This window comes from Marinimicrobium sp. ARAG 43.8 (assembly GCF_050113635.1).
GTDB lineage: Bacteria > Pseudomonadota > Gammaproteobacteria > Pseudomonadales > Cellvibrionaceae > Marinimicrobium.
On sequence record NZ_JBNJLT010000002.1, the window covers coordinates 343,938 to 459,280 of the forward strand.

Below are 115,343 nucleotides of genomic sequence, written 5' to 3' on the forward strand. Positions count from 1 at the left end.
GAGTTTTTTATTAATGACGATGCTATTTATGCTCCGGTGACACTATCAACTCCCCGTTATGGGTGTCCAACGTAAAGTTCACATCCGGCTCACCCGAGCGCAGCCCGGACAGAATACGTAACACCGGGTACAAACGCTCCACCACAAGCGACTGCATCATGCGGCCGCTGTCGGTATCACTCTCAGCCAGCTGCACCGACAGCGCACGCAAGCGCTCTTCCAGCAGCGTATATTGGAAAAGCTGATTAGGCCCGATATCGGATAACGCCAAATGCCCGGCATTCCGCACACGGTAGAAATCCACGGCCAGATCCATTCCGCTCCACTGTCCGTAATCGGAAAATAAAATGCCTCTTTGGGCCGTGTAGAGCGCCGCTCGTTCTTGGGCCTGCGTCCACGCTTCACTGTCCGTCAGCTCACGCCATTGACCCAGAGTCACTGGCGTCTCGTCACCCTCCTCTTCGGACAGGAACGACAATACCAGCCAATCCTGTCCGCGAATCGACGCCAGCACCTCGCGCAACGATTCCGGCCAATCCGCAGCCAGAAAACGTTTCTGAGTCAGCTGCCGAAGGTGAGATTCCGTAAACGCCCGATAGGAATCGGAATCCAGAATGGATTTATCCCAGGCGCTCTCGGGCGCGGCGTTCTGCAAGTACCGATACTCCTGCGCATAATGCTCAAAGAGTTCGTCAAAACGTGGGACCTGATCCAGAGTGACGGTTTCTACATCAATGCGATGCTCACCCTGTACGGTAAGCACCTTGTAGCCCGGCATATACGCCGCCAGAGAGGGTGCCTGGATATTGAACAGGAAGTGACCGTCTTTCGTGCGCACAGTACCGGTATCGTTGATGTGCATATGTCCGCCCACATGGATCTTCAATCCCGTTTGCGCGAGCACTTCGCCAACACTGGCGCTCGGTCGTCGGGCCAGTTGGTGACTGTCGGCACCAAAGAACGTTGCCATATCGTCAGACTGACCGTCATAAAATTCGGTCATGGGGTAGTGACTGAACGCGATCAATCGCTTGCCCTGACGCTCCGCACGGCGGACCACATCTTCAATCCATGCCAAGAGATGCCGTTTATGGGTAAGCACTTTATTGTATCCGGCATTACCAGCGCCGTGATAATGCTCACCGTTTAGTGGACCGAAGGTTTCCCCGTCACGCCCTTTCGGTAAGTAGACATTGGCATCAATGGCCAGTAGCCAGAGCCCCTCCACAGGCTCGACCAGATAGCTGGTATCGGGCACAGCCGCACAGTCGGTAAACTCCGGCTGCCGGAACTCTCCGCCACTGCCCTCGCGACAAATCTCGTACTGACGCTGTGAATACGCCGCCGCCTGTTTTGCCGCACGCAGCGAGTAGGGTTCTCCGGCATAATCACTAAATGGCGTTTCCCAGTACACATCGTTTGCCGAGGGCGAAAAACCAAACGCGGACAGCGCCGTCATTATCGGCTGGTAACCCAGTTCCCGCACCTCTTCCGTACAAATCGTCGGCAACGCGTACCCGGCCTCAAGCACGGTCCATTCGGAGCCATACCCCTCACATTCCTGAGCGCCCCGGCTAAAAAGCCGCTGGGGTCGACCCGACTCGCCGAGGTAGTCGGCTTTACCCGCAGCGGTGGTAAATGGCCGCGTCGGATCGTGATTACCGGGAGCGGCAAAGAAGCGCATGCCATAACGCTGCTCATAGTGTTTGAAAATTTTCGCCAATCCGCGAATATGAACGGGTTGACCATCATCACTAAAATCGCCTGGGAGGGCGACCAGCGTGATACCTCGCCGGGCGGCATCATCCAGCGCTGCCAGCAACGCAAAGTAATTTTCATTAAACAGTCGAGTGGAGTGCAGCTGCGCCTGCATGGTTCGCATCGTGGCATTGAGGCCCGTGCTTTCGCTGTGCAACCCCGCAAACGAGCCGTCCTGGAAGTCGCCGTAGATATCGTGGAAGTGGATATCAGGCATAAAAGCGATGGCGACTGGCTCGGACTCATCCACCGTCTCCTGGGGAGCGGTGCAAGCACCCAGCAGCCCCAAAAGCATCAACGAGCCACACTTACCAACCACCTGATTTAGAAAATTCCGGATCAACGCGTTTACCTCACACCATCGTCGTAACAACATCCCACCATACCATCACGCCCCGCTCAACACAGAGCCCTGATATAAAAAAGCGCCCCGCAGGGCGCTTTGTCACACCTAGAAGCTGGCTCGAACACCTAAACTGATGCGTCTCCCTGAAAACTCGTACATCGTGGGGAACGCCTCGTTCATCGTATAACCCTTGGTCGCCTCGTCCGTAACGTTGATCGCATCCAGCGTCACCTTAAGGTTGTCGTTAATGCGATAACCGGCCGAGAAATCCAGCTGCCCGTAAGCGTCGCGGTACACCGGATACATGCTGTACCCGATTGACTCAACATATTCGTCTTTATAGTTGTAGGAAAGACGGGCATCAACCGTGCTGTTGTCGTAGTAGAACGTCAGGTTGTAAGTCTTATCGGCAAGCCCTTCCGGCGCGGTGGGAATACCCAGGTCAGAAGCCCCCGTCAGTGAACTGTCCAGCAACGTCAGGTTGGAGTTAACACCGAAATCCGCCAGCGTTTCGGACAGAATACCCAGCGAAAACTGCGCGACCAACTCCACCCCGGAGACATCGTAAGAGCCTTCGGCGTTCACTTTCTGGTAGATATCGAAATCGTAGGTGCCGTCCAGGGTGCCGTCGGCATTGTACTTAATGACATCCGGCGCCTGCCCCGTCAGTTCCTCGCGAACAACGCCTTCGATTTCCTTCTCGAAATAAGAGGCCGACAGCACACCACCGCTCACCGGATACCACTCCAGACCCAACTCCCACTGGTCGGCATACGTCGGTTCGAGATCGGGGTTGCCATCAAAATACTTGAATTCACTCAGGCTGACACTGCGCTTGTAGGCGATGTCACCCAGTGCCGGACGAATCAGCGTTTGCGAAGCGGCCGCTCTGAGCATCAGGTTTTCGGCCAGGTCCACGGTCATGTTCAGGCTGGGCAGCACATCCGAGTAATCGCCCTTTTTCGATACCGGCTCTGCGGTGTAGCCCAGGCTGCCGTCGTCTGATTGAACCTGCTGATAGCCAAACGACAGCACTTCGGTATCTACCGACCGCACTCCCACATTCGCGGTGGTTGGCCACGGGCCGATATGGAAATCAAAGTCGGCCATGGCATACAGGCTGAGCACTTCTTCATCCACTTGATAGAACTCGCTTTCGGCGAAGTTCACAGCAAACCCCGGGTAACGGAATTCCGAGCGCGCGTAGCTGTTCGGCACCTGCGCCCAGGAAATGTTGCGGTCGTCTTCCGGCAAGTAACGACCTCCCGGCACCATGTCAGTGACCACCTGCAATTCACTGTCGGTCAGAATGCGCGAACGGCTCCAGGAGGAATCGCCCTCTTCCGGCCCTTCAACACGGGTTTCACCACGGTTGCGGTCTTTGGACTTGTCGGTGTAACGAACGCCAAACTGAATTTCCGACAAAGCAGAAAACCCGGTCCACTGAGTCGGATAGGAGAAGTCCAACTGTGCCGCGTACTTGTCATCGTTGATCACTTCGTTACTGACATCGTAGTAATCAAAAATGTACGACTCCGGTGAGTTGTACATATCGATGGTATCGGAACTATCGCTCGGTATGGTTTCACCACCGGTGGCCGTGAATCGAGTGCGTGAAGGCGCGTAAGCGGTGTGTTTCAAGTTAGTGGTTTCCAGTTCCTTCTCGGCACTGGACAGCCCCAACAGGCCTTCCACTCGCCAGCCGCCAACATCCCACTCCATCGCCATACTGTATTGGCTATAGTCGGTACGGCTGTTGTTTTCCTTGCTCAGCAATTCGTGCTGAGTATCGGCATAGGAGGCGTCCGTCAGCACCACCAGCCCGTGCTCTGCCAGTGTCGTGTCGTCATAGGCGTGCACCGTTTCAAGGGTGCTGATGCTGGACGCTGAATAAGCAGCCGCATCGTATTCGTCTTCATCGCTGTCGTAACGGCCCACCATCGCATCGAACACGAGGTTGAAACTGTTGCTCGGCTGATACTGAAGCGACGCTGTCGCGCCAAGCTTGTCCTGATCATTCAGGTAAGCGCGGTCACCCACCTTATTGATGAACACCACGCGCGATGTTTCATCACTGTCGGTACGGTCGTTAATGACCACACCGGTGTCACGTTCCAGCACAGCGGCCGCCTGGTCAGACTGAAATTGAGAATCGCCGGATTTTTCAAGCCACCGGGACAACGGACGGAAGTCCACGCCGGAGTTGGAGTCGGTGCGGTTGGTTCGCTGGCTGCTGGCGACAGAGACCAATGCGCCCCAATCCCCAAACGTATCGCTGGCGAGAAAGGCGAATTTCGGATCAGTCTCCTCCGAAATTGAGTTGTAGGCACCCTCGGCTGAAACAACGATCTGACGCTCATCGTAATCAAAAGGACGGGCCGTGCGGATGTCCACAGACCCCGCAATACCACCTTCTTCATCGGCCGCCGTCGGGGACTTCTGAACGGTCACGCTTTGAATGATTTCGGAGGCAAAGATGTCAAACTCTACATCGCGGCCACCACTGCCAGAGGCGGTCGCCAGGTCGTTAATAGACACGTGCGTAAAGTTGGTGGGCAGGCTGCGCACGTTCACGCGAGAGCCCAGGCCCTTGTTGCGCTCAATCGTGACGCCGGGAATTCGTTGCAGGGCCTCGGCCAGGTTCTGTTCCGGGAAGTCCGCAATATCGGTAGCCAGAATGGAGTCCGAGAAACCGACGTTAGAGCGTTTTAGCTCCGCTGCACTCTGCAGACTTTTGGCGTAGCTGCCCGTTACCACAAACTCTTCAATGGCCCGGGGTTCCTCTTGAGCCACCGCCATGAGGTTTGCGGAAGCCAGCGCAACACCCACTACCGAATGTTTAATGACATTGCTCAACCGGCTTTTTTTGAAAAATACACAGTCGCGTGAACGCATCAATAACGACATACTACATACCTCAGTCTATGAACACGCGGCACCGTTGGAACAGTTCCATGGGGCGCCTTTGAAAAGTGCGCACAGACTAAAGGCTAATTGTGACAGCGAGGTGACGTTACTGTGACGGTGAAAACGACGGCAGGCGGACGCCCGCCGAAACAGGAGGTCGGGGTTGAGTTAGTGTTCGAACCAGTGTCGCGTTCGGTTTGCAAAGGCGACCAGCGATAACATGACGGGAACCTCTACCAGCACGCCGACCACAGTGGCCAGCGCCGCGCCGGAGTTAAGACCAAACAGGGAAATCGCCACCGCAACCGCCAGTTCGAAGAAGTTGGACGTGCTGATCATGCAGGCCGGTGCCGCCACATTGTGCGCAAGGCGCATTTTCCGCGCCGCCATATAGGCAATGGCAAAGATGCCATAGGTTTGAATCAACAGCGGCACCGCAATCAAACCAATCACCAAAGGCTGATCCAGAATAGTTTGCGCCTGAAAGCCGAACAGCAGCAAAACAGTTGCCAGCAAACCCATAATCGACCAGGGTTTCAGGGTCGTCAGAAATTGCTCCAACCGGTGATGGTCGTCCCCCTTATCGAGCCATTTGCGCGTTAAAGCTCCAGCCACCAGAGGCAGCGCGACATACAGAAGCACGGATAACAACAGCGTTTGCCACGGCACCTCAATATCGCTGACACCCAGCAAAAAAGCCGCGATGGGTGCAAAAGCGAAAATCATAATCACGTCATTCAGCGACACTTGTACCAGAGTGTAGTTAGCATCGCCCTTGGTCAGTTGGCTCCAGATAAACACCATCGCGGTGCAGGGTGCCACTCCCAAAAGGATCATCCCGGCAATATATTCATTGGCCGATTGAGGGTCTACCCAGGGAGCAAACAGAACCTTGAAGAAAAGCCAACCCAACCCCGCCATTGTGAACGGCTTGATCAACCAGTTGATAACCAGCGTCAATATCAGGCCTCGCGGGTTTTTCCCGACGGACTTCAAGGACGAGAAATCAACCTGAATCATCATTGGGTAAATCATGAACCAGATCAGCACGGCCACAACGAGGTTCACCCTCGCGTACTCCAGCGCGGCGATCTGGGAAAAGATCTCCGGAAAAAGGCTCCCCAGCACCAGACCACCAATAATGCCCAAGGCCACCCACATCGAAAGAAAACGTTCAAACACTCCCATCTTTATCTCCCGCCCATTTTGGCATTCAAAGGGATCGTTGTTGGACCCGCTGCATTAGCTGTTCGGCACTCTCGACTCGCTCGGAGTAGCGATCCACCAGGTACTCGCTATGATCGCGAGTCAGTAACGTGAATTTCATCAGCTCTTCCATCACATCAACGATGCGGTTGTAAAAGCCGGACGGTTTCATGCGCCCGTCTTCCTCAAACTCCAGGAAGGCTTTCGCCACTGAAGACTGGTTGGGAATGGTCAACATGCGCATCCAGCGCCCGAGCACACGCAGTTGGTTCACCACATTGAACGACTGGGAGCCGCCACACACCTGCATCACCGCTAGCGTCTTACCCTGGGTCGGTCGCACGGCCCCCAGCGACAAGGGCACCCAGTCAATTTGGGCCTTCATGATGGCAGTCATGGCACCATGACGCTCGGGGGAGCACCACACCTGACCTTCGGACCAGATCATCAACTCCCGCAGCTCCCGAACTTTCGGGTGCGTGTCTTCTTCGCTGTCCGGCAAGGGTAGCCCAGCCGGGTCGAAAACCCTGACCTCTGCCCCCATACGCGTCAGTAGGCGAGCGCACTCTTCAATCACCAGGCGACTGTATGAGCGTTCCCGCAATGAGCCGTACAACAGCAGGAATCGCGGCTTATGCGTGGAGAGCGATGCATTAAAGGACTCCACGTCGGGCACGGAAAATTGCTCTGTGTCCAGGTTAGGCAGCGTTAAGTCGTCGATGCTCATGATTCAACTTCCAGCTTGCGTAAAGCGTCCGCCCAGTGGTCTGGTTCCGTGGAGGCGATAGCCACCAGCGTCTCCACCCGGCTCTCGATCTCGCGAATGGTCGCTCTAAAGGCCTCCGCCACCACCTCACCGGAACCCTCCAGTCGCGATGGATCTTCCAGCCCCCAATGTATCTTGATGGCGTTTCCGAACCAGACCGGGCAGGTCTCCCCGGCCGCCGAGTCGCACACGGTCACCACAACATCTGGCGCAAATGCCTCCAGCTCATCCCAGGACTGGCTCTTCAATCCGTCCGTAGAGATACCGGCCTCTGCCAGATAACGCAACGAAAGCGGATGAACCTCTCCAGATGGCTGACTGCCCGCGCTTCTCGCGATCACCCGCCCGCCGGAGCGGTGATTGGTCACGGCTTCCGATAAAATGCTACGGCAGCGATTGTGCGTACATATATATAGAATCTTCATACTCTGCTCCATAAACCCTGTCACCTAAACCCTGTTAACTACACCCCGTGCAATACAATCACTCACGTGGCTCACCCGGTTAACAACCGTAATCGTCGAGTGTTTTCAGACACGCTTTCAAATAAGGGGCGTTACTTCTGGCGGTGGCGGAAAGCACATCCACCGCCCACTGAGGCAACGACGGTGCCAGCCGGTAATACATCCACTTCCCGCGACGCTCCGCTTCCAAAAGCTCGCATTGCCGCAGAGCCGCGAGATGCCGGGACACTTTGGGCTGGCTCAACTGCAACGCTGCCTGTAACTCACACACACACAGCTCCTGCTTCAGATTGATCAGTAACAGCGCTTTCAAACGGGTGTCGTCCGCCAGGCATTTAAAAAAGGTCAATGGCGACATTTGTACCTCCCCAAACATATGGTTTTCAATATATATGAAAATTCGAATATGTCAAATATCACCACCTGCCTCCCCACCTGGCATGCCTACGCCTCCCGCCATTCGAGCGAACCCCGCCCCCCCCCCCAACTTGTACACCGCTCGCCGAGCCGGTATCATGCCAGCCTTTTCCAAGCGGCATACCGGCTACCCATTGTGTTGATAACTCCACCCTAAGCATTTCCCTCTCTGGCTTCCCAAGCCTCTTATGCAGTGACGCCCGTCACCGCAGGACGACCTGAATTCGGTCACCCCATTCGTTTATCTACAGATCAAGAGATATCTCATGTTGTTACACTCAACCAAGCAAGACTGGTTGGGCAACATTCGCGGCGACTTGCTCGCCGGCGTTGTCGTTGCTCTGGCCCTCATTCCCGAAGCCATCGCATTTTCCCTTATCGCGGAAGTGGACCCAAGGGTCGGCCTGTACGCTTCCTTCTGTATCGCGACAATCATTGCTTTTGTCGGCGGGCGTCCAGGCATGATTTCGGCCGCTACGGGCGCCATGGCCCTGCTCATGGTGACCCTTGTCAAAGAACATGGCCTTCAGTATCTGCTGGCCGCCACGCTGTTGACCGGGGTACTGCAAATCATTGCGGGCTACCTCAAGCTCGGGGCGCTTATGTCGTTTGTGTCGCGGTCCGTGGTCACCGGGTTCGTCAACGCATTGGCCATTTTGATTTTTATCGCCCAGCTGCCAGAGTTGACCGGCGTCACCTGGCATATGTACGCCATGACCGCCGCCGGGCTGGGTATTATTTACCTGTTTCCCTATCTGCCAACAGTCGGACGGGTGATCCCGTCACCCCTGGTGTGCATTCTGTCGCTCACCGCCGTAGCGGTCGCACTCGGGCTGGAAATTCCCACTGTGGGCGACAAAGGCGACCTGCCCGATACCCTGCCGATCTTCCTCTGGCCGGACGTGCCGTGGAGTTTCGAAACACTGGCCATTATTTTCCCCTACTCCGCCGCACTGGCCGTGGTCGGCTTGTTGGAATCCTTAATGACGTCAACGATTGTCGATGAGCTTACCGATACCGACAGCGACAAAAACCGGGAGTGCAAGGGGCAAGGCATTGCCAATATCGGCTCGGGCCTGCTCGGCGGCATGGCCGGCTGCGCCATGATTGGCCAGTCAATCATTAACGTAAAATCCGGCGGGCGCGGGCGTTTGTCCACCTTGTGCGCAGGCCTGTTTCTATTGATTCTGGTGGTGTTTCTTTCCGATTGGATTAAACTGATTCCCATGGCAGCGTTGGTCGCCGTAATGATCATGGTCTCCATTGGCACGTTTAACTGGGACTCCGTTCGCAACCTGCAGTCTCATCCGCTGTCTTATAACATCAGTATGCTGGCAACGGTGGTAGTGACCGTCTCCACCCATAACCTGGCACTGGGCGTTTTCGTGGGAGTTTTGCTCGCCGCGCTGTTCTTCGCCAACAAAGTGAGCCACTTCATGTATGTTGACAGCGAACTGAGCGACGATGGAAACACCCGTACCTATAACGTTATGGGTCAGGTGTTTTTCAACTCGGCGGACAAATTCAGCCAGAGTTTCGACTTCAGGGAAGCCGTCGATAACGTGGTGATCGATTTGCACCGGGCGCACTTCTGGGATGTCTCGGCGGTGAACGCCCTCGATAAGGTGGTGATCAAGCTCCGGCGGGAGGGGGCCAACGTCACATTGATTGGACTCAATAACGCCAGCGAAACCATCGTCGACCGGTTTGGTGTTCATGACAAGCCCGAAGCAATCAACAAGATCATGGGAGGCCACTAATGACACAGCCCCAACAACCCCACGTTCTGGCCGGCATTGATGGCTCCGCGATCAGCGGAGCCGTGGCCGACTACGCGGCCTGGATTGCTGATCGTGTACAGGCACCTCTCAAGCTACTGCACAATATTGAGCACCGCGAACCGCCCGCCGCCACCAGCTTGAGTGGCAGTATTGGCCTGGGCAGTCAGCAACAGCTGCTTGAAGAGTTGACCGAGATTGAAGCCAAGCGCAGCCGCATCCTGCTTGAGCAAGGCAAACAGATGCTGGAAGAGGCCGCGCAACGCGCTCGCCAGCAAGGCGTCGAACAGGCCATCCTGTGCCAGCGACACGGCGGCTTGACGGAAACCCTGATCGAGCTGGAGGACAATATCCGCGTGCTCGTGCTCGGCGTACGGGGTGAAACCCACGAACACCAGCCTCATAAACTGGGCACGCAGATTGAGACTGTCATTCGCTCGCTCCACAAGCCCATTCTGGTGGTAAACCACGCGTTTGAGCGACCGGACCGCATCATGCTGGCCTATGATGGCAGCCAGGCGGCGCAAAAGGCGCTGGATATGCTGTGTACCAGCCCGCTGTATAAAGGCATGCATTGTCACTTGGTGCAGGTAACTGCCAAAGACTCCAGCACGGCCGCGCTGCTGGACAAGGCCGAGCAACGCCTGGCCGACGCTGGACTGACGGTCGTCAGCTCGTTGCTGCACGGTGTGGCCGAAGTGGAGTTACTGAAATACCAACAGCAACACGCGATTCAGATGATTGTGATGGGCTCATTTGGCCACAGCCGCCTGCGGGATATTTTGCTGGGCAGCTTTACCCTGAAAATGCTGCTGCAAGCGCGCATCCCACTGCTACTGTTGCGCTAACGAAAAAAGCCCCCTTTCCGTAGAAAGCGGGGCTGAAAATGCAGGCGAACCTGCCTAGAGGAGAGAGACCTCAACACTGTTGAGACGGTTCCATGCAGCGCTCTGCATGGGTGATAGCAGCGCTCTGCATGGGTGATACAACACACGCAATTCCCTTTGCGCGATGATGATTTAGAAGCTCAGGCGGACACCCATGTTGACCGTACGGCCAAACACCTGGATGGATGAGGGCAGGTCATCACGGCCCTGAAAGCTTCGGTTGGACTCGTTTGCCAGGTTCAACCCTTCGACAAAAATCTGTGTATTGTCAAAAAGGTCGTAGCGCACGGAGGCGGTGACCATGTACAACTCTTCCATGTAGGTCTGATAGTCATCCCCCAAGGGACTGTATGAGTCGACCACATAATCACTGCTGTAGTCCATCGCCAACTGGGCACTCAACCGATCATTCTCATAGATAACAGACACTGAGTAGGCGGTATCGGCTACGCCCGGCAGCGCTCCCACATCCATGCCATCCACCGTCGCTTCGGTATCGGTATACGAGTAGCTCGCGGTCAAACCCAGGCCGTTGTCGAAGAACGTTTGCGCACTGACTTCAAAACCCAGCACTTTCGCCGTGTCGCCATTGATCGGCTGAGTAATCATAAAACGTTCGCCAGCGATTTCTTCCCGCCGCGTGCTCTGGGTAATAAAACCATCCAGGTCTTTCCAGAACACAGCACCGGTCAGAGCACTGTCCGGTGCAAAATACCACTCAAGAGACAAGTCGGCCTGGTCGGAATATACCGGCTCAATTTCAGCGTTGCCGCTGATCGCCATGGTGAACACACCGGACTGCGCATTGTCTGTCGTCAGTGGCGCCAATTGATCAAGCGTGGGGCGGGACATGGACTGGGCCAGCGCCCCTCTGAGAATCAGGTCTTCGGCCAGGTACACACCGAGGTTGGCAGAGGGCAGGAATTTCGTATAGCTGCCTTTGCCCACCGCCGGCGTTGCCTCGCTGTACTCAACAATCCACTGCGGGTTCGGTACATCCGGATCAACGACTTCGATAGACTCAATCGCGTTATAGGCGTAGGCGGAATCAACGCTGGTATGCACCAGTCGGCCACCGATGTTGCCGAACCAGGCGTCACGCTCAAAGTTAACCTGGAGGAAAGCCGCTTGAGTATCCTCGGTAATAATGTAGGAGTTAACCGGATTAGGCACCGGTTCCCACAGTTCTGATTCGTTTTCGCCAAATGTTCTCTCGGTGCCGTTATAGGACACCAACGTTTTCCCATCCGATGCCTTCAGCGCCTCGGCGTAAGAAGGAATATCAAATATCGGGAATGCGCGCGGGAAGTTTCCGGCCTCACCGTCAAAGAAATTGTCGTAGGGGAAGTCACGGACCACGTCCACACCAACATCGGCAAACGTAAACGGATAGTCACAATAGTTACACGCCCCCAGCAACTCGTTATCAATCGCCTGGTTGGATTTTTCACGACGCGTTACAGCAACACCGAACTGAATATTGGAGATAGCCTCTACACCGAAATTCTGCCCCCAGTCACCATCCAGTTTAAAACCGGTAATAGTGTCTTCAATGTCACTGCCATTTCTCGCCGCCCAGTGCGGAGCAAAATCCGTGTTATCGAAATCGGTGGAAGCGCGCCCCTCTGTCCACTGCGGCTCGAAGTCGGGCAGGCCGCCTTTATTGAGCTTAAAATGACCGGTATTTGGCCCGGGTGCACCAGCCACCACATACGTATTCTTGCCGCCGGAATCCCGGGTGGATTTAGAGCGATACAAGTCGGCGTTCAGGGTCAGATCGTCGGTCACGTCGAATTTGCCGTTGATACCGAACAGAGAAGTGTCCACGGTGCGGTGCTCATCCAGCGTGACCACTTCCATGGCCAGTTCTTCGACGTCCAGCTCCGTAATGACATTGCCGTCCATGACAATGTTGCTCCAGCGGCCGGGATACTCTTCCATGTAAAACGACTGGGAAAAACCCGTGGAATCAGCCTCAAGACGGGTAAACAACATATCCGCCACAATTTCCACACGGTCGCTCGGCCGCCACTGAATCGCGGACGTTACGCCGGTTCTTTCAAAATCCGTGGCGTAAGAGCCAAGCGCGTACGAGCCGGGCATGACCAGGTTGGTTTCGTTCTCGGAAATCTCGCCGTCACCATTGACATCGTAGGAGCGCTCGTCATCCACACCAAAGTAATAGTTATCGTACATATCATCAGCGCGTTCGTTGCCCGTGGCGTACGAACCGCTGACGATGAAGCCGAGCGTTTCATCCAGATTGGACGTGCTGAAAATGGCGTTGTATTTTTGGCCCACTTCTTCGGACAAGTCGTTGTAGTTCGCCTGGCCGGAGAAGATAGCTTTCGTTCCTGGATCACTGAGCGGGCGCACTGAGCGCAGATTCACCGCACCACCGATGCTGCCCTCTTCGTGATTCGCTTCCACGGACTTCCAGACATCCGCACCGCCGATCATTTCGGAGGGAATCACATCGAATGCGAAGTTCCGCCCACCATCGTCGGTAGCCAGGATTCGGTCATTCAGCGTCACAATACTGAACTCCGGCCCCAGACCACGGATATTCACATATTGCGCTTCACCGTTCCGGGTGCGACTCACCGTTACACCGGAAATATGGGACAGCGAATCCGCGACGTTATCATCCGGGAACCGCCCCAGCTCTTCGGCGTTAATGGAGTCCACAATGGAAGTGGCCTCTTGCTTCAAATCCAAAGACTTTGAAAGGCTGCCCCGCACCCCAGTGACCACAACTTCTTCCAGCGCGGCATAGTCGCTTTCATCTTGTGGCATCGCGCCCTGAGAAACAGCGCCCTGAGACAGCGCTCCGATAATGGCCCCTATTAGCGTTTTCCTGCCGATTAACGTTTTCCTAGAGGTTACTGTCGTGTTCATGATACTCCCCGCTTGTCATTGACTATGAGGGCGCGCACATCGGCACCCATGGAAATATAATGAAACCACAAAATATCATTGTCAATATAAAAAGCGGCTAAAATGGGATATTTTTAAGCATAAAACAATAAACTGAAAGATAAAAAACTGAAAACTTTCTCAGTTTTGCGCCAGAAGCACCACATTGAAACAATTTTCAGAGAACTGCCCCACGAGAGGTCAAGAGGTGGGGCATCACATCTACGTGAGATTCATCGCATAACGACAACACACGCAACGCGGGGGAAGCAAACAGGGGGCGCCGACCGTGATGGATCGGATCGGCGTCTATCAGAAGGGCGTTCTGGCGTCAGGCATCTGACGGGACAACGATCACGTCAATCCCCATGCTGACCAGTCCATCGTAATATTCCTGGGGAATACCATCGTCCGTGATCAACCGGGTGATCTCGGCAGGCTCCAGAATGTTGTGCAGGCAGATTTTGTCAAACTTGCTGGAATCGGTCACCACAATAATCTCGGAGGAGGCTCTGCACATCATCCGATTCAGAGTGGCTTCCGGCTCGAAGTGCGTCGTAACGCCTTTTTGCATATGGAAACCATCCACCCCGAGGAACAGCTTGTCAACATGCAACTCTTTCAGAGCTTTCTCGGCCTGTTGCCCGTGGAAAAACATGCTCTTTCGGCGCAACGTTCCACCCAGCACAATCAGTTCGACATTCTCGTAATCCGCAAATTGATTGACTGCCAGCAGGTCGTTTGTCACGACGGTGAGGTCGTCAACATCGCGCAGGTAGGGCACCATTTGATTGGTGGTCGTTCCTGAGTCCAGGATCAAGGACTCGCCACTTTTTACAAACGCTGCGGCCGCCTTGGCAATGGAGCCTTTTTTCTCGAAATTCAGCTTTTGTTTGAGGTTGACGGCGTTCTCCGTAGTGGGAACCACCTCGTTCAGAATCGCGCCGCCATAGGCCCGTGAAGCCACACCTCTTTGCTCAAGAAATTTCAGGTCTTTCCTGATCGTAACCGCCGACACTCCGAATCGGTCCGCCAGCGGATAAACCTGAACGCTGCCATTGCTCCTGAGCAAACCAACGATTTTTTCTCTTCTTGAACTGGTGTCTCTCATTGCGGATCTCTTCCGGCCATATAATCGACACATTATAGCATCGAAGCCCACAGAGTGAAACAAACAGCCCGCCAAAGAAAAAGAAATGAAATAAAATGTATTACTTCAATGGGTCTTTAGAGGGCAAGTCTGCCGTTTCCTCTCCCATGACCAACAGGAATGCGGAGATAATCGCCAGCACCATGCCCACGGCCGCATAGGTCGTGGGGAGAACCTGCAAAATCACCAACGAGAGCAAACTCGTCACGATCGGGGGCAGGCAATTCACCATCGGGCTAACCAAGATCGCTTTGCCGTGCCGGAACGCATACACCAGAAAGAGCGCCCCAAAGGCATTGAGCAAACCAATGCCGAAGGCCAGGGCGGCACCGTCCAGCCCCCAGTTAGCCTGAAGCGGTTGTTCCGTCATAAACCACGCCACTGGCGCCAACATAAGACTGGTCAGCGCCATGTAAAAGAAAATGCTTTCAGCGCTGACCCGGTTATTGGCCTGCTTCAAATAAAAGCCCTGAATGCCCCACGCCAGAAAGACCAGTATGGCGTAGATCAGCCACGCGGAATTGTTCGTCGTGCCGCTTCCGTCCGAATAATTCAGGAACGGAATCGCCACCAGAGCGATGACAATCCCCGCACCGCCCATTTTCCCCACCCGCTCCTTCAAAAAAATAAAGGACAGCACAATCGTGACAACCGGCGAAAGCGCAATAATAGGAAAGATCAAATAGGCCGGCCCGTTGGCGATAGCCCCGGAGTACAAAATGAGCTGCCCTACCCCGCCGAGAAAACCAATGACGGCGCCATACAGTACCGCCTCAAGGCTAACGTCCAGTTTCCACCCGACCTTCTTAAGAGAGAAGGACGAGGGAATCAGCATGGACAGAGCCCACATGATATAACCCAGTTCGGCCGGAAAATTGTTACCCTCGGGCACCGCGATTGTTGCGCCCCACACACCCCACAACACAATCGTCAGCAGGGCGTACACCAGCCAGGCGTTGGAGGCACCAGACGCTTTATAATCGGTACTTTCGTTTAGATGATTCGTGGACATCGTTCAACTCCCCAATTGGCGATCGCGCCTGTCTGTTGGTGATTATTGGATTGGCTGTTTCAGTCGCTCAAGGCTGTTTCAGTCGCTCAAGGCTGTTTTAGACGCTCAAGGCTGTCACTGGAAAACGTGTGGCCGGCGATTTTCGCCGCGTAGAGCGCGGCGCCGATATCCGGGCTGTAATCAGGGCTCTTGAGTACACACGATGGCGAAACGGTTTGTAGCGCGGCTTTGAAGGGTTCGATAATTAAGTCGCCAGCCTGGAAAACACCACCGGAATAGGTGGTGATCACCGCTTGATCTTCAGCAAATTGCAACTGTGCCAATAACGATTGGACCATCAATGCCAGCTCTTCACCCGCGCGCTCAAATATCGCCAATGCCACCGGGTCTGACTGGCCGGCGGCTTCAGCCACCAGCTTCGACAGCGAGGCAATCTTGCTTCTGGATGCCTGCCACTTATTCAGGACCAGCGCACAGAGGTCCAGGTCGCGGGCGAGATTCAATTGCTCGACCATTAACGCATGCAATCGCGTTTTCCCGGCGCGCCCGTCCGACATACGCGAGAACGCTTCAAGCCCGGACCTGGCTATCCAGTACGCCGAGCCCTCATCGCCGAACAGCTCGCTCCAGCCACCAACCCTGGCCTTACGATGGCCGTTTTCTCCGTAACCAATAGAGCCGGTTCCCGCCACAATGTGCACACCATCGTGTCCGCCCGAGCCCGCGGCCCAGCCACACACCATGTCATTGTCACAACGATAACGATCAGAGCCCAACACAGATTGTGGAATCGAACTCAACGCCGCGATCAACGCACTGTCTTCGCCGTAGCCGGGAATGCCAAAAAAAGAAAACGCCACATCCCTGGCATTGACTCCGCTTTGACGACTGATTTCACTGACGCCTTCGCGCAGCACGGTTTCCATCCCCTCCAGGCCGACCTCAAGATGGTAACAAGTCGGACCCGTGTGCCGGGCAAGGACAACGCCATCCGCCCCCAGCAGGACAAAGGCGGTTTTAGTGCCGCCACCATCGACGCCTAAATACATTCTCCCCCCTCTTGAAGCGCAGGTTTGCGCTTCTCATACATGGGGTAAATGGTCACGCCTTGCACCACTCGGTTTACCGTGCCGCCCGAAGAAGGACTGTCCGGCTTGTTCAGCAGTGCCAACGCTTTGTAGAAGGCAAACATTTGTGCACAGACAATATAAGGGAAGTGCAACAGAAAATCGGATAACGAACTCGCGTAGCCAATGCCGATATCTTCTTCACACAACTGGCCGTTGTCCGCCGACAGGGCAATCACCTTGCCTGCCTCCCCGTCGCGGCGAAGCTCGGCCAACAGATCGAGGTCGTATTGGCGCGTATACGGATTGCTGGACAGGAAAACAAACACCAGGGTGTGCTCGTTAATAATGGTTTTAGGCCCGTGCCGGAACCCCAACGGGGAATCGTGCATGGCAACCACTTGCCCATCCGTCAACTCAAGCAGTTTGAGCGCCGACTCCTGGGCCAGCGAGGCGAAACCACCGCTGCCGAGAAAAACCACTCTCTCAAAAGGCTGCTGGGCCAACGCTCTCAGGCGCGCCTCCTGATCCAGGATCAAATCACGAGTGCCGTGGCTGACTTCTTCAAGATCCTTGAAGGAAATCTCCGTCGGGCAAAATACCAATGCGGCCATCAACATCATCGAGGTAAAGCTCGAGGTCATAGCAAAGCTTTTGTCATTGGTTTCTTCTGGCGTCAGTACCGCCAGGGCACGCTCACTATCCTGACAGTATTGGAACAGGCTGCCTTCCTTATTACAGGTCACCACCAGGTGGTAACACTCTTTCACCGCCTGATCAGCCAGCCTAACAGCGGCTACGCTTTCCGGGCTGTTGCCTGAACGGGCAAAAGAGACCATCAACGTAGGGGTACCAGCTTCCAAGTAGCTCATCGGGTTGGAGACGATATCCGTCGTGGAAACGGACTCCGCCCGCCGCTGCAAAGTGCTCGTCATGAGCGGTGCCAGACAGCCTCCGGCGAAGGCTGACGTGCCGGCGCCGGTCAGAATGATTCGCAGGTCAGGTTTGCGTAACAGGCGCTCCAAAAACTCATCCACCACCGGCCTGGCGGTTTGGTAGGCTTCGTAGGCGCGCAACCAGGACTGAGGCTGTTGGCAAATTTCTTTTGCCGTCCAGATCGCCGACAATTCGTCGAGGCTTGCTTCAGTAAAACCGAGATAATTCATTGTTGATTCCTTATTCCGTACAAGCCGCAGCGTATTGAGACAACACTTCCTGCACTTTGTGAACCACGATGCTTTCCACATCAAACGTGATATCACCCGAGCGCACCGCCGAATATTGAGAGGGCAGGTACTGGCTGACCATCGTTAGCGGGGGCGTTTGTTCCCTGAAGTTTTTCTCCATCACGGCCATCGCTTCAACCACCGTCGGGCGGCTCCAGTAATAGCGCACCCGGTCACTTAAACTGTACTGCTTATCAAGCAACAGCAGATTACCCTCGCTGGCGTAGTAACTTTTCCAGTATTTGGGCTCACGCTCCATTTCGGCCAGAACCACGCGCCTCAAATCAGAGGCGCTGTCACCGAACCACTCCCGCTCGATCGCATCCAGCGCCCACAGCGCCTCACGCATCGCGAACGTCACGCCCGGCCCCACTTTCAAAATCGCAAAATGGTCTTCCACCAAACGCTTCAGATTCTGCGGAGTCTGATAGTCCGTCGAATGCGCCTCAAACAGCATATAAGGATAGCTCTCGATGCTCCGGCTCAGTTCGGCCGCCGCTGGCGGGTTATAATCGACCACTTTATGGTGATCAAACTCCACGCCAGGCTGCACCACCAGCCCCATAACACGAGGCCAGGCGTCGTCGAGGCCCAGCGCCTTGAATGACTGATAGTGGGCTTCAATCGTAGCCGCCGCCGCTTCCGGCGCGGTTACTTCCAGCTCGGCCAGGTCTTCGGTAGCCCCACCGGGAACCGGCACCTCGGTCCCCACAATATATACCGGCGCTTCGCCGTCCACTCGACGCCACGCCTCTTCCGCCACGCGGCACAAACGGGCGGCGCGCTCGGCGACAATAGCATCGGACAAGGGCACCGGATCCCCATCGCAGGACATGGAACAATCCAGGTGAATTTTGACAAACCCGGCCTCCACATACTGCCGAATCAGAACCTCGGACTTCTCCATGGCCTGTTCTGCTGGCAGTGATTGCCAACAATTGGGCCCAAGGTGGTCGCCACCCAGGAGCACCTTATCGGCCGACAGCCCGGCCTCCTCAGCCAGTTCCAGCACCAGCCGACGGAAATCACCGGGCTGCATGCCCGTGTAGCCACCGTCCTGATTGACCTGATTCGAGGTAGCCTCAATTAACGCATAACCGCCCGTGCGTTGAGCATGGGACAGCGTCGCCTTGATAACCAGCGGATGAGCCGAACAAACGGAGCATATACCGACGGCTCGGCCTTTTTTGTGCTCACTCAACATTTGCAACAGCGCACTCATAAAAACCCCACTTTCATTAAATTTCATTAGACTTGGATAACAAATTAATACCCTTAAACTGATTCTTATGGATAAATTATGGATCAGCATATCGATATTGTAAACACAAAATGTTTCATTTAATTTCCATAACTCGTAGAAACGGGGTATTTTGCAAGAAACATCGAACGTTTCCGAAATAAAAACCATAAAGAAACAAAAAATAAACTATTGAAAAATCAGTGACTTACCGAAAAACCTATAGATTTAGAGCCGCATGAGTCGCCGTATTCAGCTCCTTTCATTGCCAAAATGTTGATTTAAGATGACTTTTGTAGTTTCATTATATTTCTATTTGGAGTAATGACCGGCAACAACCAGACTCCATCACCGATCGCCAGGAGGTTAAACCATGAGAAAAAAACCTGTCCCCCGCGCCCTGTCCGTCTCTACCGCCCTAAAAGGTGTCATCCTCGGCGCTTTCTTGGCGAACCCGCTCAGCGTGATGGCGGATCAGCACTTCTACACAAGTGATGATTTCAAACGTCTGGACAAGATCGACAGCCATGTGCATGCCAACTCCATCGGAAGCGATATGGTTGATCTGGCTCGCGAGGCCAATTTCAAACTGATCAGCATTAATGTCGATTACCCGGACTTTCCACCGGTGGACCGTCAACTGGAAATCACCGCCGAGCTTTATCAACGTCACCCCGAGGACTTCGCCTTTGCCGGCACCTTTACCATGCAGGACTGGGGCACTCAGCAATGGGTTGAGCGAAAAGTGGAGCAGATCGACCACGCCACCGATGAAGGCGCCATTGCCATCAAGGTCTGGAAAAACATCGGCATGTCGTTTCGGGATGAGTCCGGCGAGCTGGTCATGGTCAACGACGAAGGGTTCACGCCGGTTTTCGACTATCTTGAAGAGCAGGACCTGCCGCTCATTGGTCATCAGGGCGAGCCGAGGAACTGTTGGCTCCCTGTCAGTGAGATGACCGTACTGAATGACAAGCAGTACTTTAAAGAGCATCCCCATTACCACATGTACCTCCATCCGGAGATGCCCAGCTACGAAGATCAAATGAACAGCCGCGACCGGATGTTGGACATGCACCCGAAGCTGACCTTTATCGGCGCCCATATGGCCAGCCTGGAATGGAGCGTCGAAGCGCTCGCCAGATTCCTCGAGGACAATCCAAGTGCGGTAGTGGATATGGCCGCACGAATCGGCCAGATTCAATATCAATCCATGCAGGATTACGAGGAAGTAAGGCAGTTCTTCATAAAGTATCAGGACCGAATTTTGTACGCCACAGACCTGACCTACACGGATGGACAGTCCGGGCAGGAGTTTCTGGCGGAAGCCATGACAGTATGGCAATCCGACTGGGACTACCTGGCCACCGATAACACCTTGACGTCCGGTTTTGTGGAGGGCGAGTTCAAAGGCTTACATCTTCCGAAGACAGTGATCGATAAGATCTACCGCAGCAACGCCGAACGAGTGTTCAAGACAACGTTATACGCTTCCAAAAACCACTAGACTGAACAACGAATAGCAAGAGGACAACACAGTGGCTAGAATTCCGAAAATCTCCCTGCCCGGTCTGACCGCCGGGTTTCTCTTCATCGCCCTGCTGGGCTGCCAAGTCATGTCCAAAAATGGCACCCGAGCCCTGACTGACGAACTGACGCTGAACAATGGCGATTTGCTACTGCGCTTCGACCAGAGCCTACACAGCCAGATTTTGACCACACGTGCGGGCCAGACCGTACCGCTGCAAAAGCAGTATGAAAACACCGAATACATTGTGCTCAACAGCGGCATCGTTGATAACTTCGAAGCCGAATCGTATCGCGTAGCGCCGGTTAACGATGATCTGGGATCAGGCGAGCAGTACACACTGACCGGTCGCACGGCAGAAGGAATGGAAAAACAAGTTATCGTGCGCCTTTATGACAATCACCCGGACACCGCGTTGATGTCGGTGCAGTACACCAACCAGACAGAAGCGCCGGTGCGTATTCTCAAGTGGGTTAACAACCAGTACCGGCTTTCTCCCACCTCGGCGTCAGACCCGGCGTTCTGGTCATTCCAGGGTGCCTCGTTCGCCGACCGTCGCGACTGGGTACAACCCGTCACTCCCGGTTACGAACAGCGTAACTTCATGGGCATGAACTCTTCTGACTACGGCAGTGGCACACCGGTTTCCGATGTGTGGACGCCCGAAGCAGGGGTCGGAGTGGGTCATGTGGAACTCACTCCCAAGCTCGTCTCCCTCCCCATCAGCTACCCCCAGGGCGACGACGCGGCCTCCCTCGGTGTGGAATACGACCGCCCCACCACGCTGGAACCGGGCGAGAGCCTGACCACGTTTGAAACCTTCGTGACCGTGCATCAGGGCGATTATTACGACGCCCTGGTCAGCTACAAAGACATTATGGCGGACAAAGGTCTGGAAGCACCGGAGTATCCAGATGAGAGCTATGAGCCCATCTGGTGCGCCTGGGGCTACGAGCGCGGTTTCACCGTAGAAGAAGTGCTGCAAACATTGCCGAAAGCAAAAGAAATGGGCTTAACCTGGGCGGTGCTCGACGACGGCTGGCAAACCTCCGAGGGCGACTGGTATCTCGACCGGAACAAATTCCCGGAAGGGGATAAAAGCATGCGGGAGCTCGTGGAAGACATTGAAGAGGCCGGTTTGAAAGCCAAGCTGTGGTGGGCACCGCTTGCCGTCGACCCCGGCACCGACCTGATTAACGAACACGAAGACATGCTGCTGCTGGATAAAGAGGGCAACCCGGTGGATGTCACCTGGTGGGACGCCTACTACCTCTGCCCGGCCTACGCAAAAACCAAAGAGCAAACTAAGGAGCTGGTTCAGAAAATGATTGGCGACTGGGGCTACGCCGGGCTGAAGATTGACGGCCAACACCTGAACGGTGTGCCGCCCTGCTACAACCCGGCCCACAACCATGACCACCCCGAAGAATCCGTCGAGCAGCTTCAGGAATACTGGAAACTGGTTTACGAAACGGCCATTGAGATCAACTCTAAAGCCGTGGTGGAAATTTGCCCCTGCGGCACCTCCTATGCGTTCCACAATATGCCGTATATGAACCAGTCCGTCAGTTCAGATCCCCTGAGTTCATGGCAGATTCGTCACAAAGGCAAAACACTGAAAGCACTTATGGGGGCATCCTCTCCCTACTACGGCGACCACGTAGAGCTGAGTGATAACGCCAGTGACTTCGCCTCCTCGGTGGGCATCGGCGCCGTTGTGGGCACCAAGTTCAACTGGCCTGCCGACGGCAGTAACGAAGAAAGCTTTTTGCTCACACCGGAGAAAGAGCGTGAGTTCCAGCACTGGATCGACATTTACAAGGAGAAAATGCTGCCCAAAGGCGTCTATGAAGGCAGCCTTTACGACATCGGCTTCGACGCGCCGGAAACCCACGCCATCTCCAAAGACGACCGGATGTATTACGCGTTCTACGCGGATAGCTGGCAGGGCACGGTAGAGCTGAGAGGTTTAAACCGCGGCCATTATCAAGTCATGGATTACGAAAATAACCGCTCGCTCGGCACCGTGACCAGCACCGAGGACGGTGGCAGTGCTACCCTGGACATCGACGTTAACGATCACCTGTTACTGGAGGTTATCCCCGTTGATTAACGACAAAGCCCGGCGCTGTCTGTCTGTAGTGACGGGTGCATTGAATAGTGTCATCACTTGTGTCGTGATCGGTGCAGGCTCGCTGTTAAGCGGGCCTGCACCGGCCAATGAACCACATCCAATGCACTGGGAACTGCCGTTGATCGCCGCCGAAAAAGCAACGAAAGATGGCACCGACATCGTGCGGGTCGAGGACTATCAAGGCAAAATCGTGTATGTCGATTTCTGGGCGTCGTGGTGTCGCCCCTGCCTGAAATCCATGCCTTTCCTTAATGAACTGCGTAACGAATTTCATGACCGGGGCTTTGAAGTGCTGGCCGTCAATGTCGACCAACACAAAAAAGACGCACTCGCCTTTCTGGAAAAACATCCCGTCGATTACCCGGTGCTCTACGACGGGAGTAACCAATTACTGGAGCACCTGCAGGTAGTTGGGCTTCCCTCGGCGTTCCTGCTGGACGCAAGCGGCACCCCCACCATCGTGCATGCGGGCTTTAAGGAATCGGACAAGGCCTTTCTGCGAGCCGTGATTGATCGCGCGCTCGCCATTAATGGGCACTAATCACTACTGGGGCCAGCGCGCTGAATCCACCGTTGCGACCAGGCAACGGGAGAGAGCCAGCGCCAGCTCCACAACAACAGCGTTGGCCTGTAGGTGTGGAGCGCCATCACTGCCAGGCTGGATACTGTGATGAGTCCAAGCCACGCCGTCAACGCCAGACTCCATGGCCAATGCTGCAAGCAGGGAACCACCGACAGCGCCAAAAACAACCAACCACAACACTGCAACAGCCGAGCCACTTGCGGGGACGGCTTCCCGCCCAGCGTATCCCAGGCATGGCGCTTTATCGTGAGGGACAGATGCAAAAAGCCGAGAAAGCTTAATATCAGGGCAAGCGCAATCATGCTTCGGCCTCCTGCAAGCGGCGCTCGGCACGTGGAGCACGGGACGCTTTCCTCGCGTGAAGCATCGGTTTTCGGTACAGATACCCCGCCATCGCGGCCAGCGTGACGCCGGTCAGCAAACTAATACCATCAAACCCGAGCACCGGCCAGTTATGACCGCGCCAGGCCTGAAGAACCGTCAAGTCCGACGTGAGGAAATTGAGCACGGGCAGCAACAAATACAACACAGCCCCCGCAACAAGCTGCACCACCCAACCACGGCGGTGACGATCCACCAGGCCATACACCAGCAGCACGGCCCAGGCGACAAAGAACGCGTTCACTTCCCAGTCCGCCCTGTGTTCCACTGTGGCGGGTACCAGACGGTTGGCCCAAAAATAGATCCCCATGGCCGCCATGAGCCCGGCAATACTTCCTACATTCAAACCGCACACGAGTTCATACCCAAATCGGCCGAGCCGCTTCCGTGCGCGCTTAACACTCCATAACACCATGCCGGTGCCTACCATAATGGTACCCAGTACACCGGCGATAAAGAAAAGCCAGCGCGTGAGGGAATCAGCGTATCGAGCGCGATGCAAAGTTCCCAGTGCATTGCTGAATATTTGAATACCACTGATATTTTGCGTCAACCCGGAAGCACCCACACGGGTACCGGACGCATCGAATATCAGCTTGTCGGTACCATTGGCGCTGCCACCACCATGGGCACTCAGTATTTGCGTGTACAAAGAAGTCAGCTCAATGCGCATATCGCGCTGAAAGGGGTTATCAATGTTGATGCTACCCACTGGCTGCCCCCAATCGGCTTCTGCCTCAGCAATTAACGGCGCCAGCAATGGCAGCGGTAATTCTCGTACCACTTCCTGCGCTGCAGCAGGCGCTACATTTTCCCCGGGACCACCGCGCTGCCCGCGAGGCTCATAGTTCCAGAACAGCAAGGTGGACGCCACCAAGACCAGACCGCTGAAGGTAATCATCAAGTGAAACGGCAATGCCAGCACGGCCGTGGCGGCATGAGCGTCCAGCCAGGAACGCTGGCCTTTTTTGGGGCGAAATGTGAAAAAGTCGGCGAAGATTTTTTTGTGCGTCACGATACCACTGAGAATAGCGACGAACATAAACAACGTGGCCACACCGACGATACCGCGCCCCCAGTGCCGAGGCATGGCATACAGTTCAAAGTGAAACCGGTACAGAAAGCCGCCCCCGCGAGTCTCCCGCGGGTGCAGCGTCTCTCCGGTGGTGGCATCCAGAATTTCACGATGGCCTCCGCGGCGCCCGGCAGGCGGCTCACCCGAATTACGCCACATCACACTCACCGTGCGGTCGCGCTCATCGGGCAAGTCGATGCGCCACTGTTCAGCCTGCGGAGCCACCCGCGAAAGAAATTGCGCCGCCACCTCGGGCGTTTTTTCTGACGGTACGGATTGATGCAGCTCCGGTGTCATCCAGTAAGTGATTTCATGTCGAAAAAAGGCAACCGTACCGGTCAAAAACACGGCGAACAGCAGCCACCCCATCAACAAACCACTCCAGGTGTGAAGCCACGCCATGGATTGTCGAAACCCGTTTTTCACGACGCGGTTACTCCCGTTGCCAACCACCAAGCCAGCCAGAGCGCACTGGTCAAGGCCCAGGGAATGCCCAGCGCTTTTGCTGTGGAACGAAACGCAAACACCGCCATGATGGCGATCGCATAAACGGTGAAAAACACCAGGGCGACAAATTGTTGCGCGTCTCGTCCGGTCAGTTGGAAGAGCTCCGAAAGGCCCAGCGCAACGACGGCTGACAGTAGATAGCCACCCACCACGGCAGTGAGCGTTCTCAGGCCAATGGACAGGTAGTCAGGATAGGATGACGACATATTGTTGGTATCGTGTATTGGCAAAAAAGGTGGTCCACTAAGGGCGCTGTCACAGCCGGTCGTTAAAACACCACTGGGACAACGCCTTTAGCGAGTTAGCCGCCCATTAGAAATTGACGGTCAAACCAACGTTCATATAGCGGCCATCCAACACTTTGCCAAAGTCTTCCTGGGTTACCCGTTTATCAAACAGGTTGTATACGCCCATGTAAACGTTGGCGGCTTTGCTGAAGTGGTAAGTCAGACCCGCGTCAACAAAGGTGTAGGCCGGAATCTCGCTGGTGCCGGTTTGTGCCGTGCTGCTTTTATACTTCACACGGCTCCACACCTTGAACTGCTCGGACACGCGCCAGTCGGCTTTCAGGTTCACCCGGTGCTCCGGCTGGTTGTTCAGCGGCTCGCCGGCGTTTTCACCGGTTTTCTGCTCGCTGTCGGAGTAGGTGTAGTTGGCCGTGGCATCCACGCTACCGAACGGAATCGTGATAGCCGCTTCCACACCCCGTAACTCAGCATCTTCTACGTTCTGATACTGGTAAACACGTTGATAAGGAACGCCGAGGTAGGAGCAGTCATAAGCCAGGGGCTCACTCTCCTGGCAGATGACCGGCTTTTCGATTTTGTCTTTGAAATCAGTCTGGTACACGGTAATCGAGGCGTGAGCACCAGCATCCGAATTCCACAGCAACGCCGACTCGTAACTGACGCTCTCTTCCGGTTTCAGGTCATCATTGCCCACATCTGCGCCATCCGTGCTGCGGCCACCGCCGCCTTCCACCCATTGCGAATCGCCCTGCTTGAGATCCGGGGTGCTGTAGCCGGTGCTGACGCCCGCCTTGAACGTCCACTGAGACGTAACACGGTAAATGCCGTACAAGCGCGGGGTGATTTCATCGCCATACTTTTCGTCATTCACCCAGCGGGCGCCACCGGTCAGTGCCAGCTTGTCCGTTAACGACCATTCATCCTCCACAAACACAGCGGAATCCCAACGCTCCAGCGTGGCTTTATTCTTGGCCCGCTCCGGGTTTTCGGTTTTTTGCTCGCGGTACTGACCACCGACGGTCAGCATGTGATCGCCCAGCGCCATCACTGTGCTGGTATTGAGCGTGGTCCGTCCATACCGGGCATTCTGGGTGATGTTCTTCATATCCTCATCCTGAAGATAACTGTGCGTCTGGATATTGCCGTTCCAGTGAATATCGTGCGTCAATGCGTAGTGGCTGCGCTCATTTTCAAGCTCCAATTCACCGCTTCGATCCGCCGTACCGACCGCACGCTGTCGAGCAAACCCGGCTTCCAGTTGCAGGCTCTGCGCCTCCGTGGCCTGCCAGCTCAATTTAGCGGTATTACTGTCTTTGCGCATTTGCCGATAACCGTTCACGATGGCGTCTTCTTCACGGTTATGCGTATTGCCGTATACCGCCAGACCCAACCTGTCTTTTACCAGCGCACCACTCAGGTAATAGCGGTACTGGTCCGAGTCTCCGGAGTTGGAATCGTCCTGGATGGTTTTATCGGCGGTGACGGTGCCGCTCCATTCATTCACAACTTTCTTGGTGATCACATTCACCACCCCACCGAGGGCGTCCGAACCGTACAACGACGACATGGGGCCGCGAATAATTTCGATACGCTCAATGGCCGACATCGGCGGCAACCAGCCAAACTCGGCGCCTCCACCAAAGCCGTTGTAATAAGCCTGGCGGGACCCCTGGGCTTTACCGTCGACCATGATGAGGGTGTACTTTGAGTCCAGCCCGCGAATGGATATTTCACCCGTGCCCCCTTTGCGACCCGGGCCCCCTTCGATGGAAAGGCCCGGAATGTCTTGCAGTGCGTCAGTCAGGTCGGTATAGGATTTCCCTTCCAGCTCCTCGCGACTGATCACGGAGATACTCGCGGGTGCCTCCACGATATCCTGCTCAAAACCGGCCGCACTGACCACGACAGACTTCAGGCGCTTTGGTGCTTCACGGCGGCTGTCCGAGGAGACCGGCTCGCGCGTCAATTCGATGTAATTGTTGGCGGTGATGCGGTAGTTCACTCCGGTTCCGGCCAGCAAGCGGTCCAGGCCCGCGCCAATGGGGTAGGAGCCCCTGAGCCCCGCCGTACTCAGGCCTTCAAATGTTGAAGCGTCATACACCAGTTGCAAGTCCGCCTGAGTGGCAAAACGAATCAACGCCCGGGTCAATGGTTGAGCGGGAATCTGGAAGTCCCGCACCTGGGTCTGCGTAACGGCATCCGGCGCGCCGCTTGTTTCCTGTGCAGAGACGGTTGACGGCAGGGCCAGAGAACCGACGCTCAAAGCGCTGATGCACAAGGCCAAAGCCAGCGGTCGGTGGCGCTCCCCAAAGCGCGCTTGAAACAGTGTGGTCATTACAATCTCCGTGTTCGATTAGGCAAAAAGCGATCCGGCCCCCTCTGTGCGGAGGACCTTCATCATCAGACGGTGCAATCGCCGAACAGTCGGCTTATTGATAATGCTTTTTATTTGCACTACCTCTAAGACGTACCCATCACGGAATTCAGTAAAAAAAATCGAAAAAAGAAGATCACCCGATGCGCTGATCAGCGCAGAATGGTCAGGAAGGGGGGAATGCGATAAACCTTCAAGTCAAGTTGCTTTGCCAGAGCATTCACGACCTGATCACTATCGGTGGGATCGAAGACGCCACTGACTCGAATTTGAGAGGCCTCAGACCGGCTCAGAATAATCTTGTGAGTGCGAAAACGGTTGAGCCGGGTAATGACATCCTTCAGCGATGTTCGCTCAAACACCAATTGATTGTGTTTCCACGCCTTGGCCCAGCCCGGGTCGGCCGAGACCGGAGCGTCCAGTTGCGCCCCCTGAACACGAACCCGCTGACCGGCATCGACATTCACCGGAGTATGAGTGGCTGGCGTCGATACCGCCACCGCGTGCTCGATCACCGTCAGCTCAGCTGTTGTTCCTGCAAGCCGGTCCACCACAAACCGGGTGCCCAACGCCGTTCCCGACAAACTGCCCGCCTCCACCACAAAGGGGCGAAACCCCGCCCCGCGCTCCGCCGCAACTGTAAAGTAGGCGACGCCGCTCACCAGATTGACCCGACGAAAGTCGGCGTCATAGGCAACCGCGATAGCGGAATCCGGCCCCAGCCGCACCCGACTGCCATCGCGCAGCGTAACGGTTTGCTGCTCACCCGGCGCCGTTGCATAATCCGCTGCCGATTCCCGCCCGGTCGGCCAGGCACCACTGAGCCACAACTGAACACACAGGACCATTAACACGCTCGCCGCCGCCACCCCGGCAGACCACCGGAAATGGCGGCATCGCGTTACACGGCTTTCAATGACCGCCTCGGATACCAAAGGCTCGCGCAACGCGCCCATTGCCCGCCAAACCTGCTGGGATTGTGTAAACGCTTCACGATGTCTGGCGTCCTCAGCCAGCCAGCGGGAAAGTTGTTGCTGCTCGGAGCGTTCAATACCCCCTCCCGCGAGCCGCGTCACCCACTCCGCTGCCTGCTGGTCGATAGTCTCTTGCCCGGCTTGCTCAGAGGGCCGATTCTCTAGCGGCGGCATCAATGTGTCCCTATCAGAGGGTGGCGGTTCATCATGTCAGGCATCTTCGTCGCGCAGTTTCTGTACCGTGTACTTTAACGCCTGGGCCAGATGTTTTTGCACAGAACTTTCGGAAATATCCAGCGCACAGGCGGCATCCCGATACGTCATCCCCTCGATACGGCAGAGAGTGAAAACCCTTCGGGTCCGCTCAGGCAGTTCCATCAACAGCGCCCGCAGGCGTTGCAACTGCCGCTCCCCGCCCACGATAGACTCCGGGGCGGGACTGCCATCGAGCAATTGATCGAGATCCACTTGGTCCACCAAAGCTTCCGGTCGCACCGCCGCCTGACGGGAGTAATCCACCGCGAGATTATGCGCCGTGCGGAACAGGTAGGAACGGGCGTGAGTAATGGCATCTCTGTCATTTCTGGCTTGCTGGGTAAAACGCAAAAAGGTTTCCTGAGTAAGATCAGCGGCCATCTCTGCATCGCGAAGACGACGCTGCAGATAAGCCTCAAGCTCTCGCCGATGAGCCAAAAACAGAGACGCTACGCGACTACTCACGATTGACTACCACGTTGCTCGCCATCAACACCCCGCCCCAGGCACGAAAAACCTATCCTGGCTGCACAACGATATGCAGCCGAGAATATACTTGATAATAATTATCATTGTATTTAGTATAAGTGGCCAGCGCAACTGCCGCCCGCGACTGATTGAAACCAACACGGCTCCATTGACCGCTGCCTACTCTTGGATTGGCAGCCCTTTATTTCTATGCTGTTCGTCACTCCATTGCCATGAATGCACCGCTTGCTGCCTACAGCTCCGGCCTTCTTTCGACACCGCCCACTAACGCGTGGTCGCGGTGGCGAACCCCGCTGATCGCCAGCACGATTGTGGTGGCCGCACACAGTCTGGCACTCGGCATGCTGCTATGGACGAAAGCACCGGTGCTGAATGTTGTCAATCTCCCGACCATCAGCGGTTCTCTGGTGGCACCGCCCCCCTCACAAGCGGAAGCCCAGGATAGCGCCACCGCGCCAGCCCCGGCTCCGGCTCCGCAACCTGAATCGACACCGCCGCCCCAGCCACAACCCAGGGAGACACCTCCAACCATCACCCCGGAGTCTGAAACACCACTCGAACCGGAGCCTGTCGTGAAACCCCAGGTGGAACCGGTACCTGAAACGGCGCCCGCTGAGGAACAGGAACCGGTCCGTGAAGCCACTACCGCCCCCAGCGCTGCCCAAAGTGCTCCCTCTTCCGAGGCGCCCGCTGTGGATGAAAATGCACTGGAAGCGCCCGTCACACCGCCGCGAGCCGACGCCGCTCATTTGAATAACCCGGCACCGGTTTATCCACGCCAGGCACGTCGACTGCGACAAAGCGGAGTGGTTTTACTCGAAGTATTGATCATGCCGGACGGTTCCATCGGAGAGATCCGCATCGAGCAATCCAGCGGTTTTGAGCGCCTGGATGACGCGGCAATAGAAGCCGTCCAACACTGGCGATATGTGCCCGCGTCCCGGGCGGGTCAACCCATTCCCTACTGGTATTTACAGCCCATTGAATTCTCATTGAATTAACCGGGCGAGGAGAACAGCATGAACAACCCCTATGGTATTGCAGCAATGTGGGAGCAAGGTGATGTCGTCATTAAAGGCGTCGCCATTATGTTGCTGATCATGTCGGTGGCCAGCTGGTGTGTGATCGCCATTCGCAGCTGGCAACTGTATCGGCTGCGCAAGCCAGCTGCCGCACTGAACGATTTCTGGCACGCCCGCAGCTTCGTCGAAGGGCTGCACATGGTCGGCACCCATCGCGACAGCAACCCTTTCCGGCACTTGGCGGAAACGGGCATGGAAGCGCTGGATCACCACAAGACTCATACTGACGACCTGCACGGCCAACTGCCGCTCGGGGAGTGGCTGACCGCGTGCTTGCGCACCTCCATCGACGAGAGTGCCGAACGTCTGCAGCGGGGGCTGGCCATTCTGGCATCCGTGGGTTCCACGGCACCGTTTATCGGGCTGTTCGGTACCGTCTGGGGTATTTACCATGCGCTGGTCGGTATCGGCGTCTCCGGCCAGGCCAGCATCGACAAAGTCGCTGGTCCAGTGGGCGAGGCTCTGATCATGACAGCCTTTGGGTTGGCCGTAGCAATTCCTGCCGTTCTCGGCTATAACGCACTGAGTCGAGGCAACCGCGGCGTACTCGGCAAGCTCAACCGTTTTGCTCACCAGCTACACGCGTATTTGATTACCGGCGCGCCACCGCGCCGCCAGGAAGCGTCATACTCTGTTGCACGACTGGCCGACGCGGCCAAAGGAGCATAACCCATGGCATTCGGCGGCGGCTTTGACGACGAGGAAGTCATGAGCGAAATCAATATGACGCCCTTGGTGGATGTCATGTTGGTTTTGCTGATTATTTTCATTATTACCGTGCCAGTGATTACCCATTCAGTTAAAGTGGACTTGCCGCAGGCAAGCAATCAGCGCAACGAAATCACTCCGGACACCATCAACATTGCCGTGCTGGCCAATGGCGAGCTGCACTGGAATGAAGACACTGTCAGCAACGATGACTTACAGCGGCGTCTTGCCGAAGCAGCGCAAAAAGATCCACAGCCCCAAGTGCATTTACGCGGCGACAAGTCCGTCGCCTATGAACACGTGGTGACAACGATGGCCGCTATTCAGCGCTCGGGCATTGAGAAACTTGGCTTCGTTACCGAACCGGGCCCTTAAGCCCGCCGGGTAGACACCACCTCGCTTGACTTTATTTTTATTTGGGCTAACTTATTGCCCTATGACTCTGTTAAAACGCTTTCTTATGTGGAGGCTGTCTCCCACCTTTCCCTCCTAGCGAGTACCTGCCCGGTACTCGCTATTCGCGTTCCTGTCACTTTTTTTCCGAATCGTTAGTTTTATCACTACAAGCTGTTATTCCATACAAGCACGGTAGGCCAGGAGTCTGTCATGTGTTCGTTTAACGCCATTGAGCGTCGGCGCTCGATGTATCGACGCGCGCGTCATTTTTATATAACTCGCCCCTGGGGCATGAATATTGGCCCATTTACTCTTTCCAGGCTTCTGGAAACAGCAGGGAGCGCGACATCCCAATCCGCATCGGTCGCGGTTGGTTGCCGAATCACGTTATTTGATTTTCAGGAAAACGATGTGTGTGAAATGGATATCGTCAGCCCACAGGAAAGCCAGCCGAGCGCGGGCAAAATTTCTTTCTTGTCGCCGCTCGGTGCCGCGCTGCTCAACAAGCGCATCGATGACACTGTAAAGATCCCAGTGCCCGGCGGAGCCATGAAATTCAAGATTATTCGCATCACTCCATGTTAACCCTTTTTATCTGACTGCACCGAAAAGACGCTGAAAGAAGGATTGATTCTCAGGCCAGGAATGGCCTTCATTCAATATTGTAATAGGAGGATTTATGGCAAAGAAACCCGCCATCCAAATGAGTAAAGCAGACCATAGCGCATTGTTGCGTTTGATCGATTCCGTTCCCGAAGATCTGATCACCGAGCAGCTTGCGGAGGAGTTGGATCGCGCCAAGGTGGTCCCAGCTCACAAGCTGCCAGGCGACACTGTTGCAATTGGTTCAAGCGTTACGTTCACGGTCCAGTCCACAGGAAAGACCTTTACGTACCAGTTGGTTTATCCCACCGAGCTGGATAATACGGAAAACAAACTCTCGGTACTGAGTCCGGTGGGTAGCGCCATCATCGGGCTCAGGGAGGGGCAGTCAATTGACTGGACCATCAGCCAGGGGAACCAAACCATTATTACCGTGAACGATGTCAGTCCCCCGGCCAGCGACTAGGGCCTGTTGACTCTAAGCCGATAACGCCGGTAGACCAGCGCCAGCAGGAAGCACATGGCCGCTGGCACGGCCAGGGTCCAAAATGCCAGGCGAACGAAGAGCCAGGCACCCGCCACTCCGCCGGCAATAAACCCGGTAATGATCAGTAGGAACAGCAGAGCCCGGCGTCGATCAAACCCACGCCCCCTGAGCATGGAACCCAACATCAACCCCAGATCGGTAAATACCCCAGTGACGTGTGTGGTGCGAACCACCGCGCCGCTGTAGGTCGTCACCAGCGCATTTTGCAGCCCACAGGCTGCCGAGGCCAGGCAATGCCCAAAGAGCAATCCCTGCTCCAGTGAAAGCAGCGCTGCCACCAGCAGTATGCCCTCCACACAAAGCAGGGTTTCGTAGTGACGCCCCAGTTTCAGAGAGCCATCGGGGATCAGCAGGCCCGACAGCACCGCCCCTAGCACGAAGCTGGCCATCACCGCCAACAGGTGAAGAGCCTGGCCTGACGATTTAAACACCTGAGTGCCAAACAGGGTCGCCGTACCCGACAGGTGAGACACGGCTTCGTGCTGAAATCCCAGCAAGCCTACCGCATTCACGATGCCCGCTAGCAGCGATAAGGCAAATGCGCCATATTCCACCCACCGTGGCAGCCTGGATATCAAAAGCTCCCCCTTACAAATTCAATGAACATTGCCGCTATTGATTGTTCTTTTCAATCATACACCGATTGACCTCGATCCGGCAGGCAAACGCTGACAAAACGCCCTGCCAGGCCCAGATTCGCTGCGACCGGTTCATTCGCGTCTTTACAACAGGCAACATAATCCAGTACCGGGGCTTGACTTTAATCTCGGCCGGACACATGTTGTCTTTAGGGTGTTGGAAAAGTACAGGCGGCACTTTTAATCCTTGTCCACTACCCCTTGTCCACACCCATTCCAGGGCCTGGCCTAGAGTGCGGGCCTCAAATACCAAGGTAACTGATTGGGAGTCGTTATGAATATACAGTTGTCCGGCCACCATGTAGACATCACCGACGGCATCCGGGACGCCGTCAGCCAGCGCTTCGCCAAGATCGAAAATCATTATCCTGATATCAGTGACCTGTCCATGGCCTTGACGGTGGAGCGCCATGCACAGTCCGTGGAGGCAACAACCCAGTACAAGGGTGCTACAGTGGCCGTACACGCCGAGGAGCAAGACCTCTATGCCGCCATCGCCGAGGCGGCCCGCAAAATGGACGCGGCTCTGGCCAAGCGCAAAGGCGCTGAGGCCTCTCACCGCCACACGCGGTCAGTCGTGTGAACCCAGGAGCCCCACCTTCCCGGTGGGGCTCTTGAACTATCAGAGGATGAATATCAGTACCCCGGCAGTTGCTCGTAGAGTCCGCCACTGAGGTTGATCTGTTGTTGGGGAATCGGCATGTATTCGTGCTTACCGGCCGTAAAGGCGGCATCTTGCAAGTATTCCTTACGGGTTTCTTCGACCTCCAGGTAAGCATCAATCGTCTCCTTGGCGACACCCCAGCGCACCAGATCAAAAAAGCGGTGCCCTTCCAGACCCAACTCTAGGCGACGCTCCCACCGTAACGCCTGTCTCGCCTCGTCCTGATCGGCAAAGGCGTCATAAGTGCCAATGTTGTAAACGCTGTAGCTCCCTAACCGATCCGTGCTGTTCAACGCCCGCGTACGAATGCGGTTGATGATCGGAAGTGCTTCGTCTTCTCGGCCCAGCTCGATCAAGGCTTCTGCTTTCCATAACAACACATCAGCGTAGCGCACCAGTACGGTGTTCAGTGAGAATACCGTAAAAGGGCCATTCTCTATACGACAATCGCAATCCGGGTGCTCCAGCTCTTTCATGGAGATAAAGTTGCCGTAAGTGGCCGGATTTCGCGCCCAGGCATTCGCATTCTCTACGATCAGATCGTCATCGTACTTGAAGGGTTTATCCTGCATACCCACGGTATGATCCAGTCGTGGATCCACCATATCCGCCTGCGCATCGTAATTGGCATCGTTAAACGTATCGAACAAGGGCAGGCCATTGGCATCGGTTTTAAAGGCGTTGACAAAATTTTCTGTCGGCACGTGAAACCCACAGCAACCAAATCCACCGGCCATCGGCGTATTCAATGCAGTCGGCCAGGAGCCCCGACCATCCGGAGTGCCGTCATCACGCGAGCGCTGAATCGCAAACACGGACTCCCGGCTGTTTTCGAACTCATACAGGAAGTTCTTCGCGTAGTCGTCAACCAGGCCGTAGTAACCGGACGTTTCGATGTCATCAACAAGGCCCACCACTTCTTCGAGTTTATCCGTGTTGATGTCCACCACCTGATGCTCATCATTTTGCACATAGGCCTGATACAGCAACGTCTTCGCCAGATAGGCGCGAGCCGCGTCTCGGTCGGCGCGACCCAGCTCGCCTTTGTCTTCGGGCGCGGGCAGGTTTTCGACACCAAAGCGGAAGTCTTCTGCAATTTTATCCCATAGCGCCTGATCGCTGAGGTCCATATTGGAAGTCGCTTTCACCGCTTCCGGTGTCATGGTTTCATCCACCCAGGGAATGCGCTTGTAATGAATTTTCAGGTCGAAGTAGAAAATACCCCGGATAAACCGCAACTCTCCAATCCGCGCCGCCTTTTCCGGGTAGACGCTTTCGTCCACGTCATTCATCACCTGAAGCGCCGCATTGACGCGGGAAATTCCGGTGTAATCGCGCACCCATTTTTTGTTGTTCAGGTCAATAAAGTCCGGCGGAAACGATTCCCCATCCGCTACAAGAGGCTCGTACAGCGACAGCGCGTGGTAAGCAAAAATATCCGCTGCACCATTACCGCCTTTATGCGCATCGCCCGCCCTAAGGTTACCGGTGGGCCACAGGTACATAGGGGCGGTGTAGTGATCATTGCCCAAGTAGGAATAGGCCGCGGTTACCAGACTGTCCAGGTTCTCGGCGGTGGTGACTTGCTCCTCACTGAGCGCCGCCTTCGGTGGCTCATCCAGGGAATCACTGCCGCAGGCTGTGATGGCGAATGCCATCACCGCGGATACTGCCAGTTTATAGGTCTTATTCATTGTTCAATCCTCAATCACAATTCATTGTTCATAGAGCGACGTGGAAACCAGCGCCTCGATTGGCGCATTGGCTCGCTTTAGAAAGTCAAACTGACCCCTAGATTGATTCGGCGGGGAATCGGGAAAACCGCTCCCGGTGTTTCCGGATCCTGGCTTAGCGTATCGCTCGGTGTAATGGTCAGCAGGTTCTGACCTTGAATGTAGAAACGGCCGGAGGAGGCCCCAATCGCGCCCCAGAAAGAGTCCGAAGGGGTATAGCCGATGGACAGGTCACGCAGCTTCAAGTACGTCGCGTCCTCCCAGAAGAAGGTAGACTCCCGGGCCTCGTTGTTGTTATCTACCAACGTCAGGGCGGGCACATCGCTGCCGCTGTTCTCGGGTGTCCAGGCGCTGAGCACCCGGTCGCCGTAGTTAGAACCGGCGTTCAGGGAGGTAAAGTCCGTAAAGTTGCGCCAGCCGTTGCGAATCTGTCCACCGGAAATGCCTTGCCAGAACATATTGAAGTCCCAGTTCTCGTAGCGGACCTTAAAGTTGACGCCATACATGAGATCGGGCTCGGTAGCGCCAAAGTATTCCTGATCAGCCTCGGTTATCGCCCCATCGCCATTGAGGTCACGATAGCGAATTCGACCGGGCGCCGCACCGGACTGGGTCGCGTGGGCCGACACTTCATCCGCCGACTGAAACAGGCCATCGGCCACATAGCCATACACCGCGTTAATGGACTGTCCCAGAATGGTTTTATCGCGACCATTTCCGGGAAACGAATTCACTACATCCGCCGGCAGCGCCACCACTTCGTTTTCAATCGCGGAAAAGTTGCCGGTAATCTCGTACTCAAAGAAACCCAGGCGAGGTATATCCACACTGTTGGCGTAGGTCAGGGACAGCTCCCAACCGGTGTTTTCAATAGAGCCACCATTAACGATTTGTGAGGCGCCCTCACCTTCGGTTGCCAGCGGTTGAGTGCGGGTCAGAATATCGTCGGTCGTTTTTTCAAACCAGTCCAACGAACCCCACAAGGTGCCCTGGAACAATTCGAAATCCAGCCCGACGTTAGTCTGGGTGGAGGTTTCCCATTTCAAATCCGGGTTACCAATCTGAACCCGGGCGAAGCCGGATGGCAGATTGCCCTGGTCGGCTCCACTCAGATCATAGGCCGTTCCTTCATCCTGCTCATTGGTGAACAGTGAAGTGGTGGCATAGCGGCTTTCGTAGATGGTATAGGTGGCACGCGTATCGATTTCCTGATTACCGTTTTCACCCCAGCTGGCCCGCAACTTCAACTCATCGACAAAGTCGAGGTCGAAGAAGGACTCATCAGAGATAAACCAGCCGGCGGAAACCGCCGGAAAGGTACCCCAGCGATTGTTCTCGCCAAACCGGGACGATCCGTCGCGACGCACGGTAACGGATGCCAGGTATCGGCCCTCAAAATCGTAATCGATCTGGGTAAAATAGGATTGCATGTTCCACGCGTCGCCGCTGCCGAAGACCTCGGCCGACGACGTTCCCTGAGTGAGAAACGCATAGTCCAGATCATCCGAGGCGTAACCGCTGTTTCGCCCTTCAAACCCTTCGGTATCGTAATCCACGGTTTCCACACCACCGAGCACTTTCAGAAAATGCCCGCTGGCAAAGTCCCAGCTGTACTCCGCCGTGTTGGTCCACACCAGAGTGCTGTTCCAGTTATGGTTGGTACTAAGCTGCTCTTCAAAGTTCAGGTTGCCCGCCTGATACGCACGGTCGTAATTTCGGTAATAGAATTGACCGTAGTCCAGACCGACATTGGAGCGCAGCAGTAGATCGTCCAGCGGACGGAACTCTAGATACGCGTTGCCCACCACGCGATTGTAGGTGTTCTCAATATCCCGGTTCATCGCGATAATTCGTACCGGGTTATCGCGGTCGGTGATACCGGCCGCCGGGCCGCCCCACCCCATACCGTCTTCCGTGCGTATCGGCACAATGGACTGCTGCTCAATGGATAACCCAAGTACGTTGCCCGCCAGATCGTTCACTTTATTGGATGTTTGGTTCGTAATGGCAAAATTCTCACCAATGGTCAGGTCCCCATCCATAAAATCGAAACTGGAATTAACGCGCAGCGCCAGTCGTTCGAATTGAGACTTGTCCACCACGCCCTCGGCGTTGTAGTAACCGAAGGAGGCGTAGACATTCGAGTCGTCGTTGGTTTTTCCCACGGACACGTGCAAATCCTGCACTTCCGCCGTGCGCGTGACCGCATCAAACCAGTTAGTATCAGCAGGACGCATAGTCTGCGCTGCATCGAGATATTCCGGCAATTGCACCGCGTTCAACTGCGGATTGCTGTAATCACCATTCCAGTCGTAGTTGTACAGCGGGCTGGCGTTGTTGGGATTAGTTCCATCATTAATGGCAGCCTGGAATACAGCCCGGGCACGCTGCTCGGTGGTTAAGGGGTTCAGGTCGTAGGAGTAATCCTGAAGCGAATGGTTGTAGCTGATGTTCACCCCTTCCGCATCACGGCCTTTCTTCGTGGTAATCACGATCACACCATTGGCGGCGCGTGCGCCATAAATGCTGCCGGTGGCCGCATCGCGCAACACTTGTATCGAGGCGACGTCATTGGGGTTGAGTTCGTGCATGCCTTTGGTCGTGGGTACGCCATCAATCACGTACAACGGGTCGTTGAACCCCAGTCCCCCAATACCCTGGCCGCGAATGCGAACCGAAGAGCTGGGATTTGGATTGCCGTCGGTGGTAATCTGCACGCCGGGCAAACGACCTTGCAGGTTTTGCATAATATTGCCCGATGGCATGTCCGCCACATCATCCAGGTTCACAGAGTCCACAGCGCCAAGCAGTTTACGCTCCTCGGTCGTGCTATAGCCTGTGACCACAATTTCCTCAAATGCGCGGGGAGCGGCTTCGTCGTTCGCGTTGTCGACCTGGGCGGTGGCAAGCCCGGGCGATATCGCGCAGGCCAGTGCGCTCAATGTAAACAGTGAGTGCTTCATAAAAATGTCCTCGTGCTTATTTATTGTTAACCGTCAATTATTATGAGAGTGGCGTAAAGCCGCCCCACTGTTTTGTGCGGCGGCGCTCAGAACACACTCTTATTGATAAATCTCGGCGCTGATTACATTCAGGCCATCACCGGAAAAAAGGCCGACCTCGTAGGCATTCATATCGTAGAAGCGGAAAGTCAACGCCCGGAACTCGTTGATATAGAGAACACCGTATTCATTGATCGGGTCCAACAGCAGGTCCAGCGTCACGACAGGGTCGTTCAGGGGCACGGCAACGCGTGGGTCATTCGGGTTGTCGGCATCGCTGTCGAGGTGAAACCGCGCCTCGTTATCCGCCGTGGAGAGGGAAACAAATGCTTGCTGACCGTTATCGGGGCGGCGGAACTGAATACCGAACGATTCAGCCGCAGGGTAGCCGTCCAACTCTATGTGCCACCGCGTCAGCGCCTGGGGCGACATCAGCGTAAACGCACCGTCGCCCGACACACTGAAGCCGCTGCCGTTCTCCGTAACGGTGCCGCGCTGCCACGCGAGACCCACGCTTTGGCCACTGTCCAACTGGGTACTGATCAAGTCCGGCATTTTGACAGACAGGTCACCATTGGAATTGCGATACAATTCATGGGAAACCAGATCTCCGCCCCAGCGGAACAAACCGCTGTCGGCCTTGCCGAGCTTGTGCGGCACCCAGCCAAACAACAGCTTCTCATCGTTCGGTCCCGCAGAGCGCCCCGCGTAGTAACCCCGGCCATCCAACGCATCGTAATCGGGATATTCCCATCCCCCTGCGCCATCGGCGACCAAATGGCGCACTTGGCGGGAGGCATCACGCTGATCGGAGTACAGCAGGAACGGATGATCATCGAGCATTAACAAGTCTGGCACTTCCAGATTCAAGTCAGAGGTTTCCTGGTACAACGGCGGCTGTGGTGTCCAGGTATCGAGGTCGTCTGACGTGTACAAACCGATCGCGGCTTGATCGTTGTAGCGGGAAGTCAGCAACATCCAATAGGCATTGTCATCCGCATTCCAGAATACCCAGGGATCGCGGAAGTCGTAATCGCTATAGCCATTCGTTCCGGTGAAGGTCCGCTCGGGCTGCTTCATCCAGCTGTCGCTCGTCACCTCACCGGCAACGGCTTTCATCACTGCTTCCACCGGGGTGATGGTCTGGTTATGCCCGGTGTAGAACAGATGATACTCACCCGTATCATCTTTGATCACACTGCCCGAGCCGGTCCAGTTATCCTGGCTGTCGGCGGCATCGCCCACCGGCAACACTTCGCGCGGTGCCGTGAAGCTGGTCAAGTCATCGGTGGAGGCAAGATACCAGGGATGACGCCCATCATCGTGCAGATAAAACACGTGATAGGTGCCGTTTTCATAGTAAGGGTTCGGATCTCCCATTCTCAAGCGCGAGGCGGGCGTACCGGGAATCACATTGGATACCACACTCCCCTCAACGGGTGTCTCCGCCGCTTTGTCAGCCGCGCGAAACTCATCGGCCATAATATAAGCCAACGCCTCATCCGCCCCGTCGTCCGGGTGGTTATCGATGAATTCGACAATCGCCCGATGCCCTTTCAGAGCCGACACATCCCAGGTGACCCAGGACACACTGTCTACCTGGTCATCGCCACTCGCCTGGCGCACCACTTCGCCATTGACGCGAAGCATCACAGCCGTCGCCCGAGGCTGATCGTAGGCATTGCTGCCACCGCCAATCAGGAAGTTAATAAAATTACGGCCAATCACAAACTCCGGCGATGCCACCCGCCCCACGGCTGACCAGCCCAGGAAATACCCGGCGCTGCCGTCACTGTCAAACGCTTCACCAAAACTTGCGAACACACGTTCACCCTGCGCACCATTCACACTGGCGGCCCACTCGCCTCCATTAAGCGTGACCAGATCACCAGTTACACCAAAGCCGTGCTCCTGGTAGGTATTGAATTGAGCGCAACAGAATTCAAAGTTGGCGATGTTCTGATCCGATCCGGGCCGCGTAAATAGCGGCAGGCCTTCGGTCGCGGGCGCATCGGTGTACACCAGTTCTACCGATCCATCACCGGTAAGGCCCGATGGCGTTGTCGCCGCCGACGAACTCGCTTCAATGTGATCGACCAGAATAAACCGCAAATTACCGTCATCTCCCTGATCGTCGTGGCCATCCATGATTTCAATTTGCCCGGTCTGGCCAATGAACTCTCCCACCTCCCAGGTTACCGGAGAAAGCGACGCTTCCTGGCCGTTGCCTGTCGCGTGACGAACCACTTCACCGCCCACACGCAACACCACCGCCGTGGGCCGTTCGCTGTCATACGTATTAAGGCCACCACCGGCCAGGAAATTAATGTAACGGGCGGGAATCTCGAATTCCGGTGTCGTCAAAGAGCCTGTCAGCTCCCAGCCTTTCCACTCGGCTGATGTGTCCTCTTCATCGTCAAAGCCATCACCATAACTGGCAAACACGCGCTCGCCCTGAGCGCCGTCGATACCCTCGGCCCAATGCCCACCATCGAGCATTTGCACCACACCGGATGCCGCAAATCCATGGGCTTCATAGGTGCCAAACTGGCTGCAGCAAAATTCAAACCCGGCGTGCTCAAAAAGCAATTGTGCGGGGTAGTCCGGCCATTCACTGGCACTGGAGGAACTGCTGGATTGACTGGAAGAGGTACTGGACGCCTCACCGATCTGAATGACGCTTTCCGGCGGTCGGTCCGCCGCGCCGGTCTTACAGCCACTCAGTGCGATCCCGAGAATCATTGCTGTGGCAGGCACCCACTTTGGTTCATTATCGTTTTTCATCATCGTTGCCTCGCTGTCACTCTTGACAGTCTTTCCTCCCAGTCGGAAGGCGCAATCAGAGTGTTATTCGTTATAGGAATGCGTATTGGCTCCGGGCTCATTCGAGCTTCGGTCATTCTAAATTACAGAATCATTTAAACCATTTCAACTTTTTTATTAACTTTGTGTTAATAATTTTTTCGGCAAAAAACCCTTATAATATGCAAATTATGGCTATATATCCCATACCTGCACCATATTGACTATTATATTTAACCGTGATTTACTTAGTTGAAAGGCGGCGCCCAGCAAGCCGTGCTTATACAAACATAATGGATAACAGCGAGATTCAACGTGAAGTCATTACCTACTTTGCTCGGCGGCATTGAGGCCGGGGGAACCAAGTTCAACTGCGCCCTGGGCGTGGCGCCCGACCAGATTCTGGAGCGAGCCAGCTTCGCCACGACCACGCCGGCAGACACTCTGGAAGCGGTGCACCGTTTCTTCCAGCACGCTCAAACCCGGCACGGCACCCTGTCGGCGCTGGGCATTGCCTGCTTCGGCCCAGTGGACCTCGACCCGTCTTCCCCCACGTACGGATTCATTACCAACACCCCGAAAGCGCATTGGTCGAACACCGATATTCTCGGCGGACTGACCGATCGCCTTGGCGTTCCGGCCGCTTTCGATACCGATGTCAATGGTTCTGCACTGGGGGAAGGAACGCTCGGGGCCGCACGCGGACTGGACGATTACCTTTATGTCACCATCGGCACCGGTATCGGCGCTGGCGTGGTGGCGAATGGCCGCCCAATCAAAGGCGCCATGCACCCCGAGGTCGGTCACCTGCTTGTGCCCCGCGACGCCGAGCGCGACCCATTCCCCGGCGCTTGCCCTTTCCACGGAGACTGTATTGAGGGATTGGCTGCCGGCCCCGCACTGGAGAAACGGTGGGGGCAAAAAGCCGAAACGTTCTCGCCCGACCACCCCGCCTGGGAGCTTCAGGCCGAATACCTGGCCACTTTGTGCTGGAATCTCACAGTGACGTACTCACCCCAACGCATCATCCTCGGTGGCGGCGTGATGGGCCAGGCGCACCTGTTTCCGCGCATTCATGAACATTTCCAGCGCATCCGGCAGGGCTATCCCTGTGGCCGCGCCGCGAGCACGGCGCATACCTATATTGTGCCGCCGGGGCTGGCGGGGCGATCCGGCGAGGCCGGGGCGCTATTGATGGCTCGCGCCGCACTGCCCGCATCGCACACGGCCAGCGCCGCCATGTAGCTGGAAGGTTATTGCGTCAGCTACGGCCTGGCACGAACACGTCGAGCCACATCACTGACTCATGAACTTCAAACAATAAATCCATCGAGGTTCCAACATGAACAATGCCCAAGGGCACACGCCCCGCCGATCTCATCGCGTGGTTATTTTCAGCACCGTCGTCGCCGCCCTCGGGGGTCTGCTTTTCGGTTTCGATACCGCCGTGATTTCCGGCACAACCAGTGCCCTTGAGCGCGAGTTCGAGCTGAGCAGCAACGGCTTGGGGTTCACGGTAGCCATTGCACTGATCGGCACCGTGCTGGGGGCATTACTGGTGGGGCGGCCCGCTGACCTGCTCGGCCGCAAACGCTCGCTAATGGTCATTGCCGCGCTGTATCTTATCTCCGCCGTGGGCAGCGCCGCCGCTACTGTCTGGCTGGAGTTCCTGGCGTTTCGCTTTATCGGCGGCCTGGCGGTAGGCGCCGCCTCAGTGGTCGCCCCCATGTACATTGCGGAAATCGCGCCCGCCGCTATGCGCGGACGGTTGGTGGCCATCAATCAGTTGAATGTGGTCGGTGGCATTTTGCTGGCCTTTATTTCCAACTACCTGATCGGGCTGACCCTGGACGATTCTGTGGCCTGGCGCTGGATGTTGGGCGTGGAGGCCATCCCGGCCGCGTTGTTTCTGGGCCTGCTGTTCCTGATTCCCTACAGCCCCCGCTGGCTGGTGAAACAAGGTCGAACAACCGAAGCCCGAGCCGTGCTGGAGAAAATGGGCGAGCGCAATATTGACCATGAACTTCGCGACATTGAGCGATCACTGCAAAACGGTGATTCCGAACCTTCCGATACGCTGTTTCAGAAGCGCTACCTGCTCCCGGTGTTCTGCGCCTGGTCCATTGCCATGTTTAATCAGCTATCCGGTATCAACGCTCTGATGTATTACGCCCCTCGCATTTTTGAAAGCGCGGGCTTCAGCGAGGAAGCGTCACTGCTTCAAGCCGTACTGATCGGCGGCACCAATTTTCTGTTCACCGCTCTCGCCCTGTTCATGATTGATCGTTTCGGCCGCCGTCCCCTGTTGTTTATCGGCTCGATCGGCACCGCTGTTTCCCTGTTTCTTGTGGGCGCGCTGTTTATGGCTGAAAACGCGTCCGGTCATCTCATTCTAATCGGATTGCTGGGATTCATTGCGGCGTTCGCCATCTCGCAAGGGGCGGTCATCTGGGTCTTTATTTCGGAAATTTTCCCCAACCGTGTGCGAGCCAAAGGGCAGGCGCTGGGCAGCTTTACGCACTGGTTTATGGCGGCTGCGGTCTCCTGGCTGTTTCCGGTATTCGCTGAGGGTCTCGGCGGCCTGGTGTTTATTTTCTTTGGTTTGATGATGGCCTTGCAGTTTGTGTTTGTCTGGAAAATCATGCCTGAAACCAAAGGAACATCGCTGGAAAATCTCGAGCATGCGCTGGATGTCCGCAACGCTACACCCCGCCATGCCACCTCAAACCATTAACAACATAACGATACCGATAGTGAGGTTTATTGTATGCTCAACTCTACTTTCAAACTGTCTCTGGCCAGCGCGCTGGCCCTAGCGCTGGCCGGATGCAACGGCAACAGCCAGAACCCGGCGAGCGGTCCGGCGTCGGCCAGAACGACCTCCGATAGCGTCACCTCTGATAGCGCGCGCTATCAGGAGCGCTACCGCCCACAGTTCCACTACACGCCGCACCACAACTGGATGAACGACCCCAACGGACTGGTTTATCACAATGGCGAATATCACATGTTCTACCAATACAACCCTCACGGCGACAAGTGGGGGCATATGAGCTGGGGCCACGCCGTCAGTCGTGATTTGGTGCACTGGGAGGAACTGGGCGTCGCCCTTCCCGAAGACGACGACAACATGATTTTCTCCGGCAGTGCCGTGGTGGATCATCACAACACCACCGGCTTCGGCAGCCGGGATAACCCGCCGCTGGTCGCCATCTACACCGGGCATCGCCAGCCTCCGGCCAAAGGTCAGGACCAGCGCCTGGCGTACAGTCTCGACAACGGCCGCACCTGGACCAAATACCAAGGCAACCCCGTACTGGACGAAAACATGACAGACTTTCGGGACCCGAAGGTCATCTGGCATGAGGAGAGTCAGCAGTGGATCATGGTGGTCGCGTTGTCCACCGAGTACAAAGTCGCTTTCTATGGCTCACAAGACCTGAAAGACTGGACGCTGCTCAGTCAGTTCGAGTCACCGGAGTCCGCCCTGGGCATCTGGGAGTGTCCGGACTTGTTTGCACTGCCCATTGATGGCGACAGCGAACAGCGCCAGTGGGTACTGGAAATCGATCTCGGCGCGGGCGAGGAAGGCTCCGTGGCCGGCGGCTCGGGCGGCCTCTATTTCGTTGGTGAGTTCGATGGCCAGCGCTTTATTCCGGACGAGGACGCCCTGCCCGCCAGCGAAGAAGGCCCTCACCAGTGGGTGGATTACGGTAAGGATTTTTACGCCGCGGTCTCCTGGTCCGACGTACCGGAGGAGGATGGTCGGCGACTCTGGGTGGGCTGGATGAATAACTGGCAATATGCGCAGGATCTGCCCACCTCACCCTGGCGCAGTTCGCAGAGCATTCCTCGCGCGCTGGAACTGGTTCGCCACGACGGCGGCCTGAAAATGGTGCAAGAACCGGTAGAAGAGTTGCAGGTACTGCGGGGCGAGCAGCGTTCACTCACCGCCCTGACCCTCGACAGTGAAAGTCGGTCCCTGGCAGATCACGGAGTTGCCGGGAAAGCGCTGGAACTCAAAGTGACTTTCGCCAACGTCGACGCAGACGCTTTTGGGCTCAAGGTGCGCACTGGAAAGAATGAACAAACGATCCTTCGCTACGATCAGCGCGACGAAACCCTGAGCCTGGATCGCACCCGTTCCGGAGAAGTGGATTTCCATGCGGACTTCCCCGGTGTACACGTCGCACCCATGCCGCTGGAAGACGGTAAAGTCTCCCTACATGTGTTTGTCGACTGGTCCTCGGTAGAAGTCTTTGGCCAGGGCGGGACGGTCGTTATCAGCGACAAGATCTTCCCGTCGTCGGACAGCGACGGTGTAGAGGTGTTTGCCGAAGGCGGTGAAGTGACGGTGGAAACCTTGAACGCCTGGCCCCTGAAGTCTATCTGGTAACGAGCCCTGCGCCTTCTGTAACCGCCGGAGCGACGGGCGATCATTAAATCGTCCGTCGCTCCGGCACACTGCCTTTGAGCAACACGGTTTTATCCGCAGCGAAGGACGAGTAAAACGGCAAAATACCACCGCCGACCACCATGGCGTCCGGGCCGAGCCGACCGGGCAGGATCGACGGTACAAAAATATCCTTGGCCACGGCGCCTCCCAGCCGACGCTCCACCATCGCCACCAGCTCCTCAATAATAAACCGCGGCAAATTGGCATCAATGATGATAGCCTTCAGATCCAGCACACTGATCGCGGACAAAAACGCAAACACCAGCGCATCGGCGCAATCGTCCATCCACTCCTGAATATACAACCGAGCCTGATCAATATAGTCGGGCAGCTCGCCGATATGGGAAATCCCAATACCTTTTTGGTTGAGATAACGGCGCAACGTTAACAGTGATGCGCGCTGTGTCAGCATATCGAAACCGCTCTTCGGCGCCGGGTGGCCAAAACGCTCGGAGTGCGGCACCGGCATCGACGCCAGCTCGGCCGCGTTACCGTGCACACCGGGTTCAAGGTTACCGTGCAGCACCAGGCCACCACCGATAAACGCACCGATGTTCACGTACAGAAAGTCCGAAATATCGCGTCCGACGCCGAGCTGCAATTCCGCCACGGCAGCGGCCGCACCATCGTTCTCGAAGTACACGGGCAAATCAATACGCCGGGAAATTTCCTCGCTCAGATCAATGTTACGCCAGCGTTCCGACAGCGTTTTGTCCATTTCCAATTCACTCGGCCAGGCCCCGAGAAACCAGGGCATGGCAACCCCCACGCCGCGCAATCGCTTCTGTGCCGTCTTGTCGAGACGGCTGCGTAGCTCGGGCAATAACTCATCGATTTGTTCGAGAATAAAATCAGGGTCCGGCTGGTCGAATTCGCGACGGAACTGACCGAGGGTTTTGCCGCTAAAGTCCAGCAACAGAAGCTCAAGGTCGCGCCGTCCGATTTTTATACCCAGGGAATACGCACCTGCCGGGTTGATGGCATACAGGGTTGACGGCTGGCCAAGACCGCCGAGACGACGCCCCTCGCGGACGACCAGTTCGTTTTGCTCCAGATCGTCCACGATACGCGTTACTGCTTGCGGCGTCAGATGGGTAGCGCGTGCGAGATCGGATTTGGAGGCGGTGCGATATTTCCGCAGGTGAGTGAGCATGACTCGCTCGTTGTAACGACGCAGGCCGCTGGAATTACTGCCCTGGCTCATTCTTGAACTCCCGGATGAGTGCCCGGACCGCCTTAGTTATTATGAGTGCTGCATCGTTTGTATTGACCGCAATCAGGAGGGGCGGTGATCGGAGCTGCCAAATATCACCGCAGTTTAACAAGGACGGCATCACAATAGCCAGCGCCACACGAGCCGCGGGCTGGAAGCACCATGCTCCGTTTCATTAATCCGGGCAAGTTGCTCATCACGACGGCTACGCCGCACCCCACATACCGGTTGCCCCCTCGATCAGCAACTTCAGTCCCGCCACGCCCAGCAAGCCGTAACACGTCCAGTAGAACCAACGATCCGATACACGCTTGTGCAAATACACTCCGAGTAAAACGCCGAGTGGCGCGAAGGGCAGCAATATCAGGGCCGTGGTCAGATTGCCAATGTTCAGCTGGCCAAAAAACGCATACGGCACCAACTTCGTATAATTGACGACGGAGAAAAACAGCACCGTGGTGCCCACAAACACGGTTTTGGGAAGCTGCTGCGGCAGCAGATAGATAGCAATGGGTGGGCCGCCCGCGTGCGCAATGTAACTCACGTAACCGGAAACGCCGCTCCAGAACCCGCCACGACCAATACTTGGCCCGTGCTTTGGCAGACGTTGCAGTAAATATTTACCCCAGAGGTAATGCCCGACAAAATAAAGCGCCATCACACCGATCATCAGGCGAATCATATCGGCGCTCATATACTGGAAGGTCAACATGCCGCCGAGCAGACCGAGCATCGCCCAGGGAAACATGATTTTCAGGTTGGTCCAGTCCCAGCGCCCACGAAAACTCCACAGGCTTACCAGATCCATCACGCAGAGAATGGGCAGTAGAATACCGGCAGCCACCCTTGGGTCTACCGCCAGTGACAGCGCGGGAACCGCCAGAGTCCCCAGGCCGCCCCCAAATCCCCCTTTCGAGAGTCCTACCAACAACACTACCGGAATCGCCAGTGCGTAAAACTCCCAACCTGCGATCATGTCCAAAACCCGCCCTTAAAAAACGGGCATTGTAACAAGCTATCACCAGCGCAGTGGCACCGGTTTCCGCCCGACCAGAGTTGGCGTTATCCTTTTTTCGGGTCGCCCCCGGCTTTTTTAGGGCCTTCGCGCTCCAGGCGCTTCAGCTCCTTGCGGTAGGCTTCCATGTCCTCCCAGTCAAAGGGGGTGCCAGCATTCAAGTGATCGGGGTGCTTGGCCCGCTCCTTGGCGTGCGCCTCCAGAGAGTGCCCTTCTTCAACATCCTTGCCACTTTCTTCCTTTACTTGCTCGCGCTCGTACTTTTCCAGAAATTCCGATGCCTTCTTCATAGTAACCTCCAGCGGAGTTGGCCAAAAAACCACCCATATCCGTTATCATTGGGGCATGCCCTAACGGAGTCAACCATTAAGCAACTGTTTGGCAGCCGCACTTTCCGTTAATGTGCGCTATTGCCATCTTGCGTCCGTGCAAGCCAACTGACGCGGCGAATCCGTGGGAACAGGCGCCCAATGTAATACCGAGCGCTTTCCCACGCAGGAACTCCCGTTTCAATAACCGAGGTACTGTCCATGACCGAGCGAGCGCTATCCCTCTTTGACCGCTGTATCGTTGGTGTTGACCGCGTACTGCGTACCTTGACCGACACCGACAGCGTGGCTCGACGCCCCTCCCCGGCTCAGTCCTTACCCGAGGCGGAGTTGACCGACAGCGAGCGTCGCCACGCCGCGGGCTTGATGCGGGTAAATCACTCTGGCGAAGTGTGCGCCCAGGCGCTCTATCAGGGGCAGGCATTGACGGCAAAACTGCCCGCCGTACGCCGGGACATGGAGGAAGCCGCCGAGGAGGAAGTCGACCATCTGGTGTGGTGCAAGGCGCGGCTGGATGATCTGGGCAGCCACCCCAGCTACTTGAATCCTCTCTGGTATGGGCTGTCCTTTACGCTGGGGGCTGGCGCGGGTTTAATCAGTGATCGGGTCAGTCTGGGGTTTGTCGCGGCTACGGAGGAGCGGGTGTGCGATCACCTGCGCAGCCACCTGAAACATCTGCCCGCAACGGACCAGCGCAGCCGGGCGGTCGTCGAACAAATGCTGGTGGATGAAACCAAGCACGCGCAGGGTGCCCTGCGCGCTGGCGGGCTGGATTTTCCGGTGCCGGTCAAAGCCGTCATGACGCTGGTTTCCAAGGCGATGACCACGACCAGCTACCACTTATAACAGGCGGAAACCGGGAGGTTTTTATTCGGCTTCCCGGATTTCGTAATCGTGGGTAATGGCCACCCCGGCGGCCTCCAGCATGATGGACGCCGAACAGTATTTGGTCGCCGACAGCTCGACGGCCCGCTTCACCTGATTTTCTTTCAGGTTTTTGCCGGTGACTACAAAGTGCAGATGAATACGGGTAAAGGGAGAGGGCACCCCCTCGGCGCGCTCAGCGTCCATATCGACATAACAGTCACTTACCTGCTGGCGCGACTTACCGAGAATGCTCATCACATCAAAGGCGGAACAGCCACCCAGCCCCAGCAACAGCATTTCCATTGGGCGCACGCCGGTATTGCGGCCACCGTGGTCTGGGGGGCCATCCATCAGTACCGTGTGCCCGCTGCCCGATTCCGCGAGGAATTGAGCGCCATCCACCCATTTAACCCTGCCTTTCATAGAAACTCCTGACCTCTGAACAAACTCACCGGGCGACCTCTGAACAACCCCATCGGGAACTGACGCGCCCAGCGTATACTGGCTCGAAAGAGTATCACAAACCCACCCGAAACCCACCGAATTCAACAGTGTCGCTTTTTCCCCTGCAATGAATTAAAGTTTACGGTTGTGCTGGACATAGTGGCGTCCTAAGCTTATAACTGGTTCACAAAGTGGCCAGCGAGAAGTGAGCCCCAACTAGCAAGTCATTGTATTTAGGGTCATAATGCCCGCCGTTAACCTGTTGATAATGTTCAAAAAACTAGGAGCTGCACCTTGGTCGCCGTGTCCTTAACACCCCAAATCAGTCATGTGGACGAGTTTCTCAGCCACTGCCACCGTCGGCGTTATCCGGCGAAGAGCACGATTATCTACGCGGGAGATAAAAGCGACTCCCTCTATTACATTGTGCGCGGCTCCGTCACGGTTCTGATTGAGGACGACGAAGGCCGGGAAATGATTGTCGCCTACCTGAATGATGGCGACTTTTTCGGAGAAATGGGACTGTTTGATCAGGAAGATTCCCGCAGCGCCTGGGTTCGGGCCAAGTCCGAATGCGAAGTCGCCGAAATCAGCTACAGCAAGTTTCAGGAGATCGCGAGCGAGAACCCCGAGTTCGTGTTTGCATTGAGCAGCCAAATGGCACGTCGACTGCGAGCCACCACCCGCAAAGTGGGCGACCTGGCCTTTTTGGATGTCACTGGCCGCGTGGCTCGCACTCTGCTTGATCTGTGCAAGGAACCCGACGCCATTACCCACCCCGATGGCATGCAAATCAAAATTACGCGCCAGGAAATTGGCCGGATTGTCGGTTGCTCACGGGAGATGGTCGGACGCGTTCTGAAAACGCTTGAGGATCAAGGGCTCGTGGAAGTGCGCGGTAAAACGATGGTGGTTTACGGGACTCGCTGACTTCAGCCCGTCCCGTATAGACGAAAGAGGCATGCGCTGCTTGCCAGCGGCATGCACTCTTACTCAGCGGAAAAAGCGCGCCAGCGCTTCGCCTGGCTCATCCTCTCTCATGAAGGCCTCACCCACCAGAAAGCTGTGAACATGGCGGCGACGCATCGCAACCACATCGTCCGGCGACAAAATACCGCTCTCGGTCACCACAATCCGCTCGCTATCAATGGCGGGCAGCAAGTCGTAGGTCGTTTTTAAGTCTACCTCGAACGTGTGCAAGTTGCGGTTGTTAATCCCGATCAACTTGTTGGGCAACTCCAGCGCCACCTCCAGCTCAGCCAGGTTGTGGACCTCCACCAGCACATCCAGGCCAAGCTCCAGCGCCAGCGTATTCAAGGCGCGCAACTGCTCGGGCTCCAGCGCCGCCACGATCAGCAAAATGCAGTCGGCCCCCATGGCACGAGCTTCGTAGACCTGGTACTCGTCAATAATGAAGTCCTTGCGGATAACGGGAAGAGCCACGGCTTCGCGGGCTTCCTGAAGGTAGTCATCCGAGCCCTGGAAAAAGTCCACATCGGTCAGCACCGACAAGCAGGTGGCGCCGCCCTTTTCGTAGCTGCGGGCCAGCTCGGCCGGGTGAAAATGCTCGCGAATCACACCCTTACTGGGAGAGGCTTTTTTGATCTCTGCGATCACGGCCGACTGGCCGCTCTCCACCCGGTCGGCGATGGCCTGCACAAAACCGCGCGTGTCCGGCAAATGCAGCAGGCTCTGGCGCAGTTCATCCAGCGAGCGCCGCTGTTGACGCTCGGCCACTTCTTCATGCTTGCGCGCCACAATCTTGCGCAGCACTGTCGGGGTCTCACTCACACCAGTCTCCTCGTGTTAGAACTCGCTTTTGAAACACTGGGTGAAAGCCGCCAGTTCGCGGATTTTCTCTCCCGCCAGGCTGCTGCCAATCGCGTCACGCGCCATCTCGACACCCTCCTCCAGGCTGTCGGCAACGCCACTGACGTAGATCGCGGCGCCCGCATTGAGCGTGATAATATCGGCGGCTTTCTCGGCATATTGCCCGCGCCGATTACCCAGCGCGTCTTTAATCAACCCCAACGACTCGGCCGCATTACTCACACCCAGTCCGATCAGGCTTTTGCTCTGCACCCCGAAGTCTTCCGGTTTGATCACATACTCTGTGACTTCACCATTTTTCAATTCGGCCACCTGGGTTTCCGCCGCCAGACTGATTTCATCCAGCCCATCTTTGGCGTGTACGACCATCACATGTTCACTGCCGAGCCGATGCAGCACTTGCGCCATGGGGCGACACAACTCGCCGTTGAAGACGCCGATCACTTGCCGCCGCACATTGGCCGGATTGGTCATCGGGCCGAGCATGTTGAAAATCGTGCGCAGCCCCAACTCTTTACGCGGCCCCACCGCATAGCGCATGGCACCGTGATGAACGGGCGCGAACATAAAGCCCACACCGATCTCACGGACGCAACGCGCCACCTGCTCCGGCGTGATGTTCAGGTTGATACCCGCCTCTTCGAGCACATCCGCACTGCCGGTGGAACTGGACACCGAGCGATTGCCATGCTTGGCGACCCGACCTCCCGCCGCTGCCACCACGAAGGCACTGGCGGTGGAAATATTGAACAGATTGGCGCCATCACCGCCGGTACCGCAGGTATCCACCAGGAACTCGGCGTCAATTTCCACGCCTTGGGCCAGATCCCGCATGGCCATTGCGGCCCCGGTAATCTCATCCAGGGTTTCGCCTTTCATTCGCAGCCCCACCAAAAAGCCGCCAATCTGGGCTTCGGTGGCACCGCCGGTCATGATCTCGGTCATCACCGTGGTCATTTCTTCGGTGGACAAGTCAATTTTCTCGACCACTCGGGCCAAGGCTTGCTTTAAGTCCATGTGCATCTCCCGTTTTGTTATCGTGAGTATGAAGGGCGTTTGCGCGCCTTACACTCTCTCACTCACTCCCCAGGGTGTGAACACTCGGTCAGCCGTATCATCGTTGTAATGGTCGCCGCACTCCTTTGCGTCATCACGGCCAGTCGATTCTGACACGACTGTTTCAGCCGCGCAAAAAATTGTTCAGCAACTCGTGTCCCTGCTCAGTCAGAATGGATTCGGGGTGAAACTGTACCCCCTCCACCGACAGCGTTTTATGCCGCACCCCCATGATCTCGGCGGGCTGACCGGATGCGTCCTGAGTCCAGGCGGTAATTTCCAGGCAATCCGGCAGGGTGTTACGATCGACCACCAGCGAATGGTAGCGCGTCGCCTGCAGGGGATTATTCAATCCTCGAAATACGCCCCGGTCTTCATGATAAACGGGCGAGGTTTTACCGTGCATCACGTGCGGTGCGCGGATCACATCGCCACCGAACGCCTGGCCGATGGCCTGGTGGCCCAGGCAGATTCCCAACAGGGGAATTTTTCCGGAGTAGGTCTTGATCACGTCCAGCGATACGCCCGCTTCATTCGGCGTGCAGGGACCCGGTGAAATCACAATTTTCTCTGGTGCCAGCCGCCCCACCTCGTCGACGGTGATTTCGTCATTGCGCACCACCTGAACATCCGCGCCCAGCTCCGCCAGGTACTGCACGACGTTGTAGGTAAAAGAATCGTAATTATCGATCATCAGTATCATGACTGTGCTCCCTCTGACGCAATGCCCCGGTTCACCATGTCCACCGCCCGAAAAATCGCGCGTGCCTTGTTCATGGTTTCCTTCCACTCCAGTTCGGGCACCGAGTCCGCCACGATACCGCCGCCGGCCTGAACATACAGCTTGCCATTCTTGATAACCGCCGTGCGGATGGCAATGGCGGTATCCATATTGCCATTCCAGCCGATATAGCCGACCGCGCCGCCATAGATACCACGCTTTTCACTTTCCAGCTCGTCGATAATTTCCATCGCCCGGATTTTGGGTGCCCCCGACAGGGTGCCGGCGGGCAGGGCGGCGCGCAGCACATCCATGGCCTCCAGCCCCGGCTTCAGTTGCCCGGTCACGTTGGAGGTGATGTGCATGACGTGAGAGTAGCGTTCCACCACCATTTTGTCGGTCAGTTTCACGGTGCCGGTTTGCGATACTCGGCCCACATCGTTGCGCCCCAGATCAATCAACATCAGGTGCTCGGCAATTTCTTTCGGATCGTTGACCAGATCCTGCTCCATCGCCTGATCTTCCTCCGGTGTGCGCCCCCGACGCCGGGTGCCGGCAATCGGCCGCACCGTTACCTGCCCCTCTTCGAGGCGCGCCAGAATTTCAGGGCTGGAACCCACCACCTGATGATCGCCCAAGTCCAGAAAATACATATAGGGCGAGGGGTTCAGGCTGCGCAGGGCGCGGTACAGATTGAGCGGCTCGGCCTGGTAATCAATCGACAGTCGCTGGGAGGGCACCACCTGCATAATATCGCCCGCCAGGGTGTATGCCTTGATCTTCTCCACCGCAGTTTTGTAGCCGTCTTCACCCATGTGGGAGGTAAAGCTCTGCTCCGGCCCTTCAGCGCGGGGCAGTCCCACCTCCGGCAGCGGCGGCATCGGTGCCCGCAGCTGAGCCTCAAGCTCCGCCAGACGGGCTTGCGCTTTGTCGTAAGCGCCGTCGATGTCGGGGTTGGCGTGAATCACCAAAATCAATTTACCGGCGAGGTTGTCAAACACCAGCACCTCATCGGACACCATCAGCAAAATATCCGGATTGCCCAGCGCATCCGCTGGCGTGGTCTCTTTCAGATGGGGTTCGACATAGCGCACGCAATCGTAGCCAAAATAGCCCACCAGGCCACCGGTGAAGCGCGGCAGGCCGGGTAGATCAGGGGCGCGAAAGCGTTGCTTGTATTCTTCCACGAACGCCAGGGGATCACGACAGTCGAATTGCTCTTCAATCTCACCGTCGCACTCAAGCTGTACACGATCCCCGTAAGCCTTGAGCACACGACGGGCCGGCAGACCGATCATGGAGTAACGCCCCCATTTTTCCCCACCCTGGACCGATTCAAACAGATAGGAGTAAGGACCGCGGGCCAGCTTCAAGTAGGATGATAACGGCGTATCCAGGTCGGCCAGCACTTCGTGCATCACCGGAATGCGGTTGTAACCTTCCGCCGCCAATTGGGAAAATTGTTCGGGAGTCATGCTTATACCTTTTGTGATGTCGTTCGCTCACACAGCACGAGGCACAGGCGCAATCAGCCGATGAGCGAGGGTATTGAAAGCAGCACGTCAGACGTGCCGAGACAGCGAGGACCCGGCGCAGGCCTGGCCCTGATAGACTTCAGCTACGCCATCGGGCGGACGCAGCGGAGGGAATGTTCAGATATAAGCCTGACAGAATCACGTGCTTCTCCAAAACGTTTACGGTCCAGAGTTTACTCAAAACCGACGGCCGGGGCCAGCCCCCGCCGCCTTCAATCGGTCATTTTCGCCAGTTGCGCACGCATTTTCGCAATAACCTCGGCGTAATCGGGCGCGTTAAAAATGGCAGACCCCGCAACAAAGGTATCCGCCCCCGCTTCGGCCACCGAGCTCAAGGTGTCCAAATTGACACCACCGTCGACCTCGAGCCGTATGTCCTTGCCGCTGCGGTCAATCAACGCACGAGCTTCGCGCAGTTTATCGAGCGTGGCTGGAATAAACATCTGCCCCCCGAAACCGGGGTTGACCGACATCAGCAGCAACATATCCAACCGGTCCAGCACGTGACGTACCAGCTCGAGGCTCGAAGCGGGGTTCAGTACCAGCCCGGCTTTGCAGCCGGCATTTTCAATCAGTTGCAGGGAGCGGTCCACGTGCCGCGAGGCTTCGGGATGAAAAGTGATGTATGTGGCACCCGCTTCGGCGAAACTCTCAATCAGATCGTCCACCGGTTCCACCATCAAATGAACATCAATGGGCGCCTCGATGCCGTACCGGCGCAACGCTTTGCAGACCATGGGCCCGAAGGTCAGGTTGGGCACGTAGTGGTTGTCCATCACATCGAAGTGAATCATATCGCCGCCGGCAGACAGCACCGCCTTAGCCTCTTCACCGAGCCGGGCGAAGTCGGCAGAGAGAATAGAGGGAGCGATTCGGTAATCCCGCTTCAAGTTTTGCATAAACGATCCGATGAAGGTTGATAAGATAGGAACGATTCACTAAACATAATGGCTCCATTGTAGCGAATAATACCGCCCCAATGGCAGTCGCTGCGGAGATCCACCGTTTATGACCATCGCCACCGCTCTACTGCTCCGCGCCAAGCCATTGCGCCGCGCCGGAACGAGCCGCCTTAGCGGTCCGGCATTATGGCTGAGCCTCTGGCTGGTGGCAGCCCCCACACAGGCACAGGCGCCCGATCTCGCCGAAACCGGCAACACCGAATCCACGACTCCCGCGCAGCCGCCTGCTGCTGGTTCGGCAGAAGCCGCCGCCGAAGAAGACGCAGCTCCACCGGTGGAACCCGAACGCCCTCAGTACGCCTCCCGCGCCGAGCGCGATCAGCACTTGCTGGCCAACCGTTTTCCGGATGAGACTCGCTGGCTCTCGCTGCCGGAGGGCGATGTGCTGGCGCTGTACCGTCCGGCGATGGCCTCACCGAAGGGTGTCTTGCTGATGTTTCGCAGCTCGGAGCAACCGCCTCACTGGTCACCGGAGCTGGGCAATTTGCGACAGGCTCTGCCCCGCCACGGTTGGGCCACCTTCGCCGTAACGCTTCCCTTGCCGACCCCTGAGGCGGTACCTCCCCGGCCCGAACCTCAACCAGAACCTCAGCCGGAGAACACGGTGGAGAGTACGACGGAGACCGAGATCGACGTACAACCGCTGCCCCTACCGCCCAGGGATGAACGGATCGCCGACCGTGTGAACGCCGCGCTGCAATGGCTTGCCCGCAACGGGCAGGGGAATCTTGTAGTGCTGGTTGAACCGCTTGCCGCCGAGGCGGTCATGGCCACATTGCAACCACAACTGGCAGACTCGGTTCGCGACGACCCTCCGGATAACGGCGAGAGTCCGCTGTCCGGACCCATCCGGGCCTTGATTGTTGTCAATCACCCCAGTGCCCACCACCCTCTGGATAACGACGCTCTCACTGCCCTGTTCTCTATCCCGGAGTTACCCGTCCTGGATGTCTTTGTCGGGCACTCGGATATGGCACGCACCCAGGCCCGTCGCCACCGCGACATCGCGAAACGTCAACAACTGAGTCATTACCAGCGGTTTATCATTGGGCGACCTGATGTGCATGACTTGCAGAGCACGGACAGCACCTGGGTGCGACGCATCCAGGGGTTTATGCAACGGCAGGCCGAGGGCCGGGAGGTGCGGCTGCGTCCGTCGGAAAGGCCGCGCGATGCCGAAGGTGATCGGCCATGAAACACCGTGATTACCCGTTCAGAACACGAGCAACGGCCTCGGCCACATAATCCACTTTATCCTGATTCAGGCCCGCTACGTTGATACGGCTGTTATCGGTCATGTAAATGCTGAAGTCCCGCTGCAAACGCCCCACTTCGGTCTCGGACAACCCCAGGAACGAGAACATCCCGCGCTCGCGGGCAATAAAGCCAAAGTCTCGCTCGGGCACCGCTTTCGCCAGCGCGCCCACCAGCGACTGACGCAATACCTGAATGCGCCCACGCATCTCGGCCAGTTCCTCACGCCACTGCTCACGCAGCGCTTCCGACTGCCAGATGGTCGCGACCAACGCACTGCCGTGCGCCGGGGGCATTGAATAAAGTCCCCGCGCCACACTGAGCAATTGCGACTGAACGGCCTCCGCCTGGGAGCGGCCTTCACCCACCACCAGTAATGCACCGGCACGCTCGCGGTACAGGCCAAAATTTTTGGAAAAGGAGACCGCCAACACCACTTCAGGCAGCTGCTTGGCCATTAAACGTGGGCCGCAGGCATCCTCCTCCAACCCTTCGCCAAACCCCTGATAAGCCATGTCGATGAATGGGATAAAGCCTTGCGCCTTCGCCAGATCCGTGACCTGCTGCCACTGGGAGGGCGTCAGATCAGCGCCGCACGGGTTATGGCAGGCCGCGTGCAGCAGCACAATATCGCCAGCGGGAACGGTTTGCAGCGCCGCCAACATGCGGTCAAAATCCAGCGTATGACGCTCGAAGTCATAGTACGGATATTCTTTCAACGACAGTCCCGCATTGCCCAGCAGCGGTCCGTGGTTGGCCCAGGTGGGGTTGCTCACCCACACCTGGGCTCCTGGGCTGGCCCGTTGCACCAGTTCCGCCGCCAGCCGTAAAGCGCCGCACCCTCCGGGGGTTTGAACCGTTGCCACTCGCCCTGCCGCGAGCGCCGGATGATCAAGCCCCAGCGCCAGCTCGCGAACCGCCTGGTTGGACCCCGGGTACCCATCCGGTGGCGTATACCCCTTAGAGGTTTCTTCACGAAGAAGCCACTGCTCCGCTTCTCGAACAGCCGCCATCACGGGTGTCACGCCGGAAGCGTTGCGGTAAACGCCCACCCCCAAATCCACCTTATTCGGATGCGTGTCTCGCTGAAACGCAATACTCAACCCAAGGATGGGGTCATTCGGCAGCAGAGATAACGACGCAAACATAAAAAGCTCCGGAGCGGTAACAATCGATGGCTGGATTCAATGACCCATATTATAGAAGCACGGAACAACAATGTTCTCGAACTTTCATTCTCCCAGACATTCTCATCACAAAAAGTTGCCATCACAAAAAAAAGCGGGCCGAAGCCCGCAAAGAAAAGTCTGTTGCGCGGTTCACGCTATTCAACGGTGCCCAGCACCGTCGGCTGATCGGCCCATTCGCCACCGCCCAACGCGCGGTACAGCGTGACCCGGTTGGCCAGCATTTGCTGGCGCAGGCTCACCAGCGACTGGCGGGAGCCGAGCAACTCACGGCGAGCATCCAGTACCGCCAGATAATCACTCACGCCCCCCTCATAGCGGACTTCCGCCAGTTCCAGAGAACGCTCAGTGGCCGCTACCAGCGCACTTTGCGCCTGAATCTGGTCGGCCAGGAAGGTTCGAGCCGCCATCGCATCCGCCACTTCCTGAAACGCTCGTTGCACCGTTTGCTCATAATCCGCAATGCGTTGATCGCGGCGCACTTCGGCGACCGTCAAATTGGCACTGTTGCGACCACCGGCGAAAATCGGCAGGGAAATTTGCGGCGAGAACGACCAGGCGTCATTGCCACTCTCAAACAAACCCGAAAATTCCCGACTGGCCGAACCGACCGTGCCGGTCAGGGAAAGACGGGGGAAGAACGCCGCACGGGCCGCCCCGATATTGGCATTGGCCGCCTGCAGCGCATGCTCGGCCTGCCGGATATCCGGCCGGGCCAACAGCACGTCCGAATCCAGTCCCGCCGGGACTCCAGCGAGCACCGCCACAGTGGATTCAGTCAGGTCGCGCGACTCGACCACGGGGAGAGCGCCGCCTACCAGAACCGCCAGTGCATTGCGATCCTCCGACACCAGACGCTGGTAGCGCACACGATTAGCCCGAGCGGTTTCCAGCGCAATTTCGGCCTGCCGTACATCCAGCTCCGAACCCAGCCCTGCATCTACGCGACGGGTGACCAGATCCACCGAGTCCTGCTGGGCCTCCAGCGTTTCCTCACTAATGGCCAGGTTTTGCTGATCCGCCAGCAGCGTCAAATACGCATTGGCCACCTCGGACACCAGAGTAATCCACGCACTGCGCCGCGCTTCCTCGGTGCCCAGATACGTTTCCAATGCCGCGGCATTCAGGCTGCGCAAGCGGCCGAACAGATCGAGTTCGTAGGACGCCAGCCCCAGCCCCGCGCTGTACTGACTGGTCACCACGCTCTCGCCAGTGGTGCTCAGCTCACCCGGTACTCGCTGTCGAGTGCCGTCGGCATAAACATTCAAAGAGGGCGCCAGGGAAGAACGCTCAATGCGATATTGCGCACGCGCGGCCTCCACATCCAGCAAAGCCACTCTCAGGTTGCGATTGTTTTGCAAGGCCGCATGCACCAGTGCCTGTAGCTGTTCATCCTCAAACAGGGCTTCCCAGCCAGGCAGACGGACCGGTTCTACATCGGCGGCCCGCTCACCAATGGCGTCGGGCACCGGCGCCTCAGGGGTCGGGTCGCCCGGGATCATGGTGCAACCGCTCAGGACGAGCGCCACCAGCGCTGACGAAGTCCAGATTCTCATGACGGGTTCTCCTGCGGCTTGTTGGGCAACGAATCGCTGTCGCCATCCTCTTCCGGCTTGGTGAGTGGCACGCCGGACAGCCGGCGCATGACCACATAGAACATGGGGATAAAGAAAATCGCGAGCACGGTGGCCGCTACTACGCCGCCGAACACCCCGGTTCCGATCGCGTTACGGGCACCCGAGCCAGCGCCCGAGCTGAGCATCAGTGGCGTTACCCCCAACCCGAAAGCCAGCGACGTCATCAGGATCGGGCGCAACCGCATGCGGGTGGCATCCAGCGTGGCGCGCAACAAACTGCGCCCCTCTTTTTCAAGATCGAGCGCGAATTCGGCAATCAAAATAGCGTTCTTCGCGGACAAACCAATCGTGGTCAACAGCCCCACCTGGAAGAATACGTCGTTGCTCAATCCTCGCAATATGGCGGCGGCCACCGCACCAATCACACCCAGCGGCACCACCAGCATGACCGCAAACGGAATGGACCAGCTTTCGTACAAGGCCGCCAGACACAGGAAGACGACAATCAACGACAGCGCATACAACGCCGGCGCCTGGCTGCCCGCCTGACGCTCCTGGAAGGAAAGCCCGGTCCACTCGAAACCGAAACCGTCCGGCAATTCCTGCGCAAGCGCTTCCATGGCCAGCATGGCCTCACCCGTACTGAACCCCGGTGAGGGAGAGCCCTGAATATTCATGGAAGACAAACCATTGTAGCGCTGACGCTGCTGCGATCCGTACTCCCACTCACCCGTGGCGAAATTGGAAAACGGCACCATCTCGCCGGCTTCATTGCGCACAAACCAGTCATCCACATCCTCCGGCAACATCCGGTAAGGCGCATCCGACTGCACGTACACCCGCTTGATCCGCCCCCGGTCAATGAAGTCGTTGACGTAGCTCGACCCCCAGGCCACCGCCATCGTGGTATTCACGTCACTCAACGGCAGTCCGAGCGCGCGTGCTTCCTGACGATCCACCTGTACGTTGTACTGTGGCGCATCGGGCAAACCGCTGTAGCGAACCTGACTCAGCGCCGGGTTTTGATTGGCCGCCATCAGCAACTGGTCCCGTGCCGCCACCAGAGCGTCGTGCCCCTGACCGGCGCGATCCTGCAGCTGGAAGTTGAAACCGGCCGACACACCCAGGGCCGGAATGGCCGGGGGGTTCAAGGCAAAAATAACCGCTTCACGAATCTCCGAGAAACGTCCCATCGCCCGGCCAATAAGCGCCTGCACCCCGTTGCTGTCAAGATCGCGTTCGCTCCAGTCTTTAAGACGAATAAACGCAAAACCGGCATTTTGACCACGCCCGGAGAAACTGAAGCCGGCCGCCGTGAACATAGAGTCCACCGCATCGGCTTCATCCACCAGGAAGTGGTGCTCCATTTTGCGCAACACATCCAGCGTCTGATCCATAGTGGCGCCCACAGGCAACTGCACCTGCGCGAGCAGCATGCCCTGGTCTTCCTCCGGCAAAAACGCAGACGGCAGACGCGTAAAGCTGAACGCCAGTACCGCCACCACTGCCAGGTAAATTAATCCGTAACGGCCACGGCGGCCGATAATTTTTTCCACACGACTGCGGTAACTGCCAGACGCTTTGTCAAAGCTGCGGTTAAACCAGCCAAAGAAGCCTCTCTTGGTCTGATGGTCGCCTTTGTGCGGCTTGAGCATCGTGGCACACAGTGCCGGAGTCAGGATCAACGCCACCAGCACTGAAAGTCCCATCGCGGACACAATCGTGATGGAGAACTGCCGGTAAATCGCACCGGTGGAACCCGGGAAAAATGCCATGGGCACGAATACCGCAGAGAGCACCAACGCAATACCGATCAGCGCGCCGGTAATCTGGTCCATGGATTTTCGCGTGGCTTCCAGCGGACTCAGCCCCTCTTCGGCCATGACCCGCTCGACGTTTTCCACCACCACAATGGCGTCATCCACCAGCAGCCCGATCGCCAACACCATGCCGAACATCGTCAGCGTGTTAACCGTAAACCCACAGGCGTAGAGAATCGCAAACGTGCCGAGCAAGACCACGGGAACCGCAATGGTGGGGATGAGCGTTGCCCGGAAATTCTGCAGGAACAGATACATCACCAGGAACACCAGCCCGATGCCTTCAAACAGCGTCTTAACCACTTCCAGAATCGAAAGCTTCACAAACGGTGTGGTGTCGTAGGGATATTTGGCAACGAGTCCATCCGGGAAGAACGGCTTCAGCTCTTCGATTTTGGCCCGCACCAGTTTGGCGGTTTCCAGCGCGTTCGCGCCCGAGGCCAGATTGATCCCCAGGCCACCGGCGGGCTGACCGTTCAGACGCCCTTCAATGGCGTAACTCTCTGCCCCCATTTCAACACGGGCAACATCGCGCAGCAGAACGCGGGAACCGTCCTGGGACACTTTAAGCAGAATTTTTCCGAACTCTTCCGGGGTTTCCAGCAGCGTCTGCACCACCACTGTGGCATTCATTTGCTGGCTATCCACTGCGGGCAAGCCGCCGAGCTGACCGCCCACGACCTGATTGTTCTGTACCTGAATCGCCGACGTGACATCGGAGGGCGTCAAACGGTATTCATTCAGCTTGTTGGGATCGAGCCAGACACGCATCGCGTACTGGGCGCCAAACAAGTTAACCTGGCCCACCCCCTGAATACGCGAGACCGGGTCGTACACGTTGGCGGCCACGTAGTCGGCAATACCCGAGCGGGTCATACGCCCGTCTTCAGAGGTAAACCCGACAATCATCAAAAACGAGTCCGAAGACTTCGTCACACTAATGCCCTGCTGCTGCACAATTTGCGGCAGCCGGGAAGTGGCTTGCTGGAGTTTGTTTTGCACCTGTACCTGGGCGATGTCGGGGTCTGTACCCGCCGCAAACGTCAGGCGGATCTGAGCGTTGCCCGCCGAGTCACTGGTGGAGGACATGTACAGCATGTTGTCGATGCCGGTCATCGATTGCTCGACGATCTGGGTCACCGACGTTTCCACCGCTTGTGCGGAAGCTCCCGGATACGTTGCCGAAATGGTGACCTCTGGAGGCGCCACCGTCGGGTACTGCTCGACCGGCAGGTTATAAATCGCGAGGCTGCCCGCCATCATCAAAACAATGGCGATCACCCACGCAAAAATGGGGCGGTCAATAAAAAAGCGAGCCATGAAATCAGTCCTGCGTTATTTCTTCGGCGTTGGAGGAAGCGCGGTTCTGCTCCTCGACGACGGACACCGGCGTAACCGGGCTGCCCGGGCGAATCTTCTGTAAGCCATCCACAATGAGACGGTCCCCTACGTCGAGCCCCTCGGTCACCAGCCACTGGTTGCCCACGGTGCGCTCGGTCACCACCTGACGCTTCTCAACGATATTGTTTTCGCCAATCACCAGCGCCGACGTGCCGCCCGTTGGCTCGCGTGCCACGGCTTTTTGCGGCACCAGGATCGCGCTGGCGCGGCTGGCCTGCGGCAGGCTTGCACGCACGAACATGCCCGGCAGCAACTCACCGTCGGGATTGGGGAACAGCGCCCGCAACGTCACCGACCCGGTATTTTCATCCACCGCGTACTCGGAAAATTGCAGCTTGCCCGTGTGGCCGTATGAGCTGCCGCCCTCGGCCTGCAAGGTCACGGCTGCCTCATCCTCACCGACGGTTTGCAGCTCACCTCTCGCCAGTGCTTCGCGCAGATAGCGCAGCTCTGTGTAGGATTGGGTCAGATCGACATAAATGGGATCGAGCTGCCGAATCGTCGCCAGCGCCTGGCTTTGGTTGGCGGTTACCAGCGCCCCCGCCGTCACGACAGAACGGCCAATTCGGCCCGTGATCGGCGCGGTAATGGTGGTGTAATTCAGATTGATGCGGGCGGTTTGTACCGCCGCCTCGGCTGACTGGACCTGGGCCTTGCCTGCACCCAGCGTGGCGCGCGCCTGATCGAGTTCCTGCTGACTCACCGCACGATCTTCAATCAACCGCTCGTAGCGGTCGGCGGTAATCTGGGCCGATTCCAGATTGGCCCGCGCCGTGGCCAGCTCGCCCCTGGCATTGGCGAGAGAGGCGCGGTACAGGTTATCGTCGATCTGGTACAGCGGTTCACCGGCCTCTACCATTTCCCCTTCTTCGAACAGGCGCTCTTTGATAAGGCCCGTAACCTGGGGGCGCACTTCCGCCACCTGATAAGGAGAGGTTCGTCCGGGCAGCTCATTTACCAACGTAAATGACTGGGGTTCAATCTCGATGAAACCGGCCTGGGGTGCGGGCATCTGGCCTCCAGCCGCCTCCTGACCTTTCTGCCCACAGGCAGACAGCATGGCCGCTGCAGCAAAGGACAGCAGCAGGAAAGGGGTGATACGCCTCATTGTTTTACCTCATTCTAAGCCGGTGCCACACACAAAAAGCCCCTGACCGGGCCGTTCAACGATGACACGGTGAAAATCATGGAAGGAAAGGGTAATATTACATTCATCCGTGAATGTATGTATAGGGTTGACCATAACCCCATTACAAACTTTTACTTTTGTAACCGGGAGCCCCCATGGTTCGACGCACCAAAGAAGAGGCCCAACAAACGCGGGAAGCGATTTTGGAAGCCGCCGAGCACGTGTTCCACCGCAAAGGGCTATCGCGCAGCTCCCTGCGCGATGTCGCCGATGAGGCCGGCCTGACTCGCGGTGCCATTTATTGGCATTTCAAAAACAAGCACGACCTGTTCGCCGCCATCACCGAGCGCTGCCAGATTCCCAAACGCCACCTGCGCGCCATTGCCGAGTCGCCAACGCAGGAAGACCCACTGGGCCGCATGCGCGACTTCCTGCTGTTTATGACCCGGGATATCGCCGAGAACAGCCGCAGCCGCCGCATCTTTGAAATCATTTTTCACAAAACGGAACTGACCGAAGACAATGAACCCTTAAGCTCCCGGCATCGCCAGATGTTTCAGGATGCCACCAACAGCATGCGAACCATCTTGCAAAACGCCATTGCCCGCGGGCAGCTCTCCCCCGACCTGGACGTGGAGAGGGCGATTCTGCAACTCCACATCAAACTGACCGGGTTAATCTATTTCTGGCTGCTGCTGCCGGACACGTTCGACTTGGCCATCGAATCCGAGCGCATGGTCGACACCTACATCTATACCTTGCAGAATTGCCCGGACATGGGCAAAAGCCTTCCCCAGGACCAGCCAACTCAAGGCAATCATGTATAATACGGCCTTCGTCACTACCCTCACTGTACGCTTCTTTGAGTACACGCTTTCTTGACACAAGGTTCTTTCATGTCACGCTTCTGGAGTCAGCGGGTCCGGGAACTGGACCCCTACGTACCGGGCGAACAGCCCAAAATCGACGGACTGATCAAACTCAATACCAACGAGAGCCCCTACCCGCCCTCGCCACGAGTCAGAGACGCGCTCGACGACAGCACCATTGAGCGACTGCGCCTTTACCCGGACCCGGAATCCGTGCGCCTGAGGGACACATTAGCGCGCTACTATGACCTTTCCGTGGCCCAAACCTTTGTGGGCAATGGCTCGGATGAAGTTCTGGCACTGGCGTTTATGGCCTTTTTTCAGAACGAGCGCCCGCTGTTATTTCCCGACATTTCCTACAGCTTTTATCCGGTGTACTGCCAACTGTTCGGCATTCCGTTCGAGCGTGTCGCCCTGACGGACGATCTGAGCCTGAACCCCGAGGATTACACACGGGAGTGCGGCGGCATCATATTTCCCAACCCCAACGCCCCCACCGGACGCGCCCTGCCGCTGGCAGACATCGAAACAATCCTGATCGCCCAGCCCGAGCGCGTCGTTGTGGTGGATGAAGCCTATGTGGACTTTGGGGCGGACAGCGCGGTGGCATTGATCGACCGCTACCCGAACCTGCTGGTCATCCAAACCCTCTCCAAATCCCGGGCGCTGGCCGGACTGCGGCTGGGCTTTGCACTGGGGTCAGAGGCGCTGATCGAAGGCTTACAACGGGTGAAGAACTCCTTCAATTCGTACCCGGTGGACCGACTGGCTGAAGCCGCCGCCATCGCATCGCTGGAAGATGACGATTACTTTAAGACTTGCCGCGATCGAGTCATCGCCACACGCGAACACACTGCGAAAGCGCTGGCCGACCTTGGTTTTCAGATTATCCCCTCTTCGGCCAACTTCCTCTTTGTGCGCGTTCCCGACGGCGAGAACGCCGCTGAACTTGCTCGCGAACTGCGCGAGGCCCGGATTTTGGTGCGGCATTTCGCCAAGCCCCGGATCGAGGACTACCTGCGCATCTCCATTGGCAGCGACACTGACATGCAACACCTGCTCAAGGCCCTCACTGCCCGGCGACGCGATTAGAGGCTCTTGGAGAGGCTCGGCCGTAAGGCCTTGATTCTTGCGCCAAACCCGGCTTATGATGCTCGCGTTATGCAGAAAAATAATAGTCAAATGCTGCAAGTGGTTTCGCTGATCCAGCAAAGACGATGCCCGACTTTCTTGCGTATTCGGCAAGAATTGAATAGATTGGCTTGGCCTGGCACGCAAAACAACCAAAGCAACGTATGGGAAACGTGAGAGCGCCCTCCTGCACCAGGAGCGAAGTGCACCGGACTCTGAAGTGTACAAGGACCTGAAGCTGGCGTTGAAGAAAGCAGCGCCGGGTTTGTTGTGAGAGACGAAGACCACCCAAATTGGGCGACTATGCAAACGAAATTGACGGCGGTTGAGCTGATCAAGCGGTTCCAGAAGCTGTTCACCGACCTGAACCACAAACAGATCGCCGAGCGCCTGGTCAAGCTGGTCATGGCCAAGCCGACGATCAGCCGGGTAGCTCTGATCATTGAGCGTGACCACCGCTTGTTTGTAGAGGCTGTCGCCCGCCTGAACCGTCAGAACGACCCCGAAATCGACGCGCTCGCCACCAGCCTGAAAAAGCTCAAAGGCTTCCCTCACACACAGATTGAACGCGTTTTCCAAGAAGGCCATGCCCTCCCGCTGGATCACCTGGCCATTATCCGCCTGGGTCACGACATTACGCCCAGAGGCACGCGCTCCGCCTACCTCTACCCCATTTTCGAGCATGACAAGCCCATTGCCGTCTTCTACATGGAAAGCCGGGATGACCTGCCCGCTCTGGAGCTCAGTGTGCAGGAGCTGGATACGGTCTGGGCGTTCAGCGGTCTGCTGGCCCGCCAGGTCATCGAAATGTGGCGCCATGACGAGCAAAGCGAACGCTATCGTCTGGCCGAGCAGGCACTCTGGGCGAGTGAAACCTACCTGCACGCCATTCTGCACCATTCACCGGCCCTGATTTCGGTGAAGGATCTGGATGGCAACGTTGTGCTGGCCAGCGAGCATTACAAGCACCTGGAACATGTCGATGAACAGGGCTTCGTCGGCAAAAACGTGTTTGATGTTTATCCCCGGGACATTGCGCAAAAACTGTGGGATATCGACCTGGCCACTCAAGACCGGCAACAGACGTTCGAAACCGAACTGGAGTTAATGCACAAGGACGGAACGCTGCACACCTATTTAATGGTGAAGTTTCCCCTGCGTAACCCCGACAACGACGTCTTCGGTGTGTGCACCATCTGCACGGACATTTCCGAACGCAAGCTGGCCGAGAATGCCTTGCGGGAACAGCAGTCGCGCCTGAACTACATGGCATTTCACGACTCGCTCACTGCATTGCCCAATCGCTCGTTGTTCTACGACCGTATTTACCACGGCCTGGCCCGCGCCCAGCGCAGCAACAGTAAGCTCGCTCTGATGCTGCTCGATATCGACCGCTTCAAGAATATCAACGACAGCCTTGGCCACGACTCCGGTGACCTGCTGCTCAAAGCCATCGCCATGCGCCTGAATGATGGCGTCCGGGATATGGACACCGTGGCACGGCTCGGCGGTGACGAGTTTGTCGTGGTACTCGAAGGCGTACACGATATGGATGACGTGGTGTTCATCGCCAACAAGCTGCTGGTCACTCTGGCGCGCCCGCTGGAAATCGCCGGGCACGAAATTACCACCACCGTCAGTATCGGCGTGAGCGTCTACCCGGACGATGGCGCCGATGCCGATGAGTTGTTAAAAAACGCCGATATCGCCATGTACAAGGCCAAGGAAGCGGGTAAAAACAACTGCCAGTTCTACACCAAAGGCATGAGCGCCACCGCCGTCAATTACCTGCTGCTGGAAAACGATTTGCGCCGCGCGGTGGAGCAAAACCAGCTCACGCTGCACTATCAGCCGCAAGTGGATCTGCGCTCCGGGGAACTCATGGGCATCGAAGCGCTGGTGCGGTGGCAACACCCCGAGCGCGGCCTGGTGTCGCCGGCACACTTTATTCCTCTGGCGGAGGAAACTGGCCTGATTGCGCCCATCGGTGAGTGGGTGCTGCGCGAAGCCTGTCGCCAGCAAAAATGCTGGCTGGATGCGGGCAAACAGGTCGGCCGTATGGCAGTCAACCTCTCACCCCGTCAGTTCCGGCAGCGTAATTTCCCGGAAAAGGTGGAAACCATTCTGCGGGAAACCGGCTTGCCGGCCCAGTGTCTGGAGCTCGAGATTACCGAAAGCTGCGCGATGGAACACGCCGGGGAAACCATTAATCAGCTGAAGCAACTGAACCAGATGGGCCTGTTCCTGGCCATCGATGACTTTGGCACGGGCTACTCTTCCCTTGCGTACCTGAAACGCTTCCCGATTCAAAAGCTGAAAATCGACAGCAGCTTCATCCACGACATTGAAAGCGACCCGAACGATGCCGCCATCGCCAAGTCGATTATCGGTCTGGCGCATAACATGCAGCTATCCGTCGTCGCCGAAGGCGTGGAAAAACCCGCTCAAGCGGACTGGCTGTGCGACGAAGGCTGTGATCAGGGACAGGGCTTTTTGTTTTCCAAACCCCTGAGCGCCCGCCAGTTTGAGAGTCGTTTCGTGGGAAAGCATTTCTCTTTTGACGGCAATGTGATCAAGTTGAACGCGTTGGCCTAGCTCTCTTTGGCCCGGAGGAGGGCGGCCGCTCGCTGATAACACCGCTGCCCCATCAGTTTTCCAGAGAATCATCCCAACCGACAAAAAACGGCTGTTCATCTTCCTGCGCGCTGAACCGCTCATGAAACCCCTGCAGCTCGGACGCCACCTGCCCGGTTTGGCGCTTGAAGCTCGCCAGGTGGTACAGCGCCTCACCTTCGTGAACCAGCGGCAAATTCGTCATACCGATCACAATCGCCTCATCCGGTGCCAGCACCTCGGCATCCTTGAAACCCAAAGGATCGGCGATCAGGCCCAATACGTCGCCCTTTTTCACCCGCGCTCCCAGTTGCACACGAGAGCGCATCACACCACTTAAGGGTGCCCTCACCCAGCGACTGTCATCGGCCACCACCGCTTCGGGCACTTTGGCGGGCCGCTTTCGGGCGGGCAGCATTTCCAGTTCACGCATGACGTTGAGAATGCCCCGAGCCCCGGCGCGGATGCACAGCTCATCGAAACGCAGCGCCTCACCGGCTTCGTAGAGCAACAACGGAATGCCCATATCCGCGGCCGTTTCGCGCAGAGACCCGTCGCGGAGCTTGGCATCCAGCACGACGGGAACGCCGAACTGCATGGCCAGCCGTCGGGTTTCCTCCTGGCTCAGGTCGGCGCGAATTTGAGGCAGGTTACTGCGGTGCCTCGCGCCCGTGTGCAAATCAATACCATGGGTACAGTGTTTGAGAATATCGCGCACGAAGGTGCTCGCCACACGACCCGCCAGAGAACCGCGCTCACTGCCGGGAAAGCTACGGTTCAAATCACGGCCATCCGGCAGGTAACGCGACTGGCTGAGAAAACCATGCACATTGACCACCGGAATGGCCAGCAAGGTCCCCCGTAACTGGCTGAGTTGCTTGTAGTCGAGCAGGCGCCGAATAATATCCACGCCATTCAACTCATCACCATGAATCGCCGCACACACAAACAGGCAAGGGCCCGGACGCCGGCCATTAACCACATGCACCGTGAGTTCTACATCCGTGTGGGTATACATGGCCGCTAACGGAATGTCCACGGAGGTACGCTCCCCGGGGGACACGGTGACTCCGCCAATGGTCAACGTTCGGTTCTTTTCGCGACGGCTTACCGTTCGCTTGTGCTTTGCTTCCACAGACCTACCCTTTCCCCTTGGTACGAGTATTATGTGGCTTTGCATTTTCCTCAACGAACTGCACAATGGCGGCCGCCACGTCTTTACCCGTCGCGCCCTCAATCCCTTCGAGACCGGGGGAGGAGTTGACTTCCATCAGCAGCGGTCCCCGGCTTGAGCGCAGCAGGTCCACCCCCGCCACACTGAGCCCCATGGTCTGGGCCGCTTTAACCGCCGTACGACGCTCAGGAGGAGTGAGCTTGATCAGCTGTGCACTGCCACCACGATGCAGATTGGAGCGGAACTCCCCCTCCATCGCTGTGCGCTGCATGACCGCCACCACTTTGCCACCAATGACCAGTGCGCGAATGTCGCTGCCTCCGGCCTCCTTGATGAATTCCTGCACCAGAAACTCCGCACGCAGTTCGCGGAACGCTTCAATCACACTCTCGGCGGCTTTGGCGGTTTCGGCCAGCACCACACCTCGGCCCTGTGTACCTTCACACAGTTTCACCACCAGCGGCGCGCCGCCCACCAGCTTGATGAGGTCTTTGGTGTTGTGCACATGGTACGCAAAACTGGTCCGGGGCATACCCAGCCCTTTGCGAGAAAATAATTGCATGGCCCTGAGCTTATCGCGCGAGCGACCCAGCGCCACCGACTCAGTCAGGCAGTACACGCCCATCATCTCGAACTGACGAATGACCGCCAACCCATAATGGGTGACCGATGCACCGATGCGCGGAATCACCGCGTCGAAACCCTCCAGCTTTTCGCCCCGATACCAAATGCTGGGGTTGGCTGGCGTAATATCCATATAGCATTTCAGGATATCCAGCACATGCACGTCGTGCCCCCGTTGCTCGGCGGCTTCCACCAGACGACGGGTGGAGTACAGCCGACGATTTCGAGACAGAATGGCAATTTTCATAAAGAGTCCGTCAAATACGCATTAGGAGTGAGAAAGCTCGCTCGGTGGCAAGAACTTCGAACCGCCGAGCACAAAGGACTGGTCGCTATCGACCAGGAAATGGGGCTTGAGGGCACCTCGCCCGAGCAACATGCGGAAAAGCATATTTTCCCGGTCGGTCAGGGTAACCTCCGCCGAAAAAGCGGTGTTGCCGAGCATCAGGGTGGTGGCGATCACATAGCGCATTTCCGAGTGACCCCCGGAATCCGTCACGCGCCGCCGGTCGACGACCGGCGCTTCACACTCCACTTGAACGTGCGTGTCTTTCTGGCGCGGGTGCAGCCCGAAGCGCACCCAGGAGCGCCCCTCGACCTCGAAAGGCTCGACAAAATAGGCATGCAGCGCACTGGTGCGCGCCCCGGTATCAATTTTGGCCTTGATCTCGATCTGTCCCAAATCCGGCAGCCGCACCCATTCACGCCAGCCGATCATGGTTTTTTCCTGTTGTTCCACGGTTGAATCTACGCTGTTTGCCACACATTGCCTCTCTGTTATTGCCGTCTGTGATTACCGCCTGTCATTACCACCTGCAATTGCGACGTGATACCCACGATCACCAACATTTTAGACGACGGCAAATTTTTTTTGCTTTGTCATCCCCACCCTCTGTGATAAATAGCGCCAAATGCACTCGGGATCTGTTTGACAGCCTCTGTGCGCATTGTCATTGCTTATGCTGGAGATGTCTATGGCCGTTAATATTGATCATTCCGACGACGATTCCGACTTCCTTCCGGAAGAGGCGGAAAACGATGAGGGGCAGCCGAAACTGAGTGGCCGGGAGGCCAATCAGCACATTTTGGATATGCGTCGCAAGATCGAGGATCGTCTGGAGCGCCGCCGCTTAAAGGACGAGCTGGGATGCGACGACCTCTGGGAACTGGACGCCTAAGTTCCGTCAGTTTCAGGCCCCACGCTTGCTCTCCCGGGCGTCACGTTCAGGGACAGGGGCCTGTTCCACCATAGTCGGCAGGGCCTGCAAGAGCTGTTGTACTTGAGGCGTGAACTCTCGCTCCGTCAGGAAGGTGGCATAGAGGCTGCGGGTAAAGTCTGGAGCGTCCACCACCCGGTGCAAACCGGTAAGTTCCTGGGGCAACCAGACACAGCCCAGTCCCGCTCTCACCAGGTCAAGCGCGGGTGGCAATTGATCCGTCACCAGGCGCGGCACGTTTTTACCCATTCGCCGCGCCTGGAACAGGGCAAAAGCCGGCCCCCAATCCACCGAGATATACCCCCGCGCCAGCGCTTCTGAAAAGGTTTCCCGCTCACGGCTGAACAGCTGCAATGGCACCTGACCCACCTTTCGCCCTTTCAGGTCGGCCTCCCCTGGCAGATCAAACAACAAGACAACGTCCAATTGTCCCGCCCGCAAACGATCCACCAGCTCATTGGTCTGGCAGGCATCGCAGCGCAGACCGATCTCTGGCAGCATCTCATTCAAACGGCGCGGCCAGCTGGAGAGACAAGACTGCCACAGCGCTGGCAGCGCTCCCAGGCTTGCCCGCGCCAGTGGCTCCGACTCCTGCGCCAGATCGCGCCGGGCCACGGCCCACCCTTCAAGCAATTGATGGGCATGGGGCAGCAGCCGCTCTCCTTCCGCTGTCATCTGGATGTTGCCACGCGTGCGATAAAACAAGGAGACGCCCAGGTATTGTTCCAACTGACGTATCCGGGCGCTGACCGCTGCCGGAGTGATAAACAGCTTATCGGCGGCGCGACCAAAATGACGGGTGTGGGTCACCTCCAAAAACGTTTTCAGCAGCTCAATATCCACGAGATCCCCTGCATTCGCTGAGCGCGGACACGTTTGTCCACCTTTGGGGGAATCTAACCGGCCCGTGCCGCGAACGCAAGCACCATTCCACGCAATCACCGGGCATAAAAAAACCGGGCACAAGGCCCGGTTTCAGACGGTGAAACAGTTTTCCGTCGACGAGACAGCGGCACTGTTTTAGAAGCGCACCGCCGCACCAATGGTAAAGGTGTCACCCGCGAAGTCGGAGTCGGTGTAAGCCAGACGGCCACTCACGTACTCGGTGAAAAACTTCTCGGTGCGCAACGTAAACTGGTCATCGCCAAAGTTATCGGTGGCGGCCGCACCCACGCTCCAGGTACGATCAAAGTAAAAGTCAGCGCCTACAGACACATAATCATCGTAGTCACCATCATAGTACTGACCTTCCAGGTTGATAAAGTTACCACCGCCCAGGCTGGTCACATACTTGGCCGCAATGTTGGCGTCATAACCATCGTCGGAAAATTCTGTAGTCACCAGCAGGCCATCAATCGGCGTCAGACCGAGCGTGGCATAAACCGTGGTGTCGTCGTCATTGCCATAGTCCCAACGGCTGATACGGGCACCAACGTAAAACATGGTGTCGGGAATATACAGTTCACCGCCAACGGTCAGCGCATCAAAGTCGTCAGCCGCCGCTGCATAAACGTTGGTGGAACGCTCCAGGAAGGCCGCTTCGGCCAATGGATGGTTACGGGTTTGAACCGGGTTGAAGTGGAACTCACCGTACATGCCGAAAGCGCCATCGCCATGCTCAACATCGGTGTAGCTTGCACCCACTTCTGCCTGATAGGGAGCGGCAACGGCAAGCCCGGAGGACGCGGCCAATACAGTGGCCACCGCGAGAGATTTCATTTTCATAAGAGCTCCTTTTACTGACATCAAAAGTTCCAACAGCTGGTGAGGGATTCACCAGCCCAAAATTCACTGGCGAGCATTCATCACTTCGCCATACATCACTTAGCCATAATTTCGCCAAGTCATAGGGTTACCAAACCATACGACAGGCAAACGACACGTATTTTAACGACCACGAAACAGTTTGTCACAAGCATTGCGCACTTTTGGTGCGCAGTTCACAAATACATCAACATTTTCACAACGAGCAATCGCATTCAAACCGCTGCTGGTCTTCCAGTCGTAGCGCGGTCAATGTGCCGCCCCACACACAACCGGTATCGAGTGCAAACACATTGGGCACATCCACACGCCCTTCCAGCGCTGCCCAATGGCCAAATAAAATCCGGTGTTCACGAGACTTGCGACCGGGGTGAGCAAACCAGGGAGCAAAGCCAGCCGGGTGTGTGCCCAAGCCTCCTTTACTGCTCAGGTCCAGTTCGCCATCGGCGGTGCAAAAGCGCATGCGCGTAAAATAATTGGTAATCAGTCGCAACCGATCCATGCCATAAAGTTTGTGTTTCCACACGCGGGGTTCATTGCCGTACATGTGTGCCAGAAAGTCATCCACCTGTCGACTTTGCAAGACCGCCTCCACCTCACGAGCATGAGCTTTTGCCCGGTCAAGCGACCACGGTGGCGGTATGCCCGCATGCGTCATTACATAGCCCAGGGACACATCGTGGTGGAGCAGCGGGCAGTGCCGAAGCCAGTCCATCCACTCGGGGTGTTCGTCGTGCCCGAGAATATCTTCGAGAGTGTCTTTGCTGTTAGGAGCGCGATGGCCTCGCGCTACCGCCAGCAGGTGCAAATCGTGATTCCCGAGTACAACGATCGTCCTGTGTCGGAGCCGATACAGAAATTCCAGCGTTTCACAGGAACTCGGCCCGCGATTAATCAGGTCGCCCGCAATCCACAAGTGATCCGCAGCGGGATCAAAGTTCACTTGCTCAAGCAATCGTTTCAGGGGCTCAAGGCAGCCCTGAATATCGCCGATGGCGTAAGTACTCATGTTGTCTCCCAACGGTTCACAGCGTTAGTGAATGGCGTAGGGCGGCACCAGCGCAAACGGGGGAATGGGCACATCGAACACATCGCCATCATCACTTTTCATCTGATAGGTTCCCTCCATAATACCGGTCTCGGTTTCGAGAATCACACCGCTGGTGTACGTGAAACTTTTACCCGGCGAAAGATAGGGCTGTTCGCCCACGACACCGATGCCGCGCACTTCCTGTTGCTTTTCCTCAGCGTCGAGAATAATCCAGTGTCGGCCAATCAGCTGCGCGGCTTCCTCGCCATTATTGGCAATGGTAATCGTGTAAGCAAACACAAAGCGACGACTGTCCGGTTGGGACTGCTGTTCAATGTAGGCGGGTTTTACGGACACCCGAATGTCTTGGGTCATGCGCCAATATACTCCAGTTCGACAAAGGCACCGAGTCGAGCTTTCGAAGCCCGCACCGGTGTTTGGGAAAGCGTTCGGAAATGGCGTTATTGTGGGGGCACGGCCACCGAATTCAAGGCATCCAGTGCGTTGGAAAGCGTTACATAATCGTCCAGCGACAGTGCTTCGGGCCGCAACGATGTGTCCACCGGTAAATCCGACATCTGTTCGGCGGGCACCCACTGCTTAAGGGCATTACGCAAGGTTTTACGCCGCTGTTGAAAGGCGATATTGACCAGCGTCGACAAGGTGGAGAAATTGTTGGCAGTCACCGGCCGTCGCGCATGGGGCGTCAGGCGTACCACGGCAGAATCCACCTTCGGCGCTGGATCAAACGCCGAGGGAGGCACTTCCAGTAAAGGCGCCACTTCGCAGTCGTACTGCACCATGATGCCGAGACGCCCATAGGCTTTTTCACCGGGACCGGCGGCGAGCCGCTTCACCACTTCTTTTTGCAGCATGAAGTGCATGTCTTTTACCTGGCCACTAAACGACAACAGGTGAAAAATCAAAGGAGTGGAGATGTTGTAGGGAAGATTCCCGACGATACGAAGCGGTCGGCCTTCTGTACCCAACGGCGCAAAATCGAACTTGAGCGCATCCGCCTCGTAAAGCCGAAAGTCGGGGTGACGCTCAAACTGCACACGCAGCCAGGGCACAAGATCACGGTCAAGCTCGATAACACGCAGTTGCTCAGCACGATCCGCAAGGCGCGCGGTAAGTGCGCCGCGACCGGGCCCGATTTCCACAATGCACTCACCGGGCTGCGGGTTAACCGCACTGACAATGCTGTCCACGATATGCTCATCGATCAGAAAGTTTTGGCCAAACCGCTTTCGCGCCCGGTGCGGTGCTTCCCGATTGCTGTTGGTGTGACGATTATCCGTGGCACTCATGCCTGATCCCCAAAGCGGGCCGCGGCCATTAAACCGGCGTACGTCAGTGCGGTGGCCAGGCTGCCACCGTCTACCTGCCCGGTGCCCGCCAAATCCAGCGCTGTGCCGTGATCCACCGAGGTGCGAATGATCGGCAGGCCCAGCGTAATATTCACCGCCTGGCCAAAGCCTTTGTATTTGAGCACGGGCAAGCCCTGATCGTGGTACATGGCCAGCACGGCATCGGCGCTGTCGAGGTGTTTGGGTGTGAACAGCGTATCCGCTGGCAAGGGACCAATGAGCGTTTGCCCCCGCATACGCTGTTTTTCGAGCAGCGGCTCAATCAAATCGATTTCTTCTCGCCCGAGGTGGCCGCCCTCTCCCGCATGGGGATTGAGCCCGCAGACCAGAATGCGCGGCTTCGAAATGCCAAAATCGCGCTGCAGACCGGAGTGCAAAATATCGAGCACTTCGGTCAGCAATGCCTCATTGAGTGCATCGGCCACATCACGCAGCGGCAGATGCGTGGTAGCCAGCGCTACGCGCAGTCCTTCGGTGGCAAGCATCATCACCACCCGGGCCGTGCCGGTTTTGTGAGCCAGGTATTCGGTATGGCCGCTGAAGGCGATGCCGGCCTCGTTAATAATGCCTTTATGCACAGGACCGGTCACCAGCCCCTGAAACGTCCCTTTTTGACACCCCGCAATGGCTTCATCCAGCGTGTGTAAAACATAGGTGCTGTTTTGCGTGTCCAGTTGACCGGGGGTAACGGCGGCTCGTAACGGCACGGGCAGCACCGTAATTTCTCCAGCCTCGGGCGGCTGGGGCGCCGCCTGGGGGTCAAGTTCCCGCAGAGTCAGTGGCAATCCCAATTGCCGGGCGCGAGCGCGCAGCACATCGGGATCGGCAACCACCACGATTTCATCCGTTCTTTTTTGTTGCGCCAACATGACCGCAAGGTCGGGGCCTATACCCGCTGGCTCACCCGGGGTTAAGGCAAGTCTGAGCGGCGGACGCGGACCCGTCACAGTTTTTCTTCCACGTAAACTTCTTCGCGAATCTCTGCCAGCCAGGTTTGCAGCTCTTCGTCAAAACGACGCTCGCGCAGCATGTTGGCGGCCTGGTTGCGCTCCATTTGCTGGCTCATATCCTGGTCGCGGCGCTCCTCAACGGTCAGGATGTGCCAGCCGAAACGGCTTTTAAACGGCTCGCTGATTTCCCCCACGCCGGTTTCATTCATTACCTGATCAAACGCCGGAACCATTTGCCCCGGCATAGTCCATCCCAGATCCCCGCCCTGCAGCATTGAGCCGATGTCTTCGGAATTTTCGCGAGCCAGGTCGGCAAAACTTTCCCCGTCCAGAGCGCGCTGGCGCAACTGCTGAAGTTTCTGCTCCGCCTGCTCATCACTCATGATTTCCGAGGTCTTGATCAGGATGTGACGCGCCTTGGTTTGCTGCACCATGCTGTTTGCCGTTTGGCTGCGGGTTTCATGCACTTTAAGGATATGAAAGCCGGCACCACTGCGCACCGGTTCCGACACATCGCCTTCGTTAAGACCCGCGACCACATCGGCAAACAATTCGGGTAACTGCTCCAGTTTGCGCCAGCCAATCTCACCGCCCTGCAAGGCATTGGCATCGTTGGAGTGGGTAATGGCCATCTGCTCGAAGTCCGCGCCATCCACCAGTTCCTGCCGAATCGTCCCGGCTTCCTCCCGCGCCTCGTCCACCTCATCACTGCTGGCACCACTGGGCACCGAAATCAGGATGTGGCCGAGGCGGTAATTCGGCGATGTCGCAAACTTGCCGTCGGTGGAGGCCAGGAAGCTGTCGATGTCCTGCTGGTTAACTTCAATACGACTGTTCACCACCGCCTGCTGGATCTGGTTGACCCACATTTCACGGCGAATCTGGTCGCGAAAGCCTTCCAGTGTTTGCCCCTGCCCCTGCAATTCCGCTCGCAATTGCTCCTCGGTCAATTGGTTACTGCGCATAATATTCTGAACCGTTTGATCCAACTGCTCTTCGGAGACCTCGATGCCATAACGACGTCCCATTTCCATTTGCAGCCGCTCCAGAACGAGCTGGTCCAGAATCTGTTCGCGCAGAACGCTGTCTGGCGGCAGCTGTTGGTTATTGCCGGACTGGGCGATACGAGCCTTGATCGCCGCCATCCGTTCGTCAAGCTCACTCTCCAGCACTACGTCGTCGCCGACAATAGCCACCACCCGGTCCAGCATTTCGGTTTCGGCCTGTGCCCAGGAGCTGGCCAGCGCTAAAAGCAGAGCGACGGGAAAAAGGAAACGAAAAAGCCGGTTCACATACATAGCAGTCTTATGTCTCACGTTAGCGAAGGAAGCCACCGCCGGCATTGTAGCCGGGAATGACTTTTTCAAGCAGCTCGCCCACAGAGCGGTTGATGCTGCCCAACCCTTTGAATTGAATATCGAAAATGATGCTCTCGTCGTAATCTTCTCTGGTCACCCGGGACAGGAAATCCGGGGTGTAATCGAAGTCCAGCCAGCGCCGGGCCATAATCCGAACCCGGTAACAGCAATCGTCGTATTCGAGTCCGATAAAGGTATCGAGTTCCTTTTCATAGGTCAGGTCGTAATTGGCACGTCCGATTACGCCCCATTGCCCCGCCACGGGCAGGTAGAAAGAGAGATCCACCTGATCCAGCGCTCGCTCCTCGAAGTCCGTCGGGTCTTCGAACCCCGGAGCCGGGGGACGGTGGGTGTAGCGATAGCCGAGGTTCACGATCCGGTCACTCTCATCGTGATAGCGAATACTGGCGTTAGCACTGCCCAGGCGATTTTCGTACTGGTTGTAGGCCACGTTGCCGTTGATGTTCCAGCGGTCGTTCAGGCGGGCACTGAACTGTCCGGCCAGCTCCGAGCGGCTGTAGGTTTCCTCGGGACGCTCAGCGTCGGGGTCCGCACTCGGGTCGTATTGAAAGTCTGGCGATGTCAGCGTGACCCGGCGGTCTTCGAAATAGAAAATCTGGCCAATCCCCACGTTAAGGTGCTCTACCCCCGTCAATGGATCGATCAGTCGGCTGGTCAAGCCCAGGGATACCTGATTGGCATCCTCAATGCGGTCGCCGCCCGAATAGCGGGTAGTGCGGTATAACTGGTTGTATTGAAAGGTCAACGGCTTGGAATCGAACAACAGGGGACGGTTGGCCGCCGTTACGCCAAACAGGTCGCTGTGGTCTTCATACTGGCTGTAGAAGTAGAAAACACGCGGCTCCAGGGTTTGCAGGAATCCCCGCCCGAAGAGGCTGCTGTCACGCTCGAAATACAGCCCCATATCCAGCGTACCTTGCGGCACCACCAGACTGGGCTCGGCATTGGCGTCGGGCAGCACGTTATCTTCATTCAACCGGTAACTCAGGCTTTTCACCCTGGCACTGGGTTTGAAGAAGCCCCATAACCACTCTTTATCCCAGGTCAGACTGTAATCCGTGCGGAACCGCTCCCCGGTAGGAAGCGTGGCCACGGCATCCGGATTCGACGCTTCAAAGGTGCTGTTAACGTCAAAGTAGACGTATTCGTTGCGCAATCCCAACACCCAGTCACCCCATCGGTACTGCCCGTCAGCGTTGATCCGCGGCAATTCCCGGTGCGGCCAGCGACCGGTGCTGAGCGCCCGCAGCTCTTCGGCCTTGGCGCTGAGCAGCCAGTGATCCGCCTGATAGGACACGCGGCCCCTTTTGGCCACCTGGGCAGTGCGATTGACGTCCAGCCCATTGCTGTTGAAATCCCTCAGGTAGTCGTTGTCGCTGAGGTCGGTATAGTCAATCTCTGTGCTCCAGCGCTGGTTGCGCCCACCCTCTTGCTGAACCTGCAACTGCCAGCGCTCTTCGCCAAAGTGCGGATTACCGGGCTCGGTGGGTTCGCCAGTCACATCCCGCTGCCGACCGTCCCCACGCCCCCGGTCTTCGTCCAGATAACCGCCCGCCACCTGTGTTTCGAAATAACGCGACAGGTGACGCCACTCCAGATTCCAAAGCGTACCGCGCTCCTGCATATACTCTGGCGTAATGGTCGCATCCATGTTGGGTGCGATATTCCAGTAAAACGGTACGCTGGCCTCGATGCCATTGCGGCTGCTGTGACCAAACGAGGGGTACAGAAAGCCCGTCTGGCGCTGATCGCCCACGGGAAAGCGAAGGTAAGGCGTGTAGAACACCGGCACATTGAACACTTCCATGCGCGCGTGCCGCGCCGTGCCGTAGTGCTTTTCGGGGTAGATGTTGATGTCCTGCCCCTTGAATTGCCACGCATCGCTGTCCGGCTCACAGGTGGTCAGTGAACCGCGCTCCAGCCCGATAAAACGGTCGCCCAGTTTCTCCAGCCGGTCCGCCTCGCCACGGATGCGGGTTTCGTACAACACAAACCGGGCATCATCCAGCGTCATATCGCCGGAGTCCATTTTCATCGTCGCCGATTCGCCGCGCAGCAGCAGCCCTGGCTCACGAATGCGAATATCCCCGGAGGCATTGCCCCGCTGACCGTCCTGATCCAGTTCCACGCGCTCGGCGCGCAATGAGCGACTGCCCTGTAATATTTCCACATCGCCTTCCAGCGCGTGCCGGGTCTGAGATGTAGACGTCGAGCGGTCGGCACTGACACGGATGGGCGAGGACTCGGGAGCCTCTCCGGCCTCGGGGTGGGTTTCCTCCGGGGCCACATAAATGCCGCAGCATGCCGTCGGTAACGCTTGTCGCTGCGCATCACTCAGCGCTTCCTCGGGCACCCAGTCCAGAGCATCCCTCGCGGTTTCCACGTCGGTTTCGGCCGCCTGAGCCAGCACGGCCGGGCTGGCCGCCAGCATCAATCCGCACAGCCACGCACGCGGGGGATACTGCCGCCACTGGCGCGCCGGGCGCGAGGCTCCCCGGCGGGAGCGTAACGGGCTGTGGGTTAAATCAGTTGCCATGCGGACCACAATTTCAAATGACGGACACCAGGGAAACACCCAGGAACACGCCAGGGAACGTAAAAGTGCCGGGAATTCTACTTGAATCCGGCGGTCCTTGGAACGCACAGGGCACGATGGCGCTCCAACAGACCTGAAAGCCCGGGGCATCGGCTTTGACTTTCCGGTCGTAAACCGAGGTAGAATCACCCCATCCCCCTATAAAAGAGATAGAGGACGCTCCATGACCGACCTGCAGTCCGCCCGCCAGGAACAGCTGGAACACTGGGCACAAACCCGACTGGCGGCATTGTGCAGCCATCAGGCCACCGAAACACTGGCATTGACCCCCCTGGCTGGCGACGCAGGTTTTCGCCGCTATTATCGACTGAATACCGAGCCGTCGCTTCTGGCTGTGGATGCGCCCCCTCCACGCGAGAACGCAGGGCGCTTTGCGGAGCTGTCCCAACATCTGCTGAATCACCACATTGCCGTGCCCAAGGTGGCTTCCGTCGACCCCGACAATGGCTTTTTGTTGCTGGAAGACCTGGGCGACCGCCTGCTGTATCACGCGCTTCGACAACAGCCCGACTCAGCCACGGCCCTGTATGGCGAGGCGTTGATGCAACTGTTGGCGCTGCAGCAGACGCCGCGCGGCGAGCTGTTCCCTCCCTTTGACCAGGCGTTTTTGCGACGGGAGCTCACGATTTTTAAGGAATGGTTTCTGACGGAGATGCTGGGGCTCGACCTCTCAGAAGAAGAAGCCGCCTCGCTCACCTCGCTCTTTGAGCGGCTGGAGGCCAGCGCGCTTGAACAACCCCAGGTGGCCATGCACCGCGATTATCACTCCCGTAATCTGCTGATCCGGCCAGACGGCTGCATGAGCATCGTGGACTTTCAGGATGCGGTGTGGGGCCCGATTACCTACGACCTCGTTTCACTGCTGCGCGATTGCTACATCCGCTGGCCCGCCAGCCAGATTCAGCAATGGGCACTGGGTTACGGCAATATGGCCTGCGGTATCGGCCTGCTTCAGGATGTCACTGAAGAGCAGTTCCTGCAATGGTTCGACTGGATGGGGTTGCAGCGTCATCTCAAAGTGCTGGGTATCTTCTCGCGCCTTTCTTTGCGCGACGGAAAAGACCAGTACCTGGAGCACCTGCCTCTAGTCATTCGTTACATTCTGGAGGTGAGCAGCCAATACCCTGAACTCGCCGAGTTCCGCTACTGGTTTGAGCATACCGTCATGCCAGCGGTACAGGAAAAGCCCTGGTATCAGGATTACCGACAAGCGGGAGAAATCGCCGCGTGAAAGCCATGGTTCTCGCTGCCGGTTTAGGTCGGCGGATGCGTCCCCTGACCGATCACACCCCCAAACCGCTGCTCAACGTCGGCGGCAAGCCCTTGCTGCAATACCACCTGGAAGCCCTCGCGGGCGCGGGCGTGCGTGATGTGGTGATCAACACCGCCTATTTGGGCGACCAGATTCAGGCGTTCGCGGGCCACGGTGCCCGCTGGGGTCTCACCATCCAGTACTCCGAAGAAACCGAGCCGCTGGAGACCGGCGGTGCCATCCACCGTGCTTTGCCACTGCTGGGCGATGAGCCGTTCCTGCTGCTGAACGGGGATGTTTACACCGATTTCCCACTGGCTTCGCTGACGCAACGCCCTCTGCATCCGGACGCTCTCGGCCGCCTGCTGCTGGTGCCCAATCAGCCGTTTCATCCAGAAGGGGATTTTGGCCTGACCGATAGCGGACACCTCACTCTGCAGTCGCCCCGCCTGACCTTCGCCGGTATCAGCCTGCTTCGCCCGGGCCTGATTGCACACTATCCGAACCGGCGCGACGTTTTTCCACTGCTGGAAGCTCTGCTGCCCGCCTTGCAGGCGGGCCAATTGGAGGGTCTCTCGTACGAGGGTTACTGGAACGATGTCGGCACCCCGGAACGGCTGGCCGATGTGGAGAGAACACTCACTGAGCCGCCTGCACCAACGGGGGCATTGCCGTGAGCGAGCCGATGCTATGCATCGCCCATCGTGGCGGTCAGGGGCCAGAGAACAGCCTGGCCGCCATCCGGCACAGCCTTGCGCTGGGTGTAAGCGCCATCGAAATTGACGTGTGGCAACTCCATGGCGAACTCTGGGTGACGCACGATCGACGCCTGGGGCGTGATCTGGCCGGCGAGGGCGCACTGGAAAACCTGTCGCCCCAGGCGCTCTCAGCGTTGCGCCGCAGCAATGGTGAGCCCTTACTGACACTGAAAACGGTGCTTGAGGAAGTCGGCGAGCGCGCCCTGCTTAATATCGAATTGAAAGGGCCTGACTGCGTACCAGCACTCAGTCAGTTGTTAACGGCTCACTGCCAGGACTGGCAACAGGGGATGGAGCACTATGTCGTTTCCAGTTTTGACCATCAGCAACTGCTGCAACTAAGCGCCACCCTGCCCCACGTACGCCGCGGCGCCCTCATTTACGGGGTGCCCTCGAACTATGCCGCCTGCGCAAAAGCGCTGGGCGCCTACAGCCTGAACGCCAGCCTGGACTTCCTGCCCGCTGAGCTGGTAGCCGATGCGCGCCGACGAGGCCTCAAGGTGTGGGTGTACACCGCCAATCACGAAGACGACTGGGAGCACCTGATGGAAATGGGTGTGGATGGGGTATTTACGGACGAGCCCACGCAGCTGCTGAACAGCGGACTGGGACGATAAAGATTGAACGCTGGATAATAAAATGCCCCCGAAAACCGGGGGCCTACAAACCATCGGATCGCAAGCGCCTGGCCGCCGCCTGAAAGCGCTCCCGAAAGACGCCTACCGACTAAAAGCTATAACGAACACCCAGGGCATAAGTGGTGCTGTACAACTCCGAGCTAAATGAATGGTACGGGCTGTCACCATAGCTCCTTTTAGTTAACTGACCGGTCAGGTTGGTGGCATCCAGTGTCAGAGTCAAACTGTCAGTGGCGTTGTAGCTAACCTGCATATCGAGGCTTTCTTCCGCGTCGCGGTACCAGCTAAGCGGATTCGCAAACAAAGCGGCGTCATCCGCATACAGGAAGTTGTCGCGCCAGACGTATGACAAGCGAGCGTCAAAAGTATCACGCTCATACGCAAGCGTGACGCTGTAAGACGTATCCGATACACCGTACATCGGGCCAGTCTCGTAACCTGTCACCTCGCCTGCGTCGTTGGTTTGAGGGTTGGTTTGCTCGGAATCCAACAATGTGAAACTGGAGGTTACACCCACACCATTCCAATTACCCGACAGGTCAGGGAAATAGGAAAAGCCGATTTCTACCCCTTCGAGCATGCCTTCGGAAGCATTATCCGGCAGAGTCAGCACAAAGCTGTCGGCGTTATAGCCATCGAGATCCGCCTGAATACGGTTGCGGTAGGTCACCACCAGATCCTTAATATCGCGACGAAACAGCGTCACGTGCGCCATACTGGCGTCACCGAAATAGTATTCCAGCGACAAATCATAATTTTGAGATGTGGTTGGCTCAAGGTCTGGATTACCGCCGCTGGCGCTACCGTAGCCAATATCGGTAGTGTCGTCAGCGTAAGTGATACGACTGTTTAAATCGGAAAAATTCGGCATCCGCAGCGTTTCACCATAGCTGGCTCGCAACAAAAGCTCGTCGGTAATGTGATAACGCAGCATCAAGTTGGTCAAAAACTCACTATTACCTTTGGAACTCCTGGACACATCGCTGGTGTCGTCACCGTAAAATGTCATGTCCGTTTGCACATCGATATAACGAAAACCCAGTTCACCATCAAGTTTTCCCACCTCGAACTGGCCCGTCGCATAGAGTGCCGTGTTCTTTTCATTGATACCGAACGTTTTCATAAGCTGTGGGTTGACCTCAAGATTATACAGCTCGCGAAACTGGCCTATATTACTCGAGATATAGTGTTCGTCGGGTGCATACCAACTAGTGGTGGTAACCGCTTCGCCATCCATAAAGTTGCTGTTAACGTGCCCCAGACCCTCGTGGTTTTCCGGGCGGCAAAGCGACGCATCATCGACAAGGTCCGGGCAAATCGTATGCTGATCCTGATTCCGATCAAATTCAGAAGCGTCACGATCATCGTAACGAACGCCAAACTTCAAAGTGTGCAAAAAGTCCCAATCGGTGGCATAGTCGGCATCGGTGCTAAATGTAATAGCCGAGCCTTCATCACGACCGCCGCTGTCGTAAAACTGCCCCATAGTCCAAAGTTCAGGATTGGTCAGGTCAGACTCATCCCGAGTAGCGGTGGATGGATCATCGGCAAAGGTAAAGCCGGCCACATCATCAAAGTTGGCGAACACTTGGTACGGCACACCGTTGACCCGCATAGCGAAAAAATCACTCTCAAATTCACTGTCCTGGTACATCAAGTCAGACTTAACCTGCAGTTTTTCGGTAAAGTCCCACTCTCCACTCAGGGCGTACATAAAGCTGTCGGTTTGCTCATCAACCCGTCCGCCATCGGCAAACACATCAGGCAAACCAACCGTGCGGGATTTAACGACGTTGGTGCCCTCGTAAAGATCAAAGGTTGAACCTAAATCGTCACCCAGAGCATTATTGGAGTCCACCATGGAAAACAGCCCTTGGGTGTCCCTTATGTTGCGATAGCCGGTGTACATCGCTTCAAAAGTGTATTCCGAACTGTCGTTCGGGGAGTACTGCAAGGCAATGGTAGCGGCCGGGCGCTCGCGCTCTCCGACAACTTCGCCCTGGAATATTGCATCGCGAGCCAGATAGTACTCGGTGTCAGTCCCATTAATTGACAGGCTGGAACCTTCATCAATGGGCAATCCATTCTGTAGCCCGGTTTGCCAAACCGGGTCCTCAGAAATACGCGGATCATCGGGAAAGATACGCTCCAACGGAGTAAGAATTGACCCCTCGGGCGGGTTTTCAGTGGCATAAGGTAACTGCGCACCAGCGGTCGTGCTCTGGTCACGATAGTTGGTGCGCATGTAGGAAATGTTCAACAAAGCACCGACCTCACCCGCACCAGTATCCCAGCGGTTGCTGAACAGGGCGCTGATATTGGGGTCTGTTTTTTCCGCTTGATCTTGATAGATGCCTCGGGCGTTCACTTGAACGCGAGGCCCATCGAAATCGAAGGGCCGGGAGGTGTGAACGTTAATCTGTCCGGCAATGCCATTTTCGTACTGGCTGGCCGATCGGCTTTTAATAACATCTACTCGGTTAACGAGTGTTGAGGGAATATCCGCCAATGCCAAAGAGCGACCCGATGCGGTGAAAAGAACCCGGCCATTCAGGGTGGTACTGATATCATTGAGGCCGCGGATGGTCACCGTACTGGCCTCGCCCGACGCTCGGTCAGTCACCTGCACACCCGCAACACGCTGGAGCGATTCTACGACGTTGTTGTCAGGCAGCTTGCCGATATCTTCGGCAACGATCGAATCCACTACTTCCATGGAATCTCGTTTGATGTCCATACCCTGGGCCAAGCTGCTGCGAATACCGGTCACTAACACTTCTTCCATTCCAGTTTCCGGAGCAGTTGACTGGGCTGCAACCTGTGCCCCGGTCAACAGCAGAGACGCAATGGTCGTACTGAGAATAGACTTTCTGATTATCATGTTATCTCCAGTGCTTTGAGTTATTAAATTATTGGCAGTAACGTCTGGATGGTATTTATTGATCGACAACTTATTATTGACACAACAACATCCGCTTGAAGCAAGACGCTTGTTGTTATTTGAAAGGTTAATAAGAGCGCAGCGGGACGTCTTGTATCTTGTCGTAGTAAAATTGTATTTTTTCGACAAAATGCGTTAAATATTATAAATCAAAGCCACGATCATCCATTGGCTGCTCTGAAACGAGAACTCATTCACAAGTGGCAAATTTAATTCAAACAAAGATTGGTCGGCGGAAGCCGTAATGGGTTGGCACTGGATAAAAAAGCGCGAGCACCGCGTAACGGTGCTCGCGTAAAAAACTCGTCAAATCAGAACGAGTAGCTGGCCTTCAAGATATAACTGCGCCCCTGAACAAACGAAGAGCGGAACAGCTTCAGGTTGTTGTCCACCTGCATACGGGTGACCACCTCTTCATCCGCGAGGTTTTTCGCCTCGAACGAGAATCGCAGCCGATCAGTCACATCGTACTTGAAGCTGGCGTCCAGGAAGCCCTGGGAGTCATTCCACACCGGCAGGCCCGTGATCTCATCCCGCGCGGTCAACAAAAACTCCGAGTTCCAGTTGTAGGCAAAGCGCACCTCGGTCGGCCCACGCTGGTAGAACACCACCAGGTTGACGACCTGATCGGACAGCCGCTCCAGCGGCAGGTCGTCAAAGGCAATATTCTTGGCCTCCGCCGTCGGATCAATACCCGAGAAGGCCTGATTCGGCACGCCCTCGGAATCGATATAAGTGTAGTTCGCCTGCAACCCCAGGCCGTTGAACGGGTCGGGCAGGAAGTCATAGGTTTGCTGGTAGGCCAGCTCGAAACCTTTGACTTCGCCCTTGCTACCATTCTCCGGCCCGGTGATGCGCACAGTCTGCGTCACGCCGGTTTCGGGGTTGGTGATTTGTTCCTGGCGGCTGCCGGACACAATAAAGTTCTTCAGGTCCTTGTAGAACACCGTGCCGGTCAATGAGCCCACATCCGAGAAGAACCATTCCACAGACGCGTCAAACTGGTTGGACTCAGTGGGCTTCAGATAGGGATTGCCCGAAGAGGCCAGAAACCCGGAGAAGTTAACGTTTTGTGGGTTGAGCACGCTCACCTGCTCCAGGTTCTCGCCGTCCACCTCGGGAATACCGTCAGGAATCGGCTCGCCCTGAGCGTTCACGTTATCCGGGTATTCCGCGCTGATCCCGGGGAATGGACGAATGACCTGATCCCCGTTTTCATCGAGTACCGCATTGCCGTTTTCATCCACCTGCGGTCCCCACAACCGAGAGCGAATCGCCGTGGTGCCCCCTTCGCTGGTGTCTTCCTGAATACTGACGTAGTTGCGCATCTGGCCGATATCCGGCTTGGAAATCGCCTTGGAGGCCGAAAAACGCAGCAGCAGGTCTTCGGTCAGCTCATATTTGAGGTTCAGGCTGGGCAGCCAGTGATCAGAGGTCTGCACCGACGCCCTTGGGCTGGTCCCATTATTGGCGAACGCCAATACGCCCGGATCCAGGAAGTTGTTGACCTCTCCCAGAAAGCGCGGGTCAATACCCTCGCCGGTCAGGTCAATACCGGTCTCAAGATCATTGAACACATACAGGCCGTAGTCCTCCGCCAGGTCGTCGGCAAAAACATCCACGCCCTCTGGCACCGGGTATTGCGAGGTGAAGCTGGGGAACTGAGTGGCACCGGTGGTCACCGTTTCGATTTCAACGTGACGAAGACCGACGTTACCGGCCAGTCGACGGTCAAACAGTTCGCTGGCAAAGTCCACCCGCAGGTAGGCGGCGATGCTTTCTTCCTCGGTCTGGAAAATCTCATCTGGACGGAACATGCCGTTCACCATATCGAAGGCCCCAGCCTCGTCGCAGACCCCATCCACCACACTGGACTGGGCCGGGTCTATGCGCTGGCCCAGCGGACGGAAGGTATCACAGCGGGTTTCGACCAGCGGCCGCAACGTACTCTGGAAGCGGGCAAAGTCCTGGACGGCCGCCGGATGCAGCATCAGGTTACCACCTTCGATACCAAAGCCATCGCCCGCCTCGAAACCGCTCCAATCGACAATCTGGTCGGTTCCCGGCAAGCCGCTGGCGATCACGTCTGCGTTGTCCAGCCAGCCAATCTGGGGATTAAACGTCGGCTGAATCGGCGCCCAGTTAAAGCGGGTGGCACCGACCGTTTGCTCTTTCTTGGCGTAACGGGCCCCGAATTTGAGCGCCGTCACAAAGCGGCCATTATCGAGGTAATGAGTGGCATCCAGCTGGAAGGCGTCTTCATTGCCCTTGGAGCGTTCCGCAAAGTCCATCGCCGCCTGGGCCGCAAAGGAGGAGTCCTGCTGGAAGTAAGCCGGGCTGGTGAGGTCGACGCCCTCTGGTTGACCGGCCTGCGCCAGAGCCACCTGGTCGGCGGACGCATACGCCCAGGGGTTGAATAACCCCAGGCTGATGTCCGACCCGACCGCGTCCAGATTCATTTGTGCGTTGGCCCGGGTGGCGTACAGCAGGGAATTATCATCGATTTCCGTTTCGGCGTTAACGCGCTGGTAGTCCGCTGAAAACTCCCATTGGTCAGTGGGCGCCCACTTCAGGTTAAAGGAAATATCTTCCGTCAGGCGGTTCTCATTCCGGTAGCGCGTCTCGGACGTGTATTGCGAGCCGAACTCATTGACATTGGTGGCCGCCCAATCCGCCGCCTGGGGAATCCGGCCGGTCGGGTCCTCGGAGCGCCAGCCTTCCGAGGTGGACGAAATGCTGCCATTCTGGAAAATGCCGTCTTCGGAGAACTGCCACTGCTCGGGCGTAAAATCTTCACCGCTGCCGGTGACGTGAGCGATCGACCGGGCATTGGGGTCATTGATATTGACGTCGTTTTTAATAACGAACTCGGTCCAGGACAATGAAGCGTCCGAACGGATAAACTCGGCGGTCGCCTGAAGGGTGCGGTCCGGGCTCTCCCATTGCAAAGAGGCCGCCAGACCCTGCCGCTCGCGCGTATCGAATTTCTGGCTGACATTGCCACCCAGGGGTACGATGACCCCTTGGTCACCCACCTCGAAACTCTCGGGCGCACCGGCGAAACTGCCATCATAGACGTAGCGACTGGACTCGGGCACATAATCGAATCCGGGGTGGCCCGGCGAATCACCGCCCATAGGCCGCAGCTCAAAGCGAGAGGACTGCATGCCGTGTGATGCCTGTTCCAGCCTGGAGTCGGCGGCGCTGATCAAAAACCCGAATTCACCGATTTCAGTATTCACGCGATCGCTAAACAGGGCGGACACGGTCGGAGTCCAGTCCTCATCCAGCGTATTGACCTGACCGTCCACAGTAAGGCCGAAGTGGCGCCCCTCGCTGTCAAAGGGTTTGCGAGTATTGAGTGATACCGTCCCGCCAATACCACCTTCGATCATATCGGCGGTCTGGTTCTTGTACACCATCACGTTGCCGATCATCTCTGGCGATACATCGGAGAACGACAGGCCATTACCGGAGCTGGCACTGAACGTATCACGTCCGTTGAATTCAGAGCGCACTTGCGTGAGGCCGCGAATAATCAGGCCGGACCCTTCGGTGCCAAAGTGGTCCGGATCGTCCGGCGCCGCGAAGCGTCCGATTTGGACACCCGGCAACCGCTGGATGGATTCCAGAATGCTGCGATCCGGGAGAGCACCAATGTCGGAAGCGGAAATGGCATCCACGAAGGTGTCGGCGTCGCGCTTGAGCGTCTGGGCGTTTTCGAGGCTTTGCCTCAGCCCCTTGACCACGATTTCCTCCAGCATGGGGCTGCCTGACATAGCGCCATCGCCGGATGCTGAAGCGTTGTCAGTTTGCGCCATGGCCGGTAAACCGGCAGCGAGCATGCAGCTGATATAGCTGATGCGCTTAAACAGTGCCGATCGCTGAAACCTGTGCCTGGGTTTTGAGTTCTGGGTAGTTTGCACAATTGTCCCCTTTTATGACTATTATTTGAATCGCTGGCGGGCTGCCGCATGGCGGCCCAAGCCGACAAAGCATCGCTCTTCAGGCGCGGCCTGTCGTCCAAACACCCGCCAATCCCTCAATCTGCACGTTCGAGTATCCGTTTTGGGGAAAATACGGAAAGTCGAACGCCTTTCCAGGGAAGATTCACGACAATAACGGCCTTGGCATACAACAATAATCTGTGACTCATTGTATGAATGACCGCCGTATTCGAAAGATTGTCATCGTCGGTGGCGGCACCGCCGGATGGATGGCCGCCGCTGCCATGGCTCGCTTCATGAAGGACACCTTTTGCACCATTCAGCTCGTGGAGTCAGATACTATCCCCACCGTCGGCGTGGGCGAAGGCACTATTCCGCAGATGCAGGTGTTCAATCGAACCCTGGGCATTGATGAAGACGACTTTATTCGCAAAACACAGGGCACCTTCAAACTGGGCATTGAGTTTTGCGACTGGGGCGCCCTTGGCGAGCGATACATGCACGGCTTCGGCGGCCTTGGGCGCAATATGGAAGCCCTGCAGTTTCATCACTTCTGGTGCAAATCACACCGCGACGGCAAGGCCCGCTCCCTGCGCCATTACGCGCTCAATGCGCTGGCCGCCAGCGAGAACCGTTTTATGCGCCCGGTGGAGGCGGGGGATTCTCCCCTGTCCGATATTGGCTACGCCTTTCAGTTTGATGCCGGGCGCTATGCCCAATACTTGCGCGATTACGCCGAACAACGAGGCGTACAGCGTATCGAAGGGACGGTCAGCCAGGTGCGAACCGACCCGGACAGCGGTTTTATCAAAAGCGTGCATCTGGACGATGGCCGCACCGTCGACGGAGAGCTTTTTATTGACTGCTCTGGCTTCCAGGGGCTGCTCATTGAGCAATGCCTGGACGCCGGTTACGAAGACTGGAGCCACTGGCTGCCCTGCGACAGCGCCTGGACAGTGCCCAGCGAACGGCTGTCCCCCTTACCGCCCTATACCCGGGCGACGGCCCAACCTGCGGGCTGGCAGTGGCGTATCCCGCTGCAACACCGCACCGGCAACGGCCATGTTTTCAGCAGCCGGTTTATGGAGGATGCGTCCGCCCGCGCCGTGCTGCTCGACTCATTGGATACCCCTGCCATCGCCTCGCCCCGCCTGCTGCGCTTCACCACCGGCAAGCGCAAGACGTTCTGGGAGAAAAACTGCGTGGCCCTGGGGCTGTCCAGCGGTTTTATCGAGCCACTGGAATCCACTGGCATTCACCTGATCCAGTCGTTCATCGGTAAATTGATGGCCTTTTTCCCGGACCGGACCTTCGCTCCAATCAACCGTGAGTATTTCAACCGGGAAGCGCACTTTGAATACGACCGCATCCGGGACTTCATTATTCTGCATTACCACGCCACCCGCCGGGATGACACCGAGTTCTGGAATTACGTCAGAACCATGCCCGTGCCGGATACCCTGGAAGAAAAAATCGCCCTCTTCCGAGCCAATGGTTACGTCCACAAAGAAGGGCAGGAGCTGTTCAATGGCATCAGCTGGGCGGAGGTCTTTATCGGCCAGGGTATCCTGCCGGAGCACTATCACCCATTGGTCGACAACCTGTCACCCCAGGAAATCGAGCAGCGGCTGCACCATATCGAGCGTGTGATTGCCAGCGCTGTGCAACATATGCCCTCGCACGACGCGTTCATCGCCCGTCATTGTCGGGCGGCGGCAATCTCGCCAGTGACATTCTAACATCCGGCCATCATTACCTTTTCGGTTTCCTATCTCTACACCGCCTATGCTATGCTTTTCAGGCGAGTTTCGAAGGCCAGACTTCGGCCCGTGCGGATTATCGAACGCTCGAAACAAGCGGTCCAATGCTTCATCCGATGCTCTACGGTTGGCAGAGTGACAGCAAAACACAATAAAACCCGCTCAATAAAGCCGTTTACCGAGAATGACAGAACTCACGATTTCCCTTCACTCGTTGATCTTCAACTTCAATGATCTGATTCTGGTGATGGCCGCTGGCCAGTACATCCTCTTGACCGTGCTGCTCCTCGTGGCCGGGCAGCACGAGGGAAAAGTCAGTAATCAATTACTCGGCGCGTTCCTCTGCCTTAAAGCCATTCAATCAGTGGATATGCTGCTCATCTGGAGCGAGCCGTTGCGTCACGTCGTGCTGCAGACCAACCCGAACTGGTTGTTTATCGGCACAGCGCTGAGCCTGCTGCAAGGCCCACTACTCTATTGGTACGTCGCAAGCGTTCTGTATCGCCACTTCCGCTTTCAATGGCAGGATTCACTGCACCTGATACCGGCGCTGTTCATTACCGGCGCGCTAATCTGGCGCTACTATGCACTCCCGAACACCGCTCAGGTAGCCGTCATGACGGACCTCACGTTCATGTGGTCGCCCCTGATGACGCACACCACCACACTCTGGCACCTGAGCGTCATTGCCTACGGCGTGTACGCCATGCTGGCGATCACCCGCTACCGGGACCTGCTCAAGCAACGCTATGCCAACGTAGAGGTGCGCAAGAAGAGCTGGCTGAAGGGTTTGATCATCGGCCTACTGGTCATTACCGCCTGGCGGCTGCTGGTCCACCAGCTTGGCGACAGCATCAATTACGCCAGCGCCGATTTGCTGGGCATTTCCGGCAACTACATTGAATTCATCTTCGTCAACATACTGGTGTTCACGAGCATCCGTTACGTGCATTTATTCGACCGGGTAGAGCCGCCCGTCAAAGAGGCGGCCCAAACACCGTCACAGAGAAGTTACACAGATGAGCAGATTGCCCGGGTCCAGCGGTTGATGGCCGACCAGAAGCCTTATTTGCTGCATGACATCACCATCGAAACCCTCTCCCGCCGGGCCTCCATTCCAGAGCGCACACTCTCGCGCATGTTGAATCAGCATTTTGGCAAAAACTTCTTCGAATTCATCAATAGCTATCGCATTGAGGAGGCCAAGCGGCTGCTTGCCGACCCGGACTGTGGACAAAAAACCATTCTGGATCTGATGAACGACGCCGGCTTTACCAGCAAGTCCACCTTCAACACGCTTTTCAAGAAACACGTGGGGCAAACGCCCTCCCAGTATCGCAAGGATACGACGCCGTAAATGGACCTCGGCGCCACCACGCTGGTGAGTGGCGCAAGTTCGAACTCCCGCTTTTGGCGTCTCCCCGGACGCGCCCCTCTCACCACCGGTCTACAGTGAGATGGCCCCATGGGTTAACACCAGGGCTTATCAAAACCATTCGACTGAACACTTTAATAACGAGAGGTCTCCATGGCTTTTACGATAAAACGGGCCTTCGCGCTCGCGTTTCTGTTGTTTCCAACCGCCCTGCTGACAATACCGGCCTGGGCCCAATCGGGCTACTTCAAAGATGATTTCACCTGGGGGTTCAATACCGGGATCTGGCAGGCGCGCACGGGCAGCAATGGCTCACCGTTCGGCTGTGATTTTCAGCCCAGCATGATCACCCCCAGTTCCCACGGGATCACCCTCGGCGTCAACCCCGGTCAGTGCGCGGAATTACGCACTCATAACCTGTTGTCCTACGGACGGGTCCAGGGCAGCCTGAAAACCGGGAACGCTCCCGGGACCGTATCGTCTATTTTTACCTATACCTCCTGGCACGATGTACCGGGGCGAGCCTGGCAGGAAATCGACATCGAATTTCTCCCCTCGCTGGGTAACGTGGTACACACCAACATCATTTACCAGCCCCAGGGCGGCACGTATGAAAGCTGGGAGCAGGATATCGACCTGGGTCAGTACGGCCTGAATATCACTCAGGATCTGGTCAATATTGGCTTTGACTGGAGCAGCTGGCGTATCCAGTGGTATGTGTACGATGCCTACGGCAACCAGCAGATTATTCGCACCATGTACCGGGACAATGGGGACGGGTATGTCGCCCCGAACGAAATCCCCCAGTACGCCTGGCCCTCGGACCCCACCCGCATCATGATCAATCACTGGCACGGTGATAACTCCACCCAAGGGTTCTACTTCCCCGGTCAGTATTTCAATCAGAACACCTGGGCCTACTACGATTACCTGGAATACACCCCGAACTAACCTCCACGCACACCATCGACATCTGGCGGGCCGAGCGCCCGCCCTTGCCATTGCGGACCCTTTTATGAACACTTTTTTCCCGACCCTATATCGCCTCTGCCTCGGCAGCGCCGTTTTACTGGCCACCGCCTGCGGCAGCAGTGGCGGCGGCACCAGCCCTGAACCAGAGCCCACACCCCCAGCGTCTTCCTCCAGTACATCTTCACAAAACAGCTCATCCGGTGACGACTGTCCGGCCCAGCAGGTGGGTACCTCCAGCACTCGCATCGAAGGCGAACAGCTTTCTTGTGACGACACACTGCCCTTCGTGAGTGATGCGCAATTTTCGGGAGGGGAAGCTCTGGCGCCCGCCGATGGGGACACCGCCGAATACACCCTGCATATTGAGACATCGGGCTTGTTCACACTCAGCTATCGCGCCGGGGCAAACGACAACGAGGCGCTCTGGAACGCGTCCATTAACGGCACCCCTCTCGCTGTCGAGCCTGTCTCAATGGCGCCCTCGGAGTCCGCACAAACGGTTACCACCGCCGCTTTCTACCTGAGCGACGGCCAACAAACCCTTCAAGTGCATTTCGAGCAGGCGCCCGCCACTCTCGATTATATGGAGTTGCAATATACCGAGGCCCTGCGCCATGACCCTCACGATGCCGTGACCAGCATGGGCATTGGCATCAACCTCGGCAATACGCTGGACGCCTACCCCAATGAGGGAGACTGGGCACCCAAGGCACAGGAACCGTTCTTCGTCGCTTTTAACGAAGCCGGCTTTCATCATGTGCGAATTCCCGCCACCTGGGACACGCATGTGTCCGACACCGCGCCCTATACCGTGAACGAAGATCGCATGACCCGTACCGAGCAAATCGTGGATTGGGCCCTGGCCCAGGGGTATTACGTGATTCTGAATGCACACCACGAAACCTGGTTAAAAGAGAATTACGACAATCCGACCACACGAGCAAGGTTCGACGCCATTTGGACCCAGATCGCCGAGCGTTTCGCCCACAAGTCAGCGCGCCTGATGTTCGAAATCCTGAATGAGCCCGTGGGTATGAGCATGGCGCAGGTGAACGATCTCAACCCGCGCATTCTCGATATTATCCGGGCACAAAACCCGGACCGACTGGTCATCATTTCGTCCAATGATTACACACCCGTGTATGGGTTGAGCGGCATCACCGTGCCGGATGACGATTATCTGATTGGCAACTTCCACTCCTACGACCCCTGGACCTTCGCCGGGCAATGCATAGAGCGCTGGGGAAGCACCGCCGATAAAAACGAACTCGAAGGGCTGTACCAAATAGCCAGCGACTGGAGCGAAAACTCAGGTATACCCGTGATGGTCAACGAATTCGGCGTGCCCCACTACGACCACCTGAACCCGGAGAATGAATGCCACCAAAGTGATCGTCTTGATTACCTGAGCACTCACGTCAATTTCGCCACGCAATATGGCGTGGCCGCCACGGTATGGGACGACGCGGGTTCATTTGGCATCTACAACCGGGCGGACGGCACCTGGGGGCCGGAGAAGGATATTCTGGTGGCGCCTAATCCCTGAGGTCTTTCCCAGTGTTTTTTACCATTGATTGTTCAATAAAAAAGGGCGCCGCAATGGCGCCCCTTTTTCAGGCCGGAAAATTAGCAGTTACCTGCTAACTTATTCGATCGGGATTGAGAATCCCACGACGAATTTGGCTTCGTCGTTGTTCAGGCCGTCAACGTCGTCGGTGACCAGACCCAGGGTGAAGCTCAGGTTTTCGTTGTAGGCGTAGCTCAGGTCTACGTGTGAGTAGCCATCCAGTTCTGCTTCCCCGTCATGCACACCGTAGGTCAAACTGAAATCTCCAAAAGCCGCACCCACGGTCAGGTATGAATAGTCATCCAGGTCTTCCAAACCATGATAGTAGGTCACTGCCAACGGGCCGTATCCAACACCGAGAATCGCTTCCACGTTATCTCCCGGAGAAATCGGTTCATCGGCAGACGGATAGCTATAGCTCCACAAGCTCAAATCAAAGCTAAAACCATTAATCTCGTTGCCATAACCGGCATACAGGTCGTATTCAGTACCTAAGGCCGCATCACCAGAAGAAGCCCACATACCGGCGTAGAAACCACTTGCGCTGACATTGATGTCACCCCAGACGGCCGGATCGCCATTACCGAGGTCATAACCACGCCAGTAGTACATGTTGGCGGCGCCAACCGAGGCGGACACCTCAGCTTCTGCGTGGGCTACCGGAGCCAAAGCGGCTGAAGCCATCGCAGACGCGGCTACTGCACCAGCCAGAAATTTTTGCTTCAAGTTCATGAGTTCTTCCTCTAACGTTGGCAATTTTAAATTTTGTCTTGTCGCTGACCCTTGCCGGCCGGGCGACGTACCCGATTTTTTGTACAGGTGCCCAGGCTTTTGCAGAGACCGAGCCAACTTTTATTTTTCCTTTAAATTCATGAAGTTACTTATATTCGCCCCCCTTCCTACCAACCTTCACATTTTTGAAATGCACCAATAAAGTGCACCGCAAATGCCCCTCGTGCACCACGAATTGACACCCATCGGCGCACTCCCGCCCCAGGCGTACACGCCGCTTTTGTGTCACCATAGCGCCCACCGCTTTAATGAGGCCCACCGCTATGGACACGTATCTGGTCGGCGGCGCTGTCCGCGACAAACTGCTCGGCTATCCCTTTACCGAAAAGGACTGGGTCGTGGTGGGTGCCAGCCCGGAAATGCTGACTACCCAGGGGTTTATCCCGGTGGGCCGCGACTTTCCCGTCTTCCTGCACCCCGACACGCGCGAGGAATACGCGCTGGCGCGCACCGAGCGCAAAACGGGTCCGGGCTACGCCGGTTTTACATTCCACACCGCCACCGACGTGACGCTCGAACAAGATCTCGAACGCCGCGACCTCACCATTAATGCCATGGCCGAAGACCAGGACGGCCAACTCATCGACCCTTACGGTGGGGCGCAGGACCTGGCGGATAAACAGTTACGGCACGTTTCTCCGGCCTTCGCCGAAGACCCAGTGCGTGTTCTGCGCGTGGCGCGTTTCGCGGCCCGCTATCATCATCTGGGGTTCACCATTGCTCCCGAAACCCTGACACTCATGCGCACCATGGTCGACAACGGTGAAGTCGATCACCTGGTGTCCGAGCGTGTGTGGAAAGAGCTGGAGCGCGCCCTCGGCGAACGCTCGCCCCGGGTCTTTATCGACAGCCTGCGGGCCTGTGGGGCGCTCGCCCGGCTGTTGCCGGAAGTGGATACCTTATTCGGGGTGCCCCAACGCGCAGAACATCACCCGGAGGTGGATACCGGGCTACACACCCTGCTCTCGCTGGAGCAGGCTGCCCGCCTCACGCCGTCCACTGAGGCGCGCTTCGCGGTGCTTCTGCATGACCTGGGCAAGGGCGCCACGCCTGAGGCGGAATGGCCTCGGCACATCGGCCACGAACAACGCGGTCTGGCACTGGTGGACACTGTCTGCCGGCGCCTTGCCGTACCCAAGGATTATGCGCGTCTGGCCCGCCACGTGGCGGAATACCACACGCACTGCCATCGGGCGCGAGAGCTCAAACCCTCGACCCTGCTGAGACTGTTCAAAGCCCTGGATGCGTTTCGCAAACCCGACGCATTCGAGGCCTTCCTGCTCAGCTGCGAGGCCGATGCGCGAGGCCGCACGGGTTTTGAGGAGCGCGATTACCCCCAGGCGGACTACCTTCGCGGGGCGCTGCGCTGCTGCCAGGCGGTCGACAACCGGGATATTGCCGCTCAGGGATTCACCGGCAAAGCGTTTGGGGAAGCCCTGGATCGCGAACGACAACACCGCTTGCACCAGTACCGCGCTTCACACTCCCTGGGCGAGCCTCAATAGAGGCCGCCATCACTGAAGGCTGTCAGAGGCCGCATTCTTCTCACCAGGTTCCAACGGCTGGACTGGCTCAAAACGCCAAAGCGCTCTATCCCCGGACTGATCCAGCGGCCCCAGCACGGGGCTTTGGTTGGCAGGGCTTTGGTTGACAGAGTTCAGGCCGCTATTAGCGGGCGCTTGAAGGTAGTGGTCATTTTTCCAGCGGTTGCGAATCCGAAACGCCTCACCCACCGGCTCCAGTTCCCACTCGGCACTCCACCAGGTGGTGCGAATTTCGCTGACCTGCAAGCGCGGCCGTTCGGCGTGAAGGTAATGCGTCGCTTCACTCTTTGCTCGCGCGTCATCCGCCCGGCGCAGCCGGTAGTGCTCTTCCCCGTCTTCCACCCGCCACAAGGTCGTCGCTTGCGCGCTGAGTACCGGACGTCCACGACGGTCGCCGAGGTAGTCTCCACTGGCCTGGTTCTGCACGCTGAAGTTCGCCGTTACTGGTCCCGCCAAGGTGTAGCAACCATCGAGTGAGTTAATCCACTGGGCCACCAAATCCGCGCTTTCGCGGTCGACCCGGTGACTGCCCAGGGGCGGCATCCGGTACACATCCTGATAAGCAATGCGGCGCCACAGAATCGAGCGCTCGGCATCGCCCGGCGCAATCAAACGGGCACCATCCACCCCCATAGTCGTTTGCGTGGGCGTCTTGCCACAGGCGTTGGTCAGTGCCATGGGTGTGCTGAACCGCCAGTCCATGCTGCTTTGGCTTGTGCCTTCGGGAAGGTGACAGTTGGCGCAGTTACTGTCCAGAAAAGCGCGGGCGCGCTGCTCCAGCGTGGCCGAGGTGTCCCGGCTGGACGGCATCGCCGGTACACGCATCGCCTCGGCCACCGGCCTATCCAGAACGTCTATCGACCAGAGGTGATCCAACTGGTTGAGACTCTTATCGCTGGACTCACGCTGGGCCGAGGCGTCCGGCGCATCGATATCCATTTGCCGGACGCCGGGGCCCAACGTGTGTCCGGCCGCTGCCGTATGGCACTGCGCGCACTCGGCGGTGCTGGGGTAGTGCCAGCGCTGGCCCAGTTTCTCAATATCGGCGGCCGCATCCAGCAACAGTGCCTCGGAACCGTCTTTGTTCCATTCATAGCTATAGCCAATCCAGCCGGTTTGCCCCTGGTTCAGGAGCAGGCGCGTCTCGATCAGCTCGTCTTTCAACCGGAACTGCTTCACCAGAATCGCACCCACCGGGAAAACCAGTTTTCCGTTATCGGCGATGGAAACCCGCGTGTGCTCCGGCAACGACATATAGCGCTCCTTGCTCGCGCCATCGGACCAGAACGGTTCCTTCAGGTCATAGCCAATTAAGCCGGGGGCGGGCCGGGTCAGATCGTCGGGGTCCATGCAGCCGGTGTCGGACAGGCGTTCAGGAATGGGGATTCTGTCATCCGCCGGTTCCGCGGGCAACAACCGGGAGACCGTGCCCTTGTTGTACTCAACCACATACAACTCACCATCATCGTCCTCCGCAAAAGACACTATCGGGTCTCCGCTGTGCAGCAAGGAGCGTTGCTGCAACTGCCCATCGGCATCGCGCTCCAGCCCCCAGATCACGCCGCTGCCAAAATCCCCAAAAATAAACACGCCATTGAGCTCGGGCAACGCCTCACCCCGGTAAACAAATCCTCCGGTCACCGAGCGTCCCTGCGCCCGCCCGTAATCCCAGACCGGCTCACTGTGATTGTCCGGCACGGGGCAGTCGCTTCTCGGCTCGTAACCTTCGACACAAGGCCAGCCATAATTGCCGCCGTTTTCAATCCGGTTCAGTTCTTCGAACCGGTTCCCTCCCACATCCCCAGCCCACAGCGCTCCGGTTTTACGGTCAAAACTCCAGTTCCAGCTGTTGCGCAATCCGTGGGCATACACCTCCGCTGCACCGCCGTTTTGAGCGATGACATTCCCCGGTGCGGGTTGGCCCGTGTCGGTTAACCGCAGGATACTGCCATAGGGGTTGGTAACGTCCTGAGCATTGGCGCTGACGCCACCGTCACCCATATTGACGTACAGGTAACCATCGGGGCCAAAATCAGCCTTGCCGTTATTGTGGATGTGGGTGGGCTGCTTTAATTGATAGAGGGATTCATACCAGAGTTCACCATTGTCTGTGCGCACCAGGGTTTTCCCGCCGTCATCGGAGCGCAGGCGCACCAGGTGCGAAAACAGCGGTGCGTCGCCGTCACCGCCTTCGGTAAACGAAAAGTACAGGTAGCCGTTTTGCTGAAACTCGGGATGAAAAGCCAGACTGTACAGCCCGCACTCGTGGCAGCCCTGGGGCCGGAATACAATATTAAAACGCTCTTTCAGATCGACCCAGCGCTCCACCGTAAACTCCGATTCCGCACTCTCCCTGTCGGTCCGTTTGGATTCCAGCCGCCACACCTCGCCGTTCTGCTGCAGCACAAAGAAAACCGTATTACTGTCCGGCAGTGGCGTCACACCGACGGGAGACTGAAACGTACCGGCCGGTGCCAGCGGCTCCAGTCGCACGCTGGCGGGCTGGCGAAAACGGGTGGCCAGGCACTGGTTGTTGTGAGGCCGATCCTCCAGCGCACTCCAGTGTGTGGCACTGGCCTCGACCGGCTTGCCGCTGTTAAGGGTCAGCAGAAAATATCCAACCGCGCTGGCAATCAGCAGCGCCAGCGCAGAGAGGATGCCATCGAGAAGGCGTCGCTTCCCAGAGGGTTTGAAAGCCATGATTATTCCACAGGTCGTTGTTGTTATCAGAACCTTACGATGATTAAAGCCTTCGGGAGCGTGTTATTCTTCGTTCGCCCGGCCTTGAGGCCCGCCTACCTTCATCCGAGGAGATTATGACTGACACCGCCCCCGTTGCTCTGTTGACTGGTGCCGCTCGCCGCCTCGGTGCGGCCACGGCAAACACACTGCACAACGCTGGCTACCGCGTGATTATTCATTACCGCTCTTCCCGGGAGGCCGCCGAAGAGCTGGTGCGCACCCTGAACGCGCGGCGTCCCGACAGCGCCGTCGCCATTGCCGCGAACCTGACCATCATGAGCGACCTTCGCCGCCTGGCCCGTGAAGCCGTGGCGCAATGGGGGCGGCTGGATGCGCTGGTCAACAATGCCTCGTCCTTCTACCCGACACCCGTTGACAACGCCACAGAGGACGACTGGGATGACTTGATCGGGAGCAATCTCAAAGCGCCGTTTTTCCTGGCCCAGGCCGTCGCACCGGCACTGCGCCAACAGCGCGGGGCCATTGTGACTATGGCCGACATTCATGCCGAGCGCCCGCTCAAAGAACATACCATTTACTGCGCGGCCAAAGCCGGTCAGGTCATGCTGACGCAGTCACTCGCCCGCGAGCTCGCTCCGGAGGTACGGGTCAATGGCATTGCGCCGGGCGCTATACTCTGGCCCGAACAGGCGTCCGAGTCCAGCGCGCAGAGTAAGCAGGCCATCCTGGACCGGGTGCCGCTGGAGCGCGCCGGGGAGCCGAACGATATCGCCGACACCGTGCTGTTTTTATTGAGTAAAGCCCCTTACGTGACCGGACAAATTATCGCGGTCGATGGCGGTCGCACACTGACTTGACCTGCGGACCTGATCCGCGGACATGAGGCAGCCGCGATTTCAACCAGCGCCCCCCTTTCGGGACCGCCCGCGCAGCATTGACACCACGGTGGCCGCCGTCAAAAAGGCCAGGGCCAGCATCATGGCCTGGCCAAAGGTGTGCAACAGCGGCTTCGACAATGTCTCGTTCAACGGCTGGTTGCCAAGGTTCCAGTAAACGAACAAGTTGACCAGGCTCATGCCAATCAGGTTGCCGACCACACGGGCCAGATTCAACGTCGCGGCGGCCACCCCCACTTCGGCGCTGTGCGCCGATTGCATCACTACATGATTGTTGGGGCTGGAAAAGCTGCCAAACCCCAGCCCAACGAGAAACAGCGCCAGCACAATAAACAGCGGCGCGGTATCCGCACCAAGCTGACTCATTAGAGCATAGCCACACAACGTACAAACGCAACCCACCGTGGCCAGCCAGCGGGCCGGCAGATAATCAGCCAGTCGCCCTGCCAATGGAGCCACACACGCCATGGTCAACGCCTGCACCAACAGAATATGACCGGCCTCGGCCGCGCTGTAGCCTCGCACGTACTGCAAATACAGGCTCAACAGAAAACCCAGCGGATAGCTGCTGGCGTACATGAACAAGGCGGTTAACAATGAAAAGGAAAACAGCCGCGACTCGCGAAACATCTGCACCCGGATCAACGGTTGCTCCCGGCGGGCCTGACGGCGAATAAACTGCACCAGCAGCACAAACGACAGAGCCAGCACCAGACTCTGCCACCAGCCTGGCAGGCCGGTAAGCCCCACCACCAGAAGCACCGCCCAGAGCCCGAAGGTCAGCGCCCCCACCCAGTCGAACCGGGTTTGTTGATCGCCGAGCCATTCACCGGGAATACGCCAGGTGATCAGCGTCAAGACCACCGCCACCAAGGGCAGCGGCATGAGAAACACAAAGCGCCAGCCCAGCGCCTCGGTCACCCAGCCGCCCAGCGCCGGGGCGAGCGTGAGCCCCAGATACACACAGGCGGCATTCAAACCGAGCGGCAGCCCCCGGCGCTCGGGCGGAAAGACAGAAATCAACAGGGCCATACTGGTGGCAAACATCATCGCCGCGCCCATGCCCTGGAAAAAGCGCAGCACCAGAATGACTTCGATGGACGGGGAGAAAAACGCCAGGCTGCTGGCCAGTGCATTCAGGGCGATACCCCAGCGAAACACCCGTTTGCGACCGAGATTGTCCGCCAGCTTGCCCGCCGGCAACATGAAAATAATATTGCTGACCAGCACCACGGTCGGCACCCAGCTCACCAGCACCGCACTCGCGTGCAACTCACGCGCCATGGTCGGCAGCGCCACGTTCACCGAGGCCATTCCCAGCGGCGCAATAAACGCGCCCAGGCACACAGCGATCAACACCAGCCAGGGCGACACCGGCTGGCGGGCAAGCGGTTGACTCACAAACTTCTCCTGATCAGGTAGCCGCCCGGGACAGTGTTGTGCCCCGCCAGGTGAACGTCACCGGCCACAGATTCTGGCGCTGCTTATCGTAAGCCGCCCACAATTCGCGGTAGGTCTGACCGAGTTCCGGGTGGCGGAGGGTCGGCGCAATCTCGGCCATCGGCCAGAGCACAAACGCGTTCTCTGTCAGCTCTCCCCGAGGCAGATGGACCCCGGCTTCCTCACCGACGAAATCCCCATAAGTCAGGATGTCGATATCGAGCGTGCGGGGGCAAAATTTCGGGCCGTTGCGGCGTCGACCGTTGTCGTCTTCAATTTGCTTGAGCCCCTCCCACAGCTGAGCCAGCGGCAAGTCAGTCGTCACTCCTACCACAAGATTCAGAAAGTGGCTGCCGTTGAAGCCCACCGCTTCGCTTTCAAACACGGAGGAAATGGTCAGCGCACCAAATTGTGCCGACAGCGCATCCAGTGCCGCCGTAATATGGCGGTATCGGTCAATATTACTGCCCAGACTGAGGTATACCTCGGTCATGCCGGTTTCTCTCCCCGCTCAATAATCAGTCCGACATCCCGCGCCCCCCGCAGGGCACCCGGTTTGCTCAAACGCAGGCGCACCCAGGGCACATGGAATTCGCGGCGCACGATGTCGGCCACCTCTTCCGCCAGCGCCTCCACCAGTTGCGCATTGCGGTTTTCCAAATAGGCGATCAGGCGCTTGGAAACCGCCTTGTAATTCAGCGCGTGCTGAATATCGTCCGTCTCCGCCGCTTTGCGAATGTCGGAGGCCATTTCCAGGTCGAGGCTGATGGTCTGGCGAACTTCCCGTTCCCAGTCGTAAATGCCGATAATGGTGTCGACCTGCAAATCTCTAATGTACACAATATCCATTCGGATTCCTCTTGCGTTACGGTCGCCCGGATGCGGCGCCGTCAGTGCCCACCGGTGGCAGGCTATCCAATGACCAGCGGGCGCGCACGGTGACCGCCAGGGGCTCGCTTTGTCCGGCGAGCAGCCTTCGACACCCTGCGTAGGCAATCATGGCGCCGTTATCAGTGCAGAATTCATGGCGGGCATAAAACACGGAGGCGCCGATTTTCTCCAGGGAGTGCTCCAGCTCTTCCCGCAGCCGGGTATTGGCGGACACGCCCCCGGCAATGACCAGCGTTTTCAAGCCCGTCTGTTCCAGCGCCCGGCGACACTTGATCGTCAGGGTGCTGACTACCGCCTCCTGAAACGCGTGGGCAATATCCGCACAGGTTTGCTCATCCGGCAGACCATCGGCGCCCGCGTGATCGGCCACGGTATTCAGGGTGTAGGTCTTCAATCCGCTGAAACTGAAGTCCAATCCCGGACGATCCACCATCGGCCGCGGAAACGTGAAGCGCCCCGGCGAGCCCCGCTCAGCAAGCTTGGCCACCTGGGGGCCACCGGGGTAGTCCAGATCCAGCATTTTAGCGGCCTTGTCAAACGCCTCGCCCGCCGCATCATCCAGCGACTCGCCGAGCAGCGTGTATTCCCCCAGGCCGTTCACTTGCACCAGTTGCGTGTGCCCACCGGAGACCAGCAGCGCGACAAACGGGAAAGCGGGCGGACGGTCCTCCAGCATCGGGGCCAATAGGTGCCCTTCCATATGATGGATGCCCAGAGCCGGCACGCCCCAGCCGTAGGCCAGTGCCCGGCCCACCGAGGCTCCCACCATCAAAGCCCCAACCAGACCCGGCCCGGAAGTGTAGGCAATAGCGTCGATTTGATCTTTTGTGGTTTGAGCGTCCGCCATGACCTGCCGGATCAGGGGTAACAGCTTGCGCAAATGATCGCGCGAGGCCAGCTCGGGCACCACACCGCCATACTCAGCGTGTACATCAATCTGGCTGAACAGCGCGTGGCTCAACAGCCCCTGCTCGCTGTCGTACACCGCCAGACCGGTTTCATCGCAAGAGGTTTCTATACCCAGAACACGCATAAAGGGTCTCTGCACAAGGCGCTTCGGAACAAGTTTGGGGCGATGTGCGACACCGCCCGGAAAAGAGCGCGTATGATATAGGTCCAGACGAACAAGAACCAGTTGCAGAGGCGCCCGGAAGCCGTTAGAATCCCCGCCCCTCGGATCCCGACAGCCAAATCCAGTCGCTGCCGGGGCGAACTAATTGAGCAAAGGTAACAGCATGCCTTCAGTAAAGATCAAAGACAACGAGCCGTTTGACGTCGCCCTGCGTCGTTTCAAGCGCTCCTGTGAGAAAGCCGGCATCCTGGCCGAAGTGCGCAGCCGCGAGGCCTACGAGAAGCCGACCTCCGTACGCAAGCGTAAAGCCGCAGCAGCCGTTAAGCGGCACGCCAAGAAAGTTCAGCGCGAAAACCGTAAGTTCCAGCGCCTGTATTAAGGCTGGACATCCGGCGCCTATTCCGGCCCGGTCGCGCTCGAACAGCGAGCACCTACAACATACAGGAAGACGGTGATGCCAGCCTCAGAGCTTAAAACGCGCATCAACGACGCCTTGAAAACCGCCATGCGGGCCAAAGAAAAGGACCGCGTGGCGGTTTTGCGTCTGGTGACGGCAGAATGCAAACGCATCGAAGTGGACGAGCGCATCGAGCTGGATGACGCTCGCGTACTGGCCGTGCTCGACAAGATGGTCAAGCAGCGGCGCGACTCCGAAACGCAGTATCGCGACGCCGACCGGCCGGATCTGGCCGATCAGGAACGCTTCGAAATCGAGGTCATCCAGACCTTTTTGCCCCGCCCGTTGACCGACGAAGAGCTGGACGAACGGGTCGCTGACGCGATTCGCCAGACTGGCGCGGAGAGCATGAAAGACATGGGTAAGGTCATGGGGGTTTTGAAGCCCCAGGTACAGGGCCGCGCCGACATGGCGGATGTGAGCAAGCGACTGAAAGCGCGGTTGGGGTAAACCTCTCCGGCGGTTCGGCCTGGCCCTCACCGCCCACCCGCCGCTCCCCACCTCCAAAACCCGCTTCCACACCCACTTTCCCGCTACAATAAAGGCATTATGGCCGGACTCATTCCACAAAGCTTTATCGACGAACTGCTCGACCGGGTCGACCTGGTCGAGATTGTGGATCACCGTGTCAAACTCAGGAAAAGCGGCAAAAACTACAGCGCCTGCTGCCCATTTCACGACGAAAAAACACCGTCGTTTACCGTCAGCCCGGACAAGCAGTTCTACTATTGTTTCGGCTGCGGCGCCAGCGGCAACGCCGTAGGCTTTCTCATGGACTACGAACGGCTCGGTTTTCCCGAGGCCGTTGAGCAACTGGCTCACCACTGCGGGCTGGACGTCCCCCGGGAAGAGCAGACCCAGGCCCAAAGAGAGCGTGCCGAAGCACGCAAAAGCATTTACAGCCTGCTGGAGCAGGCCGACCGATTCTATCGACTGCAACTGCGCCAACACCCGGAACGCATGGAAGCCGTAAATTACCTCAAAAGACGGGGTTTGGACGGACACATCGCGCGAGACTACGGCATCGGCTTCGCCCCTCCGGGCTGGGACAACCTGCTGAAGTCCCTTGGCACCGGTGAAGAGGAGCGCCACCTGCTGATCGAGGGCGGCATGCTGATCGACCAGCCTGAGCAGAAAAAACGGTACGACCGTTTTCGCCACCGCATCATGTTCCCGATCCGGGACCTCAGAGGCCGGGTCATCGGCTTCGGCGGGCGCGTTCTGGGAGACGACAAGCCCAAGTACCTGAACTCCCCGGAAACCCCGGTGTTTCACAAAGGGCGGGAGCTGTACGGCCTGCATGAGGCGCGCAAAGCGCACCGTGAACTGCCGCGACTGCTTGTCGTGGAAGGTTACATGGACGTGGTGGCCCTGGCCCAGTTCGGCATTCGCTACGGCGTGGCTACGCTGGGCACCGCCTGCGGCGAAGACCATCTGCGGCTGGCCTTCAAGCACACTCGCGAAGTGGTGTTCTGCTTCGACGGCGACCAGGCGGGCCGCACCGCCGCCGAGCGCGCGCTCGCCGCAGCGCTGCCCGTCATGGAAGATGGCCGACAGGTGAAATTCCTGTTTTTGCCCGACGGGGAAGACCCGGACACCCTGGTTCGCCAGGCTGGACCGGAGAAATTCATCAACATGGTGAACATGGCAGTCCCACTGGAGGACTACCTGTTCGACGCCCTGAGCCGGGACCTGAACCCCTCCACGCTGGAGGGCCGGGCCCTGCTCAGCAAACGCGCCGCTCCCTTGCTGGATCAATTACCGCGCGGCGTTTTCCGGGAGTTAATGTTCGACCGGCTCGCCCAGCGCACCGGCCTGAACCGCAACACCCTGATGGAACTGGTGACCGAACCTCTGGTCTTTCAGCAGGAACAGGCCAACGCCCGACGGGAGCAGGCAACCACCGCGGCCCGATCGCACCCCCCTCAGGACCGGTACGACGAACCGCCGCCGGGGTTTATGGAAGCGCCGCCAGAGTATCTCGACGAACCGGATGGACCGCCGCCCTACCCGACCGACGGCCCAGATCGCGAAGGATCACCACAACGCGCCGCACCGAGCCGCTACCGGATGCCGCCGGCCCGCAAAGCCATCGGGCTGCTGCTGGCCAACCCCGCCCTGGCCGCCGAAGAGGCCCCGGAAGCCTGGCTGGCAATGGACGAACCAGCATTGGCGACACTGGGTCAATTACTTAAGTTATTGCGCGAGCGGCCGCACTATGGGATGGCCAACATTATTGGCTATTGGCGCGCCGAGCACGGCCCGGCCGACGCCGAGCAGCTGGCCGCCATTGCCGGGCAGGACCTGTTGGTGGCCGCAGGCGCACTGGGCGCCGAACGGGCGGTCAAACCCGCCCGGGCCGACTACGACACCCGTGCGGCTTTCGACGACTGTCTGGCGGGTATCCGACGCCAGCTGGCCGAACGCCAGAAGTCAGCCGCCCTCGACAATATTCGGCAAAAAAGCGCCGATTTTGCCGGAATGAGCCGCGAAGAGCGCGAGACCTTGCTCAAAGCGGCTCTGGCACACAAAACCCCGCGTTAAAGCGGCTTACGGCATTGATTTTCTAGAATCAAGCCCAACATATGCGCTATAATCCCGCGCTTTTCTATTTCCACCTCAGGATCTTACAGGGTTCCGAATGGCAGACAACGCTCAACAGCAGCAACAATCTCGCATTAAAGAGCTGATCGCCCGCGGCAAAGAGCAGGGCTTTCTCACTTATGCCGAGGTGAACGACCACCTTCCAGAGGATATCTCCGATCCGGATCAGGTGGAAGACATCATCCAGATGATCAATGACATGGGCATCCGTGTCTATGAGATCGCCCCGGATGCCGATACCCTGCTGATGACCGACGGCGACGCCTCCGCTGACGAAATCGCGGCGGCGGAAGCAGCGGCTGCACTCGCGGCCGTCGAAACCGAGGCCGGCCGCACCACGGACCCGGTCCGCATGTACATGCGTGAAATGGGCACCGTAGAGCTGCTGACCCGGGAAGGCGAAATCGCCATTGCCAAACGCATTGAAGAGGGTGTGCGAGAGCTGATGTACGCCCTCTCCTACTGGCCCGGCTCCGCCCAGCACGTGATCGACGAGTTCAAGCTGGTAGAAGCCGAGGAACGCCGCCTGCCCGACGTCGTGATCGGCTGGCTCGACCCGTCCGATGACATCCCGACCGCCGGTGCGAACAATGCCGCGTCCAATAACAACGCGGCGGCGGCCAGCAGCAACAAAAAAGACGACAACGACGATGACGACAACGATCAGTCTGATGAGGAAGAAAGCACCTCAGGCGTCGATCCCGAAGAGGCTCGTGCCCGTGTCGAAGCACTGGAAAAACAGCTGAACAAAGCCACCAAAGCCGTTACCAAGCACGGTCGCGACAGCGCACAGGCCCAGAAAGAACTGGCAGCGGTCGGCGAACTGTTCAAGTTCTTCAAGCTGCCACCGCGCCAGTTCGACCCCATTTACAGCCAGGCTCGTCAGGTACTGGACCGTGTGCGTCGTGAAGAGCGTGCGATCATGAGGTTATGTGTGCGCGAAGCTCGCATGCCTCGCAAAACCTTCATGAAAGAGTTTCCGAGCAACGAAACCAACGACGACTGGATTCCCGGCGTTATCAAGAAAAAGCGCGACTATTCCGAAGCGCTTAAAAACGTCGAAGGTGACGTCGCTCGCGCCCAGCGCAAGCTGGCTCAGCTTGAAGAGGAAAGCGGCCTGACCCTGGCGCAGATCAAAGAGATCAACCGCCGGATGTCCATCGGCGAAGCCCGTGCGCGCCGTGCCAAGAAAGAAATGGTAGAGGCCAACCTGCGTCTGGTGATCTCCATCGCCAAGAAATACACCAACCGTGGCCTGCAATTCCTGGACCTGATTCAGGAAGGCAACATTGGCTTGATGAAAGCCGTGGACAAGTTTGAGTACCGTCGCGGTTACAAGTTCTCGACCTACGCCACCTGGTGGATTCGACAGGCCATCACCCGTTCTATCGCCGACCAGGCCCGTACCATCCGGATTCCGGTACACATGATTGAGACGATCAACAAGCTCAACCGTGTGTCCCGGCAGATGCTTCAGGAGATGGGCCGCGAACCCACGCCGGAAGAGCTGGGTGAGCGTATGGAAATGCCGGAGGACAAGGTTCGCAAGGTGCTGAAGATCGCCAAGGAGCCGATCTCGATGGAGACGCCCATCGGTGATGATGAAGACTCGCACCTGGGTGACTTTATCGAGGACAACACGATTGTATCTCCGGTGGATTCAGCCACAACCGAGGGCTTAACGGAAGCTACCCGCGAAGTGCTGGCGGGGCTTACGGCCCGAGAAGCGAAGGTGTTGCGGATGCGGTTTGGCATCGATATGAACACGGATCATACGCTGGAAGAGGTGGGTAAGCAGTTTGATGTGACGCGTGAGCGGATTCGTCAGATTGAGGCCAAGGCGTTGCGCAAGCTTCGTCATCCCTCGCGCTCCGACCATTTGCGTAGTTTCCTAGACGAATAACCCGCAGGTCTTTGTGAAGTCCCGCCCAGGGAGTGGGAGGGTTGTTCCGAAAACGCGATAAATACGGTCCTACGCGCTCCCTGCGCTTACGGACACTTCCCACATCCCTGTGGGGCGTCCACGCAGCTCCCTCTCTTCTTCCCTGAAGAGAGGGTTTCGGAAAGGGAGATACCCTCCCCTGGCTCCGTGCCAACTCCAAGATCTGTTGCTACTTACCGATTCCGCTCCACCCGGCTGAGTACCGCCGTCAAACCTTTCCTTTATTTCCCTTCCGTTGGCATTTTGCGCAGTGCTGACATCAAAAAGCCTGACGATGTGTAGTAACATCCTGATCATGGGAAGAATCAGCCACAGAGGCGCGATTTAGGGGGCACTGCCCACAGACCGTGGAGCGGGGGACCCGCGATGCGAGCCTACACGGGCCGCTCCTTGGCATCCATGCCATCGCGGCATTAGTGATTCCCTTCACGTCACGTATTCACGGCGTGTCTGTGGGCAGTGCCCCCTAAATTGGGCCGGACGTCACGCCCTTAAACAGTATTGACTCCAGTAAGGAAATCTCTATGAACAGCAAGATGGAAACCCGCGCCTTCCTCTGGTTGCTACTGCTCGTTTCCATGGCCTTTCTCTGGGTGCTCAAACCCTTTTTCGGCCCCATCTTCTGGGCCTGCGCCGTCGCCATTATCTTCTACCCCCTGCACCAACGGCTGCTGAAGCGCTTTCACAACAGAGTCAATCTCGCCTCTTTGGCAACCTTGCTGATCTGCCTCGTTATCGTCATCCTGCCTGTCATTTTTATCGTCACGTCAGTGGTGGCCGAGGGCGTCAGTCTTTATGAAAAAATGGATGGGGGGGACATCAAACCCGATCAGTTCATTGAGAAAATCCATTCCAACTTTCCCATTATCCAGAATACTCTGGACCGCTTTGGCATCAGTCTCGAAGCACTGAAAAGCCACGCCACCGATGCCGCCATGGCCAGCGGCAAGTTTCTGGCACAACACACTTTCGATATCGGCCAGAACGCGTTTCGTTTTGTACTGAACGTCTGCCTGATGGTGTACCTCACCTTCTTTATGCTGCGCGACGGCCAGCGCCTGCTGGAGTTGCTCATTCAGGCACTGCCAATCGGTGACGAGCGCGAACGCCTGCTGTTTCGCAAGTTTGCGGAAGTGACGCGGGCCACGGTCAAAGGCAACATCGTGGTGGCTGCCGTTCAGGGGACGCTGGGCGGTATTATTTTTTGGCTTTTGGGTATTCCGGCCGCGCTGCTCTGGGGCGTGATCATGGCGTTCGCCTCGCTGATTCCCGCCGTGGGCGCGGCGATTATCTGGGCGCCCGCCGCACTTTACCTGATCGCCACGGGTGATGTGGTACAAGGCGTGACCCTGATCGCCTTTGGTGCCGGCGTCATTGGCCTGGTGGATAACCTGTTGCGCCCCGTGCTGGTCGGGAGGGACACCAAACTGCCGGACTATATCGTGCTGCTCTCCACGCTCGGCGGTATTGCGCTGTTCGGTATCAATGGCTTTGTCATCGGGCCGCTGATCGCCGCGCTGTTTGTCGTTTTTTGGGGTATTTTTGTGCGCGAGTTCAACCCATCCGGTCACAGCGATTCTTCGGAGCTTGCTTCCTCGGACAGTGGCGCTCCCTGAGCGCCGCGTGACGATAGACGCTGTGCTAAACTCCCCCTCTTTTTATCATGCCCGCCAGGAGCACTGGATAAGCTATGTGGTTTAAAAACCTGCGACTGTTCCAACTGACCGAAGACTTTTCCCTCACCGCCGAACAACTATCACAACAACTGAGCCAGGCGCCGTTCCAACCCTGCGGGAGCCAGGATCTTATCCGCTACGGCTGGGTACCTCCCGCTGGCGACAACGCCGAGGATTTTGTGCACGCCACGCAAGATTATCTGATGGTGTGCGCCAAGCGGCAGGAAAAAATACTGCCCTCGTCGGTCGTCAATGAACACCTCGAAGAAAAGGTCTCCCAGATCAAGGCGGACGAAGGTCGCCCCGTGGGCCGGAAAGAAAAGCAATCGCTGAAAGATGAAATCATTTTTGATCTGTTGCCCCAGGCTTTCAAGAAGTCCTCGCGCGACTATGCTTACATTGCCAAACGCGAGCGCCTGATTGTGGTCAACAGCGCCTCCGCCAAGCGCGCCGAAGAGTTGCTGAGTCAGCTGCGCGAAGCCCTGGGCACGCTCAAGGCGGTACCTCTGACGCCACAACACGCGCCCGCACAAATGATGACCCACTGGCTGCGCGGTGAGCCCTTGCCGGCCGACTTCGAGCTGGGCGAGGAATGTGAATTTCAGGCGGGCAAGGACAGCCGCGTGGTGCGTTGCAAGAATGTGGATCTCACCGCCCCAGAGGTGGCCAGCCATCTGGAAGCCGGCATGTTTGCCAGTAAACTGGCCCTGACCTGGAAAGAAGCCATCCATTTTGTGCTGGATGACCAGTTCGCTGTTAAGCGCCTGAAGTTCGAAGACAAACTGTTGGAGCAGGCGGGAGACCGCAACCCCGACACGGCGGCGGAAGCCTTTGATGCCGATTTCGCCGTGATGAGCATCGAAATTACGGCACTGGTGAAAGCCCTGCTAGACGCCTTCGGCGGAGCGGTGGAAACCGACAGTTAGAGGACGGGGGGTTAAGCCTATCCGGCCTGGGATCAGGCCGGATGATTTCAAAGGATTCAACGGGCCGACGATGCCAGCAATTGATCCACAACGCCCACTTCTTCACCATGAGCCTGTTTGTCGGCGTGATAGCTTGAACGCACCAGCGGGCCACAGGCCGCGTGCTTGAAGCCCAGTTCGTGAGCCAGCCGCGTGTACTCGGCAAATTCGTCCGGGTGTACAAAGCGGTCCACCGGTAAATGATCGCGTGACGGCTGCAAATACTGGCCGATAGTGATCATATCGATATTGTGGGCGCGCATATCCCGCATCACGTCGAGAATTTCTTCTTTGCTCTCGCCCAACCCCACCATCAGACCGGATTTGGTCAGCACATCGGGGCGGCGCTTTTTGTATTCTTTCAGCAGTTTGAGCGACCACTGGTAATTGGCGCCAGGACGGGCCTGACGATACAGACGGGGAACGGTTTCCAGATTGTGGTTGAACACATCCGGGGCCTCGCCTTCGAGAATGTCCAGCGCCACATCCATCCGACCGCGGAAGTCCGGGGTCAGAATTTCCACCTGCAAATTGGGGCTGTGAATGCGGGATTCACGAATGCAGTCCGCAAAATGCTGGGCACCACCATCGCGCAGATCATCGCGGTCTACCGAGGTGATAACCACGTACTTCAACTGCATTTCCGCAATGGCTTTCGCCAGGTGCTCGGGCTCGCTTTCGTCCAGCGGGTTAGGCTTGCCGTGGCCCACGTCGCAAAAGGGGCAGCGACGGGTACAGATTTCGCCCATGATCATAAAGGTGGCGGTACCGCCGCTGAAGCATTCGCCCAGATTGGGGCAATTGGCTTCCTCGCACACTGACGCCAGGTTGTTCTTGCGCAGAATCTGTTTGATCCGATCCACTTCCGGAGAGGCAGGCACCCGTACACGAATCCAGTCGGGCTTGCGCTGCACCTCATCGGAAGCGATCACTTTAACCGGAATCCGCTCGACCTTATCGGCATCGCGCAGTTTTTCACCCTGGCGAAGGCGGCGGGTACGCTTGACGGGTTGTATTTCAGGGGTTTCGGACATTCGATTCTCTCAAGTAATTTCTCAAGCCATCCTCTCAAGAAAGACAGCTTGCAACTACAGATGGCTGGGCGTGGCTACTCGCACGCTGGCGACGGCATTGTACACGAATAGCCCAATTTCTGTACAAAGTGCCGGGTCAGGTCGGCTTTGATCTGAGACAGCGGCGGCGCAGGGCTCATGCGATCAATCAACTGCGTCATATTCAATCCCTGGTAACCACAGGGGTTGATTCGCCCAAAGGGTTCCATATCCATGGCCACATTGAGGGCCAGACCGTGGAAGCTGCACCCGCGGCGTACTCTCAGGCCGAGCGAGGCGATTTTGTCACCCTCCACATACACGCCGGGCGCATCCGCACGGGCATAGGCTTCAACGCCGTATTCGTCCAGCAACGCCACCAGTGTCTGCTCCAGCGCGGTCACCAGATCCCGAACGCCTATCCCCAGACGCCGCAGGTCCAGCAGCGGATAGGCGACCAGCTGGCCGGGGCCGTGATAGGTGACCTGACCGCCGCGATCAGTCTGCACCACCGGTATATCCCCCGGCAATAACAGGTGCTCGGGTTTGCCCGCCTGCCCCTGCGTGAACACCGGGGGGTGCTCTACCAGCCATAACTGGTCCGGGGTATGGGCGTCACGGCTATCGGTGAGGGTGCGCATCTCAGCCCACACCGGCTCGTAGGGCCGGATGCCCAGGTCGGTCACGGCCAGGGGTTCCGCGCCGGAGTGAGCGGGTCGGGCG

At 57.4% G+C, this 115,343-nt stretch carries 92 protein-coding genes (1 of these 92 only partly in view); 36 read left to right on the forward strand and 56 right to left on the reverse strand.

The genetic code is table 11. The annotated features are described in order from the left end of the window. Positions 1-22: 22 nt before the first annotated feature. From ACQCLF_RS06800 to ACQCLF_RS06825, 6 genes are all read right to left on the reverse strand, one after another. Entirely contained in the window at positions 23-2,134 is a 2,112-nt protein-coding gene (locus ACQCLF_RS06800; protein ID WP_426985561.1) for a metallophosphoesterase, read from the reverse strand. Between the two features lie 75 nt (positions 2,135-2,209). Next, positions 2,210-5,011 carry a TonB-dependent receptor gene (locus tag ACQCLF_RS06805; protein ID WP_426985563.1) on the reverse strand — a complete coding sequence of 934 codons (2,802 nt, stop codon included), beginning with the start codon at positions 5,009-5,011 and terminating at the stop codon, positions 2,210-2,212. A 168-nt stretch (positions 5,012-5,179) separates the two neighbouring features. After that, entirely contained in the window at positions 5,180-6,199 is a 1,020-nt protein-coding gene (gene arsB / locus ACQCLF_RS06810; protein ID WP_426985565.1) for an ACR3 family arsenite efflux transporter, read from the reverse strand. 25 nt (positions 6,200-6,224) lie between these two features. Beyond that, positions 6,225-6,944, reverse strand: coding sequence for an arsenical resistance protein ArsH (gene arsH / locus ACQCLF_RS06815; protein WP_426985566.1), 720 nt, complete (start codon positions 6,942-6,944; stop codon positions 6,225-6,227). After that, positions 6,941-7,408, reverse strand: a complete 468-nt coding sequence (locus ACQCLF_RS06820) for an arsenate reductase ArsC (protein ID WP_426985568.1) — start codon at positions 7,406-7,408, stop codon at positions 6,941-6,943. The genes arsH and ACQCLF_RS06820 overlap by 4 nt, the downstream gene beginning before the upstream one ends. Positions 7,409-7,487: 79 nt before the next feature. Next, positions 7,488-7,805, reverse strand: coding sequence for a metalloregulator ArsR/SmtB family transcription factor (locus ACQCLF_RS06825; protein WP_426985569.1), 318 nt, complete (start codon positions 7,803-7,805; stop codon positions 7,488-7,490). Between the two features lie 325 nt (positions 7,806-8,130). Between ACQCLF_RS06825 and ACQCLF_RS06830 the strand changes: the two genes are divergently transcribed. After that, positions 8,131-9,624 carry a SulP family inorganic anion transporter gene (locus tag ACQCLF_RS06830; RefSeq protein ID WP_426985571.1) on the forward strand — a complete coding sequence of 498 codons (1,494 nt, stop codon included), beginning with the start codon at positions 8,131-8,133 and terminating at the stop codon, positions 9,622-9,624. Next, positions 9,624-10,490, forward strand: coding sequence for a universal stress protein (locus ACQCLF_RS06835; RefSeq protein WP_426985573.1), 867 nt, complete (start codon positions 9,624-9,626; stop codon positions 10,488-10,490). Before ACQCLF_RS06830 ends, ACQCLF_RS06835 begins: the two co-directional genes overlap by 1 nt. A gap of 171 nt (positions 10,491-10,661) precedes the next feature. Here the strand turns inward: ACQCLF_RS06835 and ACQCLF_RS06840 are convergent, their stop codons facing one another. From ACQCLF_RS06840 to ACQCLF_RS06865, 6 genes are all read right to left on the reverse strand, one after another. Further along, a complete protein-coding gene (locus ACQCLF_RS06840; RefSeq protein ID WP_426985575.1) occupies positions 10,662-13,427 on the reverse strand; it encodes a TonB-dependent receptor in 2,766 nt (921 codons plus the stop codon). A 349-nt stretch (positions 13,428-13,776) separates the two neighbouring features. After that, complete coding sequence (gene agaR / locus ACQCLF_RS06845) at positions 13,777-14,556, reverse strand: transcriptional repressor AgaR (protein ID WP_426985576.1); 780 nt, start codon at positions 14,554-14,556, stop codon at positions 13,777-13,779. A gap of 100 nt (positions 14,557-14,656) precedes the next feature. Further along, a complete protein-coding gene (locus tag ACQCLF_RS06850; RefSeq protein ID WP_426985578.1) occupies positions 14,657-15,607 on the reverse strand; it encodes a DMT family transporter in 951 nt (316 codons plus the stop codon). Positions 15,608-15,693: 86 nt separating this feature from the next. Further along, positions 15,694-16,656, reverse strand: a complete 963-nt coding sequence (locus ACQCLF_RS06855) for an N-acetylglucosamine kinase (protein WP_426985580.1) — start codon at positions 16,654-16,656, stop codon at positions 15,694-15,696. Then, complete coding sequence (locus ACQCLF_RS06860) at positions 16,647-17,840, reverse strand: SIS domain-containing protein (protein WP_426985582.1); 1,194 nt, start codon at positions 17,838-17,840, stop codon at positions 16,647-16,649. The genes ACQCLF_RS06855 and ACQCLF_RS06860 overlap by 10 nt, the downstream gene beginning before the upstream one ends. A gap of 10 nt (positions 17,841-17,850) precedes the next feature. Then, positions 17,851-19,122, reverse strand: a complete 1,272-nt coding sequence (locus ACQCLF_RS06865; RefSeq protein WP_426985584.1) for a D-tagatose-bisphosphate aldolase, class II, non-catalytic subunit — start codon at positions 19,120-19,122, stop codon at positions 17,851-17,853. A 391-nt stretch (positions 19,123-19,513) separates the two neighbouring features. On the opposite strand from ACQCLF_RS06865, the gene ACQCLF_RS06870 reads away from it, so the two are divergent. From ACQCLF_RS06870 to ACQCLF_RS06880, 3 genes are read left to right on the forward strand one after another with little or no spacing between them, the layout of a single operon-like run. After that, positions 19,514-20,647, forward strand: coding sequence for an amidohydrolase family protein (locus ACQCLF_RS06870; protein ID WP_426985586.1), 1,134 nt, complete (start codon positions 19,514-19,516; stop codon positions 20,645-20,647). Positions 20,648-20,678: 31 nt separating this feature from the next. Further along, positions 20,679-22,781, forward strand: a complete 2,103-nt coding sequence (locus tag ACQCLF_RS06875) for a glycoside hydrolase family 36 protein (protein ID WP_426985588.1) — start codon at positions 20,679-20,681, stop codon at positions 22,779-22,781. After that, positions 22,774-23,343, forward strand: coding sequence for a TlpA family protein disulfide reductase (locus ACQCLF_RS06880; protein ID WP_426985590.1), 570 nt, complete (start codon positions 22,774-22,776; stop codon positions 23,341-23,343). Before ACQCLF_RS06875 ends, ACQCLF_RS06880 begins: the two co-directional genes overlap by 8 nt. On the opposite strand, the gene ACQCLF_RS06885 is transcribed toward ACQCLF_RS06880, so the two are convergent. The 6 genes from ACQCLF_RS06885 to ACQCLF_RS06910 form a co-directional block, all read right to left on the reverse strand. Continuing rightward, entirely contained in the window at positions 23,340-23,687 is a 348-nt protein-coding gene (locus ACQCLF_RS06885; protein ID WP_426985592.1) for a DUF3325 domain-containing protein, read from the reverse strand. The genes ACQCLF_RS06880 and ACQCLF_RS06885 overlap by 4 nt on opposite strands. Continuing rightward, complete coding sequence (locus tag ACQCLF_RS06890) at positions 23,684-25,243, reverse strand: PepSY-associated TM helix domain-containing protein (protein WP_426985594.1); 1,560 nt, start codon at positions 25,241-25,243, stop codon at positions 23,684-23,686. Before ACQCLF_RS06890 ends, ACQCLF_RS06885 begins: the two co-directional genes overlap by 4 nt. 20 nt (positions 25,244-25,263) lie before the next feature. Further along, a complete protein-coding gene (locus ACQCLF_RS06895) occupies positions 25,264-25,554 on the reverse strand; it encodes a hypothetical protein (protein ID WP_426985596.1) in 291 nt (96 codons plus the stop codon). 106 nt (positions 25,555-25,660) lie between these two features. Continuing rightward, positions 25,661-27,931 carry a TonB-dependent receptor domain-containing protein gene (locus ACQCLF_RS06900; RefSeq protein ID WP_426985598.1) on the reverse strand — a complete coding sequence of 757 codons (2,271 nt, stop codon included), beginning with the start codon at positions 27,929-27,931 and terminating at the stop codon, positions 25,661-25,663. A 191-nt stretch (positions 27,932-28,122) separates the two neighbouring features. Continuing rightward, on the reverse strand, positions 28,123-29,118 hold the full coding sequence (locus ACQCLF_RS06905) for a FecR family protein (protein WP_426985600.1): 996 nt from the start codon (positions 29,116-29,118) through the stop codon (positions 28,123-28,125). 36 nt (positions 29,119-29,154) lie between these two features. Further along, entirely contained in the window at positions 29,155-29,664 is a 510-nt protein-coding gene (locus tag ACQCLF_RS06910) for an RNA polymerase sigma factor (protein WP_426985602.1), read from the reverse strand. Between the two features lie 236 nt (positions 29,665-29,900). Between ACQCLF_RS06910 and ACQCLF_RS06915 the strand changes: the two genes are divergently transcribed. The 5 genes from ACQCLF_RS06915 (at position 29,901) to rnk (ending at position 32,943) form a co-directional block, all read left to right on the forward strand. Continuing rightward, entirely contained in the window at positions 29,901-30,689 is a 789-nt protein-coding gene (locus ACQCLF_RS06915; RefSeq protein ID WP_426985604.1) for a TonB family protein, read from the forward strand. Positions 30,690-30,707: 18 nt separating this feature from the next. Beyond that, entirely contained in the window at positions 30,708-31,439 is a 732-nt protein-coding gene (locus tag ACQCLF_RS06920; protein ID WP_426985606.1) for a MotA/TolQ/ExbB proton channel family protein, read from the forward strand. Between the two features lie 3 nt (positions 31,440-31,442). Continuing rightward, positions 31,443-31,853, forward strand: coding sequence for an ExbD/TolR family protein (locus ACQCLF_RS06925; RefSeq protein ID WP_426985608.1), 411 nt, complete (start codon positions 31,443-31,445; stop codon positions 31,851-31,853). Between the two features lie 231 nt (positions 31,854-32,084). Continuing rightward, positions 32,085-32,459: a GreA/GreB family elongation factor gene (locus tag ACQCLF_RS06930; protein ID WP_426985610.1), complete on the forward strand. Its 375-nt coding sequence runs from the start codon at positions 32,085-32,087 to the stop codon at positions 32,457-32,459. 94 nt (positions 32,460-32,553) lie between these two features. Next, positions 32,554-32,943, forward strand: coding sequence for a nucleoside diphosphate kinase regulator (rnk, locus tag ACQCLF_RS06935; protein WP_426985612.1), 390 nt, complete (start codon positions 32,554-32,556; stop codon positions 32,941-32,943). On the opposite strand, the gene ACQCLF_RS06940 is transcribed toward rnk, so the two are convergent. After that, positions 32,940-33,602, reverse strand: a complete 663-nt coding sequence (locus ACQCLF_RS06940) for a YoaK family protein (protein ID WP_426985614.1) — start codon at positions 33,600-33,602, stop codon at positions 32,940-32,942. The genes rnk and ACQCLF_RS06940 overlap by 4 nt on opposite strands. A gap of 334 nt (positions 33,603-33,936) precedes the next feature. Here ACQCLF_RS06940 and hpf point away from each other — a divergent pair, with 334 nt between their 5' ends. Then, positions 33,937-34,245 (forward strand): ribosome hibernation-promoting factor, HPF/YfiA family, encoded by a 309-nt coding sequence (gene hpf, locus ACQCLF_RS06945; protein ID WP_426985615.1) that lies wholly within the window; start codon positions 33,937-33,939, stop codon positions 34,243-34,245. 53 nt (positions 34,246-34,298) lie between these two features. On the opposite strand, the gene ACQCLF_RS06950 is transcribed toward hpf, so the two are convergent. The 3 genes from ACQCLF_RS06950 to ACQCLF_RS06960 form a co-directional block, all read right to left on the reverse strand. Next, positions 34,299-36,020, reverse strand: coding sequence for a RagB/SusD family nutrient uptake outer membrane protein (locus tag ACQCLF_RS06950; RefSeq protein WP_426985617.1), 1,722 nt, complete (start codon positions 36,018-36,020; stop codon positions 34,299-34,301). 77 nt (positions 36,021-36,097) lie between these two features. Beyond that, entirely contained in the window at positions 36,098-39,022 is a 2,925-nt protein-coding gene (locus tag ACQCLF_RS06955) for a SusC/RagA family TonB-linked outer membrane protein (protein WP_426985619.1), read from the reverse strand. 99 nt (positions 39,023-39,121) lie between these two features. Beyond that, positions 39,122-41,848 carry a hypothetical protein gene (locus ACQCLF_RS06960; RefSeq protein WP_426985621.1) on the reverse strand — a complete coding sequence of 909 codons (2,727 nt, stop codon included), beginning with the start codon at positions 41,846-41,848 and terminating at the stop codon, positions 39,122-39,124. A 330-nt stretch (positions 41,849-42,178) separates the two neighbouring features. On the opposite strand from ACQCLF_RS06960, the gene ACQCLF_RS06965 reads away from it, so the two are divergent. The 3 genes from ACQCLF_RS06965 (at position 42,179) to ACQCLF_RS06975 (ending at position 46,259) form a co-directional block, all read left to right on the forward strand. Continuing rightward, positions 42,179-43,108, forward strand: coding sequence for an ROK family protein (locus ACQCLF_RS06965; protein ID WP_426985623.1), 930 nt, complete (start codon positions 42,179-42,181; stop codon positions 43,106-43,108). Positions 43,109-43,205: 97 nt separating this feature from the next. Beyond that, positions 43,206-44,597, forward strand: a complete 1,392-nt coding sequence (locus ACQCLF_RS06970) for a sugar porter family MFS transporter (protein WP_426985625.1) — start codon at positions 43,206-43,208, stop codon at positions 44,595-44,597. A 33-nt stretch (positions 44,598-44,630) separates the two neighbouring features. After that, positions 44,631-46,259 carry a glycoside hydrolase family 32 protein gene (locus ACQCLF_RS06975; protein ID WP_426985627.1) on the forward strand — a complete coding sequence of 543 codons (1,629 nt, stop codon included), beginning with the start codon at positions 44,631-44,633 and terminating at the stop codon, positions 46,257-46,259. Positions 46,260-46,302: 43 nt separating this feature from the next. Here ACQCLF_RS06975 and ACQCLF_RS06980 read toward each other — a convergent pair whose 3' ends face one another. From ACQCLF_RS06980 to ACQCLF_RS06990, 3 genes are all read right to left on the reverse strand, one after another. Further along, positions 46,303-47,523, reverse strand: a complete 1,221-nt coding sequence (locus ACQCLF_RS06980; protein WP_426985629.1) for an ROK family protein — start codon at positions 47,521-47,523, stop codon at positions 46,303-46,305. A gap of 214 nt (positions 47,524-47,737) precedes the next feature. After that, positions 47,738-48,508, reverse strand: a complete 771-nt coding sequence (locus tag ACQCLF_RS06985) for a sulfite exporter TauE/SafE family protein (RefSeq protein ID WP_426985631.1) — start codon at positions 48,506-48,508, stop codon at positions 47,738-47,740. A gap of 86 nt (positions 48,509-48,594) precedes the next feature. Beyond that, on the reverse strand, positions 48,595-48,837 hold the full coding sequence (locus tag ACQCLF_RS06990) for a peptidase S14 (RefSeq protein ID WP_426985633.1): 243 nt from the start codon (positions 48,835-48,837) through the stop codon (positions 48,595-48,597). 240 nt (positions 48,838-49,077) lie between these two features. On the opposite strand from ACQCLF_RS06990, the gene coq7 reads away from it, so the two are divergent. Further along, entirely contained in the window at positions 49,078-49,722 is a 645-nt protein-coding gene (coq7, locus tag ACQCLF_RS06995; RefSeq protein ID WP_426985635.1) for a 2-polyprenyl-3-methyl-6-methoxy-1,4-benzoquinone monooxygenase, read from the forward strand. A gap of 21 nt (positions 49,723-49,743) precedes the next feature. On the opposite strand, the gene ACQCLF_RS07000 is transcribed toward coq7, so the two are convergent. Next, a complete protein-coding gene (locus ACQCLF_RS07000) occupies positions 49,744-50,166 on the reverse strand; it encodes an OsmC family protein (RefSeq protein WP_426985637.1) in 423 nt (140 codons plus the stop codon). Positions 50,167-50,481: 315 nt separating this feature from the next. Here ACQCLF_RS07000 and crp point away from each other — a divergent pair, with 315 nt between their 5' ends. Then, positions 50,482-51,117, forward strand: a complete 636-nt coding sequence (crp, locus tag ACQCLF_RS07005) for a cAMP-activated global transcriptional regulator CRP (protein ID WP_426985639.1) — start codon at positions 50,482-50,484, stop codon at positions 51,115-51,117. Positions 51,118-51,180: 63 nt separating this feature from the next. Here crp and trpC read toward each other — a convergent pair whose 3' ends face one another. The 5 genes from trpC to rpe all read right to left on the reverse strand — a co-directional run bounded on the left by trpC (position 51,181) and on the right by rpe (position 56,228). Then, positions 51,181-51,978 carry an indole-3-glycerol phosphate synthase TrpC gene (gene trpC, locus ACQCLF_RS07010; RefSeq protein ID WP_426985641.1) on the reverse strand — a complete coding sequence of 266 codons (798 nt, stop codon included), beginning with the start codon at positions 51,976-51,978 and terminating at the stop codon, positions 51,181-51,183. Between the two features lie 15 nt (positions 51,979-51,993). Next, entirely contained in the window at positions 51,994-53,034 is a 1,041-nt protein-coding gene (trpD, locus tag ACQCLF_RS07015; RefSeq protein WP_426985643.1) for an anthranilate phosphoribosyltransferase, read from the reverse strand. Positions 53,035-53,197: 163 nt separating this feature from the next. Further along, a complete protein-coding gene (locus ACQCLF_RS07020) occupies positions 53,198-53,776 on the reverse strand; it encodes an anthranilate synthase component II (protein ID WP_426985645.1) in 579 nt (192 codons plus the stop codon). Next, positions 53,773-55,269 (reverse strand): anthranilate synthase component I, encoded by a 1,497-nt coding sequence (trpE, locus tag ACQCLF_RS07025; protein WP_426985647.1) that lies wholly within the window; start codon positions 55,267-55,269, stop codon positions 53,773-53,775. Before trpE ends, ACQCLF_RS07020 begins: the two co-directional genes overlap by 4 nt. A 272-nt stretch (positions 55,270-55,541) precedes the next feature. Further along, on the reverse strand, positions 55,542-56,228 hold the full coding sequence (gene rpe, locus ACQCLF_RS07030; protein WP_426985649.1) for a ribulose-phosphate 3-epimerase: 687 nt from the start codon (positions 56,226-56,228) through the stop codon (positions 55,542-55,544). Between the two features lie 109 nt (positions 56,229-56,337). On the opposite strand from rpe, the gene ACQCLF_RS07035 reads away from it, so the two are divergent. Next, complete coding sequence (locus ACQCLF_RS07035) at positions 56,338-57,486, forward strand: DUF3530 family protein (protein WP_426985651.1); 1,149 nt, start codon at positions 56,338-56,340, stop codon at positions 57,484-57,486. Positions 57,487-57,496: 10 nt separating this feature from the next. On the opposite strand, the gene ACQCLF_RS07040 is transcribed toward ACQCLF_RS07035, so the two are convergent. From ACQCLF_RS07040 to ACQCLF_RS07055, 4 genes are all read right to left on the reverse strand, one after another. Next, on the reverse strand, positions 57,497-58,693 hold the full coding sequence (locus ACQCLF_RS07040) for an aromatic amino acid transaminase (RefSeq protein WP_426985653.1): 1,197 nt from the start codon (positions 58,691-58,693) through the stop codon (positions 57,497-57,499). Between the two features lie 176 nt (positions 58,694-58,869). After that, entirely contained in the window at positions 58,870-60,288 is a 1,419-nt protein-coding gene (locus tag ACQCLF_RS07045) for an efflux transporter outer membrane subunit (RefSeq protein ID WP_426985655.1), read from the reverse strand. Beyond that, complete coding sequence (locus tag ACQCLF_RS07050) at positions 60,285-63,449, reverse strand: efflux RND transporter permease subunit (RefSeq protein WP_426985656.1); 3,165 nt, start codon at positions 63,447-63,449, stop codon at positions 60,285-60,287. Before ACQCLF_RS07050 ends, ACQCLF_RS07045 begins: the two co-directional genes overlap by 4 nt. A 4-nt stretch (positions 63,450-63,453) precedes the next feature. Then, positions 63,454-64,638, reverse strand: a complete 1,185-nt coding sequence (locus ACQCLF_RS07055; RefSeq protein WP_426985658.1) for an efflux RND transporter periplasmic adaptor subunit — start codon at positions 64,636-64,638, stop codon at positions 63,454-63,456. Positions 64,639-64,814: 176 nt separating this feature from the next. On the opposite strand from ACQCLF_RS07055, the gene ACQCLF_RS07060 reads away from it, so the two are divergent. The 3 genes from ACQCLF_RS07060 (at position 64,815) to ACQCLF_RS07070 (ending at position 69,254) form a co-directional block, all read left to right on the forward strand. Beyond that, positions 64,815-65,486: a TetR family transcriptional regulator gene (locus ACQCLF_RS07060; RefSeq protein ID WP_426985660.1), complete on the forward strand. Its 672-nt coding sequence runs from the start codon at positions 64,815-64,817 to the stop codon at positions 65,484-65,486. 69 nt (positions 65,487-65,555) lie between these two features. Continuing rightward, a complete protein-coding gene (gene hisC, locus ACQCLF_RS07065) occupies positions 65,556-66,620 on the forward strand; it encodes a histidinol-phosphate transaminase (RefSeq protein WP_426985662.1) in 1,065 nt (354 codons plus the stop codon). Positions 66,621-66,962: 342 nt separating this feature from the next. Beyond that, entirely contained in the window at positions 66,963-69,254 is a 2,292-nt protein-coding gene (locus tag ACQCLF_RS07070; protein ID WP_426985664.1) for a putative bifunctional diguanylate cyclase/phosphodiesterase, read from the forward strand. Between the two features lie 52 nt (positions 69,255-69,306). Here the strand turns inward: ACQCLF_RS07070 and ACQCLF_RS07075 are convergent, their stop codons facing one another. From ACQCLF_RS07075 to ACQCLF_RS07085, 3 genes are read right to left on the reverse strand one after another with little or no spacing between them, the layout of a single operon-like run. Beyond that, positions 69,307-70,407, reverse strand: coding sequence for a succinylglutamate desuccinylase/aspartoacylase family protein (locus ACQCLF_RS07075; protein WP_426985666.1), 1,101 nt, complete (start codon positions 70,405-70,407; stop codon positions 69,307-69,309). Between the two features lie 4 nt (positions 70,408-70,411). Then, positions 70,412-71,317 (reverse strand): 30S ribosomal protein S6--L-glutamate ligase, encoded by a 906-nt coding sequence (rimK, locus tag ACQCLF_RS07080; protein WP_426985668.1) that lies wholly within the window; start codon positions 71,315-71,317, stop codon positions 70,412-70,414. A gap of 21 nt (positions 71,318-71,338) precedes the next feature. Further along, complete coding sequence (locus ACQCLF_RS07085) at positions 71,339-71,833, reverse strand: ATP-dependent zinc protease family protein (protein WP_426985670.1); 495 nt, start codon at positions 71,831-71,833, stop codon at positions 71,339-71,341. A 211-nt stretch (positions 71,834-72,044) separates the two neighbouring features. On the opposite strand from ACQCLF_RS07085, the gene ACQCLF_RS07090 reads away from it, so the two are divergent. Then, on the forward strand, positions 72,045-72,248 hold the full coding sequence (locus tag ACQCLF_RS07090) for a PA3496 family putative envelope integrity protein (RefSeq protein ID WP_426985672.1): 204 nt from the start codon (positions 72,045-72,047) through the stop codon (positions 72,246-72,248). 12 nt (positions 72,249-72,260) lie between these two features. Here the strand turns inward: ACQCLF_RS07090 and ACQCLF_RS07095 are convergent, their stop codons facing one another. The 8 genes from ACQCLF_RS07095 to ACQCLF_RS07130 form a co-directional block, all read right to left on the reverse strand. Beyond that, entirely contained in the window at positions 72,261-73,130 is an 870-nt protein-coding gene (locus tag ACQCLF_RS07095) for a LysR family transcriptional regulator (RefSeq protein ID WP_426985674.1), read from the reverse strand. Between the two features lie 177 nt (positions 73,131-73,307). Continuing rightward, a complete protein-coding gene (locus ACQCLF_RS07100; protein ID WP_426985676.1) occupies positions 73,308-74,012 on the reverse strand; it encodes a putative porin in 705 nt (234 codons plus the stop codon). A gap of 235 nt (positions 74,013-74,247) precedes the next feature. After that, positions 74,248-75,060, reverse strand: coding sequence for a symmetrical bis(5'-nucleosyl)-tetraphosphatase (locus ACQCLF_RS07105; RefSeq protein ID WP_426985678.1), 813 nt, complete (start codon positions 75,058-75,060; stop codon positions 74,248-74,250). Between the two features lie 24 nt (positions 75,061-75,084). Next, a complete protein-coding gene (apaG, locus tag ACQCLF_RS07110) occupies positions 75,085-75,456 on the reverse strand; it encodes a Co2+/Mg2+ efflux protein ApaG (RefSeq protein ID WP_426985680.1) in 372 nt (123 codons plus the stop codon). Between the two features lie 86 nt (positions 75,457-75,542). Then, on the reverse strand, positions 75,543-76,391 hold the full coding sequence (gene rsmA, locus ACQCLF_RS07115; protein ID WP_426985682.1) for a 16S rRNA (adenine(1518)-N(6)/adenine(1519)-N(6))-dimethyltransferase RsmA: 849 nt from the start codon (positions 76,389-76,391) through the stop codon (positions 75,543-75,545). Next, positions 76,388-77,398: a 4-hydroxythreonine-4-phosphate dehydrogenase PdxA gene (gene pdxA / locus ACQCLF_RS07120; protein WP_426985684.1), complete on the reverse strand. Its 1,011-nt coding sequence runs from the start codon at positions 77,396-77,398 to the stop codon at positions 76,388-76,390. The genes rsmA and pdxA overlap by 4 nt, the downstream gene beginning before the upstream one ends. Then, positions 77,395-78,693 carry a peptidylprolyl isomerase gene (locus tag ACQCLF_RS07125; protein ID WP_426985686.1) on the reverse strand — a complete coding sequence of 433 codons (1,299 nt, stop codon included), beginning with the start codon at positions 78,691-78,693 and terminating at the stop codon, positions 77,395-77,397. Before ACQCLF_RS07125 ends, pdxA begins: the two co-directional genes overlap by 4 nt. Before the next feature lie 25 nt (positions 78,694-78,718). Beyond that, positions 78,719-81,316, reverse strand: a complete 2,598-nt coding sequence (locus tag ACQCLF_RS07130; protein WP_426985688.1) for an LPS-assembly protein LptD — start codon at positions 81,314-81,316, stop codon at positions 78,719-78,721. Positions 81,317-81,539: 223 nt separating this feature from the next. Between ACQCLF_RS07130 and ACQCLF_RS07135 the strand changes: the two genes are divergently transcribed. From ACQCLF_RS07135 to ACQCLF_RS07145, 3 genes are read left to right on the forward strand one after another with little or no spacing between them, the layout of a single operon-like run. Beyond that, the gene (locus tag ACQCLF_RS07135) at positions 81,540-82,607 is read left to right on the forward strand and encodes an aminoglycoside phosphotransferase family protein (protein ID WP_426985690.1); all 1,068 of its coding nucleotides are present in this window, start codon (positions 81,540-81,542) and stop codon (positions 82,605-82,607) included. Between the two features lie 5 nt (positions 82,608-82,612). Beyond that, entirely contained in the window at positions 82,613-83,305 is a 693-nt protein-coding gene (gene murU / locus ACQCLF_RS07140; protein ID WP_426985781.1) for an N-acetylmuramate alpha-1-phosphate uridylyltransferase MurU, read from the forward strand. After that, positions 83,302-84,003 carry a glycerophosphodiester phosphodiesterase gene (locus tag ACQCLF_RS07145; RefSeq protein WP_426985692.1) on the forward strand — a complete coding sequence of 234 codons (702 nt, stop codon included), beginning with the start codon at positions 83,302-83,304 and terminating at the stop codon, positions 84,001-84,003. The genes murU and ACQCLF_RS07145 overlap by 4 nt, the downstream gene beginning before the upstream one ends. 109 nt (positions 84,004-84,112) lie before the next feature. Here ACQCLF_RS07145 and ACQCLF_RS07150 read toward each other — a convergent pair whose 3' ends face one another. Together ACQCLF_RS07150 and ACQCLF_RS07155 are read right to left on the reverse strand one after the other, a co-directional pair. Further along, the gene (locus ACQCLF_RS07150; RefSeq protein WP_426985694.1) at positions 84,113-86,905 is read right to left on the reverse strand and encodes a TonB-dependent receptor; all 2,793 of its coding nucleotides are present in this window, start codon (positions 86,903-86,905) and stop codon (positions 84,113-84,115) included. Positions 86,906-87,276: 371 nt separating this feature from the next. After that, positions 87,277-90,786: a TonB-dependent receptor gene (locus ACQCLF_RS07155; RefSeq protein ID WP_426985696.1), complete on the reverse strand. Its 3,510-nt coding sequence runs from the start codon at positions 90,784-90,786 to the stop codon at positions 87,277-87,279. A gap of 338 nt (positions 90,787-91,124) precedes the next feature. Between ACQCLF_RS07155 and ACQCLF_RS07160 the strand changes: the two genes are divergently transcribed. From ACQCLF_RS07160 to ACQCLF_RS07175, 4 genes are all read left to right on the forward strand, one after another. Beyond that, positions 91,125-92,651, forward strand: a complete 1,527-nt coding sequence (locus tag ACQCLF_RS07160; protein ID WP_426985698.1) for a tryptophan halogenase family protein — start codon at positions 91,125-91,127, stop codon at positions 92,649-92,651. Between the two features lie 205 nt (positions 92,652-92,856). After that, positions 92,857-94,029: a helix-turn-helix domain-containing protein gene (locus ACQCLF_RS07165; RefSeq protein WP_426985700.1), complete on the forward strand. Its 1,173-nt coding sequence runs from the start codon at positions 92,857-92,859 to the stop codon at positions 94,027-94,029. A 171-nt stretch (positions 94,030-94,200) separates the two neighbouring features. Beyond that, entirely contained in the window at positions 94,201-94,998 is a 798-nt protein-coding gene (locus tag ACQCLF_RS07170) for a family 16 glycosylhydrolase (RefSeq protein ID WP_426985702.1), read from the forward strand. Between the two features lie 64 nt (positions 94,999-95,062). After that, positions 95,063-96,565 (forward strand): cellulase family glycosylhydrolase, encoded by a 1,503-nt coding sequence (locus ACQCLF_RS07175; RefSeq protein ID WP_426985704.1) that lies wholly within the window; start codon positions 95,063-95,065, stop codon positions 96,563-96,565. 99 nt (positions 96,566-96,664) lie between these two features. Here ACQCLF_RS07175 and ACQCLF_RS07180 read toward each other — a convergent pair whose 3' ends face one another. Next, positions 96,665-97,318 carry a TorF family putative porin gene (locus ACQCLF_RS07180; RefSeq protein ID WP_426985706.1) on the reverse strand — a complete coding sequence of 218 codons (654 nt, stop codon included), beginning with the start codon at positions 97,316-97,318 and terminating at the stop codon, positions 96,665-96,667. A gap of 323 nt (positions 97,319-97,641) precedes the next feature. Between ACQCLF_RS07180 and ACQCLF_RS07185 the strand changes: the two genes are divergently transcribed. Then, a complete protein-coding gene (locus ACQCLF_RS07185) occupies positions 97,642-98,883 on the forward strand; it encodes a multifunctional CCA addition/repair protein (protein ID WP_426985708.1) in 1,242 nt (413 codons plus the stop codon). Positions 98,884-98,892: 9 nt separating this feature from the next. Here the strand turns inward: ACQCLF_RS07185 and ACQCLF_RS07190 are convergent, their stop codons facing one another. Further along, positions 98,893-101,622 carry a PQQ-dependent sugar dehydrogenase gene (locus ACQCLF_RS07190; protein ID WP_426985710.1) on the reverse strand — a complete coding sequence of 910 codons (2,730 nt, stop codon included), beginning with the start codon at positions 101,620-101,622 and terminating at the stop codon, positions 98,893-98,895. 116 nt (positions 101,623-101,738) lie between these two features. Here ACQCLF_RS07190 and ACQCLF_RS07195 point away from each other — a divergent pair, with 116 nt between their 5' ends. Beyond that, positions 101,739-102,482 (forward strand): pteridine reductase, encoded by a 744-nt coding sequence (locus tag ACQCLF_RS07195; protein WP_426985711.1) that lies wholly within the window; start codon positions 101,739-101,741, stop codon positions 102,480-102,482. 39 nt (positions 102,483-102,521) lie between these two features. Here ACQCLF_RS07195 and ACQCLF_RS07200 read toward each other — a convergent pair whose 3' ends face one another. The 4 genes from ACQCLF_RS07200 to tsaD are packed head-to-tail and all read right to left on the reverse strand — an operon-like array spanning position 102,522 to position 105,885. After that, a complete protein-coding gene (locus tag ACQCLF_RS07200; protein WP_426985713.1) occupies positions 102,522-103,922 on the reverse strand; it encodes an MFS transporter in 1,401 nt (466 codons plus the stop codon). Positions 103,923-103,935: 13 nt separating this feature from the next. Next, the gene (gene folK, locus ACQCLF_RS07205; protein ID WP_426985715.1) at positions 103,936-104,454 is read right to left on the reverse strand and encodes a 2-amino-4-hydroxy-6-hydroxymethyldihydropteridine diphosphokinase; all 519 of its coding nucleotides are present in this window, start codon (positions 104,452-104,454) and stop codon (positions 103,936-103,938) included. After that, the gene (folB, locus tag ACQCLF_RS07210) at positions 104,451-104,810 is read right to left on the reverse strand and encodes a dihydroneopterin aldolase (protein WP_426985717.1); all 360 of its coding nucleotides are present in this window, start codon (positions 104,808-104,810) and stop codon (positions 104,451-104,453) included. The genes folK and folB overlap by 4 nt, the downstream gene beginning before the upstream one ends. A 16-nt stretch (positions 104,811-104,826) precedes the next feature. Continuing rightward, positions 104,827-105,885 (reverse strand): tRNA (adenosine(37)-N6)-threonylcarbamoyltransferase complex transferase subunit TsaD, encoded by a 1,059-nt coding sequence (gene tsaD, locus ACQCLF_RS07215; RefSeq protein ID WP_426985719.1) that lies wholly within the window; start codon positions 105,883-105,885, stop codon positions 104,827-104,829. A 202-nt stretch (positions 105,886-106,087) separates the two neighbouring features. Between tsaD and rpsU the strand changes: the two genes are divergently transcribed. The 6 genes from rpsU (at position 106,088) to rdgC (ending at position 113,529) form a co-directional block, all read left to right on the forward strand. Next, positions 106,088-106,303, forward strand: a complete 216-nt coding sequence (rpsU, locus tag ACQCLF_RS07220) for a 30S ribosomal protein S21 (RefSeq protein WP_426985721.1) — start codon at positions 106,088-106,090, stop codon at positions 106,301-106,303. Between the two features lie 75 nt (positions 106,304-106,378). Next, the gene (locus ACQCLF_RS07225) at positions 106,379-106,831 is read left to right on the forward strand and encodes a GatB/YqeY domain-containing protein (protein WP_426985723.1); all 453 of its coding nucleotides are present in this window, start codon (positions 106,379-106,381) and stop codon (positions 106,829-106,831) included. 99 nt (positions 106,832-106,930) lie between these two features. Next, positions 106,931-108,925, forward strand: coding sequence for a DNA primase (gene dnaG / locus ACQCLF_RS07230; RefSeq protein ID WP_426985725.1), 1,995 nt, complete (start codon positions 106,931-106,933; stop codon positions 108,923-108,925). Positions 108,926-109,022: 97 nt separating this feature from the next. Continuing rightward, positions 109,023-110,888, forward strand: coding sequence for an RNA polymerase sigma factor RpoD (gene rpoD / locus ACQCLF_RS07235; RefSeq protein WP_426985727.1), 1,866 nt, complete (start codon positions 109,023-109,025; stop codon positions 110,886-110,888). A gap of 563 nt (positions 110,889-111,451) precedes the next feature. Continuing rightward, positions 111,452-112,543, forward strand: a complete 1,092-nt coding sequence (locus tag ACQCLF_RS07240; protein ID WP_426985729.1) for an AI-2E family transporter — start codon at positions 111,452-111,454, stop codon at positions 112,541-112,543. Between the two features lie 74 nt (positions 112,544-112,617). Further along, the gene (gene rdgC / locus ACQCLF_RS07245) at positions 112,618-113,529 is read left to right on the forward strand and encodes a recombination-associated protein RdgC (RefSeq protein ID WP_426985731.1); all 912 of its coding nucleotides are present in this window, start codon (positions 112,618-112,620) and stop codon (positions 113,527-113,529) included. A gap of 56 nt (positions 113,530-113,585) precedes the next feature. Here the strand turns inward: rdgC and lipA are convergent, their stop codons facing one another. Continuing rightward, positions 113,586-114,602: a lipoyl synthase gene (gene lipA / locus ACQCLF_RS07250; RefSeq protein WP_426985733.1), complete on the reverse strand. Its 1,017-nt coding sequence runs from the start codon at positions 114,600-114,602 to the stop codon at positions 113,586-113,588. A 74-nt stretch (positions 114,603-114,676) separates the two neighbouring features. Further along, positions 114,677-115,343 carry the 3' portion of a lipoyl(octanoyl) transferase LipB gene (lipB, locus tag ACQCLF_RS07255; RefSeq protein ID WP_426985735.1) on the reverse strand. 11 nt of this gene lie beyond the right edge of the window, so the window shows 667 of its 678 coding nt (coding positions 12-678); its start codon lies beyond the right edge, outside the window — the gene reads right to left on this strand; its stop codon occupies positions 114,677-114,679.

Coding starts and splice junctions, on each gene's coding strand:
- ACQCLF_RS06800 (WP_426985561.1), bottom strand. CDS start 2,134: ATGTTGTTACGACGATGGTGTGAGGTAAACGCGTTGATCCGGAATTTT.
- ACQCLF_RS06805 (WP_426985563.1), bottom strand. CDS start 5,011: ATGTCGTTATTGATGCGTTCACGCGACTGTGTATTTTTCAAAAAAAGC.
- arsB (WP_426985565.1), bottom strand. CDS start 6,199: ATGGGAGTGTTTGAACGTTTTCTTTCGATGTGGGTGGCCTTGGGCATT.
- arsH (WP_426985566.1), bottom strand. CDS start 6,944: ATGAGCATCGACGACTTAACGCTGCCTAACCTGGACACAGAGCAATTT.
- ACQCLF_RS06820 (WP_426985568.1), bottom strand. CDS start 7,408: ATGAAGATTCTATATATATGTACGCACAATCGCTGCCGTAGCATTTTA.
- ACQCLF_RS06825 (WP_426985569.1), bottom strand. CDS start 7,805: ATGTCGCCATTGACCTTTTTTAAATGCCTGGCGGACGACACCCGTTTG.
- ACQCLF_RS06830 (WP_426985571.1), top strand. CDS start 8,131: ATGTTGTTACACTCAACCAAGCAAGACTGGTTGGGCAACATTCGCGGC.
- ACQCLF_RS06835 (WP_426985573.1), top strand. CDS start 9,624: ATGACACAGCCCCAACAACCCCACGTTCTGGCCGGCATTGATGGCTCC.
- ACQCLF_RS06840 (WP_426985575.1), bottom strand. CDS start 13,427: ATGAACACGACAGTAACCTCTAGGAAAACGTTAATCGGCAGGAAAACG.
- agaR (WP_426985576.1), bottom strand. CDS start 14,556: ATGAGAGACACCAGTTCAAGAAGAGAAAAAATCGTTGGTTTGCTCAGG.
- ACQCLF_RS06850 (WP_426985578.1), bottom strand. CDS start 15,607: ATGTCCACGAATCATCTAAACGAAAGTACCGATTATAAAGCGTCTGGT.
- ACQCLF_RS06855 (WP_426985580.1), bottom strand. CDS start 16,656: ATGTATTTAGGCGTCGATGGTGGCGGCACTAAAACCGCCTTTGTCCTG.
- ACQCLF_RS06860 (WP_426985582.1), bottom strand. CDS start 17,840: ATGAATTATCTCGGTTTTACTGAAGCAAGCCTCGACGAATTGTCGGCG.
- ACQCLF_RS06865 (WP_426985584.1), bottom strand. CDS start 19,122: ATGAGTGCGCTGTTGCAAATGTTGAGTGAGCACAAAAAAGGCCGAGCC.
- ACQCLF_RS06870 (WP_426985586.1), top strand. CDS start 19,514: ATGAGAAAAAAACCTGTCCCCCGCGCCCTGTCCGTCTCTACCGCCCTA.
- ACQCLF_RS06885 (WP_426985592.1), bottom strand. CDS start 23,687: ATGATTGCGCTTGCCCTGATATTAAGCTTTCTCGGCTTTTTGCATCTG.
- ACQCLF_RS06890 (WP_426985594.1), bottom strand. CDS start 25,243: ATGGCGTGGCTTCACACCTGGAGTGGTTTGTTGATGGGGTGGCTGCTG.
- ACQCLF_RS06895 (WP_426985596.1), bottom strand. CDS start 25,554: ATGTCGTCATCCTATCCTGACTACCTGTCCATTGGCCTGAGAACGCTC.
- ACQCLF_RS06900 (WP_426985598.1), bottom strand. CDS start 27,931: ATGACCACACTGTTTCAAGCGCGCTTTGGGGAGCGCCACCGACCGCTG.
- ACQCLF_RS06905 (WP_426985600.1), bottom strand. CDS start 29,118: ATGCCGCCGCTAGAGAATCGGCCCTCTGAGCAAGCCGGGCAAGAGACT.
- ACQCLF_RS06915 (WP_426985604.1), top strand. CDS start 29,901: ATGAATGCACCGCTTGCTGCCTACAGCTCCGGCCTTCTTTCGACACCG.
- ACQCLF_RS06920 (WP_426985606.1), top strand. CDS start 30,708: ATGAACAACCCCTATGGTATTGCAGCAATGTGGGAGCAAGGTGATGTC.
- ACQCLF_RS06925 (WP_426985608.1), top strand. CDS start 31,443: ATGGCATTCGGCGGCGGCTTTGACGACGAGGAAGTCATGAGCGAAATC.
- ACQCLF_RS06930 (WP_426985610.1), top strand. CDS start 32,085: ATGTGTTCGTTTAACGCCATTGAGCGTCGGCGCTCGATGTATCGACGC.
- rnk (WP_426985612.1), top strand. CDS start 32,554: ATGGCAAAGAAACCCGCCATCCAAATGAGTAAAGCAGACCATAGCGCA.
- hpf (WP_426985615.1), top strand. CDS start 33,937: ATGAATATACAGTTGTCCGGCCACCATGTAGACATCACCGACGGCATC.
- ACQCLF_RS06950 (WP_426985617.1), bottom strand. CDS start 36,020: ATGAATAAGACCTATAAACTGGCAGTATCCGCGGTGATGGCATTCGCC.
- ACQCLF_RS06955 (WP_426985619.1), bottom strand. CDS start 39,022: ATGAAGCACTCACTGTTTACATTGAGCGCACTGGCCTGCGCGATATCG.
- ACQCLF_RS06960 (WP_426985621.1), bottom strand. CDS start 41,848: ATGATGAAAAACGATAATGAACCAAAGTGGGTGCCTGCCACAGCAATG.
- ACQCLF_RS06970 (WP_426985625.1), top strand. CDS start 43,206: ATGAACAATGCCCAAGGGCACACGCCCCGCCGATCTCATCGCGTGGTT.
- ACQCLF_RS06975 (WP_426985627.1), top strand. CDS start 44,631: ATGCTCAACTCTACTTTCAAACTGTCTCTGGCCAGCGCGCTGGCCCTA.
- ACQCLF_RS06980 (WP_426985629.1), bottom strand. CDS start 47,523: ATGAGCCAGGGCAGTAATTCCAGCGGCCTGCGTCGTTACAACGAGCGA.
- ACQCLF_RS06985 (WP_426985631.1), bottom strand. CDS start 48,508: ATGATCGCAGGTTGGGAGTTTTACGCACTGGCGATTCCGGTAGTGTTG.
- ACQCLF_RS06990 (WP_426985633.1), bottom strand. CDS start 48,837: ATGAAGAAGGCATCGGAATTTCTGGAAAAGTACGAGCGCGAGCAAGTA.
- coq7 (WP_426985635.1), top strand. CDS start 49,078: ATGACCGAGCGAGCGCTATCCCTCTTTGACCGCTGTATCGTTGGTGTT.
- ACQCLF_RS07000 (WP_426985637.1), bottom strand. CDS start 50,166: ATGAAAGGCAGGGTTAAATGGGTGGATGGCGCTCAATTCCTCGCGGAA.
- trpD (WP_426985643.1), bottom strand. CDS start 53,034: ATGGACTTAAAGCAAGCCTTGGCCCGAGTGGTCGAGAAAATTGACTTG.
- ACQCLF_RS07020 (WP_426985645.1), bottom strand. CDS start 53,776: ATGATACTGATGATCGATAATTACGATTCTTTTACCTACAACGTCGTG.
- trpE (WP_426985647.1), bottom strand. CDS start 55,269: ATGACTCCCGAACAATTTTCCCAATTGGCGGCGGAAGGTTACAACCGC.
- rpe (WP_426985649.1), bottom strand. CDS start 56,228: ATGCAAAACTTGAAGCGGGATTACCGAATCGCTCCCTCTATTCTCTCT.
- ACQCLF_RS07035 (WP_426985651.1), top strand. CDS start 56,338: ATGACCATCGCCACCGCTCTACTGCTCCGCGCCAAGCCATTGCGCCGC.
- ACQCLF_RS07040 (WP_426985653.1), bottom strand. CDS start 58,693: ATGTTTGCGTCGTTATCTCTGCTGCCGAATGACCCCATCCTTGGGTTG.
- ACQCLF_RS07045 (WP_426985655.1), bottom strand. CDS start 60,288: ATGAGAATCTGGACTTCGTCAGCGCTGGTGGCGCTCGTCCTGAGCGGT.
- ACQCLF_RS07050 (WP_426985656.1), bottom strand. CDS start 63,449: ATGGCTCGCTTTTTTATTGACCGCCCCATTTTTGCGTGGGTGATCGCC.
- ACQCLF_RS07055 (WP_426985658.1), bottom strand. CDS start 64,638: ATGAGGCGTATCACCCCTTTCCTGCTGCTGTCCTTTGCTGCAGCGGCC.
- ACQCLF_RS07060 (WP_426985660.1), top strand. CDS start 64,815: ATGGTTCGACGCACCAAAGAAGAGGCCCAACAAACGCGGGAAGCGATT.
- hisC (WP_426985662.1), top strand. CDS start 65,556: ATGTCACGCTTCTGGAGTCAGCGGGTCCGGGAACTGGACCCCTACGTA.
- ACQCLF_RS07070 (WP_426985664.1), top strand. CDS start 66,963: ATGCAAACGAAATTGACGGCGGTTGAGCTGATCAAGCGGTTCCAGAAG.
- rimK (WP_426985668.1), bottom strand. CDS start 71,317: ATGAAAATTGCCATTCTGTCTCGAAATCGTCGGCTGTACTCCACCCGT.
- ACQCLF_RS07090 (WP_426985672.1), top strand. CDS start 72,045: ATGGCCGTTAATATTGATCATTCCGACGACGATTCCGACTTCCTTCCG.
- ACQCLF_RS07100 (WP_426985676.1), bottom strand. CDS start 74,012: ATGAAAATGAAATCTCTCGCGGTGGCCACTGTATTGGCCGCGTCCTCC.
- ACQCLF_RS07105 (WP_426985678.1), bottom strand. CDS start 75,060: ATGAGTACTTACGCCATCGGCGATATTCAGGGCTGCCTTGAGCCCCTG.
- apaG (WP_426985680.1), bottom strand. CDS start 75,456: ATGACCCAAGACATTCGGGTGTCCGTAAAACCCGCCTACATTGAACAG.
- rsmA (WP_426985682.1), bottom strand. CDS start 76,391: ATGAGTGCCACGGATAATCGTCACACCAACAGCAATCGGGAAGCACCG.
- ACQCLF_RS07130 (WP_426985688.1), bottom strand. CDS start 81,316: ATGGCAACTGATTTAACCCACAGCCCGTTACGCTCCCGCCGGGGAGCC.
- ACQCLF_RS07135 (WP_426985690.1), top strand. CDS start 81,540: ATGACCGACCTGCAGTCCGCCCGCCAGGAACAGCTGGAACACTGGGCA.
- murU (WP_426985781.1), top strand. CDS start 82,613: ATGGTTCTCGCTGCCGGTTTAGGTCGGCGGATGCGTCCCCTGACCGAT.
- ACQCLF_RS07150 (WP_426985694.1), bottom strand. CDS start 86,905: ATGATAATCAGAAAGTCTATTCTCAGTACGACCATTGCGTCTCTGCTG.
- ACQCLF_RS07155 (WP_426985696.1), bottom strand. CDS start 90,786: ATGGCGCAAACTGACAACGCTTCAGCATCCGGCGATGGCGCTATGTCA.
- ACQCLF_RS07160 (WP_426985698.1), top strand. CDS start 91,125: ATGAATGACCGCCGTATTCGAAAGATTGTCATCGTCGGTGGCGGCACC.
- ACQCLF_RS07165 (WP_426985700.1), top strand. CDS start 92,857: ATGACAGAACTCACGATTTCCCTTCACTCGTTGATCTTCAACTTCAAT.
- ACQCLF_RS07170 (WP_426985702.1), top strand. CDS start 94,201: ATGGCTTTTACGATAAAACGGGCCTTCGCGCTCGCGTTTCTGTTGTTT.
- ACQCLF_RS07175 (WP_426985704.1), top strand. CDS start 95,063: ATGAACACTTTTTTCCCGACCCTATATCGCCTCTGCCTCGGCAGCGCC.
- ACQCLF_RS07180 (WP_426985706.1), bottom strand. CDS start 97,318: ATGAACTTGAAGCAAAAATTTCTGGCTGGTGCAGTAGCCGCGTCTGCG.
- ACQCLF_RS07185 (WP_426985708.1), top strand. CDS start 97,642: ATGGACACGTATCTGGTCGGCGGCGCTGTCCGCGACAAACTGCTCGGC.
- ACQCLF_RS07190 (WP_426985710.1), bottom strand. CDS start 101,622: ATGGCTTTCAAACCCTCTGGGAAGCGACGCCTTCTCGATGGCATCCTC.
- ACQCLF_RS07195 (WP_426985711.1), top strand. CDS start 101,739: ATGACTGACACCGCCCCCGTTGCTCTGTTGACTGGTGCCGCTCGCCGC.
- folK (WP_426985715.1), bottom strand. CDS start 104,454: ATGACCGAGGTATACCTCAGTCTGGGCAGTAATATTGACCGATACCGC.
- folB (WP_426985717.1), bottom strand. CDS start 104,810: ATGGATATTGTGTACATTAGAGATTTGCAGGTCGACACCATTATCGGC.
- tsaD (WP_426985719.1), bottom strand. CDS start 105,885: ATGCGTGTTCTGGGTATAGAAACCTCTTGCGATGAAACCGGTCTGGCG.
- rpsU (WP_426985721.1), top strand. CDS start 106,088: ATGCCTTCAGTAAAGATCAAAGACAACGAGCCGTTTGACGTCGCCCTG.
- ACQCLF_RS07225 (WP_426985723.1), top strand. CDS start 106,379: ATGCCAGCCTCAGAGCTTAAAACGCGCATCAACGACGCCTTGAAAACC.
- dnaG (WP_426985725.1), top strand. CDS start 106,931: ATGGCCGGACTCATTCCACAAAGCTTTATCGACGAACTGCTCGACCGG.
- rpoD (WP_426985727.1), top strand. CDS start 109,023: ATGGCAGACAACGCTCAACAGCAGCAACAATCTCGCATTAAAGAGCTG.
- ACQCLF_RS07240 (WP_426985729.1), top strand. CDS start 111,452: ATGAACAGCAAGATGGAAACCCGCGCCTTCCTCTGGTTGCTACTGCTC.
- rdgC (WP_426985731.1), top strand. CDS start 112,618: ATGTGGTTTAAAAACCTGCGACTGTTCCAACTGACCGAAGACTTTTCC.
- lipA (WP_426985733.1), bottom strand. CDS start 114,602: ATGTCCGAAACCCCTGAAATACAACCCGTCAAGCGTACCCGCCGCCTT.